78 protein-coding genes, 1 other RNA gene and 1 riboswitch are annotated in these 88012 nt (G+C 68.6%); of the genes, 38 read left to right on the top strand and 41 right to left on the bottom strand.

Annotation, left to right across the window (positions count from 1 at the left end; genetic code table 11):
• Window positions 1–345: 345 nt before the first annotated feature.
• The 10 genes from leuB to RSA25_RS00350 form a co-directional block, all read right to left on the bottom strand.
• On the bottom strand, window positions 346–1404 hold the full coding sequence (leuB, locus tag RSA25_RS00395) for a 3-isopropylmalate dehydrogenase (RefSeq protein WP_332806937.1): 1059 nt from the start codon (window positions 1402–1404) through the stop codon (window positions 346–348).
• A complete protein-coding gene (gene leuD / locus RSA25_RS00390) occupies window positions 1394–1972 on the bottom strand; it encodes a 3-isopropylmalate dehydratase small subunit (protein WP_332806936.1) in 579 nt (192 codons plus the stop codon). The genes leuB and leuD overlap by 11 nt, the downstream gene beginning before the upstream one ends.
• Entirely contained in the window at window positions 1972–3393 is a 1422-nt protein-coding gene (gene leuC, locus RSA25_RS00385; protein WP_332806935.1) for a 3-isopropylmalate dehydratase large subunit, read from the bottom strand. The genes leuD and leuC overlap by 1 nt, the downstream gene beginning before the upstream one ends.
• 34 nt (window positions 3394–3427) lie before the next feature.
• Window positions 3428–4213, bottom strand: coding sequence for a methyltransferase domain-containing protein (locus RSA25_RS00380; RefSeq protein WP_332806934.1), 786 nt, complete (start codon window positions 4211–4213; stop codon window positions 3428–3430).
• A gap of 9 nt (window positions 4214–4222) precedes the next feature.
• A complete protein-coding gene (locus RSA25_RS00375) occupies window positions 4223–5779 on the bottom strand; it encodes a 2-isopropylmalate synthase (protein ID WP_332806966.1) in 1557 nt (518 codons plus the stop codon).
• Window positions 5773–6870, bottom strand: coding sequence for a threonine dehydratase (locus RSA25_RS00370; RefSeq protein WP_332806933.1), 1098 nt, complete (start codon window positions 6868–6870; stop codon window positions 5773–5775). Before RSA25_RS00370 ends, RSA25_RS00375 begins: the two co-directional genes overlap by 7 nt.
• A gap of 117 nt (window positions 6871–6987) precedes the next feature.
• Entirely contained in the window at window positions 6988–7248 is a 261-nt protein-coding gene (locus RSA25_RS00365; protein WP_332806932.1) for an ACT domain-containing protein, read from the bottom strand.
• Window positions 7232–8965, bottom strand: coding sequence for an acetolactate synthase 2 catalytic subunit (ilvG, locus tag RSA25_RS00360; RefSeq protein WP_332806931.1), 1734 nt, complete (start codon window positions 8963–8965; stop codon window positions 7232–7234). The genes RSA25_RS00365 and ilvG overlap by 17 nt, the downstream gene beginning before the upstream one ends.
• Before the next feature lie 39 nt (window positions 8966–9004).
• On the bottom strand, window positions 9005–10021 hold the full coding sequence (ilvC, locus tag RSA25_RS00355; RefSeq protein ID WP_332806965.1) for a ketol-acid reductoisomerase: 1017 nt from the start codon (window positions 10019–10021) through the stop codon (window positions 9005–9007).
• 215 nt (window positions 10022–10236) lie between these two features.
• Complete coding sequence (locus RSA25_RS00350) at window positions 10237–10560, bottom strand: hypothetical protein (RefSeq protein WP_332806930.1); 324 nt, start codon at window positions 10558–10560, stop codon at window positions 10237–10239.
• 66 nt (window positions 10561–10626) lie between these two features.
• On the opposite strand from RSA25_RS00350, the gene ggt reads away from it, so the two are divergent.
• Window positions 10627–12345 (top strand): gamma-glutamyltransferase, encoded by a 1719-nt coding sequence (ggt, locus tag RSA25_RS00345; RefSeq protein WP_332806929.1) that lies wholly within the window; start codon window positions 10627–10629, stop codon window positions 12343–12345.
• A gap of 82 nt (window positions 12346–12427) precedes the next feature.
• On the opposite strand, the gene RSA25_RS00340 is transcribed toward ggt, so the two are convergent.
• Complete coding sequence (locus RSA25_RS00340; protein ID WP_332806928.1) at window positions 12428–13996, bottom strand: BCCT family transporter; 1569 nt, start codon at window positions 13994–13996, stop codon at window positions 12428–12430.
• Window positions 13997–14244: 248 nt separating this feature from the next.
• A riboswitch (TPP riboswitch) is annotated at window positions 14245–14346 on the top strand.
• Between the two features lie 115 nt (window positions 14347–14461).
• Between RSA25_RS00340 and thiC the strand changes: the two genes are divergently transcribed.
• The 6 genes from thiC to RSA25_RS00310 all read left to right on the top strand — a co-directional run bounded on the left by thiC (window position 14462) and on the right by RSA25_RS00310 (window position 24000).
• On the top strand, window positions 14462–16339 hold the full coding sequence (gene thiC, locus RSA25_RS00335; RefSeq protein ID WP_332806927.1) for a phosphomethylpyrimidine synthase ThiC: 1878 nt from the start codon (window positions 14462–14464) through the stop codon (window positions 16337–16339).
• 103 nt (window positions 16340–16442) lie between these two features.
• Window positions 16443–17120: an ion channel gene (locus RSA25_RS00330; RefSeq protein ID WP_332806926.1), complete on the top strand. Its 678-nt coding sequence runs from the start codon at window positions 16443–16445 to the stop codon at window positions 17118–17120.
• Window positions 17121–17371: 251 nt separating this feature from the next.
• Window positions 17372–19693, top strand: a complete 2322-nt coding sequence (locus RSA25_RS00325) for a winged helix-turn-helix domain-containing protein (RefSeq protein ID WP_332806925.1) — start codon at window positions 17372–17374, stop codon at window positions 19691–19693.
• Between the two features lie 121 nt (window positions 19694–19814).
• Complete coding sequence (locus RSA25_RS00320) at window positions 19815–20696, top strand: helix-turn-helix transcriptional regulator (RefSeq protein ID WP_332806924.1); 882 nt, start codon at window positions 19815–19817, stop codon at window positions 20694–20696.
• A 68-nt stretch (window positions 20697–20764) separates the two neighbouring features.
• Complete coding sequence (locus RSA25_RS00315) at window positions 20765–23623, top strand: TonB-dependent receptor (RefSeq protein WP_332806923.1); 2859 nt, start codon at window positions 20765–20767, stop codon at window positions 23621–23623.
• A gap of 170 nt (window positions 23624–23793) precedes the next feature.
• Window positions 23794–24000 carry a hypothetical protein gene (locus tag RSA25_RS00310; protein WP_332806922.1) on the top strand — a complete coding sequence of 69 codons (207 nt, stop codon included), beginning with the start codon at window positions 23794–23796 and terminating at the stop codon, window positions 23998–24000.
• A 59-nt stretch (window positions 24001–24059) separates the two neighbouring features.
• Here the strand turns inward: RSA25_RS00310 and RSA25_RS00305 are convergent, their stop codons facing one another.
• Together RSA25_RS00305 and ppa are read right to left on the bottom strand one after the other, a co-directional pair.
• Window positions 24060–25178, bottom strand: a complete 1119-nt coding sequence (locus tag RSA25_RS00305) for an HDOD domain-containing protein (protein ID WP_332806921.1) — start codon at window positions 25176–25178, stop codon at window positions 24060–24062.
• Between the two features lie 152 nt (window positions 25179–25330).
• Window positions 25331–25867, bottom strand: a complete 537-nt coding sequence (gene ppa / locus RSA25_RS00300; protein WP_259207554.1) for an inorganic diphosphatase — start codon at window positions 25865–25867, stop codon at window positions 25331–25333.
• 184 nt (window positions 25868–26051) lie between these two features.
• On the opposite strand from ppa, the gene RSA25_RS00295 reads away from it, so the two are divergent.
• Window positions 26052–26972: a hypothetical protein gene (locus tag RSA25_RS00295; protein ID WP_332806920.1), complete on the top strand. Its 921-nt coding sequence runs from the start codon at window positions 26052–26054 to the stop codon at window positions 26970–26972.
• 377 nt (window positions 26973–27349) lie between these two features.
• Here the strand turns inward: RSA25_RS00295 and RSA25_RS00290 are convergent, their stop codons facing one another.
• Window positions 27350–27607, bottom strand: coding sequence for a DUF2789 domain-containing protein (locus RSA25_RS00290; protein WP_332806964.1), 258 nt, complete (start codon window positions 27605–27607; stop codon window positions 27350–27352).
• A 328-nt stretch (window positions 27608–27935) separates the two neighbouring features.
• Here RSA25_RS00290 and RSA25_RS00285 point away from each other — a divergent pair, with 328 nt between their 5' ends.
• A complete protein-coding gene (locus RSA25_RS00285; RefSeq protein WP_332806919.1) occupies window positions 27936–28325 on the top strand; it encodes a hypothetical protein in 390 nt (129 codons plus the stop codon).
• Window positions 28326–28388: 63 nt separating this feature from the next.
• Here the strand turns inward: RSA25_RS00285 and RSA25_RS00280 are convergent, their stop codons facing one another.
• On the bottom strand, window positions 28389–30416 hold the full coding sequence (locus RSA25_RS00280) for a sodium-translocating pyrophosphatase (RefSeq protein ID WP_332806918.1): 2028 nt from the start codon (window positions 30414–30416) through the stop codon (window positions 28389–28391).
• A 402-nt stretch (window positions 30417–30818) separates the two neighbouring features.
• Here RSA25_RS00280 and RSA25_RS00275 point away from each other — a divergent pair, with 402 nt between their 5' ends.
• Window positions 30819–31322, top strand: a complete 504-nt coding sequence (locus tag RSA25_RS00275) for a hypothetical protein (protein WP_332806917.1) — start codon at window positions 30819–30821, stop codon at window positions 31320–31322.
• Between the two features lie 121 nt (window positions 31323–31443).
• Here RSA25_RS00275 and RSA25_RS00270 read toward each other — a convergent pair whose 3' ends face one another.
• Both RSA25_RS00270 and RSA25_RS00265 read right to left on the bottom strand, forming a co-directional pair.
• Window positions 31444–32241, bottom strand: a complete 798-nt coding sequence (locus tag RSA25_RS00270) for a hypothetical protein (RefSeq protein ID WP_332806916.1) — start codon at window positions 32239–32241, stop codon at window positions 31444–31446.
• A gap of 173 nt (window positions 32242–32414) precedes the next feature.
• Window positions 32415–33671, bottom strand: a complete 1257-nt coding sequence (locus tag RSA25_RS00265) for a 6-phosphofructokinase (protein WP_332806915.1) — start codon at window positions 33669–33671, stop codon at window positions 32415–32417.
• 141 nt (window positions 33672–33812) lie between these two features.
• On the opposite strand from RSA25_RS00265, the gene RSA25_RS00260 reads away from it, so the two are divergent.
• From RSA25_RS00260 to RSA25_RS00250, 3 genes are all read left to right on the top strand, one after another.
• Window positions 33813–34376: an adenylate kinase gene (locus tag RSA25_RS00260; RefSeq protein WP_332806914.1), complete on the top strand. Its 564-nt coding sequence runs from the start codon at window positions 33813–33815 to the stop codon at window positions 34374–34376.
• A gap of 328 nt (window positions 34377–34704) precedes the next feature.
• Window positions 34705–36069 (top strand): UDP-N-acetylmuramate:L-alanyl-gamma-D-glutamyl-meso-diaminopimelate ligase, encoded by a 1365-nt coding sequence (gene mpl, locus RSA25_RS00255; protein WP_332806913.1) that lies wholly within the window; start codon window positions 34705–34707, stop codon window positions 36067–36069.
• A gap of 13 nt (window positions 36070–36082) precedes the next feature.
• Complete coding sequence (locus tag RSA25_RS00250) at window positions 36083–36661, top strand: LON peptidase substrate-binding domain-containing protein (protein ID WP_332806912.1); 579 nt, start codon at window positions 36083–36085, stop codon at window positions 36659–36661.
• Window positions 36662–36694: 33 nt separating this feature from the next.
• On the opposite strand, the gene RSA25_RS00245 is transcribed toward RSA25_RS00250, so the two are convergent.
• Entirely contained in the window at window positions 36695–38695 is a 2001-nt protein-coding gene (locus tag RSA25_RS00245; RefSeq protein ID WP_332806911.1) for a VTT domain-containing protein, read from the bottom strand.
• 102 nt (window positions 38696–38797) lie between these two features.
• Here RSA25_RS00245 and RSA25_RS00240 point away from each other — a divergent pair, with 102 nt between their 5' ends.
• Together RSA25_RS00240 and RSA25_RS00235 are read left to right on the top strand one after the other, a co-directional pair.
• Window positions 38798–39460, top strand: a complete 663-nt coding sequence (locus tag RSA25_RS00240) for a serine/threonine protein kinase (RefSeq protein WP_332806910.1) — start codon at window positions 38798–38800, stop codon at window positions 39458–39460.
• 11 nt (window positions 39461–39471) lie between these two features.
• On the top strand, window positions 39472–39969 hold the full coding sequence (locus RSA25_RS00235; RefSeq protein ID WP_332806963.1) for a DUF2867 domain-containing protein: 498 nt from the start codon (window positions 39472–39474) through the stop codon (window positions 39967–39969).
• A 16-nt stretch (window positions 39970–39985) separates the two neighbouring features.
• On the opposite strand, the gene RSA25_RS00230 is transcribed toward RSA25_RS00235, so the two are convergent.
• Window positions 39986–40672: a hypothetical protein gene (locus tag RSA25_RS00230; protein WP_332806909.1), complete on the bottom strand. Its 687-nt coding sequence runs from the start codon at window positions 40670–40672 to the stop codon at window positions 39986–39988.
• Between the two features lie 58 nt (window positions 40673–40730).
• Between RSA25_RS00230 and RSA25_RS00225 the strand changes: the two genes are divergently transcribed.
• Together RSA25_RS00225 and RSA25_RS00220 are read left to right on the top strand one after the other, a co-directional pair.
• A complete protein-coding gene (locus RSA25_RS00225) occupies window positions 40731–41600 on the top strand; it encodes an NAD(P)-dependent oxidoreductase (RefSeq protein WP_332806908.1) in 870 nt (289 codons plus the stop codon).
• A gap of 60 nt (window positions 41601–41660) precedes the next feature.
• A complete protein-coding gene (locus RSA25_RS00220) occupies window positions 41661–42644 on the top strand; it encodes a YiiG family protein (protein WP_332806907.1) in 984 nt (327 codons plus the stop codon).
• Window positions 42645–42692: 48 nt separating this feature from the next.
• On the opposite strand, the gene RSA25_RS00215 is transcribed toward RSA25_RS00220, so the two are convergent.
• Window positions 42693–43565: an ion transporter gene (locus tag RSA25_RS00215; RefSeq protein WP_332806906.1), complete on the bottom strand. Its 873-nt coding sequence runs from the start codon at window positions 43563–43565 to the stop codon at window positions 42693–42695.
• Between the two features lie 66 nt (window positions 43566–43631).
• Here RSA25_RS00215 and RSA25_RS00210 point away from each other — a divergent pair, with 66 nt between their 5' ends.
• On the top strand, window positions 43632–44861 hold the full coding sequence (locus RSA25_RS00210; protein ID WP_332806905.1) for an acetylornithine transaminase: 1230 nt from the start codon (window positions 43632–43634) through the stop codon (window positions 44859–44861).
• 64 nt (window positions 44862–44925) lie between these two features.
• On the opposite strand, the gene RSA25_RS00205 is transcribed toward RSA25_RS00210, so the two are convergent.
• Window positions 44926–45537 (bottom strand): HAD-IA family hydrolase, encoded by a 612-nt coding sequence (locus tag RSA25_RS00205; protein WP_332806904.1) that lies wholly within the window; start codon window positions 45535–45537, stop codon window positions 44926–44928.
• A 111-nt stretch (window positions 45538–45648) separates the two neighbouring features.
• Here RSA25_RS00205 and azu point away from each other — a divergent pair, with 111 nt between their 5' ends.
• Window positions 45649–46107, top strand: coding sequence for an azurin (gene azu, locus RSA25_RS00200; RefSeq protein WP_332806903.1), 459 nt, complete (start codon window positions 45649–45651; stop codon window positions 46105–46107).
• Window positions 46108–46487: 380 nt separating this feature from the next.
• Here azu and hemL read toward each other — a convergent pair whose 3' ends face one another.
• Window positions 46488–47777, bottom strand: coding sequence for a glutamate-1-semialdehyde 2,1-aminomutase (gene hemL / locus RSA25_RS00195; protein ID WP_332806902.1), 1290 nt, complete (start codon window positions 47775–47777; stop codon window positions 46488–46490).
• Window positions 47778–47792: 15 nt separating this feature from the next.
• Window positions 47793–48428, bottom strand: coding sequence for a thiamine phosphate synthase (gene thiE, locus RSA25_RS00190; protein ID WP_332806901.1), 636 nt, complete (start codon window positions 48426–48428; stop codon window positions 47793–47795).
• 72 nt (window positions 48429–48500) lie between these two features.
• On the opposite strand from thiE, the gene RSA25_RS00185 reads away from it, so the two are divergent.
• Window positions 48501–48692, top strand: a complete 192-nt coding sequence (locus RSA25_RS00185) for a rubredoxin (protein ID WP_332806900.1) — start codon at window positions 48501–48503, stop codon at window positions 48690–48692.
• Window positions 48693–48778: 86 nt separating this feature from the next.
• On the opposite strand, the gene RSA25_RS00180 is transcribed toward RSA25_RS00185, so the two are convergent.
• The 8 genes from RSA25_RS00180 to RSA25_RS00145 all read right to left on the bottom strand — a co-directional run bounded on the left by RSA25_RS00180 (window position 48779) and on the right by RSA25_RS00145 (window position 53364).
• On the bottom strand, window positions 48779–49624 hold the full coding sequence (locus RSA25_RS00180; protein WP_332806899.1) for a tetratricopeptide repeat protein: 846 nt from the start codon (window positions 49622–49624) through the stop codon (window positions 48779–48781).
• Window positions 49625–49698: 74 nt separating this feature from the next.
• The gene (locus RSA25_RS00175; RefSeq protein WP_332806898.1) at window positions 49699–50151 is read right to left on the bottom strand and encodes a DUF192 domain-containing protein; all 453 of its coding nucleotides are present in this window, start codon (window positions 50149–50151) and stop codon (window positions 49699–49701) included.
• A gap of 51 nt (window positions 50152–50202) precedes the next feature.
• Window positions 50203–50850, bottom strand: coding sequence for a ribose-5-phosphate isomerase RpiA (rpiA, locus tag RSA25_RS00170; protein WP_332806897.1), 648 nt, complete (start codon window positions 50848–50850; stop codon window positions 50203–50205).
• 28 nt (window positions 50851–50878) lie between these two features.
• Window positions 50879–51355 (bottom strand): EVE domain-containing protein, encoded by a 477-nt coding sequence (locus RSA25_RS00165; RefSeq protein WP_332806896.1) that lies wholly within the window; start codon window positions 51353–51355, stop codon window positions 50879–50881.
• 25 nt (window positions 51356–51380) lie between these two features.
• Window positions 51381–51983 (bottom strand): 5-formyltetrahydrofolate cyclo-ligase, encoded by a 603-nt coding sequence (locus tag RSA25_RS00160; protein ID WP_332806895.1) that lies wholly within the window; start codon window positions 51981–51983, stop codon window positions 51381–51383.
• 78 nt (window positions 51984–52061) lie between these two features.
• A non-coding RNA gene (gene ssrS, locus RSA25_RS00155) (6S RNA) lies at window positions 52062–52246 on the bottom strand.
• Between the two features lie 603 nt (window positions 52247–52849).
• Complete coding sequence (locus RSA25_RS00150) at window positions 52850–53146, bottom strand: cell division protein ZapA (protein WP_332806894.1); 297 nt, start codon at window positions 53144–53146, stop codon at window positions 52850–52852.
• Window positions 53143–53364: a TIGR02449 family protein gene (locus tag RSA25_RS00145; RefSeq protein ID WP_038686482.1), complete on the bottom strand. Its 222-nt coding sequence runs from the start codon at window positions 53362–53364 to the stop codon at window positions 53143–53145. Before RSA25_RS00145 ends, RSA25_RS00150 begins: the two co-directional genes overlap by 4 nt.
• Before the next feature lie 185 nt (window positions 53365–53549).
• On the opposite strand from RSA25_RS00145, the gene RSA25_RS00140 reads away from it, so the two are divergent.
• Complete coding sequence (locus tag RSA25_RS00140) at window positions 53550–54098, top strand: UPF0149 family protein (RefSeq protein WP_332806893.1); 549 nt, start codon at window positions 53550–53552, stop codon at window positions 54096–54098.
• A 7-nt stretch (window positions 54099–54105) separates the two neighbouring features.
• A complete protein-coding gene (locus tag RSA25_RS00135; RefSeq protein WP_332806962.1) occupies window positions 54106–55431 on the top strand; it encodes an aminopeptidase P N-terminal domain-containing protein in 1326 nt (441 codons plus the stop codon).
• 180 nt (window positions 55432–55611) lie between these two features.
• Here the strand turns inward: RSA25_RS00135 and pepQ are convergent, their stop codons facing one another.
• From pepQ to rph, 7 genes are all read right to left on the bottom strand, one after another.
• Window positions 55612–56940 (bottom strand): Xaa-Pro dipeptidase, encoded by a 1329-nt coding sequence (gene pepQ, locus RSA25_RS00130; RefSeq protein ID WP_332806892.1) that lies wholly within the window; start codon window positions 56938–56940, stop codon window positions 55612–55614.
• Between the two features lie 82 nt (window positions 56941–57022).
• Window positions 57023–57376: a PilZ domain-containing protein gene (locus RSA25_RS00125; RefSeq protein WP_332806891.1), complete on the bottom strand. Its 354-nt coding sequence runs from the start codon at window positions 57374–57376 to the stop codon at window positions 57023–57025.
• Window positions 57373–59859 (bottom strand): DUF1631 domain-containing protein, encoded by a 2487-nt coding sequence (locus tag RSA25_RS00120; RefSeq protein ID WP_332806890.1) that lies wholly within the window; start codon window positions 59857–59859, stop codon window positions 57373–57375. Before RSA25_RS00120 ends, RSA25_RS00125 begins: the two co-directional genes overlap by 4 nt.
• Window positions 59860–60012: 153 nt before the next feature.
• Window positions 60013–61236 carry a radical SAM family heme chaperone HemW gene (hemW, locus tag RSA25_RS00115; protein WP_332806889.1) on the bottom strand — a complete coding sequence of 408 codons (1224 nt, stop codon included), beginning with the start codon at window positions 61234–61236 and terminating at the stop codon, window positions 60013–60015.
• 58 nt (window positions 61237–61294) lie between these two features.
• Window positions 61295–61891, bottom strand: a complete 597-nt coding sequence (gene rdgB, locus RSA25_RS00110; protein ID WP_332806888.1) for an RdgB/HAM1 family non-canonical purine NTP pyrophosphatase — start codon at window positions 61889–61891, stop codon at window positions 61295–61297.
• Complete coding sequence (locus RSA25_RS00105; protein WP_332806887.1) at window positions 61888–62274, bottom strand: VOC family protein; 387 nt, start codon at window positions 62272–62274, stop codon at window positions 61888–61890. The genes rdgB and RSA25_RS00105 overlap by 4 nt, the downstream gene beginning before the upstream one ends.
• A complete protein-coding gene (gene rph / locus RSA25_RS00100) occupies window positions 62271–62999 on the bottom strand; it encodes a ribonuclease PH (protein ID WP_332806886.1) in 729 nt (242 codons plus the stop codon). Before rph ends, RSA25_RS00105 begins: the two co-directional genes overlap by 4 nt.
• Before the next feature lie 120 nt (window positions 63000–63119).
• Between rph and RSA25_RS00095 the strand changes: the two genes are divergently transcribed.
• The 15 genes from RSA25_RS00095 to RSA25_RS00025 all read left to right on the top strand — a co-directional run bounded on the left by RSA25_RS00095 (window position 63120) and on the right by RSA25_RS00025 (window position 84376).
• The gene (locus tag RSA25_RS00095; RefSeq protein WP_332806885.1) at window positions 63120–63980 is read left to right on the top strand and encodes a YicC/YloC family endoribonuclease; all 861 of its coding nucleotides are present in this window, start codon (window positions 63120–63122) and stop codon (window positions 63978–63980) included.
• The gene (gmk, locus tag RSA25_RS00090) at window positions 63977–64642 is read left to right on the top strand and encodes a guanylate kinase (protein ID WP_332806884.1); all 666 of its coding nucleotides are present in this window, start codon (window positions 63977–63979) and stop codon (window positions 64640–64642) included. Before RSA25_RS00095 ends, gmk begins: the two co-directional genes overlap by 4 nt.
• A 112-nt stretch (window positions 64643–64754) precedes the next feature.
• The gene (gene rpoZ / locus RSA25_RS00085) at window positions 64755–65054 is read left to right on the top strand and encodes a DNA-directed RNA polymerase subunit omega (RefSeq protein WP_005410877.1); all 300 of its coding nucleotides are present in this window, start codon (window positions 64755–64757) and stop codon (window positions 65052–65054) included.
• A 101-nt stretch (window positions 65055–65155) separates the two neighbouring features.
• A complete protein-coding gene (locus RSA25_RS00080) occupies window positions 65156–67315 on the top strand; it encodes a bifunctional (p)ppGpp synthetase/guanosine-3',5'-bis(diphosphate) 3'-pyrophosphohydrolase (RefSeq protein WP_332806883.1) in 2160 nt (719 codons plus the stop codon).
• A gap of 96 nt (window positions 67316–67411) precedes the next feature.
• Window positions 67412–67804 carry a RidA family protein gene (locus tag RSA25_RS00075; RefSeq protein ID WP_332806882.1) on the top strand — a complete coding sequence of 131 codons (393 nt, stop codon included), beginning with the start codon at window positions 67412–67414 and terminating at the stop codon, window positions 67802–67804.
• A gap of 1 nt (window position 67805) precedes the next feature.
• Window positions 67806–69917: an ATP-dependent DNA helicase RecG gene (gene recG, locus RSA25_RS00070; protein ID WP_332806881.1), complete on the top strand. Its 2112-nt coding sequence runs from the start codon at window positions 67806–67808 to the stop codon at window positions 69915–69917.
• 102 nt (window positions 69918–70019) lie between these two features.
• Window positions 70020–70958: a nucleoside hydrolase gene (locus RSA25_RS00065; protein ID WP_332806880.1), complete on the top strand. Its 939-nt coding sequence runs from the start codon at window positions 70020–70022 to the stop codon at window positions 70956–70958.
• A gap of 109 nt (window positions 70959–71067) precedes the next feature.
• Complete coding sequence (locus tag RSA25_RS00060) at window positions 71068–71331, top strand: type B 50S ribosomal protein L31 (RefSeq protein ID WP_332806879.1); 264 nt, start codon at window positions 71068–71070, stop codon at window positions 71329–71331.
• A 353-nt stretch (window positions 71332–71684) separates the two neighbouring features.
• The gene (locus RSA25_RS00055; protein ID WP_332806878.1) at window positions 71685–72962 is read left to right on the top strand and encodes a citrate synthase; all 1278 of its coding nucleotides are present in this window, start codon (window positions 71685–71687) and stop codon (window positions 72960–72962) included.
• Window positions 72963–73294: 332 nt separating this feature from the next.
• Window positions 73295–73807, top strand: a complete 513-nt coding sequence (locus RSA25_RS00050) for a CS1 type fimbrial major subunit (protein ID WP_332806877.1) — start codon at window positions 73295–73297, stop codon at window positions 73805–73807.
• 55 nt (window positions 73808–73862) lie between these two features.
• Window positions 73863–76586 carry a TcfC E-set like domain-containing protein gene (locus RSA25_RS00045; protein WP_332806876.1) on the top strand — a complete coding sequence of 908 codons (2724 nt, stop codon included), beginning with the start codon at window positions 73863–73865 and terminating at the stop codon, window positions 76584–76586.
• On the top strand, window positions 76583–77713 hold the full coding sequence (locus RSA25_RS00040) for a CfaE/CblD family pilus tip adhesin (RefSeq protein WP_332806875.1): 1131 nt from the start codon (window positions 76583–76585) through the stop codon (window positions 77711–77713). The genes RSA25_RS00045 and RSA25_RS00040 overlap by 4 nt, the downstream gene beginning before the upstream one ends.
• 14 nt (window positions 77714–77727) lie before the next feature.
• Window positions 77728–78426, top strand: a complete 699-nt coding sequence (locus RSA25_RS00035) for a pilus assembly protein (RefSeq protein ID WP_332806874.1) — start codon at window positions 77728–77730, stop codon at window positions 78424–78426.
• A gap of 61 nt (window positions 78427–78487) precedes the next feature.
• On the top strand, window positions 78488–83323 hold the full coding sequence (locus RSA25_RS00030; RefSeq protein WP_332806873.1) for an ESPR-type extended signal peptide-containing protein: 4836 nt from the start codon (window positions 78488–78490) through the stop codon (window positions 83321–83323).
• A 249-nt stretch (window positions 83324–83572) separates the two neighbouring features.
• On the top strand, window positions 83573–84376 hold the full coding sequence (locus RSA25_RS00025; protein ID WP_332806872.1) for a hypothetical protein: 804 nt from the start codon (window positions 83573–83575) through the stop codon (window positions 84374–84376).
• A gap of 33 nt (window positions 84377–84409) precedes the next feature.
• On the opposite strand, the gene RSA25_RS00020 is transcribed toward RSA25_RS00025, so the two are convergent.
• Complete coding sequence (locus RSA25_RS00020) at window positions 84410–85717, bottom strand: ATP-binding protein (protein ID WP_332806871.1); 1308 nt, start codon at window positions 85715–85717, stop codon at window positions 84410–84412.
• The gene (locus tag RSA25_RS00015; RefSeq protein ID WP_332806870.1) at window positions 85714–86409 is read right to left on the bottom strand and encodes a winged helix-turn-helix domain-containing protein; all 696 of its coding nucleotides are present in this window, start codon (window positions 86407–86409) and stop codon (window positions 85714–85716) included. Before RSA25_RS00015 ends, RSA25_RS00020 begins: the two co-directional genes overlap by 4 nt.
• 212 nt (window positions 86410–86621) lie before the next feature.
• On the opposite strand from RSA25_RS00015, the gene RSA25_RS00010 reads away from it, so the two are divergent.
• Window positions 86622–87233 carry an outer membrane beta-barrel protein gene (locus RSA25_RS00010; protein WP_332806869.1) on the top strand — a complete coding sequence of 204 codons (612 nt, stop codon included), beginning with the start codon at window positions 86622–86624 and terminating at the stop codon, window positions 87231–87233.
• 23 nt (window positions 87234–87256) lie between these two features.
• Here RSA25_RS00010 and RSA25_RS00005 read toward each other — a convergent pair whose 3' ends face one another.
• Window positions 87257–87901 carry a hypothetical protein gene (locus RSA25_RS00005; RefSeq protein ID WP_332806868.1) on the bottom strand — a complete coding sequence of 215 codons (645 nt, stop codon included), beginning with the start codon at window positions 87899–87901 and terminating at the stop codon, window positions 87257–87259.
• Between the last annotated feature and the right edge of the window lie 111 nt (window positions 87902–88012).

Genomic DNA, 88012 nt, shown 5'->3' with positions numbered 1-88012 from the left:
CGTTACCGGATGTTGCGCGGTTACGGGCGGTCGTTTGGGAACCGACCCTACCACCGTCGAGGATCGCTACAGGCGCGCCAACACCGCGTCGGTGGCCAGGGTGGTGCTGACCGCTGCGCCCTTGGCCGCCAGCGAAGCGGAATGAAACAGCGCCTCACCGGCATCCCCGGAGGACGCCGGTGAGGCGGTAGGGTCGGTTCCCAAACGACTGCCGATACCGTTGATCGGTGCATTGACGCCGGGACCTCTTCGGGGAAACGCCCTTCGTTTCTGGTCATGCGTTACCGGATGTTGCGCGGTTACGGGCGGTCGTTTGGGAACCGACCCTACCACCATCGAGGGTCGCTACAACCGCGCCAACACCGCGTCGGTGGCCTGGGTGGTGCTGACCGCTGCGCCCTTGGCCGCCAGGTCGGCGGTGAATACACCGGCATCCAGCGCCGCATGCACGGCCGCTTCCACGGCCGCTGCTTCCTCTTCCAATCCCAACGAATGGCGCAGCAGCATCGCTGCGCTGAAGATCGTGGCGTACGGGTTGGCGATGCCCTTGCCGGCGATGTCCGGTGCCGAGCCATGGATGGGTTCGTAGATGCCCACCGCGCCCGGCTCGCCCAGCGAGGCCGAGGGCAGCAGGCCCAATGAGCCGGCCAGCATCGAGGCTTCATCGGTGAGGATGTCGCCGAACATGTTCTCGGTCACGATCACGTCGTACTCGCGCGGCTTGGCCAGCAGGTGCATGGCCATCGAATCGACCAGCTGGTGCTCCAGCGCCACGTCCGGGAATTCCTCGCGGCCGATCCGCGCGGCCACGTCGCGCCACAGGCGCGAGGTTTCCAGCACATTGGCCTTGTCCACCGAGGTGACCTTGCCGCGCCGTGCCTGGGCCAGGCGGAAGGCGCTGCGCAGCACGCGCTCGATTTCGCCCACGCTGTAGCTGCACAGGTCGCTTGCGCTGTTGGCGGTGCGGGTCTTCTCGCCGAAGTAGATGCCGCCGGTAAGCTCGCGCACCACCACGAAGTCCACCCCGCGCAGCAGCTCGGGCTTGATCGGCGAGGCATTCAACGCCGCCTCGTGCGTGCGCACCGGGCGCAGGTTGGCGTACAGGCCCAGTGCCTTGCGGATGGCCAGCAGGCCTTGCTCGGGGCGCACCTTGGCGTTGGGGTCGGACCACTTCGGGCCGCCCACCGCGCCCAGCAGGATCGCCCGGGCCTGGCGGCAGGCGTCCAGCGTGGCGGCCGGCAGCGGCTCGCCATGGCGGTCGATGGCGATGCCCCCGATGTCGTGTTCGCTGAAGTTGAAGGTGTGGCCAAAGCGGTCGGCCACCGCGCCCAGCACCGCCACGGCGGCGGCGGCGACTTCCGGACCAATGCCGTCACCCGGCAGTACGACGATGTCAGCGTGCATGTTCACTCTCGTAACGTTCGATTTCAGAGGTGCGGCCCAGCAGATACCCCAACTGGTCCACGCCTTCCAGCAGGCAGGTCTGCGAGAAGCCGTCCAGCGGGAAGGTGTAGACGCGGCCATCGGGCGTGCGCAGCTCGCGCGCGGCGATGTCGATGGTCAGCACATCGTCCGGGCGCTGCATCAGCGCCTGCACGTCGGCCTCGGCCAGCACGATCGGCAGCAGCCCGTTCTTCAGCGAATTGCCACGGAAGATATCGGCGATCTCGCTGCTGACGATGGCGCGCAGGCCCAGGTCGGTCAGCGCCCAGGGCGCGTGCTCGCGCGAGGAACCACAACCGAAGTTACGCCCGGCCAGCAGGATGCTGCGCCCGGCATTGTGCGGCTGGTTGAAGGCAAACGCAGGGTTGGGCGTGCCGTCGGCCTGCCAGCGCCAGTCATTGAAGGCGTGCTTGCCCAGGCCCGCGCGCTCGGTGGTGGACAGGAACCGCGCCGGGATGATCTGGTCGGTATCGATGTTGGTCTCGCGCAGCACCACGCTGGTCGAGGTCAGGGTACGGAAGCCGCTCATCAGGCCACCTCCCGTGCCGCGTACAGTTCACGCGGATCGGCCACTCGCCCGTTCACGGCCGCCCAGGCAGCGGTCATCGGCGAGGCCAGCAGGGTGCGCGAGCCGGGGCCCTGGCGGCCCTCGAAATTGCGGTTGCTGGTGCTCACCGCCAGTTGGCCGGGCGCGACCAGGTCGCCATTCATGGCGATGCACATCGAGCAGCCCGGCTCGCGCCACTCGGCACCGGCGGCGCGCACGATCTCGTGGATGCCTTCGGCCTCGGCCTGGCGCTTGACGATCTCCGAGCCGGGCACCACCAGCATGCGCACGCCCGCGGCGACCTGGCGGCCCTGCAGCACCTGGGCCACCTCGCGCATGTCGCTCAGCCGGCCGTTGGTGCACGAGCCGACGAACACCACGTCCACCGGGGTGCCGGCCAGGGTCTGCCCGGCGTGGAAGTGCATGTAGTCCAGGCCCTTCTGGTCGGCGGCATCGTTGGCCGCCGGGATCGGCTGGTCCACCGCGATCGCCGTGCCGGGGTGGGTGCCCCAGGTCAGGGTGGGGCGGATGTCGGCGGCCTCGACGTGGACCTCCACGTCGAAGCGCGCGCCGGCATCGCTGCGCAGCTGCGACCAGGCGGCCACGGCGGCGTCGAAGGCGGCGCCCTTGGGGCCGCGCGGGGTGTTGGCCACCCAGTCGAAGGTGGTCTGGTCCGGGGCGACCATGCCCGCGCGCGCGCCGGCCTCGATGGACATGTTGCACAGGGTCATGCGCTGCTCCATGTCCATCGCCTCGATGGCGCTGCCGCGGAATTCCAGCACGTGGCCGGTGCCGCCGTTGACGCCGATCACGCCGATGATGTGCAGCACCACGTCCTTGGCACCGACGCCGGGTGCCAGAGGGCCATCGACGGTGATCGCGAAGGTCTTCGCCTTGCGCTGCAGCAGGCACTGCGTGGCCAGCACATGGCCGACTTCGCTGGTACCGATGCCGAAGGCCAGCGACCCGAACGCACCGTGGGTGGAGGTGTGGCTGTCGCCGCAGACGATGGTCATGCCCGGCTGGGTGAAGCCTTGTTCCGGGGCGATCACGTGCACGATGCCGCGGTTGTCCGAGGCCATGTCGAACAGCTCGATGCCGTGCTCTGCGCAGTTGCGCGCCAGCATCGCCACCTGGGCCTCGGAGGCGGCGCTGGCATAGGGCAGCTTGCCGTCGGCCCCGGCCGGCAGGGTGGGGGTGGAGTGGTCCATGGTGGCCTTGGTCCGGTCCGGGCGACGCGGCGCCAGGCCGCGCTCACGCAGTTCGGTGAAGGCCTGCGGCGAGGTCACTTCGTGGATCAGGTGCAGGTCGATGTACAGCACGGCGGGCGCGCTGTCCGATTCGGGCACGACGACGTGGGCGTCCCACAGTTTGTCGTACAGGGTGCGGGGAGCTGGGGTCATGGGATGGCCTTGCTGTGTTCGTGTAGAAGATAGGTCAAACGGTGCGCAGGCGCGCATCGAAGCGCAGCCGCACGTAGTCGGCGGTCCACTGGTTGCGTGCATCGCATTGGGTGGGGGCCAGCAGCGCCACCGCATCGTCGATCACGCGCTGGCGCTGGTGGGCGTCCAGGCCGGCCAGGAACGGCGAGGCGAAGGTGCGCAGCCAGCCGCGCATGCCGGTGGGCAACGCGGTGGGCCGCGCCACCGCTTCGATGTACCGCACCTGGAAGCCCTGCGCGCGCAGCCGGTCGGCATGGTCGTCGGCGCTGGGGAAGTACCACGGGAACGCCGGCACCGCGTGGCCGTTGCTGGCCAGGGCGGCCTGCAGCGCGCTGGTGATGGCCACCACGTTGCCGTGCCCGCCCATCTCGGCGACGAAGCGGCCGCCGGGCCGCAGCGCGCGGGCCACGCCGGCGATGACCTGGTCGGGGCCCCTCATCCAGTGCAGGGCGGCATTGCTGAACACCGCATCGAACTGGCGATCGAAGGCCAGTGCGTGGGCATCCATGACATGCGCGTCGATGCCGCGGGCGCGCGCGCCGCCGACCAGCTCCGGCGAGGCGTCCACGCCGGTGATGTGGGCACCGCTGAGCGCCAGGTCGAAACTCAACACGCCATCGCCGCAGCCCAGGTCGAGGATGCGTTCACCGCGCTGCGGATCGAGCAGGCGCGCCACCGCGCCGCCGAGCACCGGCACGAAGCCGGCGTCGATGGCGTAGTCGTGGGCGTTCCATTGCTGGCCGGCATCGCAGGGCGGGCTGAAGGAATCGAAGGCGCTCATGGACACTCCTTATGCCGCGGCGCTGGCCGCGGGTTGTTCGGTGGTGGCGCTGCGCTGGCGCAGCAGGCGGTTGGCCACGTCCAGCCAGGCCAGGGCGGAGGCTTCGATGATGTCGCGGCTGGTGCCGGTGCCTTCGTACTCCACCCCATCGTGGCGCACGCTCAGGTTGGCCTCGCCGCGCGCATCGGCGCCGATGCCCACGCTGTGCACGTGGTAGCTGTCCAGCATCAGCTGCACGCCGGTGGCCGCCGACAGCGCGCCGAACAGCGCATCCACCGGGCCATCGCCCTGGGAGGTCTCGGCCACGCGGTTGCCGTCCGGGTCGGACAGCTCCACCAGTGCATTGGCACGGCTGCCGACATCGCTGATGGTCATCGAGGCCAGGCGGTAGCCGTTCTGGGTGGCGCTGCCCTGCATCAACACCTGCAGGTCCGCATCGGTGACCACGCGCTGCTGCTCGCACAAGGCCTTGAACTGCTCGAACACGTGCTTCAGCTCGTCCTCGTCCAGCCAGAAGCCCAGCGCACGCAGGCGCTGCTCGACCGCGGCGCGGCCGCTGTGGCGGCCCAGCACCATCTGCGAGGACTCCCAGCCCACGTCTTCCGGGCGCATGATCTCGTAGGTGCCACGGTGGCGCAGCATGCCGTGCTGGTGGATGCCTGACTCATGCGCGAACGCGTTGGCCCCCACGATGGCCTTGTTGCGCTGGACCGGCATGCCGACCAGGCGCTGCAGCAGCTGCGAGGTGGAGACGATGCGCGGGGTGTTGATGCGGGTGTCTTCCTCGTAGAAAGCGTTGCGCACCTTCAGCACCATCGCGATCTCTTCCAGCGAGCAGTTGCCGGCGCGCTCGCCGATGCCGTTGATGGTGCATTCCACCTGGCGTGCGCCGCCTTCGATGGCGGCCAGCGAGTTGGCCACGGCCAGGCCCAGGTCGTTGTGGCAATGCGCGCTGAAGATGATGCGGTCGCTGTCCGGCACCCCGGCGATCACCCGCTGGAACATGCTGCGGATTTCCTCGGGCGTGGTGAAGCCCACCGTATCGGGCAGGTTGATGGTGGTGGCGCCAGCGGCCACGGCCACGCGCGCCACCTCGATCAGGAAGTCTTCCTCGGTGCGGGTGGCATCCTCGGCGGAAAACTCCACATCGTCCACGTAGCCGCGGGCCAGGCTCACGTGCTTGTGCACCGATTCCAGCACCTGCTCACGGCTCATCCGCAGCTTGTGTTCGCGATGCAGCGGGCTGGTGGACAGGAACACGTGCAGGCGCGCGTTGGCGGCCGCCTCCAGGGCCTTGGCCGAGGTCTCGATGTCGGTGGCCAGGCAGCGCGACAGCACCGCCAGGGTGGGCCGCCGCACTTCGCGGCCGATCATGGCCATGGCCTCACGGTCGGACTGCGAGCTGGCCGGGAAGCCGGTCTCGATGACGTCCACGCCCAGCTCGTCGAGCGCACGGGCCATCACCAGTTTCTGCTGCGGGCTCATGCTGCAGCCGGGGGATTGCTCGCCGTCGCGCAGGGTGGTGTCGAAAATTCTAATGCGGGGGGAGTTGGGCGTGGTCACCAGGAGGTCTCCTCGACAGCGATGTCGGATGGGGTCACAAAGGAAGGGGAAGGGGGGATGACAGGGGGCAGGGCGAGCGCGGTGGGCAGCGGTAGTCGGGTGCGCTCGCTGGCGCGGCGGCGCGGTTTGCGCGGCGGGCGCGGGCGGATGTCGGCCAGCAGCTGGGCCAGCACGGTGGCATCGATGTTGCCGCCGGACACCACCGCGCACTTGCGCTTGCCGGCCACGCGGCGGCCGGCGGCCAGCGCCAGCGCGCCGGCGCCCTCGGCGATGACGTGCTCTTCCAGCGCCAGGCGCACCAGGGTCTCGCGCAGTTCGGCCTCGCGCACGATCACCACGTCATCCAGCAGCGCGCTGCACAGCCTGCGGGTCAGGAAGCCGGGAATCTTCACCTTCACGCCGTCGGCCAGCGTGGCCACCGGGTCGATCTCGCGCACGTCACCGGCGATGGCGCGGGCCATCGAATCCACGCCCTCCACCTGCGCGCCCACGATGCGCACGCCCTGCGACTTCAGCGCCAGCGCCACGCCCGAGGCCAGGCCGCCGCCGCCGATCGGCACGATGACCACGTCCGGTGCGTGCGGGGCCAGTTCGATGCCCAGGGTGCCCTGGCCGGCGATCACGTCCGGGTCGTCGAACGCGGACAGGAAGCGGTAGCCGTGCTGGTCGGCCAGGGCGCGTGCGAAGGCGAAGGCCTCGTCGTAGCTGTTGCCATGCTGGCGCACCGTGGCGCCCCAATGAGCCACGCCGGCGATCTTGGTGGCCGGCGCGCCGTGCGGCATCACGGTGATGGCCGGGATGTCCAGGTGGTAGGCCGCCCACGCCACGCCCTGGGCGTGGTTGCCGGCCGAGGCGCAGATCACCGGGCGGTCATCGCCGCGCTCGCGCCCGGCCAGCAGCGCGTTCAGTGCGCCGCGCACCTTGTAGGAGCCGGTGCGCTGCAGGTTTTCCAGCTTCAGCCACACCCCGAAACGCTCGGCGTAATGCAGCGGGGTGGGCGGCAGGTAGCGGCGCAGGCGGGCCTGCGCGGCCAGCACGTCGGCCACGCTTACAGCGGCTACGTCCGGTTCCGGGTTGGCGTGGTCACCGGGCATGGCGCACCGGGCCACGCTGAAGGGGCGCGCCGGGAAGGCACGGCCGCTGACATGCGGCACCGCCCGGTGCCGGGAGAAACAACCTCCGTACCGGCGCCGTGACAACGGCGCGGGCGTTCATGCCGATACTCCGGCGTCGGGTTCCAGCGCGCTGACGCGCACCGACACACAGTCGTAGATCTTCTCGATTTGCCGGCACAGGGTCTCCGGCGGGCGGCTGCTGTCCACCACCATCTGCAGGTGCCAGCGGCCCTGGTCGGCGGCATTGGGCGCACCGGCGATCGCGCGCGGGGCGAAGCCGCGGCGTTCGGCCATGCCGATCACGCGCAGCAGCGCGCCTTCGGCGGGCACCAGCACCAGGTCAAGCCGGTATTGCATTGGGGAACTCCTGGGACTGATGGGCAGGGTTGCTTTCCAGCATGGTGCTGTTGGCGTTGTTGGGCGGCACCAGCGGCCACACGTTGGCGCGCGCATCGATGGCCACGTGCAGCAGCGCCGGGCCCGGCTGGGCCAGCAGCGCGGCCAGGCCGCCCTCCACGTCGTCGCGTGCCTCGATGCGGGTGGCCGGGATGCCGAACACCTGCGCCAGGGCGGCGAAATCGGGGTTGTCGGACAGGTCGATCTCGCTGTAGCGCTCGGCGAAGAACAGCTCCTGCCACTGGCGCACCATGCCCAGCGAGCTGTTGTCCAGCAGCACGATCTTCACCGGCAGGCGGCAGCGGCCGATGGTGGCCAGCTCCTGCACGTTCATCATGAAACTGCCGTCACCGGACACCAGCACCACGGTGCGGTCCGGGCAGGCGAACTGGGCGCCCATCGCGGCCGGCAGACCGAAGCCCATGGTGCCCAGCGCGCCGCTGGTCAGGTGGTTGCGCGGGTGGTTGAAACGGCAGTGCTGGGCCACCCACATCTGATGCTGGCCCACGTCGCAGGCGATGATCGCATCGGCCGGTGCCAGTTCGCTCAGGCGCTTGAGCAGGGCCGGGGCATAGATGTGCTTGCCCGGTGCGTCATAGCGTGCGGCAAAACGCTCGCGATGGCCGGCACACCGCTTGCGCCATGCCGCCTGCGCGGCGGGGGCCGCCACCGCGCCGGTCAGCGCACGCAGCGCGGTGCCCACGTTGCCGGGCACCGCGATGTCGGCGGTGCGCAGCTTGGAGATCTCATACGCATCGGCATCGATGTGGATGACCCGGGCGAACGGGGCGAACTCGTTCAACTTGCCGGTGGCGCGATCGTCGAAGCGCGCGCCCACCACCACCAGCAGGTCGCTTTCCTGCACGGCCATGTTGGCCGCGCGGGTGCCATGCATGCCCAGCATGCCCAGGTAGTGCGGGTGCTGCGCCGGCAGTGCGCCCAGCCCGCGCAGGGTCAGCACGGTGGGGATCGCACTGGCCTCGACGAAGGCACGGAAATCGTCCACCGCATCGCCCAGCGCGACACCGCCGCCGGCATAGATCACCGGCTTTTCGGCGGCGGCGATCGCGGCAACGGCGTCGTCGATCGCGGTGGCCTGCGGTGCCGGCGGCGGGCTGATCGTCGCCGGCATGTGGGCCGGCAGGTGCGTGGCATCGGCGATCTGCACGTCCTTGGGCAGGTCGATCAGCACCGGCCCGGGGCGCCCCTCGCGGGCGATGCGGAAGGCCTCGGCGACCACGCGCGGCAGGTCGTCCACCGAGCGCACCAGCCAGCTGTGCTTGACGATCGGCAGGGTCAGGCCGAACACGTCCAGTTCCTGGAACGCGTCAGTGCCCAGCAGCGGGGTGGCGACCTGGCCGGTGATGCAGACCATCGGCACCGAATCCAGCATCGCATCGGCGATGCCGGTGACCAGGTTGGACGCGCCGGGGCCGGAGGTGGCCACGCACACGCCCACCTGGCCGCTGGCGCGGGCGTAGCCGTTGGCAGCCAGCGCCGCGCCCTGTTCGTGGCGCACCAGGATGTGCTTCAGCCCTGAATCCACCAGGGCGTCATAGAACGGCATGATGGTGCCGCCGGGGTAGCCGAACAGCGTATGCACGCCCTCGGCTTCCAGGGCCTGCGTCAACCAGCGTGCGCCGTTGCGGGGCGCGCTGCTGTGTGCGGAGGTATTCATGCGGTGACCTTTACGAAAGCGGGTGGGGGAGCCGCGCGATTACGCGGCTTGGCTTTGCAACCAGACCATCTTGGCGCGCAGTTCCTTGCCTACCTTTTCGATCGGGTGCTCCAGGTCGGCCTGCTTGAACTTGTTGTAGTTCGGCAGGCCCGCTTCGTATTCGGCCACCCAGTTCTTGGTGAAGGTGCCGTTCTGGATGTCGGTCAGGACCTCCTTCATGCGCGCCTTGGTGCCGGCGTCGATCACGCGCGGGCCGCTGACGTAGTCGCCGTACTGCGCGGTTTCGGAGATGAACTCCAGCATGCGGGTGATGCCGCCTTCGTAGAACAGGTCCACGATCAGCTTCAGTTCGTGCAGCACTTCGTAGTAGGCGATTTCCGGCTGGTAGCCGGCTTCCACCAGCGTCTCGAAGCCGGCCTGCACCAGCGCCGAGGCACCGCCGCACAGCACGGCCTGCTCGCCGAACAGATCGGTCTCGGTCTCTTCCTTGAAGGTGGTCTGGATCAGGTTGGCGCGTGCGCCGCCCAGGCCGGCGGCGTAGGCCAGCGCGTACTCGGCGGCCTTGCCGCTCTTGTCCTGGTAGACCGCCCAGATGCACGGCACGCCGCGGCCGATTTCATACTCGCGGCGCACCAGCGCGCCCGGGCCCTTGGGCGCGACCAGCACCACGTCCAGATCTTCGCGGGGCTTGATCATGTCGAAATGCACGTTCAGCCCATGCGCGAACAACAGCACCGCGCCGGGTTTCATGTTCGGCGCCAGTACCTCTTCGTAGAGTTTCTTCTGGACCATGTCCGGGGTCAGCACGGCCACCAGGTCGGCGTCCTTGACCGCCTCGGCGGGGGCCTTGACGGTGAAGCCGTCGGCCTGGGCCTTGACCTCGGTGGGACCGCCCGGGCGCAGCCCGATGACGACGTCGAAGCCGGATTCGCGCAGGTTCAGCGCGTGCGCGCGGCCCTGGCTGCCGTAGCCGACAACAGCGATCTTGATCTGGGGCAGGTCGTTGGTGCTCATGGGGGAGGTCCTTTGGCGGAAAAAAAAATGGCCGACGGTCAGTGACGCGTCGGCCAGTCAGGGGAAGGGGTGGCGCCCGGCGCGCCACGACCGCACGCCGCCGCGGTGCAGGCGGCAGTGCGGGGAGCGGTGGTGGCGGTCTGGCAGGTCATGGGGGAGGGCAGTCGAAGGGGGGAGGGGAGGAATCGAGGGGCTCTGAAACGAAAAAACCCGCACCGGGGTGGGTGCGGGTTTTGATGGATACCTGGCAGTCTTGCTTACACGCCGGTCCGTCCCGCACCTGTTGGTTGGGTAATAAGTACGAGGACGAGGAGCGAACGGATCGAGGCGCCGCCGGGGTCGGCGTGCTGGATGGATTCGCGGGTGGCTGTGCGCTGCAACATGAGACCGAGAAAACCACAGCGTTTTTGGTGCGTCAACCCTTGGCGGCACATTTCCAACGGTTTCGCCTGCATCCAGCGCAAAGCCCCGTCACGCAACGATGGTTGCGCCTGAAAGCGTTGCGGTGAACCGGAATTCAGTATTTTGCGGTGCGGTTCTGCGCGGATTCGACCGGATGTTTCCGCACCCGGCATGACCATTGTCCGATGCCATCGGCACCGCTCTGCCAGCACTATCGCTCTGGCTATCCCTCCAGGAACTCCCTCGTGTCCCGACGTCTTGCCCGCGGCCTGCTCGCCGCCGCCGTGCTGTGTGCCCTTCCCCTCGCCGCCAGTGCCGCCGACCGTGTCACCGGCCACCCCTTCGCCACCCGCTCGGAGGTGATCGCCCCGCACGCGATGGCCGCCACCTCCCAGCCACTGGCCACCCAGATCGCACTGGACGTAATGAAGGGCGGCGGCTCGGCGGTGGACGCGGCGATCGCGGCCAATGCGGCGCTGGGGTTGATGGAGCCCACCGGCAACGGCGTGGGTGGGGACCTGTTCGCCATCGTCTGGGACCCCAGGACGCAGAAGCTGTACGGCTACAACGGCTCGGGCCGCTCGCCGGCGTCGCTGACCCTGGCCGAGTTCCAGCGCCGGGGCCTGAACGAGATCCCGGCCACCGGCCCCTTGCCGGTCTCGGTGCCGGGCGCGGTGGATGGCTGGTTTGCGTTGCACGAGCGCTTCGGCCGCAAGCCGATGGCCGACAACCTCGCCCCGGCGATCCGCTACGCGCGCGAGGGCCACCCGGTGGCCGAGGTGATCGCCTACTACTGGGACCGCTCGGTGCCCAAGCTGTCCCAATACCCCGGCTTCAAGGAGCAGTTCACCCTCGACGGGCACGCCCCGCGCAAGGGCGAGCTGTGGAAGAACCCGAACCTGGCCAACACCCTGGAGCAGATCGGCCAGGGCGGTCGCGACGCGTTCTACAAGGGCGAGATCGCACGCACCATCGGCCGTTACTTCAAGGCCAACGGCGGCTACCTCAGCTATGAGGACATGGCCAGCCACCACGGTGAGTGGGTGGAGCCGGTGAGCAGCAACTACCGCGGCTATGACGTGTGGGAACTGCCGCCCAACAGCCAGGGCATCGCCGCGCTGCAGATCCTCAACGTGCTGGAGGGTTACGATTTCTCGAAGATCGCCTTCGGCTCGCCCGAGCACGTGCACCTGTTCGTGGAGGCCAAGAAGCTGGCCTTCGCCGATCGCGCGCGCTTCTACACCGACCCGGCGTTCCATCCGGCGCCGGTGGCCCGCCTGGTGTCCAAGCCCTACGCCGCCGAACGCCGCGCGCTGATCTCCATGGACAAGGCGCTCAAGGAAGTGCAGCCGGGCACGCCCAAGCAGTTGCAGGAAGGCGACACGATCTACCTGACCGTGGCCGACGCCGACGGCATGATGGTGTCGCTGATCCAGTCCAACTACCGCGGCATGGGCAGCGGCATGGCACCGCCGGGGCTTGGCTTCATCCTGCAGGATCGCGGCGAGATGTTCGTGCTCAGGCAGGATCATCCCAACGGCTATGCACCGCGCAAGCGCCCGTTCCAGACCATCATCCCCGGCTTCGTCACCAAGGACGGCAAGCCGTGGATGAGCTTCGGGGTGATGGGCGGGGCGATGCAGCCGCAGGGGCACGCGCAGATCGTGATGAACATGGTCGATTTCGGCATGAACCTGCAGGAAGCCGGCGATGCCCCGCGCATCCAGCACGAAGGCTCCACCGAACCCACCGGCCAGGCCACGGTGATGAGCGACGGTGGCGAGATCAACCTGGAAACCGGCTTCCCATATGAAACCGTGCGCGCGCTGATGCGCAAGGGCCACCGGGTAACCTTCGCCGACGGCCCCTACGGCGGCTACCAGGCCATCCTGCGCGACCCGGACACCGGCGTGTATTACGGCGCCTCGGAAAGCCGCAAGGACGGGCAGGCCGCCGGGTATTGAACAGTGGCGTAGCGCCGACCGTGGGCCGGCTGCGATGAACCGCTGAACGGCGCTGACCGATGGTCAGCGCCGCCCGCCAGCGTCAGGGCGCGCGCGCCGCCTCGTCCCGCGTTTCTTCCTGCGCGGCGATCTCGCGCTCGATCCACGCATCCATCATCCGCCGGGCGCGCTGGGCACGCCGGCGCTGCAGCGCGTATTCCATGTCCAGCACCCGGTACAACGACCACATCACCAGCAGCATCAGCAACGCGAACGGCAGCGCGGCGATGGTGATCATGCCCTGCAGGGCATTCAGCCCGCCGGCCAGCAGCAGCACGCCGGCGATCAGCGCGATCGCCACGCCCCACGCGATCCGGCGCGCCAGCGGCGGGTCGCCGGCTTCCTCCGTGGACATGGTGGCCAGCACCAGCACCGCCGAATCGGCCGAGGTCACGAAGAAGATGATCAACAACACCAGGGCGACCACCGACAACATCATCGGCATCGGCAGGCTGTCGAACATGGTGAACAGCACCGTCTCATAGCCGTTGCCCAGCGCCTGGGCCAGGTCCACGTGGCCGAAGATCTGCGACCACAACGCCGTGCCGCCGAACACCGAGAACCACAGAAAGCCCAGCACGCTCGGCGCGATCACCACGCCCAGCACGAACTCGCGGATGCTGCGCCCGCGCGAGACCCGGGCAATGAACGAGCCCACGAACGGGGCCCAGGCGATCCACCAGGCCCAGTAGAAGATCGTCCAGTCGGCCACCCACGTGCTGCCCGAGAACGGGGACATGCGCAGGCTCATGGTCACCAGCGAGTTGAGGTAGGCGCCGATGGTGGTGGTGAAGGTATCGAAGATGAACCCGGTCGGCCCCAGCACCAGCACCAGGGCCAGCAGCAGCGCCGCCAGGCCCAGGTTGAAGTTGGACAGCCACTTGATGCCGCGATCGACCCCGCTGGCGGTGGAGGCCATGTACAGCACGAACGCCACCGCGATGATGGTCAGCTGCACCGGGATCGAATCGCGGATGCCGAACACCCGTTCCAGGCCGGCCGCGATCTGGATCGTGCCGAAGCCCAGCGTGGTGGCGACCCCGATCGCGGTGGCCACCACGGCCGCCACGTTCACCACCGTGCCGATCCAGCCACGATGGTGCGCGCCGATCAACGGCTGCAGCAGGTCGCTGATCAGCCCGCGGCCATTGCGGTTGAACTGGAACCACGCCATCGCCAGCCCGATCAGCGCATAGATCGCCCACGGGTGCAGGCCCCAATGGAAGAACGCGTAACGCATCGACGCGCGCGCCGCCTCCATGCTCTGCGGGGCCAGCCCTTCCGGCGGCTTGACGAAGTGCGAGATCGGCTCGGCCGCCCCCCAGAACACCAGGCCGATGCCCATGCCGGCGGCGAACAGCATCGACATCCAGCTGGCGTTGGAGAAATCCGGCTCGGCGTCTTCGCCGCCGATGCGCAGCGAGCCGAGCCGGCCGAAGGCCAGGTACATCAGGAAGGAGAGGGTGAGGAACACCACCAGCAGGTACAGCCAGCCGGTGCTGCGGATGATGTGGCCCAGGCCGCTCTGGACCACGTCGTTGAACGGCCCCGGGGCCAGGCCGGCGAGCAGCACCAGGCAGACGATCAGTGCGATGGAAATGCGAAACACCATGGAGGCGTGTCTCCGTACAAAGGGGGCGAGCGGATGCCTGCCGTCACCAGCGCCGCGAGGCGGGCACTGGGGCGATTCACGGCGGTCGATGCCGGATGATGCGGAAGCCCGCGGCGGTCCGGTCGTGCTGCCGGTCCGCGCGGGGGCATTCTACGGGATGCCCCATCAGCGCTTCATTCACGCCCACGGCAGCGCGGGCGACGGGGCCGCCTGCACGCGCCAATGGCGTCGTCGATGTGGTCTAATTCGCCCCGAAGCGGGGGTACCGCGGCCCAACGGCCACGGTTGAGATAGTCCCTTCGAACCTGATCCGGTTGATACCGGCGTAGGGATGCTTCGCAACGGCCGACGCAGTGCGCCGCCGGGTCCCCCGCGCCCGTCGACCGCCTGCGCCCTGTCTGCCGTGCGCCGCCGCTTCGTCCCGTCCGCACAGCCTGTGCGGCCACCGATCCAGGACGAAGCCAGATGAACGCACCGCATTCCAGCCTGCTGCAGCAGGCCCAGCAACTTTCCGCCTCGGTCACCCAGCCGATCGCCGGCTCGCGCAAGATCCATGTGGCGGGCACGCGCCACGACATCCAGGTGCCGATGCGGGAGATCGTGCTGACCCGCACCCCGGCGCAGTTCGGCGGCGGGGACAACGCACCGCTCACCGTGTACGACACCTCTGGCCCGTACACCGATCCGCAGGCCCGGATCGACCTGTCCACCGGCCTGCCTGCGCTGCGCGCGGCGTGGGTGGAGGCGCGCGGGGACACCGCACCCCTGGCGCGGCCCAGCTCGGCCTTCGGCCGTTCGCGCCAGGCCGATGCGCGCCTGGACGCGGTGCGCTTTCCCGCGCGCCTGCAGGCGCGGCGCGCGCTGCCCGGCGCCAACGTCACCCAGATGCATTACGCGCGGCGCGGCATCATCACCCCGGAAATGGAGTTCGTGGCCATCCGCGAGAACCAGCGGCTGGAGGCGCTGGATGAGGCGGCGCTGCGCCGGCAGCATCCGGGGCAGTCGTTCGGGGCCGCGATCCCCCCGGTCATCACCGCCGAGTTCGTGCGCGAGGAGATTGCGCGCGGGCGCGCGGTGCTGCCCAACAACATCAACCACCCCGAGAGCGAGCCGATGATCATCGGCCGCAATTTCCTGACCAAGGTCAACGCCAACATCGGCAACAGCGCGGTGTCCTCGGGCATCGCCGAGGAAGTGGAGAAGCTGGTGTGGGCCATCCGCTGGAGCGCGGACACGGTGATGGACCTGTCCACCGGCAAGCACATCCACGAGACCCGCGAATGGATCCTGCGCAATTCGCCGGTGGCCATCGGCACCGTGCCGCTCTACCAGGCGCTGGAGAAGGTGGACGGCCGCGCCGAAGACCTCAGCTGGGCGATCTTCCGCGACACCCTGATCGAACAGGCCGAGCAGGGCGTGGACTACTTCACCGTGCATGCCGGCGTGCTGCTGCGCTATGTGCCGCTCACCGCCGGCCGGGTCACCGGGATCGTCTCGCGCGGCGGCTCGATCATGGCCAAGTGGTGCCTGGCCCACCGCAAGGAAAACTTCCTCTACACGCACTTCGAGGACATCTGCGCGATCATGAAAGCCTACGATGTCACCTTCTCCCTCGGCGATGGCCTGCGCCCGGGCTGCATCGCCGATGCCAACGATGCGGCGCAGTTCGGCGAGCTGGAGACGCTGGGCGAACTGACGAAGATCGCCTGGAAGCACGACGTGCAGACCATGATCGAAGGCCCCGGCCACGTGCCGATGCAGCTGATCAAGGAGAACATGGACAAGCAGCTGCGCGAATGCGGCGAGGCGCCGTTCTACACGCTGGGGCCGCTCACCACCGATATCGCGCCGGGCTATGACCACATCACCAGCGCCATCGGCGCGGCGATGATCGGCTGGTATGGCACGGCGATGCTGTGCTACGTGACGCCCAAGGAGCACCTGGGCCTGCCCAACCGGCAGGACGTGCGCGACGGCATCATGGCCTACCGCATTGCCGCCCACGCGGCCGACCTGGCCAAGGGCCACCCCGGTGCGCAGGTGCGCGACAACGCGCTGAGCAAGGCGCGCTTCGAGTTCCGCTGGGAAGACCAGTTCCACCTGGGCCTGGATCCGGAGAAGGCCAAGGCGTTCCACGATGAAACCCTGCCCAGGGAGGCGCACAAGCAGGCCCACTTCTGTTCGATGTGCGGCCCGCATTTCTGCTCGATGAAGATCACCCAGGACGTGCGCGCGTATGCGGCCGACCTCGGCGCGGGCGTGCAGGACCCGCCGGCCCCTGGCACGGCGGACACGGCGGCGCCGTTGCACGAACCCGGCGCCGACCTCCACCGGCTGGCCTGACCGCCGGGCCGGGGCGGGCCTGGCCGCGCCCCGGCCTGCTCATGCCGCCAGCGCGGCCGGCGCGTTAAGCTCGGCGGCATTCGGGGCAGGGAAGGGAGTGGCAATGGCCATCGCACGTACCACCAAGTGGCTGGCCATTGCGCGGCGGCATCCCTCGGCCTGGTTGCTGGGGGTGCAGCTGCTCGGCGTGCTGCTGTACCCGGCCATGGACGAGGCCGGCGCCGGCCGCGCGCTGTTCGGTGCGTTCGGGATCGCGGTGCTGGGCCTGTCGCTGTGGGTGGTACGGCGCAGCCCGCTGGGCATGTGGCTGGCGTTGCTGCTGGCCATTCCCTCGGTGGTGTTTTCCATCAGCGGCGCGCTGCTCGGCCGCCCGGTGCTCACCACCACCGCCCAGTTGCTGGAATGCCTGCTGTATTTCTATACCGCCGGCAGCCTCACCGCCTACATGCTGCAGGACCACAAGGTGACCCGCGATGAGCTGTTTGCGGCAGGCGCCACGTTCACCTTGCTGGCCTGGGCATTCGCCTTCGCGTTTTCCGTGTGCGAGCAGTGGTATCCGGGCAGTTTCCTGGCCACCAGCGAGAGCGAATTGCGCACCTGGATGGAGCTGCTTTATCTCAGCTTCAGCTTGCTGTCGGGGGTGGGTTTGAGCGATGTGGTGCCCGTGCATCCGCAGGCACGCGCGTTGGTCATGCTGGAGCAATTTGCAGGCGTGATGTACGTGGCTTTGGTGGTCTCGCGGCTGGTCGGGCTGACCATGTTGCGGCGTGGACGAAACTGAATCGCAGATAAAAATTTCGCGCCCGAAGGCGCGAATGCTGAAGCGATTTATGTGAATTCGTCGGCGAGAGAGAGCCTGATGTTGTCTGCACGCACAGGCGCAGTTAACCGGCATAGGCTAGTATTCGCGCGCTTCAGTTTTTTTGCGGTTTGCGCTGATGGCATGTGCGGAATCTGGCGGTTCGTTCGATCGGTGTTCGGTTGCGATGGATGCTGCGTTCCTGTTGTTCTGCATTCACTCGTAGCATCGGAATGATCACCCCCCTTAGCGAGTCACCCTCAGCCGATGTGATCCGCATCGGCGCGTGTACCGTGACGTTGTCCTCCCGCGAGGTCAGCGTGCCCGGTGCGCGTCGTGCGCGTCGGCTCACGCCCAAGGCGTTGGGCGTGCTCAAGGCGTTGATGCGCGCGCCGGGCGCGGTGGTGACCCGCGACGAGCTGTTCGCCGAGGTGTGGCCCGATACGCTGCCCACCAACGATGTGCTGACCCAGGCCGTGACCCAGCTGCGCAAGGCGTTCAGCGGCGACGAGGGCGTGGACACGCCGTATATCGAAACCATCGCCAAGACCGGCTATCGCCTGCTGGTGCCGGTCAGCGTGGTGGTGGGCGCGGCAGTGGCCGCCGCGCCGGACGCCATGCCTGCCGACGCAGCGGAGAGCGCCGTTGAGGCGACGCTTTCCGCTGCGCCGGCCGATGACGCGCCGGCCTCGCCGCGCAGCCGCTGGCGCCGCATGCGCCGCCACGTGCTGCTCGGGCTGGGCCTGGCGATGCTGGTCGCGCTGCTGGTGATGGCCGCGCTGCTGCTGCAGCGCCAGGCACCGGCCACGCCCGGCAGCGGCGTGCTCGAAGACGGCAGCCGCGTGGTCGGCAGCCCGCAGCGCCCGTACCGCCTGATCACCGCCACCGCCGGCTTCGAGACCTATCCCACGCTGTCCCCGGATGGCTCGCAGGTCGCCTACGAGGCCGACAGCAGCGCCCGCCAGGGCAGCGCCATCAAGGTGCAGACCTCCGGCAACGCCCCGGCCCGCCTGCTGACCGACACGCCGCCGGGGTATTCGGACCGCTTCCCCAACTGGTCGCCGAACGGGCGCGACATCGCCTTCGCGCGCTTCGGCCCGGACGCGGCCTGCGAAGTGCTGATCGCCAGCGCCACCGGCGGCGCCGTGCGCCATGTCACCCGCTGCGATGGCACCGAGCTGCTCAGCTTCGACTGGACCCCCGACGGCCGCGGGCTGCTGTTCGGCTCGCTGTCCGGGCAGTACGCGCACCGGGGCATCCGCCGCCTGGATATCGCCAGCGGGCGCTGGACGGCGCTGGATTACGAGGTGGCCACCGACAGCTTCGACTATGCCCCGCGCTATTCGCCGGACGGGCGCTGGATCGTGTTCGTGCGCAATCCGCAGATCGGCGACCTGTGGCGGATGCCGGCCGGGGGCGGCGTGCCCGAACAGCTCACCGACGATTCGGCCGAGATCCGCGGCTGGGCCTGGCGCAGCGACAGCCGCCACATCGTCTTTGGCCGGCGCGTGGACAGCGAGGCACGGCTGTACGAGCTGGACGTGGAGACGCGCACCCTGCGCGATGTCGGCATCGACGACGCGCAGTCCCCGGCGGTGGCACGCAACAGCGAGATGCTGGCCTTCGTGCATCGCAAGGCGCAGTTCGGGCTGTTCCGGGTGCCGCTGGTGCAGGGCCGGCCGGGCGCGCCCGAGCGCCTGTTCCCCTCCAATGGCCGCGACGGCCAGCCGGTGCTGGCGCCCGACGGGCGGCAACTGGTGTTCACCTCCGATCGCTCCGGCAACTACGGGCTGTGGTGGGCCGACCTGGACCGCCCCGAGTCGCTGCGCCCGGTGGAGGGCCTGCGCCCGGAAACCCGCCAGGCGGCCGCCTGGTCCCCGGACAGCACGCGCCTGCTGGTGTCCGGGCGCGACGCGCAGGCCAAGCCGGTCATCTATGAAGTCTCCCCGCGCGATGAGCAGGTGGTGGCGCTCAGCGTGCCGGTGGCCCAGCCATTGCAGGCCTTGTATGCGGCCGACGCCGACCACCTGCTGGTGGTGGACCGCGACCCGCACGAACGCATGCGGCTGTCGCTGTTCGATCGGCGCAGCACGCCATGGCGGTTGCTGGGCAGTATCGACGGGGTGTCCCAGGCGCGCTTCGATCCGTCCACGCAACGGGTGCTGTTCACCCGCCTGTCCGCGGGCGGGCTGTGGTCGGCTGATGCCAGCCTCAGCGCTGGCAGCATCCAGCAGGTCAGCGCCGACAAACCCTCGCGCTGGCGTTACCGCACCTGGGCGGTGGCGGGCAATGGCAGCGTGGACTACCTCTCCACCCGCGCCGACTGCGCCACGGCGCTGTCACGCCTGCGCGCCGGCGTGCCGGACGAATCCTATTGCCTGGATGCCGACCGCCTGAGTGCCGGCAACGGATTCAGCGAGCGCGGCGACGGCACGGCCATGTACGTGGCCCTGGCGGTGGCCGACGGTGCCGACATCGGCGTGATGGCGCTGCCCGACGCACCCGCGCCGGTCTTCTCCACCATCTCCAACGCCTTGTTCCTCAAGGGAAAATAACCTTCGTCTTTCCTTCGTATCGGCCTCGTGTCGAATTCGGATGAATCTCGTGGAACCTTCCTGACCGCGCCGGCCCGATTTGGCAAAACGTTTGCCCAGTAACGGCAAACACGGTGCAGTCATGCGTCAGCTCTCCCTGGCCGATCGCGGTCAATCGCTCTCCCTGGACAAGATCGCCGATGACGGCGCGCTGCCCACCTGCCTGGGCGTGGCCCGGCTCGGCAGCCTGCAGACCGCCGGCACCACCTTCACCGTGTGGATGCAGCTGCGTGGCAGCGCCTGGGTGGAATCCAAGGAAGGCCGCTTCCGCCTGCGCCAGCGCGAGTGGATCGCCTTCGAGAAGGAATCGCGGCCGATGATCCAGGCCGGCCGCGACGGCCTGTGCATCGGCCTGAGCCTCACCCCCGACGCGCTGCGCGCGCTGGGCCAGCTGGAAGACTGCAGCCTGTACGCCGGCCGCGGCAGCATGAGCCGCGGCGAAGTGCGAGTGGCCCTGCGCCTGTGGCGCGATGCGCTGGCCAGCGGCCAGCCGGCCCAGTCGCTGCGCCCGGTGCTGCTGCACCTGGCCTCGTTGCAGCGCGTGCTGGCCAGCGGCGTGCAGCGCTGCCCCGGCCGCTCGCGGGTGCGCAAGCGCCAGGTATTTGGCCGCATGCAGCGCGCGCGCCTGTTCCTGGAAGGCAACAGCCACCGGGTGGTGCGCATCGGCGAGCTGGCCGAGCTGACCAACTTCTCCAGCTGGTACCTGTCCAAGACCTTCCAGAGCCTGTACGAGGAGAGCCCGCAGTCGCTGTCCGCGCGCCTGCGCCTGGAGCGTGCGGCCGACCTGCTGCGCGATACGGACATGATGATCGGCGAAGTCGCCGCGGCCAGCGGGTTTGACAACTGTTGCAGCTTCGCACGGGCCTTCCGCGCCCGTTATGGGCAGTCTGCGTCAGGCTTCCGCGAAACGGTCGGACTGCTGTCGCCAAAGTCGGCAAAGTCTCCGGTGGCTTCACGCAAATAATTCACCGTAACGCAGCCGTAACTTTCCGAGGCGGTTTAACACGCTACTAACGTACCTCGGAGAGATAAATGAATTTTCGTACTTCCGCAGTGCGGCTGGGCCTTCTGCCCGCCGGCATTGCGTTGGCGCTGGCGCCGAGCTTTGCTTCGGCGCAGGAAGCTGCCTCCGGCACCACTGACCTGGACCGTATCTCGGTCACCGGCTCGCGTATCCGCGGCGCCAACATGGAAACGCAGCAGCCGATCCTGACGATGACCCGCGAGACCCTGGAAAAGCAGGGCTTCTCGAGCGTCGCGGACGTGCTGAACAACCTGACCTCGGCCGGCTCGCCGGCCATCTCGCGTTCGGAGTCGCTGGCATCGGGCGAGAACGTGGGCGGCTACTACGTGGACATCCGCAACCTGGGCGCCGAGCGCACCCTGGTGCTGATGAACGGCAAGCGCCTGGGCGCGTCCACCGCGGGCCTGCAGGACCTGAGCCAGATCCCGATGTCGGCCGTCGAGCGCATCGAGATCCTGAAGGACGGCGCGTCCTCGATCTACGGTTCGGACGCCATCGCCGGCGTGGTCAACGTGATCACCCGCAAGAACGTGGACGGCGGCGAAGCCAGCGTCTACGTGGGCCAGTACGGCAACGGCGACGGTGACAGCCAGCAGTACTCGATGACCCTCGGTGCCAAGGGCGAGCGCGGCAGCCTCACCCTGTCCGCCGAATACTCCAAGCAGGATCCGGTGTGGGCCAAGGACCGCTGGTACAGCCGTGACGGCTCGCTGGGTCCGAACTCGACCAGCGAAGACTGGAGCCCGGTGAGCCAGAACGGCAGCTGGTGCAACCCGACCCTGTATGACTGCACCAAGTCCTCGGCCGTGTGGCAGACGCTGAACGCCGGCGGCAACACCGCCAACCTCGGCGATTACCACGAGCTGACCTCCGACGAGTACGCCAACGCCAACCAGCAGATGACCCTGCTGACCGGCGTGAAGCGCAAGTCGGTGTACATCAACGGCACCTACGACTTCACCGATTCGATCAGCCTGAACACCGACCTGCTCTACAACGAGCGTCAGACGTTCCAGCAGATCTCCGGCTACCCGTACCAGTCCAGCGCCAAGGCCATCCAGACCCCGCTGTCCGGTGCCAGCGCGTTCAACCCGCTGAACCAGAGCATCGACTTCCGCCGTCGCCTGTGGGAGGTGCCGCGCACCACCGACAGCCAGCTGAAGACCCTGCGCTTTGCCCCGACCATCAGCGGCTTCTTCGAAGTGGCTGACAAGACCTTCGATTGGGACGTCGGCGCCCTGTGGAACCGCAACGAGTCGATCAAGACCCAGCGCGGCGACATGAGCCTGATCGCGGCCCGGCAGGCCCTGGGCCCGTCCTACATCGATGCCAGCGGCGTTGCCCAGTGCGGCGTGGCAGGCACCCTTGACCCGGCGCTGGCCAACTGCCGTCCGTGGAACCCGCTGCTGCCCTACGGCGCCGCAGGCCAGGGTTCGCTGGCCGACCAGGCCCTGCAGGACTTCCTGTTCCCGACCTTCACCACCCGCGGCATCACCAAGACCAGCAGCTTCACCGCCAACCTGTCCGGGTCCATCGTGACCCTGCCGGCCGGCGACCTGGGCTTTGCCATGGGCGTGGAACACCGCAAGGAAGAAGGCAGCTACGTGCCGGACGCCTTCGCGCAGTCGGGCCAGTCCACCGGCCTGGGCCAGAAGCCGACCCGCGGTGAGTACGATCTGAACGAGGTCTACCTCGAACTGAACGTGCCGATCCTGGCGGACATGGCGTTCGCCAAGGAGCTGACCCTGAACATGGCCAGCCGCTATTCGGACTACAGCAACTTCGGTGGCACCACCAACAGCAAGTTCGGCCTGACCTGGCGTCCGATCGACGAGCTGCTGGTCCGCGGCACCTACGCCCAGGGCTTCCGTGCGCCGACCATCTCCGACCTGTACGGCGGCCTGAGCTCGAGCTTCGAGTCCTACATCGATCCGTGCGGCATCAAGGCCCCGGGCAGCGTTGCCGGCAATGGTCCGTGCACCGCCGCTGGCGTGCCGGCCAACTACGAGCAGATCGGCCAGGGCAACAAGGTGTGCTCCACCCTGCCGTGCCAGTCCGGTGACCAGTTCGTCTCCGGTGCCAACCCGAACCTGAAGCCGGAAACCTCCAAGAGCACGACCGCCGGTCTGGTCTGGAGCCCGCGCTGGGTGCAGGGCCTGGACATCTCGCTGGATTGGTACAAGTACGAAATCAGCGACATGATCATCGCTGACAGCGTCGACCGCATCCTGCGCGACTGCTACGTGCTGGGCAACGCGGCCCGTTGCGACGCCGTGACCCGTGGCAGCGATGGCCACGTCAGCGCGCTGACCTACGGCACCGCCAACCTCGGCAAGATGGAAACCGAAGGCTACGACCTGGGCATCAAGTACCGCCTGCCGGAGCTGGCCATCGGTCAGTTCAGCATCGACTGGCAGACCAGCTACCTGTCCAAGTACGACGAGCAGGGCCAGAACGCCGCCGGCCAGAACATCATGATCGGTCGCGTCGGTGAAGCCGGCCTGTTCCGCGTGCGTTCCAACGTCGGCATCAACTGGGCGATGGGCGACTTCGGTGTCAACTACACCGCGCGCTACTACTCGGGCATGAAGGAAGACTGCATCGACACCGGCGAGTTCTGGTGCAATGCGCCCAACCACATGGCCAACGGCGAGTCCGAACCGCTGCGCAAGACCGGCTCCAACACCTTCCATGACCTGCAGGTCAGCTGGAAGGCACCGTGGGATGCCACCATTGCCGTCGGTGCGAACAACCTGTTCGACCACAAGGGTCCGCTGATGTACTCGGCACCGAACTCGAGCTTCGCCTACTACGGCGGCTTCGATATCGGTCGCTTCCTGTACATGAAGTACACCCAGCGCTTCTGATCCATCGAAGCGGTGTAGCAACACAAGGAGGGCGGGCCGCAAGGTCCGCCCTCTCTGCGTGTGGGGTCAGGGAAATCTGAGTTTGATCCGACGGTGATCGAAGTCACGGTATCGGCGGAATCATCGTTGATACCGTCAATCGTCCAATGACGGACGATTGAGAGCTCGATATGAAAATGACGTTCGCTCAAAAACTCGCCGGTGTCTTCCTCGGCACCCTGGCCGTGGCTGGCAGTGCATCGGCTGGCCTGATCGTCTGCAAGGGCGGCCGCTACTGCGAGCAGCTGCGCATCGAATGCGTCAACTCTGGTGAGTTGCCCGCCGCCTGCGAGCACATGTGGCGCCAGTGCGTGCTGGACGCCTGTCCCCAGCGCTGAAACGACGATGGCGCGCCTCACGGCGCGCCATCCTGGGGCAATGCCTGCGTCGGGCCCGATCAGGCTTCGGCGGCGGCCAGCCCCATCAGGCCATTGGCATGGTCGCGCCATTGCGGCAGCTTCTGCAGCACGCCGGCGCGCTGCAGGTAGTCCTCGTCCACCGGGTCGCCGTTGACCAGCGCCAGCGCCACGTGCACCGCACCGGTCACCCAGAAACTGCGCGTGTTGGACTTCTGCGGCTGCAGGTGGAACGCCACCGCTTCGATGATCGGCATCGGCAGGCCCCACAGGCCCAGCAGGTAGGCACCGGCTTCGGCATGGCCGGGGCGGTCGTCGCCGGGCTCGGCCGGCAGGCGCTCGTTGCGCACGCCCGGCAGCAGCAGGCCGATGTCGGCCAGCAGCGCGGCGGTGGCACCCAGTTCGGCGCTGGAATCGGGCAGCAGCTTGGCCGCCAGCCGCGAGGCCAGCAACGCCCGTTGCTGCAGCGAGTTGCGCTCGGCCCCGGACAGCGGCGGCGCGGAGAACACTTCACTGGCCAGCACCAGGTCGCGCAGCGTGGACAGGCCCAGCCGGGTCACCGCGGTGCGCAGGTCGGAGATGGTCCGGCCGCTGTTGAAGAACGCCGAGTTGGACAGCTGCAGCACCTTGGCCGCGATGGCCGGGTCGGCGGCCACCAGCTTGGAGACGTCGGCGGTGTCGGTGTCGTCGTCGTGTTCCAGCGCCTGGGTCAGGCTCAGGTACAGGTGCGGCGGCGACGGCAGTTTTTCGATGCGGCCGATGGCGCTGCGCAGGCGCGCGCTGTCCAGCAGCTCGCGCAGCTCTTCCAGGCTGGTCAGTGCTTCAAGCAGCACTTCCGGGGCCAGCGGCATCGGCAGGAAACGGTGGGCCACCCCGATCAGGCGGGCCGGCGGCGGGCGGTTGCCCTGGGCCGCTTCCACCAGCGCGATGCGGATCGTCTCCGGACGCAGCGTCCGGATCTGGCCCAGCAGCGTGGTGGCGTTGAGATCGGGCAGGGCAGGGCAGGCGATCACCGCATCGATCGGACCGGCGGCGACGATGTTCATGGCCGCCTGGCCATCGGAGGCGGTCAACGGTTGCCACTCTTCCCCAAGATCGGCAATGAAATCCATCAGCTCAGCCGACAGGCTGGCTTGGTCCCCAACAAGCAGAATACGCACGACACAGTCCCCTGGCTGACCACGGTGAAACGCACCGTGGACGGTGTGAAGACGCAATGTACCCAATCTGGCACGAATAGTGATGTGCCGCAGTCAAAAAACGTGATGTTCATCGCTCCAGCGCACCCGCGCCGGAGCGATGTCATTCAGTCTCAGGCGATGTTGCCCAGGTAACGCTGGTGCGCGTCGACCAGGATCTGCTTGGCCTCGGCCGCGCCGCCCCACCCGTCGAGCTTGACCCACTTGCCCTTTTCCAGGTCCTTGTAGTGCTCGAAGAAGTGGCCGATGCGCTCCAGCCAGTGGCTGGACACCTGCTCGATGTCTTCCACGTGGGCGTAACCGCTGAACACCTTGGAGATCGGCACCGCCAGGATCTTCTCGTCGCTGCCGGCTTCATCGCTCATCTTCAGCACGCCGACCGGACGGCAACGCACCACCGAACCGGGCACCAGCGGCAGCGGCAGCACCACCAGCACGTCGGCCGGATCGCCGTCGCCGCACAGGGTGCTCGGCACGTAGCCGTAGTTGCAGGGGTAGCGCATCGGGGTGGACAGGATGCGGTCGACGAAGATCGCGCCGGTTTCCTTGTCCACTTCGTACTTGACCGGCTCGGAATCCTTCGGGATCTCGATGATGACGTTGATTTCTTCCGGCGGGTTCTTGCCGGGCGAGACGAGTTCCAGACCCATGGTGTACTCCGAGAGGGGGGTGTAGGCGGATAGCCCCCCATTTTATGCCTTTGCCGGCCGGCGTGCAGCCGCGACCGGCCCACCGCCCCGCAGGGGCTGGCCCCACGGCCGGGTGCGGCCTTGCCGGATGGGGCTGGGCGCCCGGCCGGGCCAGGCTCGTTCTTCCTTCCATCGGAGTCCGCTCATGTCCCTGCGTTCCCGCCTGCTGTCGAGCCTGCCCGCCCTGCTGCTCCTGCTGCCCGGTACCCCGTTGCGGGCGCAGCCATTCACCGACCTGGTCGACTTTCCCCGCAACGAAGCCAACTGGGACCGCTTCTACGACCTGGAAGCCCACCTGGCCCGCCGCTTCGCCGCGGTCTGCGCCGACACCCTGTGCGAGGGGGAGTACAGCAACCTGCGCGCCCTGCAGCTGCGCTGTTCGGTGGATGCCGCCCGCGCGCAGGTGCAGGCGTGCACCTGGCTGTTCGTCGCCAGCGAACTGGCGGTCGCCGCGGACACCGGGCAGGTGCAGGCCGACAATCGCCGCTGGGCCTGCGCGCTGCCGCTCGGGGCCGGCGTGCCGGTGGAGGCCTTCCATGCGGCGCTGGAAGGCGAGGCGCCGCTGGCGGTCACCCTGCCCGGCGCGCGGACATCGCTCGGCGCGGCGGTCGGCGCGTGCCTGCAGGCGCCACGCCCGCCGGCCACCGCGCACGCCGGCACCGGGCCCTACGTCGATGCCCGCGACTACCCGCGGCCCGGGCTGGGCCAGGCGCCCATGCAGGCCATGGAGCAGGCGCTGGTGCGCGGCTTCGACAACATCTGCGGGGACACCTTCTGCGAAGGCGAGTACTACAACCTGCAGGCCATGCGCCTGCGCTGTTCGGTCCACGTGCCCAGCGGCCGGGCCGGGCAGTGCGTGTGGACCTTCGCCGGCAGCCAGCTGGCGGTGGACACGGCCACGGGCGCGGTCACGGTGGACGCGCGTGACTGGGCCTGCCCGCTGCCGTTGGCCCCGGGCACCGCGTGGCCGCAGCTGCTGGCCACCCTGCAGGGCGCCGAGGCGATCGACACCGTCCTGCCCGGCACCGGCACCACCGTCTATGAGGGGCTGACCGGCTGCCTGTGAGGGGTGGGCGCGGGCGCAAGGAATACAGCGCGCCGGCACCTGGGAAGTGGGCGCCGGCACGGTCGAGCAGGGGCTGTCCTGTCGGCGCATTGGCGCTTCCAGGCCAGTGCCTGTGCGCCGGATATCGCCGCCGAGCGTCGCGCCTGTTTCTGCACGCGGGTGCTCCACGGTGGTGGCCCGGTCAGCAAACCGGCAGGCCAGTGGGCCGTTCGCGGCGGGCTTCAACCTGGACAACCTCATCGGTCGCTACTATCTCGATCCGCTGGCGCTGGGCGTGATGCCCGCACCCGGCCGGATCATGCGGTTGGCCTTGAGCGGCCGCTACCGAGCCACTGCGACAAGGCGGGGGCCGGCAGGGACCGGCCCCTGCCGATGCTTCATGCGCCGGTCTGCGCGGCGACCGCGTCGGCGTGCAGCGCCTCGCCCAATTCGTCCACGATGATCGCCCAGTCCGCATCGGACTTGAGCTGCTCGGCCAGGAACTGGCGCTGGCCGTCATTCCAGTACGGCGCATCGACCAGGGCCACCTCGGTGGGCAGCTGGTGGGCAACGATGAAGGCGGCGATGGCCTGCTCGGAGGCGCCCAGCCCCAGCTGCAGGAACAGGTTGGTCATGCGCGGTTCGGTGGTGATCATCATGGCAGGGCTCCTGCAAAAGGGTGGCCCATTATCCGCGAGGCGACGTGAGGCCGGCATCGCCGGATCGGGGAGGGGGCGCGCACGCCGCCTGGGCATTGCCGTCGCGGCAGATGCGTCATCGGGGAAACCCGCCCACGGCGCTGACCCGGCCGTGGCGAGGAGCGCGTCGGCTCGCGCGTGGAGCGCATCGAACCGGGACGCCAGGCACGCCTTCTGATCGCCACGCGGTGTTGCAGACACTGGCGCCGCCGGCAGAGATTGCCGGCGACCCGGTGGAGGTGATGGTGCCGGTGACATTCTTCATCCGGGCGCGCTGACGCATGGCTTGACGATCGCCCGCCCGGCGACCAGCATCCAGACAGAACGCGGCACGCAAGGCCGCCCCGAGGGAGCTCCGCCGATGCGTCACCATGCTTCGACAACCCTGGCCTGGACCGCCGCAGTCATCGCCGTGGTCGTGGCCCTGCTGTCGCTTGCGCCGTTCGTCGCGGCGATCGTGCTCACCGGCGTGCTGGTACCGGTGCTGGCCTATACCGCCTGGGGCGGTGCGCGCCTGCCCAGTGCGATCGGGCTGGTTGCGTGCGCGGCTGCCTTCGTCGGCAGTCCACTGGACAGGGCGGCGATGTTGGACCTGCTGCTGGCCATGGCGGCGTTTGCGGCCATGGGCGCGGTGGCCGTCGCGCTGTGGTGGGCGCTCAAGCCGCGGCGCACCTGACCGGGCGGCACCGGCCAGGCCTGCACGCCCCGGCGCCGCGCCGGGACGTGCAGCATCACGTTGCTACAGCAGCGGCACCAGCAGCAGTGCCACGATGTTGATGATCTTGATCAACGGGTTGATCGCCGGGCCGGCGGTGTCCTTGTAGGGGTCGCCCACCGTGTCGCCGGTTACCGCGGCCTTGTGCGCCTCGCTGCCCTTGCCGCCGAAGTGGCCGTCCTCGATGTACTTCTTGGCATTGTCCCACGCACCGCCGCCGGTGGTCATCGAGATCGCCACGAACAGCCCGGTGACGATGGTGCCGATCAACAACCCGCCCAGCGCGCGCGGCCCCAGCAGCAGGCCCACCACCACCGGCACGGCCACCGGCAACAGCGAGGGCACGATCATTTCGCGGATCGCCGAGCGGGTCAGCATGTCCACCGCGCGGTCGTACTGCGGCTTGCCGGTGCCCTGCATGATCCCTGGGATCTCGCGGAACTGGCGACGCACCTCTTCCACCACCGCGCCGGCCGCACGCCCGACCGCTTCCATCGCCATCGCGCCGAACAGGTAGGGGATCAGGCCACCGATCAGCAGGCCGATGATCACCGTGTGGTCGGACAGGTCGAAGGCGAACACCTCGCCGGGATGTGCGGCCTGCAGGTTGTGGGTGTAATCGGCGAACAGCACCAGCGCGGCCAGGGCGGCCGAGCCGATCGCATAACCCTTGGTCACCGCCTTGGTGGTGTTGCCCACGGCATCCAGCGGGTCGGTGATGTCGCGGATGTCCGAGGGCAGCTCGGCCATCTCGGCGATGCCGCCGGCGTTGTCGGTGATCGGGCCGTAGGCATCGAGCGCCACGATCATGCCGGCCATGGACAGCATCGCGGTGGCGGCGATGGCGATGCCGTACAGGCCACCGTGGAAGTGGGCCAGCCAGATTGCCGCGCACACCGCGATCACCGGCAGCGCGGTGGACTTCATCGATACGCCCAGGCCGGCGATGATGTTGGTGCCGTGCCCGGTGGTGGACGCCTGCGCCACGTGCTGCACCGGCTTGTACTGGGTGCCGGTGTAGTACTCGGTGATCCACACGATCAGGCCGGTAAGCACCAGGCCGATGAGCGCGCAGACATACAGGTTCATCGCGCCGTGGCTGTTGTCGGGCATCAGCTGCATCGTGATCGGGTAGAAGGCGATCGCCGCCAGCACGCCGGACACGATCACGCCCTTGTACAGCGCGCCCATGATCGAGCCGCCCGGCTTCACCTTGACGAACAGCGCGCCGATGATCGAGGCGATGATCGACACCCCGCCCAGCACCAGCGGGTACAGGATCGCGTTGCGGCCGGCCTCGGCGATCATCAGGCTGCCCAGCAGCATCGTGGCGATCACCGTGACCGCATAGGTCTCGAACAGGTCGGCCGCCATGCCGGCGCAGTCGCCCACGTTGTCGCCCACGTTGTCGGCGATCACCGCCGGGTTGCGCGGGTCGTCCTCGGGGATGCCGGCCTCCACCTTGCCCACCAGGTCGGCGCCCACGTCGGCGCCCTTGGTGAAGATGCCACCGCCGAGCCGGGCGAAGATGGAGATCAGCGACGAGCCGAACGCCAGCCCGACCAGCGCATGCAGCGCGCTGCCGGTATCCAGCCCCATCCGCAGCAGCAGGGCGTAATAGCCGGCAACGCCGAGCAGGCCCAGCCCGACCACCAGCATGCCGGTGATGGCACCGCCGCGGAAGGCCACGTCCATGGCGGCGCTTAGCCCGTTGCGGGCTGCCTCGGCGGTGCGCACGTTGGCGCGCACCGACACGTTCATGCCGATATAGCCGGCCGCGCCGGAGAGCACCGCGCCGATGGCGAAGCCGGTGGCGGTGTACCAGCTGAGGAACACGCCGACCAGCACGAACAGGATGATCCCGGCGATGCCGATGGTGAGGTATTGACGGTTGAGATAGGCGCGCGCGCCTTCCTGGATGGCGGCGGCGATTTCCTGCATGCGGGCATTGCCAGCCGGTTGCCGGAGGATCCAGCGTGCCGACACGATGCCGTAGAGAATCGCGAGGATGGCGCAGAACAGCGCCAGAGAAAGCCCGTAACGTTCCAGCATGTCCCCTCCCGGGTGATGGAATGGCATCCAGGCAACGGACGAACCTCTCCACGCGGGGGCACAACGGGCTGCAACCTTGAACCGACCCGTTCAGACCGTGCCCGGTCTTCAAGCGTGTGGCGGTGTTCAGCAATCCCTGGTGCCCCGAGTATGCGGGCAACACCCGCATACCGGTAGTGCCGGGTACGCGCCATCGCCTTCGCGCTGTCGCCCCATGATTTTCTGCGCAAATCATGGGACCCTCTCATCAGCCTCCATGCCCCCGCCGCTTCGCGGCCGCCCCCTGACTCAGGGGGCTATTGGCGGCCGCGTGCGTTGGGCGTTGATGGCCGGCACGCCTTGCCGCGCCGTTCAGCCACCCGCTGGCAGCCTCGGCCCATCCCCAGCATCCGGAGTCCTCCCATGTCCACCCGCCACCTGCTCTGGCTCGCGCTGCTGCCCGCCGTGTCCGCCTTCGCCGCCGAGACCCCCGAACTGCAGCGCCCGGCCGGTGCACCGCAGGCGGTGGGCGCCACCCACACGCTGCGCCAGATCCCCGAGGCCTGCGCACGCCTGGAAGGCCTGTTCACCGGGCAGGCCGCGCAGCCGTATACGTTCTCGGTGGTCCGCACCAGCGCGCAGTGCCAGCCGCGCGCGCGCTTCGTGGATTTCGCCAAGGCCCAGCCCAGCCAGGCCAAGGGCTGGAAGCTCAACGACGTGATCCGCGTGCCCAACGCCAGCTGCCCCAGCCAGCAGGCGGTGGTGCGGGTGTGGCGCCTGCCGGTGGCGCAGAAGGCCGAACTCGACGGCCAGGGCCAGTCGCGCATCTACCTGGAAGAGGCCAAGCAGCAGGCCGCCGCCGGCAAGATCGCGCAGATCCCGATGTTCGCCGCGCAGATGGCGGTGGAGGGCAAGGCCTGTCCTTGATGGGGTCGGGAAGTGCCTGCGAGCGCCGGCGCTGCTGCGCCAGCCTTGATGCCAACGCCCACGAAAAAGCCCGGACGGCAACGCCGGTCCGGGCTCGGGGGTTACGCGTTGCTGGCCGGGCTCAGTTGCCCTTGCAGTCCTTCAGCCACAGCACGCGACCGATCTGGTCGTAGCGGTCGACCACGCCGACCAGGGTCACCTTTTCGCGCGGGCGCAGCGCCAGCGCGAAGGCCGCCTGGCTCGGGGCGAACGCACAGGTGATGGCCACGCTCTCGAAATCGATGCCGTTGGACGCGCTCGGCAGGTCGAAGCCGGTGTTGTAGGTACCACCGCTCTTGAGCACGCCGTTCACCCGACCGGTGATCGCGTAGATCTTGCCCTGGTAGCGCGGTTCGATCGCCGCCGGGTTGTCCTTGTGCTGGGTGCGCAGCTGGTAGCCGAAATCGCTGGCGCTGATGCTCACCGTGGAGGCCTTCGGTGCCGACGCCGCGAACTGGTCGCCGGCCTTGCCCGACTTCACCTGGGTCAGCATCTTGCACATTTCCGCACGGATCGCATCGGCCTTGGCGAATGCGCCCGGGTTGAGCTTGACCGTCATCGCCACGGTGCCGGTGCGGCCTTCGCTGGTGGCGCTGATGATGATCGGGATGGTCTTGTGCATCGCCGACTGCGGGTCTTCGATCAGCATGGCGCCGTTCTCGGCATCCATGCTCAACACGTCCATGTTGTTGCCCTTGGCGATCACGTTCATCTGGCCGATCGCGCTCTTGACCGTCAGGTCGGGCACGGTCACCGAGGCGGTGTAGGTGGTGCCGGAGAGGGGGTTGCCCTTCTTCTGGAAGCTGCTTTCGCAGGTGTCGGCAAACGCCGGGGCCGCCGCGGCGAGCAGCAGCACGGCAAACAGGGGATTGGGCTTCATCGGTACTGTCCTTGTCATCGTCCGCAGGCGCGGAAGGGTGGATCGCGGTGTGCGACGTCCAGCAAGTCCTGCCGGCTCGGCGCGATTGTAGGGGGCCACCCCGCATGTCGCAAATGGCAATGGCGTGCCGGCGGGCAGGGCGCGATGCCACGGCCCGCCGGCGCGCCCGCGGCTCACGCCTGCCAGGCGGGCAGCTTCTTGCGCACGGCCACGTTCTTGAGCGTCACGTACCGGGGCAGGCCATTGGCACCGTAGGGCAGGGGCGCCTCGCCCTTGATCAGCGGCGACAGGTAGGCCCGCGCCTTGGCGGTGATGCCGAAGCCATCCTTGCGGATGAAGCCGGCCGGCATCTTCTTTTCATGGTTGGCCACCTTGTGCAGCGGCGCCGCCTCGATCTTCCACCGGTAGGGCGCGTCGCTGCCGCGCACGATCACCGGCATCACCGCGTTCTGCCCCTTCAGCGCGAACTGCACCGCCGCCTTGCCCACCGCCTGCGCCTGATCCCAGTCCGTCCTGGAGGCGATATGCCGCGCCGAGCGCTGCAGGTAGTCGGGCAGGGTCCAGTGCACCTTGTACCCCAGCGCGTCCTTGACGCGGCCGGCCAGCTGCGAGGCCACCCCGCCCAGCTGGGTATGCCCGAACGAATCCTTGCCGCCACCGGCATCGGCCACGAAGCGCCCGTCGGCGGTCTGGATGCCTTCGGAGGCCACCACCACGCAATGGCCCACGCGCTCGACCACCTGCTTGACCTTGGCCAGGAAGGCCGCCTCGTCATAGGCGCGCTCGGGCAGCAGGATGATGTGCGGGGCCTCGTCCGGGCCCTCGCCGGCCAATCCGGCCGCCGCTGCCAGCCAGCCGGCGTGGCGGCCCATCGCTTCATACACGAACACCTTGGTGGAGGTCTCGGCCATCGCCGCCACGTCCAGCGCCGCCTCGCGCACCGAGACCGCGGTGTACTTGGCCGCCGAGCCGAAGCCGGGGCAGGTGTCGGTCACCGCCAGGTCGTTGTCGATGGTCTTGGGCACGCCGATGCAGGTCAGGTCGTAGTCGAAGGCCTTGGCCAGCTGGGACACCTTCCACGCCGTATCGGCCGAGTCGTTGCCGCCGTTGTAGAGGAACCAGCGCACGTCATGGGCGGCCAGCACCTCCAGCAGGCGCTCGTACTTGCCCCGGTCGGCCTCGATCGACTTGAGCTTGTAGCGGCACGAGCCGAATGCCCCGCCGGGGGTATGGGCCAGCGCGGCAATGGCCGCCGCCGACTCCTTCGAGGTATCGATCAGCTCCTCGCGCAGCGCGCCCAGGATGCCGTTGCGCGCGGCCAAGACCTTGATTCCCTTGGCCCGGGCGGTGCTGATCACCGCCGAGGCGGTGGCGTTGATCACGGCGGTCACGCCGCCTGACTGGGCGTAGAGCAGGGTACCTTTGGACATCATTTCACCTGGGGGTGGGGGAAGGACATTGCAGAGACATTACCGGTATGGGGTAAAGTGCGCGTATTGCGGTGCAGCGTGATTGTGGACAATCCCGGGGCGCTCGCCCTTCCATTTTCTTACCAAGTTGGAGTCAGGTTGATGCGATTGGTTCTGTTGGGACCGCCCGGTTCGGGCAAGGGGACACAGGCGACGCGCCTGAAGGAACACCTGTCGATTGCGCACATTTCCACCGGCGACCTGCTGCGTGCCGAAGTGGCCGCCGGCACCGAGCTGGGCAAGCAGGCCAAGGCGGTGATGGACGCCGGCAACCTGGTGTCCGACGACATCCTGCTGGGCATGCTCGAATCGCGCCTGGGCCAGGCCGACGTGGCCAACGGCTTCATCCTCGACGGCTACCCGCGCAACGTGGCCCAGGCCAATGCGCTGGACACCCTGCTGGTGAAGATCGGCCAGCCGCTGGATGCGGTGGTGCAGCTGGACGTGCCGACCGAACTGCTGGTCGAGCGCATCGCCGGCCGCGCCGCCGAACAGGGCCGCGCCGACGACAATCCCGAATCGGTGCGCCAGCGCCTGCAGGTCTACAACGACCAGACCGCCCCGGTGGTGGATTTCTACGCCGGTCGCGGCACGCTGGCGCGCGTGGATGGCGTGGGCGAGCTGGACGAGGTGGAAGCGCGCATCCGCGCGGCGATCCACGGCTGAGCCGGTCGCGGCGCTGCTTCGGCAGCGCCGTTGCGGGGCGTCGCGTCGTAAAAACACACACGCCCGGCCCCCGAAGGGGCCAGGCGTGCGGTTTAGGTGCCAGCGGACGAGCTTGCTCAGAGCCCCGCAGCATGAGCCCCCCTGGGGATGGCCTCTTGGGGAGTAGGACCAATGGGGTACTACGGCTGGCCAGCTGAATTGTGTCCGTATTCACATAAGCTGGCTATCGGGGATTCCCTGACACCCCGACATCATCTCCCTACGATCGATAGAGGAATTGTCTGACGACAATGGCCCTCGATGCAGGGGATCGGCGACAATCCAACGCATGAGCAAGATTCACATCCTTGGTATTGCCGGCACCTTCATGGGCGGCGTGGCCGCGTTGGCGCGGGAACTGGGCCATACGGTCCATGGCAGCGATCAGGCGATCTATCCGCCGATGTCCACCCAGCTGGAGCAGCTGGGCATCGCACTGGACCCGGGCTACCGGACCGACAGCGTCGCGCCCGACTGCGACCAGGTGATCGTCGGCAACGCACTGTCGCGCGGCAATCCGGCGGTGGAAGCGGTGCTCGATGCGGGCCAGCGCTACATCTCCGGCGCGCAGTGGCTGTCCGAGCAGGTGCTGCCCGGGCGCGACACGCTGGCCGTGGCCGGCACCCACGGCAAGACCACCACCACCTCCATCCTGACCTGGCTGCTGCAGGCCGCCGGCCGCGAACCGGGCTTCCTGATCGGCGGGGTGGCCGAGGACTTCGGCGTGTCCGCGCGCCTGGGGCAGGGCCGGGCGTTCGTGGTCGAGGCCGACGAATACGACACCGCCTTCTTCGACAAGCGCAGCAAGTTCGTGCACTACCGCCCGCTGGTGGCGATCCTCAACAACCTCGAATACGACCACGCCGACATCTTCCCCGACGTGGCCGCGATCCAGCGCCAGTTCCACCATCTGATCCGCACCGTGCCCGCGCGTGGGCGCCTGATCGTCAACGGCGAGGATGCCTACCTGGCCGAGGTGCTGGCGATGGGCTGCTGGACCCCGGTGGAGCGCTTCGGTTTCGATCCCGCGCTGGAATGGCACGCCGAGCTGGTGCAGGCCGATGGCAGCGTGTTCGTGGTCCATCACCGCGGCGTGCGCGTGGGCGAAGTGCGCTGGCCGCTGCTGGGCCGGCACAACGTGCTCAACGGGCTGGCCGCCCTGGCCGCCGCGCATGCGGTGGGCGTGGACCTGGCCACGGTGATCCCGGCGCTGGCCACCTTCCGCAGCGTCAAGCGCCGCCTGGAAGTGATCGGCCAGGCGCGCGAGGTCACCATCTACGACGACTTCGCCCACCATCCCACCGCCATCCACACCACGCTGCAGGGCCTGCGCGCCAAGGTCGGCCAGGCGCGGATCGTGGTGGCCATGGAGCCGCGCAGCAACTCGATGCGCCTGGGCGCGCATGCCGATGCGCTGGCGCCCTCGCTGGCGCTGGCCGATGCGGTGGTGTTCCTGCACCGGCCGGAGCTGGCCTGGGATGCGGCCGGCGTGATCGCCGCGGTGCGCGGGCAGGCCCATGCCGTGCCCGATACCGATGCATTGCTCGCGCGCCTGGGCGCGATCGCCCAGCCCGGTGACCATGTGGTGTTCATGTCCAACGGCGGCTTCGACGGTGCGCCGCGCCGCTTCCTGGCGCAGCTGCAGGCCCACTGAGCCGGTGGATGCCATGACCGACACCGCCACGCTGCCGTTGTTTCCCCTGCATGCGGTGCTGTTGCCCGGCGCCGCGCTGGGCCTGCGCGTGTTCGAGCGCCGCTACCTGGACATGCTGCGCGAGTGCAGCCGCCAAGACACCTCCTTCGGGGTCTGCCTGATCCTGGACGGCGAGGAAACCGGCGCCCCGGCGGCACCGGCCGCCTACGGCGTGGAGGCGCGGATCGAGGATTTCGACGTGGGTGCCGATGGCGTGCTGATGCTGCGCCTGCGCGGGCAGCGTCGCTTCCACGTGCTGCGCACGCGGGTGCGCGATAACGGCCTGGTGCTGGGCGAGGTGCAGTGGCGCGCGCCGGACCACGATGACGAACTGCGGCCCGAGCATGCGCTGCTGGCCACCGTGCTGGAGCACATCATCGAACAGGCCGGCAGCGCGTTCGCGCCCCGCCATCCGGCGCAACTGGAGCAGGCGGCCTGGGTCGGCTGGCGGCTGGCCGAATTGCTGCCGCTGGAAGAATCCCAGCGCCTGCAACTGCTGCAGCACGACGACCCGCACCAGCGCCTGGACGACCTGCTGGGCTGGATGCCGTAACCGGCCTCGCGCGCGGGCCGCGCGAGGCGGCGATCATTGCGCTGTCGGCGTGCGCACCCGCAGCACCGGCATCTGCGTCTCCGGATGCGTGTCCACCTGCTGCGGCAGGCCATCGAGCGCCTCGCGCACCGCCGACAGCGACGGATCGATGCCACGCATCGGCCGCCACATCCCGATCAGGTGGAAATGCTGCTGGTAGTGCAGCGTCTGCGCGCTGCCCAGCCACAGCGGCTGGTCGCCCGGCTGCAGCCGCGTGGGCGCCGGCCACAGGCGCAGCGCGAAGATCTCCTCCGGCGCGTTGCCCGGGCGCAGCATCAGCAGCGATTCCACGCGCGTATCCAGCGTGGCCGGCAGCACCGGCACCTGCTCGGGCGTGGCCGACTTGTCCAGCATCAGCAGCGCCTGCTCCCAGCCGGCCTGCGGCTGCACGTGCCAGCCCTGGCTTTCCAGGCGCTGTTGCAGCGGCGCCAGCGGCCCGGCCACCTGCACGTCCAGCGGCCAGCGCTGGTCGTCATCGAATTCGTTGCGACGCGAGGGCAGCTGCGTCCATTGGGTCTCCCACCAGGTGATGGCGGCCACGTCCACCGGGGCCGGCTGGGCCGGCTCGAAGCGGGCCAGCTTCAGCGGGATGTTGCGCGGGGCGTACCACAGCGCCGCCAAGGTGAAGGTGCCGTAGAACAGCCAGGCCACCGGCTTGACCCAGAACGAGCGGTTGAAGCGGCGGCGGTAGGCGATGCCCAGCACCAGCAGCCAGAAGATGCCGAACAGCATCCCGCCGACCACATCGCTCAGCCAGTGCGCGCCCAGGTACAGGCGCGCGAACCCGATCAGGCTGACCACGATGCCCGACAGCAGGTAGGGCCACACGCGGGTGCGGCCCGGCAGCTCGCGTGCGATCAGCACCGCGAAGAAGCCGAAGATGATGGTGGCCATGGTCACCGACACCGACGGGAAGCCGAAGCCGCTGCTGGCATCGGGCGGGCGCACCACGTGCACGGTGGCGCCCAGCAGCTTGCACAGCGCCAGGCCGAAGGCCAGCGCGGCCAGCCAGTGGGTGGCCGCCATCCAGCGCCGGCGCCAGACCAGGTAGGCCATGCCCACCGCCGTGGCGGGCAGCAATACCTGCCAGGCACCCAGCGAGGCCAGCGCGGCCATCGGGTAGTCGGCCAGCGGGTTGCGCAGGGCCAGCATCGCATCGTGCACGGCCAGGTCCAGGCGCAGCGGCTCGCCATGCGCCACCACCGCCATCAACAGCGCAAACCAGCACCAGCCCAGCAACAGCAGCATCAAGGCCAGCATCGCCAGCGGCACCGACTCGCGCCGCTGCGGATCGAACACCGAGACCGAGTAGCGGCCCAGCGTGGGATGGCGCTGCGACCAGCGCAGCAGCGTGGCCAGCCAGCTGTCCATGCGCGAGGCCGACCAGCGATAGCTGTAGAGCACGATCGCCCACACCGCGCCCATCAGCACGGCCACCAGGCCCAGCACCATCACCAGGCGCCCAGCCACCGCGGCCACCGCGTCATAGGCTTCGCCCAGCACCCAGCCCGGCGCCAGGAACAGCACCGCCCAGGACAGGCTGGCGATGCCGCTGGCCTGGAAATACCGCGACAGCGGCATCTTCATCATGCCGGCGATGGCGGGCACGAACGGGCGGATCGCGCCCACGTAGCGCGCCACCAGGATGCTCTTGAATGCATTGCGGCGGAACATCGTCTCGCCACGGTCCAGCAACTGCGGGTATTTGCTGAACGGCCAGAAGCCACGCAGGCGGTCGCCCCAACGCCGCCCGACCCAATAGCTGATGCCGTCACCGGCAAACGCGCCCAGAGCCGCGCACGCCACCGCATAGGGGCCGGAGATCTGGCCCAAGCCGATGAACACGCCCACGGCGAACAGCAGCGGCAACGCCGGCACGATCGCGCCCAGCACGATGACCGCATCGCAGAAGGCAATGAGGAAGATGACCGCACCGGCAAGCACGGGGTGAGCTGAGATCCACGCAAGCGTGGCATCGATCCATGACGAGTCCATCGCCCGATTATAGGGGTGTGAAGGTGACTGCCTGCCCGCCAAAGGAAGCCAACGTGCGTCAACAACGGTGAATGCACGCGATCGCGCCCCTAGAATGAGCCGATGAAACCCGCGCCCGATCCCGCCCCGCATGCCCTCAAGGCCGATAGCTTCGGCCGCATCCTGCTGATCGAGCAGGACGGCCAGCGCTTTGTCCGCCGTGACCTGGAGGCAACGCCGTGGTGGCTGCGCCTGCCGGCGTGGTGGCTGGCCCGGCGCGAGGCCCGCGCGCTGGCGCACCTGGACGGCATGGCCGATACCCCGGCGCTGCTGGCCTGGAACGGGCGCTGGCTGGATCGCAGCTTCATGGCCGGCGATGCGATGTACCAGCGCCCGCCACGCGGCGACCTGGCCTATTTCCGCGCCGCGCGCCGCCTGCTGCAGCGGGTGCACCGGCACGGCATCGCGCACAACGACCTGGCCAAGGAAGCCAACTGGCTGGTCCGCGAGGACGGGTCGCCGGCGTTGATCGATTTCCAGCTGGCGGTGATCGGCAACCCGCGCTCGCGTTGGATGCGCCTGCTGGCGCGCGAAGACCTGCGCCACCTGCTCAAGCACAAGCGCATGTATTGCCGCGACCGGCTCACCCCGGTGGAAATACGCCTGCTCAAGCGCACCTCATGGGTGCGCGATCTGTGGTTCCGTACCGGCAAGCCGGTCTACCGCTTCGTCACCCGCAGGATCCTGCACTGGGAAGACAACGAAGGGCAGGGGCCCAAGCCGTGAGCCAGCCGCCGATGGTGGTCGTGCCGGTGGATGCCGGCAACGTGCTGCATGCGCAGCGGCCCGGGGCCGACTTCGTGCATGCCTGCCAGGCGGCCGTGCCGCGCGCGGGCCGCTCGGCGTTGCAGGCCTACCGGGACATGGCCGCCACCGTGCCGGCCTGGTTCGACGGGCTGATGGCCGTGCGCAACCGCGGCATGCGCCTGCTGGGCATGAAGCACCTGGGCTCGCTGCGCGCGGTGCCCGACGCGCCCGATCCACGCCCCGGCGACCGGCTGGGCATCTTCACCGTGCAGCAGTGCACGCCCGATGCGATCGTGCTGGAAGACGACGATCGCCACCTGCATGTGCAGGTGGCGCTGCAATGGCGGGGCGACTGGCTGGAGATCGCCACCGTGGTGCACACCCACAATGCCTTCGGCCGGCTGTACATGCTACCGGTGGCGCCGATCCATCGGTGGATCGTGCCGCGCCTGCTGCGTCGGCAGGTGCAGCGCTACCGTCCCGGTTGAGCCGGCCCGGCCTGCATTACGGCACCACCTGCTGCCCGATGAAGTGCCGCTTGGCATCGAAGTCGTAGCCGATCTGCAGCTGCCCCGCCTCGGCGCAGGCGTGGCAGTCGCGCAGCGGCGTGCGGTAGAGCAGGCGCACGCCGCCGTCGGGCAGCGGCGCGGTGCCGGCGGCCTGCGCCGGGGCGAACGGGATCGCCTGCGGATGGGTCTTCAACAGTGCCTGCATGGCCGGGTCGGCCCGCAGCGTGTCGGTCCACTGCACCGTGTCCACGTCGATGCGCTTGCCGCCGGCATCGACCAGGCGCGTGCCTTCGTTGGTGTTGGCGCGGAACGGGTAGGTGACCGTCGCCACGCCGATGCCGTCGTGTTCATGCCAGGCGGTGACGAAGGCCAGGTCGCCGTCGGTGGAAAGCTGCTGGGCGGCGGCCACCGCATCGGCGCTGGCACCGCCGGCCTGCATTGCGGTGGTCAGGCACTTGGGCGTGGCCGCCTCCGCGCCCTGGCGGCAGGCGTTGAGATCCCCGCTCCAGACCACCGCCTTGCTCCAGCGCAGCGTGCCGTTGGCAGGTTTGGCGGTGGCGGTGGCGGCATGGGGCGCGGCAGGTTCGGACGCGGCGCCGGCCGGTTCGGCCGGGTCGCCCTGGCAGGCGGTGGTGATCAGCAGCAGGCCCAGGGCGGGCAACACACAACGGGAACGGCGCATGGCAGCAACCTCGCAGCGGTAACCGGGAGGCCACTATCGTCACGGGGCGGTGAAATCCATGTGGGCGCGGCATACTGGCCGGATCGACGAATACGCAGGAGCAACCGACGTGGCCAGTCTGCAAGGCAAGACCCTTTTCATCACCGGCGGCTCGCGCGGCATCGGCCTGGCCATCGCCCTGCGCGCGGCGCGCGATGGCGCCAACGTGGCGATCGCGGCCAAGTCGGCGGTGCCCAACCCGAAGCTGCCGGGCACCATCCACAGTGCGGTGGAGGCGGTGACGGCGGTGGGCGGCCAGGGCCTGGCGCTGAAGTGCGACATCCGCGAAGAGGACCAGGTGCGCGCGGCGGTGGCCGCCACGGTGGACACCTTCGGCGGCATCGACATCCTGGTCAACAACGCCAGCGCGATCTGGCTGCGCGGCACGCTGGACACGCCGATGAAGCGGTTCGACCTGATGCAGCAGGTCAACGCGCGCGGCAGCTTCCTGTGCGCGCAGGCCTGCCTGCCGCACCTGCTGCAGGCGCCCAACCCGCACATCCTCACCCTGGCCCCGCCGCCCAGCCTGGACCCCAAGTGGTGGGGACCGCACACCGGTTACACCCTGGCCAAGATGGGCATGAGCCTGGTCACCCTGGGCCTGGCCGCCGAGTTCGGGCCGCAGGGCGTGGCGGTCAACGCGCTGTGGCCGCGCACCATCATCGCCACCGATGCGATCAACATGATTCCCGGCGTGGACGCGGCCGCCTGCCGTACCCCGCAGATCCTGGCCGATGCCGCCCACGCGGTGCTCACCCGCGAGGCGGCCGGTTTCAGCGGGCAGTTCCTGATCGATGACGAGGTGCTGGCCCAGGCCGGGGTGACCGACCTGGACGGCTACGCGGTGGACCCCTCGCGCGCGCTGCTGCCGGACCTGTTCCTGGAGTGACCCGTACACGCCCCTGCTAGACTTGCGCTCTCTGGAAACGTTTACAACATGGAGAGGTAGATGAAGCAGGTGGTATCTGCGGCCGTGCTGGCCGCTGCAATCGGGCTGGCGCTCAGCGCGTGTGGTGGCGGTGACAAGGCCCCCACGGCGGCAAAGGAAGCGGCGGGCAGCGCCGCGCCGGACAACATGGAGGCGCAGCAGGCGCTGACCGCCAAGCTCAACGACTACATCGACTGTTACAACAGCATGGACGCGGACCTGCACCGGGGCATCACCGTTTACACCCGTTGGATCGACGACGTGGAGGCGGGGCCGACCGGCAAGGAAGGCGACGGCTACGGTCCCGCGCAGGTGGACGCCTACCGGCTGAAGAAGTGCGATGAAGCGATCACCCGCGCGCAGGCGGCCAAGCCCGCGCTGCCCGCCCTGGATGGTGCGGCCAAGGATTACCTGGCGCAGTTGCATGCGCTGGCACCGCTGGCCGAAGCGGCCTACAGCTACTACAACCGCGACGATTTCGAGGACGATGGCTTCGCCCGTGGCAAGCAGATGCACGCCCCGCTGATGGCGGCGCTGCAGGCATTCACCGCGTCCAGCGAGCGCTTCAGCGATGCGCTGGAAGCGCAGAACGACGAGGCCCAGCGCGCGCAGCTTGCCGCACTGGAAAAGGCCGATGGGCGCACCATGGAGTTCTACCGCCTGTCCATGATGCTGGAAGCCAAGGCGCTGGTGGATTTCATGAGCGAAGACACCTTCGACGTGGCCGCCGGTGCCGAGCGGATCGCCGCCTTCAATGCGATTTCCGACGAAGCGCACGCCAAGGTGAAGCCGGAAGCGAACAGCACCGGGTGGTCCACCTTCGAGATGTCCGCCGAGCAGTTCCGCCGCGAGAGCAAGGAACGGCTGGCGCGGGTGCGTGACAAAAAGCCGTATTCCAAGCTTGAAAAGGGCTGGATGGACCACCCCACGCTGGCACCCGGCGGCTCGCCGCTGAAACTGATGAACGCCTACAACGACCTGGTCCAGCGCGGCAACCGGCTGTAATGAGGGCGCCGGGTGCCGTTGGCGGCACCCGGCGCGTAGACCGCCCCGCTACTGGTTGAACACCGCCGGCAAGGCGTGCCCGCAGCGTCGGCAGTGGCGGGCGTCCGGTTCGTGCCCTTCCAGGCCGCAGTGCAGGCAGCCGCGCGCATCGCGGCGGGCGGCCAGGTCGGCATCGCGCATGGTGCTGGCCAGTTCGGCGGTGTAGATGCCGGTGGGCACGGCGATGATGCTGTAGCCGATCAGGATCAGCACCGAGGTCACGAAGCGGCCCAGCACGGTCTGCGGCACGATGTCGCCGAAGCCGACCGTGGCCATGGTCACCACCGCCCAGTACATGCTGCTGGGGATGCTGGTGAAGCCGTGGTTGGGGCCCTCGATCACGTACATCAGGGTGCCGGCGATGATCGTGATGGTGACCACCGTGAACAGGAACAGCAGGATCTTGCGCCGGCTGCGCCACAACGATTCCATCAGTACGCCGCTTTCTTCGATGTAGCGGGTCAGCTTGAGGATGCGGAAGACCCGCAGGATGCGCAGCGCGCGCACCACCAGCAGGCTCTGCGCGCCGGGGATGAACAGGGACAGGTAGGTGGGCAGGATCGAGGCCAGGTCGATGATGCCCCAGATGCTGAACGCGTAGCGCAGCGGCCGCCGCACCACCACCAGGCGCAGCAGGTACTCGGCGGTGAACAGCACCGTGAAGCCCCATTCGAGCACGTACAGCCAACTGGCATGGGCCAGGTGGAAGCGCTGCACGCTGTCGAACATCACCACCAGCACGCTGGCGATGATGGCGTAGACCAGCAGCAGGTCGAAATTGCGCGAGGGCCGGGTGTCGTGGCGGTAGATGATGTCGAACCAGGTCCGGCGCCAGCCGGTCTCGGTGGCGGGGTTCAGCTGGGGGGCGGTGAGCGGTCGCATGGGCTGCATTGTGCCCCACCGGCCCAAGGCGCGAGAATGGCACTTTCCCGCCAAGCCCCGACTGCCATGACCGCCGCTGCCACCGATCCGCTGTTGTCCCTGTCGCATTACTACCTGCCGGTCTACAAACCGCGCCAGGTGGTGCTTGAGCGCGGCCAGGGCGCCCGCGTCTGGGACAACCAGGGCCGCGAGTTCATCGACCTGGCCGCCGGCATCGCCGTGTGCGGGCTGGGCCACAACGACCCGGACCTGACTGCGGCGCTGATCGAGCAGGCCGGCAAGCTGTGGCACACCAGCAACGTGTTCTACAGCGAGCCGCCGCTGCGCCTGGCAGAGGAGCTGGTCACCGGGTCGCGTTTCGCCGAGCGGGTGTTCCTGTGCAACTCCGGCGCCGAAGCCAACGAAGTGGCGATCAAGCTGGTGCGCAAGTGGGCCGCCTCGCAGGGCCGCCCGGCCCACCAGCGGGTGATCGTCACCTTCCGCGGCAGCTTCCACGGCCGCACCCTGGCCGCGGTGACCGCCACCGCCCAGCCCAAGTACCAGGAAGGCTACGAGCCGCTGCCCGGCGGCTTCCGCTACGTGGACTTCAACGATGAGGTCCAGCTGGAAACGGCGATGGCCGCCGGCGACGTGGCCGCGGTGATGCTCGAGCCGATCCAGGGCGAGGGCGGGGTGATGCCGGCCAAGCCGGGCTTCATGCAGCGCATCCGCGAGCTGTGCGACCAGCACGGCGCGCTGATGGTGCTGGACGAGATCCAGGTGGGCATGGGCCGCACCGGCACCCTGTTCGCGCATTGGCAGGACGGGATCAAGCCGGACATCGTGACCCTGGCCAAGGCCCTGGGCGGCGGCTTCCCGATCGGGGCGATGCTGGCCGGCCCGAAGGTGGCCGAAGTGATGCAGTTCGGCGCGCACGGCACCACCTTCGGCGGCAACCCGCTGGCGGCGGCGGTGGCGCGCGTGGCGCTGCGCAAGCTGTCCTCGCCGGACATCGGCCACAACGTGGCCCGCCAGTCGCAGGCCCTGCGCGATGGACTGGGCCGGATCAACGACGAGTTCAAGGTCTTCAGCCAGGTGCGTGGACGTGGCCTGATGCTGGGCGCGGTGCTGGACAAGGATTTCGCCGGCCAGGCCGGGGCCATCCTCGACCATGCCGCCGAGCACGGCCTGCTGACCCTGCAGGCCGGCCCGGACGTGCTGCGCTTCGTGCCCTCGTTGAACATCACCGACGAAGAAATCGCCGAAGGCCTCAAGCGCCTGCGCGCGGCCGTGCAGTCGTTCATCGCCGCGCGATGACCGCGGGCCAGGTGGAGCCGACAGTGGGTCGGCTGCGCTTGCGTTCGCCCAGCAACGCCTGGCGCTACGCCAGGCGGTAGCGCTTCAGCACCTTGCCGAGGCTGCGGCTGTCGGTCGCCGTCTCCGCGTGCAGCCCCGCCTGTCGCGCACCGCGCACGTTGGTGAACAGGTCATCGATGAACAGCGTGCGGCCGGGCCGCGCGTCCAGCAGCGCCATGGCCTGCACGAACACCGCCGGATCCGGCTTGCGCCCACCCAACGCACCGCTGCACAGGATGCGCCCGTGCAAGGCCGGGGCCAGGGCCGGCAGGATGCGCGGGAGGGTGTCGGCCATCAGCGCACCGTTGTTGGTCAGTACCGCGATCGGGAGGCGGCGGGCGACCTGCGCGATGCGCTCGACCACCCCGGCCTGCGGCGTGGAGGCCGCGATGCGGGCCGCCTGCCACTGCGCCACGCTCACCGTGCTGCCCAATGCATCGCCCAGTTGCTGCAGATAGAGCGTGCTGTCCAGGCCGGCGTCGTGCTGCTGTTCCAGGCCGCTGTCGTACAAGGCGGCGTGCACCTGCGCGTCGCTGCAGCCGGTGCTGGCGGCCAGGTGGCGCACGCGCAGGGGCCGCGAATAGCGCACCAGCACCCCATCGACATCCAGCAGCAGGCCATCCACGGCAGGGGTCATCACGCACGCTCATCGGTCCAATGCCCGACGGTACCGCAGCCGCAGGCACCGTGCGACATCGCGTCGCAGGCCGCGCACCCGCGTGGCCTCTAGAATCGCGGGCAGTGTTCGATGGAGATTGCCGTGAAACTGCTTGTTCCCGTGTTGCTTGCCGGCCTGGTGCTGGCCCCGGCCGCGCACGCCCGCGTATGCGCGGTCAGCATCGACAGCACCGACCAGATGACCTTCAGCCAGAAGGAGATCAAGGTCGGCGCGGACTGCAGCCAGGTCACGCTGACCCTGCGCCACACCGGCAAGCTGGCCGCCACCGCGATGGGCCACAACTGGGTGCTCACCCGCAGCGCCGATTACGCGCCCGTGGCGATGGCGGGCATGCGCATGACGCTGGCCGACAGCTACCTGCCCAAGGCCGATGCCCGCGTGCTCGCACACACCACGGTGATCGGCGGTGGCCAGACCACGCGCGTGACCTTCGCCACCGCCAAGCTCACCAAGGGCGGCGACTACACTTTCTTCTGCTCGTTCCCCGGCCACTTCGCGATGATGAAGGGCCGTTTCATCTTCGGCTGACCGCTATCGGCGGACCGCCGCATCGCGGCAATGGCGTGCGTCACCGCGCCTCAACAATCGGCGCACGTCACCGCACCGGTAGAGCCACCCCATGGGTGGCTGCACGCAACGCCTGATCGGAGGGGCAGCCACCCATGGGGTGGCTCTACCCCCAGGATCGCAGCGATTCATCAGGCCGGTATCGCCATTCCACAATCGGCGCACGCCCCGCGCCTCCACCATCGGCGCAGGTCGCCGCGCCGGTAGCCACCCCATGGGTGGCTGCACGTAACACCTGATCGGGAGGCAGCCACCCATGGGGTGGCTCTACCCCCCAAAATCGCGGCGATTCATCAGGCCGGTATCGCCATTCCACAATCAGCGCATGATCGCGGCGATGCTCAGCCCTTGACCACCTTGAACGCCTCGCGGGCGGCTTCCAGGGTGGCCTCGATCACGCTGTCATCGTGGGCGCTGGACATGAAGCCGGCTTCGTACGCCGACGGCGCCAGGAACACGCCGCGCTCCAGCATCGCGTGGAAGAAGGTGTTGAACGCGGCGATGTCGCACGAGGTCGCCTGCGCGTAGGTTTCCACCTGTTGATCGGTGAAGAACAAGCCGAACATGCCGCCCACCTGGGTGGTGGTCACCGCCACGCCCGCGGCCGCCGCGGCCGCTTCCAGCCCGGCGCACAGGCGCGCGGTGGCCGCGGCAAGGCGATCGTGGAAGCCGGGTTCCTGCACCAGTTCCAGCATGGCCAGGCCGGCGGCCATCGCCACGGGGTTGCCGCTGAGGGTGCCGGCCTGGTAGATCGGCCCGGCCGGGGCGATCTGCGACATCAGGTCGGCGCGGCCGCCATAGGCGCCCACCGGCATGCCGCCGCCGATGATCTTGCCGAAGGTGGTCAGGTCCGGGGTGATGCCGTAGTGCGCCTGCGCGCCGCCGAGTGCGACCCGGAAGCCGGTCATCACTTCATCGAAGATCAGCAGCGCCCCGTACTGGGTGCACAGCGCACGCAGGTGCTGCAGGTAGCCGGCGCGCGGCGGGATGCAGTTGGCGTTGCCGACCACCGGTTCGATGATCAGCCCGGCGATGTGCTCGCCCTGCTCGGCGAACAAGGCGGTGGCCGCCTCGACATCGTTGTAGGGCAGGGTCAGGGTGAGCTCGCTCAGGCCGGCCGGCACGCCCGGCGAGGTGGGCACGCCCAGGGTCAGCATGCCGCTGCCGGCCTTGACCAGGAACGAGTCGCCATGGCCGTGGTAGCAGCCCTCGAACTTGACGATGCGGTTGCGCCCGGTGGCGCCGCGCGCCAGGCGGATGGCCGACAGCGTGGCCTCGGTGCCGGAGTTGACCATGCGCACCATCTCGCACGAGGGGATCAACCGGGTGAGGGTTTCGGCCATCACCACTTCGGCCTGGCACGGCGCGCCGAAGGACAGGCCGTTGTTGATCGCGTGCTTGACCGCCTGGCGCACGGCCGGGTGGTTGTGGCCGACGATCATCGGGCCCCACGAGCCCACGTAGTCGATGTAGCGGTTGCCATCGACGTCGTACAGGTAGGCGCCGTCGGCGCGCTCGACGAAGAACGGCTCGCCGCCCACCGACTTGAACGCGCGCACCGGCGAATTGACGCCGCCGGGAAGCAGCTTGCGGGCACGGCTGAACAGGGCGTGGGACTGGTCGTGGTTCATGGGGTTTCCTGGGGCTTACGCGAACTGGGCGAGGAAGGCGTGCTGGGTGGCTACCGGATCGGCGGCGGCGAACACGCTGCTGACCACGGCCACCAGATCGGCGCCGGCGGCAATGAGGGGACCGACATTGTCCGGGGTCAGCCCGCCGATCGCCACCCGCGGCACGCCCAGTGCGGCGCTTTGCCGCAGCAGGTCGGTGTGGGCGCGGCTGGTGGTGACCTTGGTGGTGGTGGGGAAGAAGGCCCCGAAGGCCACGTAACTGGCACCGGCGGCGACGGCGCGCTCGGCATTGGCGAACTGGTCATAGCAGGAGGCCCCGATGATCGCCTGCGGGCCGAGCAGGGCGCGCGCGGCGCCGATGTCGCCGTCGGTGCCGCCCAGGTGCACGCCAGCCGCCCCCACCAGGCGGGCCAGGGCCGGGTCGTCGTTGATGATCAGCGGCACGCCGCAGGAGGCGCACAGGGCCTGCAGGGCGGTGGCCTGGGCTCGTTGCAGGGCGGCATCGGCGGCCTTGTTGCGGTACTGCAGCCAGGTGGCGCCGGCGGCCAGCAGCGGCGCGGTGCGCGCCAGCAGGCGGGCGGTGTCGGCCTCGTCGGGGGTGATCAGGTACACACCGCGCGCGGCGGGCGTGGAAGCGGGAGCAGGAGTCATCGGTGGCTACCGGTAGTACGACGGGAGTGGGACAATGGCCTTCGCCAGTTCTTGTCCAGCCGTGATTATCCAATGACCGATGCCACCGCCACCACCTTCCGCACCTGGATGTGCGTTGTCTGCGGCTTCCTGTACCGGGAAGTGGACGGCCTGCCCGAGGAGGGCATCGCGCCGGGCACGCGCTGGGAAGACATCCCCGACACCTGGACGTGCCCGGACTGCGGCGTGACCAAGGACGATTTCGAGATGGTCGAGGTCGATTGACGCGTGTCGCGTGACGCACGACCCACGGTCGTGCGGTACATCGGCGCGGGAGGTGGAGGTCTCGACCTCGGGTCGATGTGTCGCCGTCAGTGCAGACGCGGCAGGCGCCCGCTCATCTCCACCAGCTTTTCGCGGACCCAATGGGCGTCGGTGGCCTGCGCGTTGCGCTGCAGGTACAGGGCCAGGTCGCTGCGCGCGCCGGCCTGGTAATCCAGGTGCAGGTAGGCCATGCCACGATCGCGCAGGGCGTCGTCCTGTTCGGGGGCCAGCTTGAGCAGGCGGTCGGCACTGCGCGCGGCCCGGTCCCACTCGCCGCGCTCCACGTACACCCCATGCAGGTTGCGCAGCATGCGCATCAGGATCGCGCGCGCCGGGGCGGCATCCAGGATCTGCGCCAGCACGTGGTCGTCCGGGGTTTCACCGCCCAGGTGCGCACGCGCACGCTCGCGCAGTTCTTCCACGTCCAGGGGGCGCCCGCCGTTGAACGGGTCCATCACCAGCATGCCGTCATCCACCGGCAGCCGCACCAGGAAATGGCCGGGGAAGGACACCCCGTCCAGCGGAATGCCCAGGCGCCGGGCGACTTCCATCTGCACCAGCGCCAGCGAGATCGGGTTGCCCAGGCGGCGTTCGAACACCTGGTTGAGGTAGCTGTTGCGCGGGTCGTAATACTCGCCGTGGTCGCCGCCGTAGCCCAGTTCGTCGAACAGGTGGCGGTTGACCGCGGCGATCTTCAGCGGCCAGTGCTCGATGGTGTCCACCTCGGTGCGCAGGTGGTCGGCATGGCTCTGCAGGACCGCGTCGTAGACGGTCGGATCCAGGTCGGGGTATTCGTCGCGGGCGATCAGCAACGCGGTGGGCAACAGCGGCAGCGCGTCATCGTCCAGCTCGGCCAGCGAATCCCACGTCGGCAATGTGATCAGCCCCTGCATGGCTACAGACTGGCGTCAAACGCAGCCGGTTTCAAGCAGCCCGGCGTGAAAAACACCGGGCACCGGGGCGGGGCTCACTTCGCGTCGGCGATGCCCGGGCCGAAGATGATCTGGGTGCCATCCTGCAGGCCCAGCTTCTCGGCCTGGCCGGCGTTGAGTTCGAGCACGTAGCGGGCGGGGCCGCTGCTGGGGTACGGCGGGCAACGATCGCCGGCCGAGCACGGCGGCACGTCGCGCTGCTGGCTGACCAGGCGGCGCTCGGCATCGAAGTACAGGATGTCCAGTGCGATCTTGGTGTTCTTCATCCAGTACGCCTGCAGTTCCTCGCGCTCATGCAGGAACAGCATGCCGTGGTCGGCGGGCATCTGGTCGCGGAACATCAGCCCGCGGGCGCGGCTGGCGTCATCCACGGCCAGCTCCACCTGGTAGCGGGCACCGCCCAGTTCCACCCAGTGGCGGGCGCCGCTGCTGGCGCAGCCGGTGAGGGTCATCAGGAGCAGCAGCGACAGCAGGCGGATCAACGACATCGGGTCTACCTCGAAGTGGGAGAGGCCGACCCACCAAGGCCGGCCATGGAATCAGAAGACCTGCGGCGGTTGCCCGCCCACGATCACCACATCGGCCGGGCGCCGCGCGAACAGGCCCACGCAGACCACGCCGGGCAGCTGGTTGAGCTCGCGCTCGAGGGCGACCGGGTCGGTGATCTGCAGGTGGTGGATGTCCAGGATCGCGTTGCCGTTGTCGGTGACCACCCCTTCGCGCCACGCCGGCTGGCCGCCGGTCATGTCCATGATGCGGCGGGCCACCAGGCTGCGCGCCATCGGGATCACTTCCACCGGCAACGGGAAGCGGCCCAGCACCGGCACCTGCTTGCTCGGGTCGACGATGCACACGAAGCGCTCGCTGGCCTCGGCGATGATCTTCTCGCGGGTGAGCGCGGCGCCACCGCCCTTGATCAGGCACTTTTTGCCATCGCACTCGTCGGCGCCGTCCACGTACAGCGACAGGTTGCCGGTGTGGTTGAGTTCCATCACCTCGATGCCGTGCGCGCGCAGGCGCGCGGTGCTCTGCTCGGAGCTGGACACGGTGGCCTTGATGCGGTGCTGGATACGGGCCAGGCCGTCGATGAAGTAGGCAACGGTGGACCCGGTGCCGACGCCGACGATCATGCCGTCTTCGACGTATTCCAGGGCTTTTTCGGCAGCCAGGCGCTTGGCTTCGGACATGGCGGGGACTCTTGGAAGAAAGGGGGGATCAGGGTTTTTCGAGTGACAGCAGCGTTTTCCACTGCGCAGCGGTCACCGGCAGGATGGACAGCCGGTTGCCGCGCGCGATGAGCGGGAAGCCCTCGCCCAGCGCATCGGCATGCAGCTTGATCTCATCCAGGGAAATGGTGTGGCGCAGCTTGCGCTCGAAGGCCACGTCCACCAGTACCCAGCGGGGTTCCTCGCGGGTGGCCTTGGGGTCGTGGTAGTCCGATTTGGGGTCGAACTGGGTATCGTCCGGGTAGGCCTCGCTGGCCACGGTGGCGATCCCGACGATGCCGGGCACCTTGGTGTTGGAGTGGTAGAACAGCACCCCGTCGCCGACCTTCATGCCATCGCGCATGAAATTGCGCGCCTGGTAGTTGCGCACCCCGTTCCAGGGCTCGCGGCCCACGCGCTGCAGATCGTCGATGGAAAAGGCGTCCGGTTCGGACTTCATCAGCCAGTAGCGCTTGCGTGCGGTCATGCGTCTTTTCTGTCGCGGTAGTCTTTCATTGCGGTAGGTGCCGACCGTTTGCCGGTACACAAACGAGGGTGGAACTGTCGGTGCAGATCGCATCCACCGCGACATCCCAGGGCTGTACCGGCAGGTCATCGACCTGCTGCACCGAGAAGCCGACCCCGACCAGCCACGGCGGGGCCGGGCGCTGGTGGCGGAATGCGAAGCTGCGATCATACCAGCCGCCTCCCATGCCCAGGCGCCTGCCGAGTGCGTCGAAACCGACCAGGGGCGCGACCACCAGCGCCATCTGCTCCGGGGCCAGGGTGTGCTCGGCGGCCACGTCTGGTTCGGGGATGCCATAGCGGTTCTGGGTGAGCGGCTGGCCGGGCCGCCAGGCGGCAAAACGGAGGGTGTCCCCGGCCAGGATCGGCAGGCAATAGTGCAGGGCGGGCGGCAGTTGCATCTGCCAGCGGTGGAGGGCAATTTCCCCGTCCATGGCCCAGTAGCCGGCGACGAAACCGCTGGCGGGGGCGAACGGGAGCTGGAGCAGGCGGTGGGCCAGTTGCTCGGCCGCGGCGAGGCGCTGGGCGGCGGGGATGTCTCGGCGGCGTTGGCGCAACTGCTGGCGCAGTGCGGAGCGCGGGTCGGTCATGCCTGGGTCCGGGGCGTGGTGCGGGCGCGGATAAAACAAGAGCGACGCCCGAGGGGACGTCGCTCTTGCCGGAATACTGCATTCTCCGCGGTGACGATGCGTGCGAAACGACCTTGAACCCGGGGTTCAAGTGGGTACGCTGGGGTTCCTTCGGGCTTCCCGCTACAAGGCGGACTTGCACTCCCGGCGCCGTCGCGCACCCGTGGTCGTAATTAAGGGACAAGGCGAATGTTTGCACACGCCGTCGTTCACAGCAGAGAACGCGTGGCCATTATAGCCAAGCGCGCGCGGAGGGATAGGCCGTTCGTCGGTCGGATTGCAGGTGAATTCAGATCGATGAAGGCCATGCGATGGGCTTGTGCAATGGATGCTTGGCATCAGGCGTGGTCGCGCAGTGCGGTGCGAGGGCCTGTCTTCGATGGGGGCCGACGCGCGCGTCCGGGGCCCCGTGGCGGGCGGGAGACCCTTGTGCAATGGTCCCCCGGCTGCCGGCGCAGCCACCTCCTTTATTTTGCCAAGTATCTCCCGCCCGCCACGGGGCTTGGCTTGCGGTGGCGTGAGGGCACTTCTCTTGTTGCCCTGGGTGCTGGGGTGAGCGGATCGGGTGCCTGCTGGGGCACCAGCGCGGATGCCGGCGTTTGTTCTGCACGGGGCCGCAGGCAGCAGGGCTTTGCCCACCTCTCCGCAGACCGAGCCGTTTCGGGGCCGACAGGCCCGTGGGCAAAAAAAATGGGGAGGTCGCCGCCCGCCGCCCGGGGACATTTTCGCCCAAGGCCAGGCGGCCCCCCACCGGCCCCCCCCCGCGCGTATCACCTGGAAGAAGTCACAGCTCCCGCTTCGGCTTCGGCTTCGGCGTCAGCCCAGCCTCAGGCGCCGTCGATCGCCCGGTCCAGCCGCCGGTTCAGGTCGGCCAGCGTCTGCTGCAGGGTCACGGCCTGGCGTGCGTGTTCATCGCGCAGCTGCTGCAGCTCATGGGCCAGGTTGAGCGCCGCCAGCACCGCCACCCGGTCCACCGCGGCCATCCGGTTGCTGCCCCGGATCTCGCGCATCTTCGCGTCCAGCAGGCGGGCGGCGGCAGTGAGGCTTTCGCGTTCCTCCTGGCCCACGCCCACCGTGTACTCACGGTCCAGGATGCGGACACTCACCGGTTCGGTCTGGCTCATGTGTGCTGTTCCAGGGACTTGAGGCGGGTGATCATCGCTTCGACCCGCGAGCGGGCCTGCTCGTTCTTGGCCAGCAGCTGCGAGCGCTCGGCCACCAGCTGTTCCTGCTGGTGGCGCAGGCTGCGGTTTTCCTCGGCCAGGCGCTGGTTGCGTTCCAGCAACGCCTCCACCCGGGCGGCGAAGGCCTGCAATTGGGTGATGGCGTCTGAGGGTTCCATGTCCGGCACGATAGGCAAGGGCGGTGGAGGCGGTCAAGCGAATAATCACGGGGCCTGCGGGGCCAGCGCCCGGGGCAGCGGCAACGCCGGCGGCAACCCGACGCGGACAGTCGGATTGCTACACTGTGGCGCTGCCGGATCCTGCCTGAGCCGGGCCTGGCGTCTTTTCCCGATCGAGCCCCAAGATGACCGAACTACCGAGTGTCAATGACGTGAACCTGGCCAGCCAGGCATTGGGCCTGGGCGCCAATGCCGCTGAACTGCATGGTGGCCTGTGTGGCTGGCTCTCGGCCGGCGGTGCGCCGGTGCGCGAATGGCCGGCGCGGGTGCTGGCCGATGACAACCTGCCGCTGCCGGCCGAGGATGACGCGCTGTCGCGCCTGCTGCAGGCCAGCGTGGCCCAGCTGGAAGACCGCGACTTCGCCTTCGAGCTGCTCCTCAGCGATGCCACCGATACCGCCGCGCAGGCCGATGCCCTGTTCACCTGGGCGCGTGCTTTCCTGGGCGGCTTCGGGCTGGGCGCGGGCGGCCGTCGTCCCACCCTGTCCGAAGAGGGCGAGGAAGCGCTGAACGACCTGGCCAAGCTGGCCCAGGCCTCCAGCGAGGATTTTGAAAGCGGCAACGACGACGATGACGATGCGCTGGCCGAAATCGAGGAGTTCATCCGCGTGGCGGTGCTGTTGCTGCATGGCGACTGCGTGATGGCCGCGCGCCATCGGCAGCGCCTGAACTGAGATGGATATCCGGCAGCTGACCGGCATCGCCGCCGCTGAATACCGCCGCCGTCGCCAGCAGTTGATGGAGATGGCCGGCGACGACGCCATCCTGGTGCTGCCGGCCGCCGCCGAGCGGGTGCGCAGCCTGGATACCCACTTTCCGTTCCGCCAGGATTCGGATTTCTGGTACCTGAGCGGCTTCCCCGAACCGGAGGCGGTGCTGGTGCTGATCCCGGGGCGTCGGCATGGTGAGGTCATCCTGTTCTGTCGCGAGCGCGACGCCGATCGCGAAGCCTGGGACGGTGCGCGCGCGGGCCAGGAAGGGGCGGTCGCGCAGTACGGCATGGACGATGCCTACCCGATCGACGACCTGGACGACATCCTGCCCGGCCTGCTGGAAGGGCGCTCGCGGGTGTATTACCACTTCGGTCGCGATGCCGAGTTCGATCTCAAGCTGATCGGCTGGGTCAACTGCGTGCGCTCGCAGGTGCGCCACGGCGCGCAGCCGCCGCATGAGTTCCTCGAGCTGGGCCACCTGCTGCACGAGCAGCGGCTGTTCAAGTCCAGCGCCGAGGTGGCGTTGATGCAGCGCGCCGCGGACATCAGCGTGCAGGCGCACCGCGCGGCGATGCGGGTGGCCCGACCGGGCATCCACGAGTACGAACTGCAGGCCGACCTGGAGCGCGAGTTCCGCGCCAACGATGCGTGTGCGGCCTATTCGAGCATCGTCGGAACCGGGGCCAACGGCTGCATCCTGCATTACCGCGACAACAGCGCGCGCACGCGCGATGGCGAACTGGTGCTGATCGATGCCGGTGCGGAGTATCGCGGCTATGCCAGCGATATCACCCGTACGTTCCCGGTCAACGGCCGCTTCACTGTCGAGCAGCGTGCGTTGCACGACCTGGTCGGGGCCGCGCAGGCCGCGGCGCTGGCCGAAGCCCGGCCGGGCAACTCTTATGAGGCCGGCCACCTGGCGGCGGTGCAGACGCTCACCGACGGGCTGCTGCGGCTCGGGCTGCTCAAGGGCAGCCTGGAGGAGAACATCGCCGAAGGCCACTACCAGCGTTTCTACCGGCACAAGACCGGGCATTGGCTGGGCCTGGACGTGCACGACGTGGGCGACTACCGCCTCGCCGGCGACTCGCGCATGCTCGAGCCGGGCATGGTGTTCACCATCGAGCCGGGCCTGTATGTCGCCGCCGACGACCGCAGCGTGGAAGCACGCTGGCGCGGCATCGGCATCCGCACCGAGGACGACGTGCTGATCACCGAAGACGGCCACCGCGTGTTGACCGCGGCGCTGGCGCGCAGTGCCGACGAGATCGAAGAAGCGATGGCGGCGCGCTGAGCGCTCGTCGCGCGGAATGCGGGTGGGGCGTTCGGGGTTGCACGGGTCCGGGACGCGGAATGCGGGGTAGAGCCACCCCATGGGTGGCTGCCCTTCGCGCGGGGTTTGGGTCCACGCACACCCGCACCGACGGGTCATTTGAGGTTACGTGCAGCCACCCACCCGGTGCGTCGGCGGCCGTCAATCGGCGGCGGCGAAGGCCGGACGGGTGAGGTTGTCGGCGTCGCCGTCGGTGCACAGCACTTCGTCTTCGATGCGGATGCCGCCGTAGGGGCGGAAGAAGTCCACGCGGTTCCAGTCCACGCTGGCGCCGTGACCGGCCTGCTTCACTTCGTCCAGCAGCATGTCGATGAAGTACACGCCCGGTTCGATGGTGACCACCATGCCCGGCGCGAGCGTGCGGGTGAGGCGCAGGTACGGGTGGCCTTCGGGCCGCTCGATGCGGCCGCCGCGGTCGCTGGCGGCGAAGCCGGCCACGTCGTGCACCTGTAGGCCGATCAGGTGGCCCAGGCCATGCGGGAAAAAGGCGGCGCTGACGCCGGTGGCCAGGGCCGTTTCCGGCGATACCTTGAGCACGCCGAAGTCCTTCAGGATGCCCATCAGCGACAGGTGCGCATCCACGTGCAGCTGCTTGTAGTCCACCCCGGCGCGCACGCCGGCGGCCATCTGCTGCTGGGCCGTGTCCACGGCCTCGATCATCGCCTGGAATTCGTCATGGCCGCTGGCGGCATAGGTGCGGGTGATGTCGCTGGCGTAGCCGCAGGCACTGGCACCGGCATCGATCAGGAAGCTGCGCAGCGGGGTCGGCGCGCGCCGGCCCAGGTCGGTGTAGTGCAGCACCGCGGCATGTTCGTTCAGGCCGATGATGTTGCCGTAGGGCAGCTCGTTGGCGTCCTGGCCGACCGCGCTGCAGTAGGCCATGTGGATCTCGAACTCGCTGGCCCCGGCGCGGAAGGCCGCTTCGGCAGCGCGGTGGCCGCGCACGCCCAGGCGCTGGGCCTGGCGCATCAGCGCGATTTCGTAGGGCGTCTTGCAGCCGCGCTGCCAGTCCAGGTAGTCCAGCACCGGCGCCGGGTTGTTGGGGACGAACGCGCCCAGCGTGCTCTGCGGCTCGCCCAGGATCGCGCAGCGCGCCGGGTCCTTGGGCAGCAGCGCCAGCGCCTGTTCCGGACTGCGGATGATCTGCACATCCACGTGCTCCACCCACCAGCCGTTGGGCGCATCGGGCACCACGTGCCAGTAGTCGAAGGGCTGGAAGAAAATCAGCGTGGGGCGCTGGCCGGGGGTATGGACCAGCCAGCTGTTGGGCAGCTTGGTCAGCGGCAGCCAGGCCTTGAAGTTCGGGTTGACCGCATAGGGATAATCGCGGTCGTCGAAGACCTGGTAGTGCTGGGTGCCGCTGGGAATCACCAGGTGGTCGAAGCCGCCGCGCGCCAGCGCTTCGTCGGCACGCTGGGAAAGCACGCTGACGTGGTGGGAATACAGGGCGCCGAGGTCAGGCTGGTTCATCGCGGAGGCTCGCTGGACAGTGCGGAATGCAGCCCCTGATTCTGCCGCAATCAGCCACGTCGCGCTGTGCCGGAACCGGCACTCACACCGCCGAAGTTTCCTGTGCGATCCACTCGCGCAGGCGCTCGCGGTGTTCGCGGCTGAGGGTGAGGAAACGGAAGCCCACCCACGACTGGCCGGGCGCGTGGGTCTGCTCGCTCCACAGCAGGTGGGCGCCCACGTCCAGCGCCAGCGGCTGGCCGTGCGGCCCGGGAATGGCGAACTGCAGCTGGTACAGCGCGTCGTCGTGCATCGGCACCGACGCCAGCATCAGCATGCCGGTCTCGGACACGTTGCCCAGGCGGCCGATGATGCTCTCGGCCAGCATGTCGGTGACCGGGACCAGTTCGGCCACCTGGCGGCGCGGCGCGCGGCGGGTATCGGTGTCGGTGCTCACGACGCGCTCTCCACGGTGGGGCCGGTGCCGGCCAACGAGCGCAGCGTGCGCAGGGTGGCCTGCCAGGCGCGGTCGATCAGGCGGCTCTTGTCTTCACTCACGATGCGGACCTGGCCGTGGGCCATCAGCCGGGCCAGCGCGTCCAGCGAGTGTTCGCCCACCTTCTGGCCACGCGGATTGACGAACAGCGCGTTGTCGGTGACCAGGCTGTACCAGGACAGGCGCTGGCGACGCAGGTCGCCCTGCTGGTTGGTGGTGAACTCGAACCAGGTACCGAACGGCAGCGTGCGCAGCTGCCGGTAGCAGTCTTCCTCGGCCATGCTGCGCGCCAGTGGCGCGACCTTGCGGGCCTCGTTGCCGTCGGCCTGTTCGCCCAGGCGGGTGCGGGCGCGGATCCGGGCGGTCAGTTCGGTGCGCGAACTGCTGTCGTCCTCGCCGCCCGGGGTGGACAGGCGGCGTGCGATCGCCGCGGCTTCGTCCTGGTGGTAGCCGACCTGCGTCAGCGCGGTCTCCACCTGGCTGCCCAGCTCGGCATCGCTCGGCGCGCTGCCCGGGGCCTGGCAGGTGACGTCGGCGATGCGCGCGGTTTCCTGCTCGCGTTGCTGCCACTGTTCGGATTCTTCGCCGTGGCGCAGCAGGGTGAGGGTGAGCACGTCCGACCAGGCCTGCTTGAGCAGGGACTGCACGAAGCGCGGCGGCTCGGCGCGCGCGCAGAGCTGTTCGATGCTGGCACCGGCCTGCTGCTTGGCCGCCTCCAGGCGCTCCTTGCCGCGGGCCGCCTCGACGTGGCGGCGCTCGGCCAGTTCGGCCTTGTGCGCCAGCGCGCGGAAATGCTGCTGGACCTCGTCGTTGGCGGTCTCGAACACCGCCGCATCGCCGTCGTAGTCGTTGACCACCTGGTCGTCCCCGCGGCCGAGCTTCTGCACCAGCTGCGGGTCCACGTCTTCCTCGCCGAGCCAGTTGGCCCCGGCTTCGGCGACGGCGTTGAGCAGTTCACGCGCCGGGTGCTGGTCGCGCACGAAGAACGCCGGGTCGGACAGCGCCGCGCGCGCCACCGGCACCTGCAGCCGTGCCAGCAGGTCGGCGGCGACCGCATCGGGCCGGACTTCGCGCTGGATCTGCCCGTACAGCATGTCCAGCAGGTCGAAGGTGTCGTTGTCCTTCACCGTCAGCGCGGCCTGCGGGCCGTGGTCGGCGCGCATCTGCGCCAGCAGGGCGTTGTGCAGGTCGGCCATGCTGCGCCGGGCGCTGCCGCTGCCCACGCTCTGGGCCTGCAGTTTGGCCAGAGTGGCATGCACCGCCTCGCTGGCCACGGCGACCGGCGCCGGGGCGGCAGGGGGTGCGCTCGCCGGGGCGGTGCCGGCGGCCGCCGGATCGGGGGCCGATGCCACGCCGGGCTGGCCGCTGACCGCGGGCGTGCTGGGGATGCCACCGGCGCTGGCGTGGCGGGCCGCGCCCAGCAGCTGGTGCAGCGCCGACATGGCCGGGGCGGACAGGTCCTGCGGTGCGCCCGCCGCGGCGTCGGTCGTGCCTGCGGTCCCGGCGCTGGCGGCGGCCGCCGGGTGGGCAGCGGCCGTCGCGGTGGCCTCGGCGTTGGCGGCGCGCAGCGAGGCGGGCAGGTCGCCCATCGCCTCGCTGGTCATCGCCGCCCAGCTGCCGCCCTGGGCCGAACCGCTCCAGCCGGTCAGCGGGCGCGTCACCTTGCCGCCTTCACGCGGGGCAGCATTGCGCTCGGGGCCGGTGACGATGCGCCGGGTGGTGGCCGACCGCGCCAGGTAAGGGGTGTAGACCAGGCCGGGCAGGATGCCTTCGTGGCCGAGCAGGATGTTGGCGCGCTCCAGCAGTTCGCCCAGCCGGTCGATCAGCTGGCGGTCGAACACCCGGTACAGCGCCAGCTGGGTTTCCAGCCCCAGCTCGAACCGCTCGCCGAGGCCGCGCACGATCCGGCACAGCACCTGCGGGCCGAACGGCATGTCCTCCACGTCGAACTCGGGGCCGGCGGCCAACACGCCAAAGCGCTGGCCCAGCAGCTGCAACGCGCTGGCCGAACGCTGCGATTCGCGGCGGATGATGTCCACCAGCACGATGTCGCGGTCGATGTCGGTGTCGGCCACCAGGGTGAGGGTGGTGGCGGTCATCGCCGCCTGGCTGGGCGCGGGCACATGGCGCACGCGCGGCTGGCGCAGGTTGGCCAGGGTGTCGCCCAGCGCGTCCAGGAAGCGCGGCGCGAACTGGGCGTTGATCTCGTGCAGGCGCCGGGTCTGGGCGTAGATGTCGGCCTGGATCTGGCTGTTGCGGGCGCGCTCGGCATCGCGGAACAGCTCGCGCTCCAGCTCCACGATGGTGAGCTTGAGCGGGGTGGCCAGGGTCTGCGCGGCCAGCCCGTGCAGGGCCGCCAGCAGGCGGCGCACGCGCGGCGGCGCGGCCACGTTGGCGAAACGGGCCGGGTCGACGTGGGACGTTGAAGGTGCGGACGCAGACATCCGTTGTAGTTCCGGCTCCCCTGAGAGCACAGAATCTAACGTTTTCGCCTTGCCGCCGCCAGAAGGAATCCCCCGACAGCCGCCGGGGCAGGCGATCGGCGGCCGCGGGGAACGGCGCGGCTGCGCCGGGGTCGGCGCCAGCGGCGAACCGGTTTACGGGAGGAAGAGTTCCACCACGTCGTTGGTGAAGCGCCGGCCCAGCTCGGTGGGGCGGGCATGCTTGCCGTCCAGGGTCATCCAGCCGCGCTGGATCGCCGCCTGCAGCGGCACCTGGATCCGGGCGCGGTCCAGCCCGGTGCGCGATTCGAAGTCGTCCAGGGCGAACCCTTCGTGCAGGCGCAGCAGGTTGAGCATGTATTCGAAGGGCAGGCGCTGCGCATCGATCACATCATCCCCGCCGATCCCCGCCGGCGTGCCGGCGGCGTCCATGAAGGCCTGCGGGTGCTTGTGCTTCCAGCGGCGCAGCACGTGCTGCTCGGCGCCACTGCTGATCTTGCCGTGCGCACCCGCGCCGATCCCCAGGTAATCGCCGAAGCGCCAGTAGTTGAGGTTGTGCGCACTCTGCCGGCCCGGCCTGGCGTAGGCGCTGACCTCGTACTGCGCATAGCCGGCCTCGGCCAGCAGCGCCTGGCAGTGCTCCTGGATGTCCCACGCCGAATCCTCGTCGGGGATGCCCTGTGGCGGGCGCGCGAAGAACACCGTGTTCGGCTCCAGGGTGAGCTGGTAGTGCGACATGTGAGTGGGCTGCAGCGCGAAGGCGCGTTCCAGGTCGTGCTCGGCCTGGGCCAGGGTCTGCTGCGGCAGCGCGTACATCAGGTCGATGTTGAAGTTGTCGTACCCCGCGTCCTGGGCCAGCTTCACCGCGCGCTCGGCCTCGCCACTGTCGTGGATGCGGCCCAGGCGCTTGAGCGCCTCGTCGTTGAAGGTCTGGATGCCGAAGCTGATCCGGTTCACGCCGGCGGCGCGGTAGCGGTCGAAGCGGCCATGCTCGGCGGTGCCCGGGTTGGTTTCCAGGGTCACCTCCAGGTTCGGCGCGAAGCGCAGGCGCGCCGAGGCGGCCTGCAGGAAGCGGTCGATCGCCTCGGGCGGGAACAGGCTCGGCGTGCCCCCGCCGAAGAACACGCTGCTGACCACCCGGCCCCAGACCAGCGGCAGGTCCTGGTCCAGGTCGCGGATCAGCGCATCGATGTAGGCCTCGAACGGCAGTTCGCCCTTGGCCGCGTGCGAGTTGAAATCACAGTACGGGCATTTGCGCACGCACCACGGCAGGTGCACGTACAGCGACAACGGCGGCGGCACCAGCCGCGGCGCGTGGTCGTGGTCGCCGTCGCAGTGTTCGCCGGGCAGGTGGTCGCAATGGTCGTGGGGCTGAGGCATGGGATTCACGTGTAGTGCCGGCCGCTGGCCGGCGCTGCAGACATCATCAGGAGCGGCATCACAGCAACGCAGGCAGCTTCTGCTTGAGCAGCTGCAGGGCCAGCGCGCGATGGCTGATGGCGTTCTTCTGCGCCGGGTCCATTTCCGCGGCGGTCAGGCCCAGCGTCGGATCCAGGAACACCGGGTTGTAGCCGAAGCCGTTGCTGCCGCGGCGTTCGTCCAGGATCACCCCTTCCCAGCTGCCTTCGCAGATCAGCGGCTGCGGATCGTTGGCGTGGCGCAGCAGCACGATCACCGCGTAGAAGCGTGCACGGCGGCGCTCGGCCGGCACCCCGCGCAGCGCGTCCAGCAGCTTGGTGTTGTTGGCCGCATCGTCGGTGGGGCTGCCTGCATAGCGCGCGCTGTACAGGCCGGGCGCGCCGTCGAGCGCATCCACGATCAGGCCCGAGTCGTCGGCCAGCGCCGGCAGGCCGGTGCTGGCGCAGGCGTGGCGGGCCTTGATCAACGCGTTCTCGACGAAGGTCAGGCCGGTTTCCGGCACGTCGCTGACGCCCAGTTCCCCCTGCGCCACGATCTGCAGCGGCATCTCGCCCAGCATGGCCTGCAGTTCCTTCAGCTTGCCGGCGTTGCCGCTGGCCAGGACCAGTTTCATCATTTCGGCTCCAGCAGGTCCCAGGTATTGCCGTACAGGTCGCGGAACACCGCCACCGTGGCATAGACCTCCTCGCGCGGCGCTTCGAGGAAGTCCACGCCGCGCGCCACCATGGCCGCGTGGTCGCGGTGGAAATCGTCGGTGTTCAGGAAGAAGCCGACCCGGCCGCCGGTCTGGTTGCCGATCCGGCTGCGCTGCTCCTCGTTGCTGGCGCGCGCCAGCAGCAACGCGGCGGCATTGCCGTCGCTCGGGCCCACCACCACCCAGCGCTTGTCGCCCTGGTCGATGTCCTGCAGCAGGGCGAAGCCGAGCTTGCCGGTGTACCAGGCAATCGCCTCGTCGTAGTCGGCCACCACCAAGGTGGTCAGGGCGATGCGGCGGTTCATGCCGAGGCCAGCGCGGCCTGCTGGGCCGCGAACAGGTCCTTGATGCCCTTCTCGGCCAGCACCAGCAGCGCATCCAGCTCGTCGCGGCGGAAGGCATGGCCTTCGGCGGTGCCCTGCAGCTCGATGAAGCCGCCGCCATCGTTCATGACCACGTTCATGTCGGTATCGCAGTCGCTGTCTTCGGCGTAGTCCAGGTCCAGCACCGGCGTGCCGCGATAGACGCCTACCGACACCGCCGCGACCGCGCCGAAGATCGGGTTGCGCTTGATGTCGCCGCGCTTGATCAGGAAGTTCACCGCATCCACCAGGGCCACGTAGGCGCCGGTGATGGCCGCGGTGCGGGTGCCGCCATCGGCCTGCAGCACGTCGCAGTCCAGGGTGATGGTGCGCTCGCCCAGGGCGCCACGGTCGATGCAGGCGCGCAGGGTGCGGCCGATCAGGCGCTGGATTTCCAGGGTGCGGCCGCCCTGCTTGCCACGCGCGGCCTCGCGGTCGTTGCGGGTATGGGTGGAGCGGGGCAGCATGCCGTACTCGGCGGTGACCCAGCCCTCGCCCTTGCCGCGCAGGAAGCCCGGCACGCGGTTTTCCACGCTGGCGGTGCACAGCACGCGGGTCTCGCCGAAGCTGACCAGCACCGAACCCTCGGCGTGACGGGTGAAGGCGCGCTCGATGCGCACCTGGCGCAGCTGGTCGGCCTGGCGGCCGCTGGGACGGGGATCGGACATGCTTGGCTTCCGGTAAGTCAGGGGATGCAGGGCCGCGCCCGGACCGGAGACCGGCAGGCGAGGAGGCTCTGAGAAGACCGCTAGGGTACCATTTGCACTTTGAGAGCACCGGAAACCCGCATGATTCGAAGCATGACCGCCTATGCCAACGGCGAGCGCGCCACCCGCTGGGGCACGCTGGCCTGTGAGCTGCGCTCGGTCAACCACCGGTTCCTGGAGGTGGGCGTGCGCCTGCCCGACGAACTGCGTGCGCTGGAGCCGCAGCTGCGCGAGCGCGTCGCCGCGCGCTGCAGCCGCGGCAAGATCGACCTGGTCATGCGCCTGCGCGCCCCGGAGGTCACCGGCGCGCTGGTGGTCAACGATGCACTGCTGGGCCAGCTGGGCGAGCTGGCCACCCGGCTGGCCGGCGGCTTCCCGAACCTGCAGGTGAGCTTCACCGAATTGCTGCAGGTGCCCGGCGTGATGCAGGGCGAGGCCGTCGATGCGGCCGCCCTGCATGCCGAGGCGCTGGCCCTGCTGGACAGCACCCTGGACGGCTTCGTGGCCGCGCGCGAGCGTGAAGGCGACAAGCTGGCCAGCGCCATCCAGGAACGCGTGGACGGCGTGGAGCGCATCGCCGCCGAGGTCACCACCCTGATCCCGCTGATCCGCGAAGGCCAGCGCACCAAGCTGGCCGCGCGCCTGGCCGACCTGCCGCACCCGGTCGACCCCGGCCGTGCCGAGCAGGAACTGGTGATGTGGCTGCAGAAACTGGACGTGGATGAGGAGCTGGACCGCCTCGGCAGCCACATCGTGGAGATCCGCCGGGTGTTCAGGCAGCGCGAGCCGGTCGGCCGCCGCCTGGACTTCCTGCTGCAGGAGTTCAACCGCGAAGCCAACACGCTGGGCTCCAAGTCGGTGGACAGCCGCACCTCCAACGCCGCCGTCGAGCTGAAGGTGCTGATCGACCAGATCCGCGAACAGGTGCAGAACATCGAATGAGCAGCCAGCCCACGCCCGCCGGCGCGCCTGCGCGCGGCACGCTGTACATCGTGGCCGCGCCCTCCGGGGCCGGCAAGAGCAGCATCGTCAACGCCACCCTGGCCCGCGACCCGCAGATCGCGCTGTCGATCTCCTTCACCTCGCGCGCCACGCGCCCGGGCGAGGTGGATGGCGAGCACTACCACTTCGTGAGCGCCGAGGCGTTCGAGGCGATGATCGCCGCCGGCGACTTCTTCGAACATGCCTGGGTGCACGGCGACTGGAAGGGCACCGCCCGCCAGTCGGTGGAGCCGCAGCTGGCCGCCGGCCAGGACGTGCTGCTGGAGATCGACTGGCAGGGCGCCCAGCAGGTGCGCCAGCTGGTGCCGGGTACGGTCACCGTGTTCATCCTGCCGCCCTCGCGCCAGGCCCTGCAGGACCGCATGCGCAAGCGCGGGCAGGACAGCGAGACGGTGATCGCCCAGCGGCTGGCCGCCGCGCGCGAGGAAATGCTGCACTTCAACGACTTCGACTATGTGATCGTCAACGAGGTGTTCGAGACCGCCGTGGACGAGCTGTGTGCCATCTTCACGGCCAGCCGGCTGCGCCGGGAGGCCCAGAAGGTCCGCCATGCCGGCCTGATTCACGCCCTGCTGACCCAGGAATCGGCCCCAACTGACTGATTCACAAGGGCGTGCTAACCGGTTGGCTTGATTTTGTCCAGCCCTGGCCGGTACAATCCGTCCCCTTTCCCTCATTCGATTGAGCAGCCGTCACTGGTTGCCGGGAGCCCGCATGGCCCGCATCACCGTAGAAGATTGTCTGGAAGTCGTGAACAACCGTTTCGAACTGGTCATGATGGCGTCCAAGCGCGCCCGTCAGCTGGCCAATGGCGTCCAGGCCACCCTGGACAACAGCGAAACCGAAGACAAGCCGACCGTGCTGGCGCTGCGCGAAATTGCCGCCCGCAAGATCGACAACGCCCTGATCGACGAAGTCGAGAAGGCCGAGCGCGAGCGTGCCGAGCGTGAAGCACTGGAATGGGCCGCTGCCGAAGTCGTCGCCGACGAAGACATGTCCAAGAACGACGACTGATCGCCCGCGATCGTGCGTTGTTGCCCGAACAGCCCGCCCTTGGCGGGCTGTTCTGCATTCAGGTGTTTGCCGTTATCCCGCTGCTGGAATAGTCTTCCAGCATGAACCCAGGCCCCACTGCCAAGGTCGCCTCGCCCCCCGGCGCGGCCGTACCCGACTATGTCCTCCAGCTTGAGCGCGCAGCGCATTACCTGCCGCCCGAGCAACTGCCGTTGCTGCGCCGTGCCTGGGAAGTGGGTGCCTCGGCGCACGCCGGCCAGACGCGCAAGTCCGGCGAGCCCTACATCACTCATCCGGTCGCGGTGGCCCAGGTGCTGGCCGAGCTGGGCCTGGACGTGGAAGCGTTGATCGCCGCGATCCTGCACGACACCATCGAAGACACCCCGCTGACCCGCGAGGAGCTGGCCGCCGAGTTCGGCGAAGCGGTGGCCGAACTGGTCGACGGCGTGACCAAGCTGGACAAGCTGAAATTCCGCGACCGCCAGGAAGCGGCCGCCGAGAGCTTCCGCAAGATGCTGCTGGCGATGTCGCGCGACCTGCGCGTGATCATGATCAAGCTGGCCGACCGCCTGCACAACATGCGCACCCTCGGCGCGCAGAGCCGCGAGGCGCGTGGCCGCATCGCGCGCGAAACGCTGGAAATCTACGCGCCCATCGCCCAGCGCCTGGGCATGAGCCTGGTCAAGAGCGAGCTGCAGAACCTGGGCTTCAAGGCGCTCTACCCGTGGCGCCACGCCATCCTGGAAAAACACATCCGCAGCCAGCCGGTGGTCCGCCGCGAGGCGATGGCGCAGGTGGAAGTGCAGCTGTCCCAGCGGCTGGCCAAGGAAGGGCTGGAACACCGCCTGGTGAGCCGCATCAAGACCCCGTGGAGCATCTACAACAAGATGCACGACGAGAACAAATCCTTCGACCAGGTGATGGATGTGTTCGGCTTCCGCCTGGTCGTGCGCAGCGTGCCCAACGCCTACCACGCGCTGGGCGCTGTGCACGCCGCCTTCAAGCCGCTGGACGGGCGCTTCCGCGATTTCATCGCCATCCCCAAGGCCAACGGTTACCAGTCGCTGCACACGGTGCTGTTCGGACCGTATGGCTCGCCGATCGAAGTGCAGATCCGCACCGAGGAAATGGACCTCATCGCCGAGCGCGGCGTGGCCGCCCACTGGACCTACAAGTTCGGTGGCGACTCGCCCAACAGCGCGCAGAGCCGGGCGCACGCCTGGATCGTGGAGCTGATCGACTCGCAGCGGGCGGCCGGTTCGTCGCTGGAATTCCTGGACAACGTCAAGGTCGACCTGTTCCCCGACGAGGTGTACCTGTTCACCCCCAAGGGCAAGATCCTGGCCCTGCCGCGCAACTCCACCGCGCTGGATTTCGCCTACGCGGTGCATACCGACGTGGGCAACATGGCCGTGGCCTCGCGCGTGGACAAGAAGCTGGTGCCGCTGCGCACCAAGCTGGTCAGCGGGCAGACGGTGGAAGTGATCACCGCGCGCTCGGCCACGCCCAAGCCGCAGTGGCTGGAGTTCGTGGTCAGTTCCAAGGCGCGCACCGCGATCCGCCACCAGCTCAAGCAGCTGGAGCACGAGGATGCGGTGCAGCTGGGCCACCGCATGCTCGACCGCGCGCTGGAAGCCATGGACAGCTCGCTGGAGCGCCTGCCCAAGGGCCGCCTGGATGCGTTCCTGGCCGAACACCGCTACCCGCGCCTGGAGGCGCTGCTGGCCGAAGTGGCGCTGGGCAACTGGATGCCCAACCAGGCCGCGCAGGCGTTGATGGCCTATGCCGAACTGCGCGGCGGCGCGCATTCCAAGCACTCCCAGGAAAAGATCCTGATCAACGGCAGCGAGCGCGGCGTGGTCAGCTTCGCCAACTGCTGCCAGCCGATTCCCGGCGACGACATCATGGGTTACCACACCGCCGGCAAGGGCATCGTGGTGCACCGCATGGATTGCCCGAACCTGGCCGAGCTGCGCAAGTCGCCCGAGCGCTGGGTGCCGATCGGCTGGGACACCACCGTCTCCGGCGACTACGACACCGCGCTGGTGGTGGAAGTGGAGAACGGCACCGGCGTGCTGGCCCAGTTGGCCGCCGCCATCGCCCAGAGCCATTCCAACATCGAACGGGTGGACTACCTGGACCGCGATTTCAACGCCGCCGTGCTGGCCTTCAACATCCAGGTGCGCGACCGCAACCATCTGGCCGAGGTCATGCGCCGCTTGCGGCGGTTGTCGGTGGTGCAGTCGGTACGCCGGCAATAACGTCCCGCCCCGTCCGGCACCGCGACGCCACGCAAGGCGTGGCGCTACCCGTGGGGCGTTACAATTGCGCTCCCCCTTTTGAATCGTGGAGCGTCCATGTCCCGCCAGATCATCAACAGCGACAAGGCCCCGGCCGCCATCGGCCCGTACTCGCAGGCCGTGCGGGCCGGCAACACCGTGTACTTCTCCGGCCAGATCCCGCTGGACCCGGCCACCGGTGAGATCGTCGGTGCCGGCGACATCGAAGCCCAGGCCCGCCGCGCCTTCGACAACCTCAAGGCCGTGGCCGAACAGGCCGGTGGCTCGCTGGACCAGATCGTCCGCCTCGGCCTGTACCTGACCGACCTGGGCGAATTCGCCAAGGTCAACGCCGTCATGCAGGACTACTTCCAGGCCCCGTTCCCGGCCCGCTCGACCATCGAAGTTTCCGGCCTGCCCAAGGCAGCCAACTTCGAGGTCGATGCGGTGATGGTGCTCGACCAGGCCTGACGTGGTGCGGTCACGGGCGCCTGCGCCGGCCCTGGCTGCCGCCGGTGAAGCCTCCTTGTCGATGCTTCCCGGCATCGGCCCGGCGGTGGCCACCAAGCTGGAGGCCCGTGGCCTGTCCTGCCTGCAGGACCTGTGGCTGCACCTGCCGCTGCGCTACGAAGACCGCACCCGGCTGACCACCATCGCCCAGCTGCAGCCCGGCGTGGCCGCGCAGGTGGAAGGGCGGGTCAGTGCGGTGGAGCGCGGTTTCCGCGGCCGGCCGGTGCTCAAGGTCGCGATCGAAGACGACTCCTACGGCACCCTGGTGCTGCGCTTTTTCCATTTCCGCTCGCAGCAGGTCTCGCAGTTCGCCGTCGGCGCGCGCATCCGCTGCTACGGCACCGCCAAGCCCGGCCACCTCGGGCTGGAGATCATCCACCCCAGCTACCGGGTGATGGGTGCCAACGACGATGACGATCTCGGCGACAGCCTCGACCCGGTCTACCCGGCCATCGAAGGCGTCGGCCCGGCCACGCTGCGCAAGTTCATCGGCCTGGCGCTGGATCGCCTGCCGGAAGAGGCCACGCTGGAGCTGCTGCCGCCGGGCTGGCTGTCCGGGCTGGGCCTGCCGTCGCTGCGCAGTGCGCTGCTGACCGTGCACCGGCCGCCGCCCAGCGCCGACCTGGGCGCGCTGGCGGCCGGCCGCCACCCGGCGCAGCGCCGCCTGGCCATCGAAGAACTGCTCGCCCATCACCTCAGCCTGCGCCGCCAGCGCATGGCCCTGCAGGCCCACCACGCGCCCTCGCTGCGTGGGCCAGGCGTGCTGGTCAGGCAGCTGCGCGACAGCCTGCCGTTCCAGCTCACCGGCGCGCAGCAGCGCGTGTTCGAGCAGATACGCAAGGACCTCATCAAGGCCCACCCGATGCTGCGCCTGGTGCAGGGCGATGTGGGGTCGGGCAAGACCGTGGTCGCCGCGCTCGCGGCGATGCTGGCGGTGGAGCGCGGCAAGCAGGTGGCCCTGGCCGCCCCGACCGAACTGCTCGCCGAGCAGCACCTCAACAACCTGCGGGCCTGGCTGGAGCCGCTGGGCGTGCGCACCGCCTGGCTGGCCGGCAAGGTCACCGGCAAGGCGCGCAGCAAGGTGCTGGCCGAGGTGGCCTCCGGGCAGGCGCAGGTGGTGGTGGGCACCCACGCGCTGATGCAGGACAGCGTGGTGTTCAAGGACCTGGCCCTGGCCATCGTCGACGAGCAGCACCGTTTCGGCGTGCACCAGCGGCTCGCCCTGCGCGACAAAGGCGCCGATGGGCGCAGCGTGCCGCACCAGCTGGTGATGACCGCCACGCCGATCCCGCGCACCCTGGCCATGTCCGAATACGCCGACCTGGACGTGTCGGCCATCGACGAACTGCCGCCCGGTCGCACCCCGGTGCAGACCGTGGCCCTCAACAACGACCGCCGCCCCGAGCTGATCGCGCGCATCGCCCTGGCCTGCGGCGAGGGCCAGCAGGTGTACTGGGTGTGTACCTTGATCGAAGAGAGCGAGGAGCTCGATGCCACCCCGGCGCAGGCCACCTTCGAATCGCTGCAGGCGCTGCTGCCGGGCGTGCGCGTGGGGCTGGTGCATGGGCGGCTCAAGGCCAGCGAGAAGCTGGCCACGATGGTCGCGTTCAAGGCCGGGCAGATCGACCTGCTGGTGGCCACCACCGTGATCGAGGTGGGCGTGGACGTGCCCAATGCCTCGCTGATGGTCATCGAAAACGCCGAGCGCCTCGGCCTGGCCCAGCTGCACCAGTTGCGCGGCCGGGTAGGGCGCGGCTCGGCGGTGTCGCGCTGCGTGCTGCTCTACCAGGCGCCGTTGTCGGCGATGGCGCGCGAGCGGCTGGAAACCATGCGGCAGACCAACGACGGCTTCCTCATCGCCGAGAAAGACCTGGAACTGCGCGGCCCGGGCGAGCTGCTGGGGACCCGCCAGACCGGCCTGGCCGCCTTCCGCATGGCCGACCTGGCCCGCGATGCCGACCTGCTGCCGGGCGTGCATGCCCTGGCCGAGCGCCTGCTCGCCGAGGCACCCGACGTGGCCGACACCGTCGTGCGGCGCTGGATCGGCACCGCCGTGCGCTACGCCTCGGCGTAGACCGCGCCCGCCGGCCGGCCCGCCAACCCCCGCGCCCGGCCCCGCCTTGTATTTGTCATGACAGGGTGCGAAAGTCCCTTGCCGATTATCAAGACGGCAACGATGAGCAAGAAGATTCCGCTGTTGATCGACACCGACCCGGGTGTCGATGATGCCCTGGCCCTGTTGATGGCCTTCGCCGATGAACGCCACGATATCGTCGGCCTGACCATCGCCGCCGGCAACGTGGGCCTGGACCACACCGTGCGCAACGCGCTCAAGCTGTGTGAAGTGGCCGGCCGCGAAGACGTCCCGGTCTATGCCGGCACCCCCGATCCGCTGCTGCACCCCTCCGTCGATGCCGCCCACGTGCATGGCGCCGACGGCTTCGGCGATGTGAACCTGCCGGCGGCCAGGCGCCAGGCCGAGGCCGAACACGCGGCCCTGGCGATCCTGCGCCTGTCCCACCAGTACGCCGGCGAGCTGTTCCTGGTCGCGCTCGGTCCGCTCACCAACCTGGCCCTGGCCCTGAGGCTGGACCCGACCCTGCCGCAGCGCGTGAAGCGCTTCCTGGTCATGGGCGGGGCGGTGACCTGCCACGGCAACATCACCCCGGCCGCCGAGTTCAATATCGCCTTCGATCCCGAAGCCGCGCACGTGGTGTTCACCGGCTTCCCGCAGATCGAAGTGGCCGACTGGGAAGCCACCGTGGCCCACGGCCTGCTGCACGCCGACGTGGAGCAGTGGCTGGCCGCCGACACCGACAAGGCCCGCTTCTACGAGCTGATTTCGCGCCAAACCCGCCTGTGGTCCGAAGACAGCCGCGGCGAGCGCTGGTTTGCCGCCGATGCCCTGGCCATGGCGTGGGCGCTGCAGCCGGAAGGGGCCCTGCGGGTCGAATCGCGCCCGCTGAACATCGAACTGGCCGGCGTGCACAGCCGAGGTGCTACCATTGTCGACTGGAACCGCCAGACCGGGCAGCCGGACAACACCCAGCTGCTGATGGCCTACGACCAGGGGCGCTTTGAAGCCCAGGTCCGCAAGGCGCTCGGCGTCTCCTGAAGTCGCCTTGGCGGCTCTTTCGTACGGTTGATGGTTCCGGCTTGCCCTCCAGGGCGGCCGGGGCTATAATGCCGCTCTTGACCACCAGCCCATATTACGGTGCGCGCCCATGAAGGCCGATACTCATCCGAACTACCGCGACGTGGTTTTCCACGACGTGACCTCTGATTTCAAGATCCTGACCCGTTCCACCATGGCCTCCAAAGAGACCGTGAAGTGGGAAGACGGCAACGAGTACCCGCTCGTCAAGGTGGAAATCTCCTCCGCTTCGCATCCGTTCTACACGGGCAAGCACAAGGTGATCGACACCAGCGGCCGTATCGACAAGTTCCAGAAGCGCTTCGGCAAGCCGGCGGCGCCGACCGCAGCCTGAGTTGTCGCTGCAGTTGCATGAAAACAACGGTCGCTTCGGCGGCCGTTGTTTTTTGCTGTCCGGGGTTTGCCAGGGCGTTCAATCGCCCGGCCGTATCTGAACGCCAGCTGGCGGGGGAGGCGGACCGGCGCAACGCTGTGTCCGGACAAAAACGTCCTGATCCGGCGCAGCCCTTGCCGCGTCTGGCGCAAAGGCGCCCACGCGTGCCCAGGCCCGCGTCTACGACTTCCGTCCTAGGGCGGCAGAAATGTTGCTGTGCGATAATGGCGGGATCCACGATAACGATCGTGGACTTCCTTCACGTGCCTGCCCCACGCGCTTGGGCGGGCGCCTTCCCTCGAGGAGCGCACACAGTGTCCGATCTTGATCAGGTCACGCTCAACGCCGGCGACACGTCGGTTGTTTTGCCCGTCATCAAACCTACGCTCGGCAACGATTGCGTCGATATCTCGAAGCTGACCAAGGAAACCGGTCTCTTCACTTACGACTCCGGCTTTACCGCCACCGCCAGCTGCAAGTCCGCCATCACCTATATCGACGGTGACAAGGGCGTGCTGCTGTATCGCGGTTACCCCATCGAACAGCTGTCGGAAAAGTCCAGCTACGTCGAAGTGGCCTACCTGCTGATCAACGGCGAACGTCCGAGCGCCGAGCAGCTGAAGGCCTTCACCGATGAGCTGGCCGCCGAAGCCGACGTCGATGCCTCGATCAATACCCTGATCGGCAGCTTCGCCAAGGATGCCCATCCGATGGCCATCCTGACCGCCGCCATCGCGCAGCTGTCGGGCATCTACCACGCCTCGCTGGACCTGTCCGACGCCGAACAGCGCCGCCAGGCCGCCGTGCGCCTGATCGCCAAGGTGCCGACCCTGTCGGCCCTGATCTACCGCCATGGCAAGGGCCTGCCGGCCAACAAGCCGGACACCTCGCTGGATTACGTCAGCCGCTTCCTGAAGCAGACCTTCGAGTCGGCCGACGGCCAGTACGAGCTGAACCCGGACGTGGTCAAGGCGCTGGACCTGCTGTTCATCCTGCACGCCGACCACGAGCAGAACGCCTCGACCTCGACCGTGCGCCTGGTCGGTTCGACCGGTGCCAACCCGTACGCGTCCGTCGCCGCCGGCGTCACCGCGCTGTGGGGTCCGGCCCACGGCGGTGCCAACGAAGCCGTGCTGAAGATGCTGGAAGAGATCGGCACCGCCGACAACGTCGAGTCCGCCGTGCTCAAGGCCAAGGACAAGACCTCCGGCTTCCGCCTGATGGGCTTCGGCCATCGCGTGTACAAGAACTTCGATCCGCGCGCCAAGGTCATCGGCGTGATGACCAGCAAGGTGCTGGAACAGCTGGGCGTGCAGGATCCGCTGCTGGACGTGGCCGTCAAGCTGGAACAGGCCGCGCTGCAGGACGACTACTTCGTCGCCCGCAAGCTGTACCCGAACGTGGATTTCTACAGCGGCATCATCTACAAGGCGCTGCAGATCCCGACCGAGATGTTCACCGTCATGTTCGCCCTGGGCCGCACCTCCGGCTGGGTCGCGCATTGGCTGGAACAGCAGGTCGACCCGGAAATGAAGATCGGCCGCCCGCGCCAGGTCTACACCGGTCACGACGTGCGTGATTACCAGGGCTGATCGGCTTCGGTAATTCGCAGTGAAAGGCGCCCCGCATTGCGGGGCGTTTTTTTTTGTGTCGCGCACGCGTATTCGATTGGTGCGGGATGGCGTGCAGCCACCCGTGGGGTGGCTCTACCTGCATTGGACTGAGTACAAAATTCGGAATCTGTGTAATTGTTTTGGACTGCGGCTGTGATCGCAAAACGCGCAAAAAGTGCCTGTTTTTAAGATTGGTTGAATGGGTAAATCACACCTCTCTAACTAACCTGACTGGGCCGCCACACCCCACGTGGTGACGGCGGTGCTTCCCTTGGAAGCTTCCTCCAAGAAGAAAAACAGAGAGAGAGCCAATGTCCAGCATCATCAAGAAAGCCGCGCTCGCTGCAGCGCTGGCCACCGTTTCGCTGTCGGCCACTGCCGCCGAATCCAACATCTCCGTCTGGGCCCAGGTCGACACCTCGCTGGCCCTGCTGAAGGACGATGGCACCGCGCTGCCAGATACCGTCAACCTGGTGCACAACCCGCACAGTGGTCTGGTGCCGTGGAGCCAGCAGGTGCGCATCTACACCAACGACATCGGCAAGGACGTGGAGATCCGCCTGGTCAACGCCGCGTCGCTGACCGCCACCGAGGCGGCCAGTGCTGCGCCGGTGGTGCCGCTGCGCGTGTCCCTCAACAACACCGAACTCACCGTGGCCAGCAAGGATTTCGCGGCCAGCGACCTGTTCGACGGTGGCGTCCCGGGCGGCTCGGTGTCGATGCCGCTGACGATCGCCCAGGCCACCCGTGCCCCGATCACCGTGGCCGGCAAGTATGAAGGCCTGGTCAGCATCGCCATGGTCCAGAAGACCACCCCGCCGTAACAGCTTCCCCGCGCCGGCCCGTTATCCGGGCCGGCCGCTTACGGGCAACACCCTCATGATGACCCCTGCACCCGCCCTCACCCGGCTGGCGATCGCGCTCGCCCTGTCATTGCCCACGCCGTGGGCGATGGCGCGCGGCGTGCCGTCTGGATTCGAAGACCTGGTCGAAGGCCAGATCGAACAACTGGATGTCAGCCTGTTCGGCCGCTCGGCCGGGATCTCGCCTGTGCGCGTCACCCTGGAACACGTAACACTGGAAGACCCGGCCGCCGTGCTGGCGGCGCTGCATCTGTCGAGCGAGGCGCAGCAGGCCCTGCTGCCGGCCGCCTCGAAGCCGCTGCCGCGCAACAGCCACCTGGCCTGCCGCTTCGGTGCCGGCACCACCGGCTGCGGCTACCTGGACCCGCCTGACGATCCGGCCGCCATCCGCGCGCTCTACGACGAAGGCGAGGGCGTCGTGCGCCTGTTCGTGGCCCGCCAGTGGATCAACGGCGAACCGGCCGCCGCGCGCTTCCACAGCGTCAGCGCCAATGCCGAAAACGCGTTCCTGCACCAGCAATCCATCAACGTCAGTGGCGGCCGTGGCATGCAGGCGCTGTCCGCGCAGGGCGTGGGCATGCTGGGCGTGATGCAGCGCGGCCACCTGGCCGCCGAATGGAACTACAGCCAGCAGCGCTACCGCCACCAGCGCATGCGCGATGACTTCCAGCTGGACAATGCCTATTACCGCCACGACCTCGGGCCGCAGCACTACCTGCAGCTGGGCCGCATGGACCGGCGCAATCTGTCCAGCCCGCAGGGCGGCACCTTCAGCTTCGGCATGCTGCCGCTGGACCGCTTCCAGGGCCTGCGCGTGGGCACCACCCAGGCCTATGTGGATGCCGCCGCCGCCGTGCAGGCCACGCCGCTTACCGTGCTGCTGGCACGCGATGCGCGCGTGGACGCCTTCGATGGCGACCGTCTGCTGCAGACCTTCTACCTGCAGGCCGGCATCAACCAGCTCGACACCCGGCGCTTCCCGTTCGGCAGCTACACCGTCAGCCTGCGCATCCTGGAGGACGGTGTGCTGGTACGTACCGAAGAAGCACCGTTCGACAAGGGCGGCGACTGGACCGACAGCAGCGTGCAGTGGTTCCTGCAGGGCGGCCGCCGCCATGAGCGCCGCGATGCGCGCTACAACGATGAACTGGCCGCGATGGCCGGCCTGCGCGTGCCCCTGGCCTGCGATGTGGCCATCACCGCCGGCGTGGCCGATACCGGCGGCTACAGCTACGGCGAACTGCGCGTGGACCTGCGCCGTGTGTTCGCCACCCAGGAAGTGCGCGCCGCGTTCAGTGGCATGCAGGGCAGTGACGGCAGCCGTGGCCAGCAACACCAGCTGACCTATCGCCGCCTGGCCTCCTGGAACGTCTACCACCAACGGCTGCGCGGCAAAGCCTGCCAGTTCGAGGATGATGCGCGTGACCGCCTGGGCTGCGCCGACTCGCTCAGTGCGTCGATGGCCCTGCCGCTGGCCGGCGGCAGCGCCTATGTCGGCTACACCCGTCGGCAGACCTGGCGCCCTGGCCGCGACCTGCCCGGCAGCAGTGACGACCCGCTGGCCACGCTGGACCCGCTGCTGCCGCCGCTGCTGCCCGAGCCCACCCGCCAGCCGCAGCTGAGCCGCACCTGGCAGGCCAGCTACAGCCGCACCCAGCGCTGGAATGAATTCAGCGTGGGCACGCGGGTGGGTGTGTGGCAGCAGGACACCGATGGCACCCTGCAGAGCCGCCGCGACCGTGGCATCTATTTCAACCTCAGCCTGTCGCGCCTGCAGCGCAACGAGCGCGGTGCCTCGCAGCGGCGCTACAGCGCCGACCTGCGCCAGCCGGCGCACGCGCGGCCGGACATCAACTACAGCGCCAGCCAGAGCCTGCGCCAGGAATACGACAGCCAGTACCGCGAAGTGTCGGCCGAGCTGCGTGGCAACAACAGCGACCGCTACAGCGCCAGCCTGGCGGCGCAGCTGCAGAACGGCATCGGCCATACCGGCGCCACCGTGGTGGGCTACCAGCAGCGTGGCCGCAGTGAAATGGCGTACAGCGCCAGCCACAGTTCCGGCCTGGCGCTGGGCGCGCGCGGCCTGTACTGGGGCGGTGGCCTGGGCGCCGAAGCCGGCCTGGCGGTGCAGGTGGAAGGCACCGACGACCTGGATCTGAAGGGCGTGGCGGCCGAACTGCAAGTGGGCGGCCTGCGCCGGCAGACGCTGGCGCTGGGCGAGCGCCGCTTGCTGCCGCTGTCGGCCTACCAGTCGCACCGGGCCGAAGTGCAGGACGCCAGCCACCTGGACAGCATCGCTGCCATCCGCGTGACCGGGGTGGGCGGTGCGCGCCCCTTGTTCCTGCCACCGGGCCGGCTGCTGCGCCTGCCCATCCCGATCGAGGTGACCTACACCTTCATCGGCAACGCACGCGACATTGCCGGGCTGCCGCTGGGCGGCGCCCGCATCCTCAACGCACCGGTGCCGGGCACCGGCGCCAACGGCGGCTTCGTCGCCGATTTTCCGCGTCGCGAACGCACGCTCTACCTGCTGCAGGACGACCGCCTGCTGCAGTGCCCGCTGCAGGTGCGCGAGCGCCGCAGCGTGGTGCTGCTGGTGGGCGCGGTGCAGTGCGAGCCCCTGGCGGTGGCCCAGCTGCCGGCCGACATCCGCCAGCAGGCGCGCGTAAGCCGCCTGCTGCAGGAACAGGCCCTGATCGCCGCGACGCCCCAGACCGCTGCTGCAGGAGGAACGCCATGAGGCGGGGTGTTGTGTGGATGTGGGGCGTGCTGGCGCAGCTGGTGCTGGTGCCGGGTGCGTGGGCGCAGCGACCGCCGGAGACGCATCCGTCGAGCGCGCGGCAGGACGTGGTCATGACCTGGGATCGCTCGGCAATGCCGGGGGATATTGAATTGTGGGCGCCGCGGACGGTGTTGGGGTATGAGCGCGGAGGAACGCTTGGATACGGGCAACTATTTCTCACCTGTAGATCCAGTGCCAGCTCAGAAAGCGGCAAATGCCCTACAGAAGATACGCGGGAGCCTGCAAATGGGGTTGGTAGCATCGTGCAGCTTCAGCTGACTGAATTCCGCTCAGGAATGGTAGTTGACATGGACATTCGAGGCTCATTGCTTCGCGCAGATGCCACGTTGGCATGCGATTCAGACTATTGGTCTCCGTATCAACGTCCACTGTCGTCATCGGATGCTTCCGAATGCAATTTTCAGTTGCCTGCCGGAACAGGCGCTGCCCTACAGATTCCGACACACGAACTTCGAAAGCTGGTGGCTGGGAAGTGGAGTGCAACGCTGCTTCTAGATCTTCGTCTTCCACCCAGTCAGCACATAGCCACCTACACCTTCACCTTCGACTTCATCATCACCGATCACAACGCGGTCTCCATCTACTTCCCCGAGTTTCCCCAGACCACGCCCCTCGTCGATCTGAACCTGCGCTACGACCCGCTGGCCCACACCGTGGGCGGGCGCAAGTTGATGGACATGTGCCTGTATGACGGCCTGGGCTCGCAGAGCGACTACCTCGGCATCACCGTCACCGACACCAGCGGCCGCACGCCCGGCCCGCTCGGCTACTCGCTGTGGCACGACGACGGCGGCAACGATGACGACCAGCGCCTGGACTACATGATCGAACTGGAACATGCCGGCGTGCGTCGCCGCCTGGCCAGTGGCGTGGAAGAGCAGCTGCACGGCATCGACACCGCGCCACTGCATCTGGTCCTGCTGCCGGGCATGTCCCAGCCGGTGTTCTGCGTGCCCACGCCGCTGCTGCTGACCACGCCACGCGTGCCCATCACCGACCAGCGCGCCGGCGGTTACGAAGGCGAACTCAAGGTGCAGCTGCGCGTGCCCACCACCCGTCCATGACCTTGGAATGCCCCATGAAACCGATCGCCCTCTGCCTGCTGTCGCTCGCCCTCGCCGCCGCCTTGCCCGCACAAGCCAATCTCACCGTGCACCCCATGCGTGCCTCGGTGGATGCAAAGAAGGGCACCAACATCCGCGTTTACTCGCAGTCCACCCAGCCGCAATACATCCAGGCCTCGATCCGCCGCATCGTCAACCCCGCCGGGGCCGATGAAACCGAGGTGGACATCGAACCGGCCGAGGCCGCCATCGCCATCACCCCGGCCAAGTTCGCCCTGGCCGGCGGCGGCAATCGATTGATCCGCGTCATCCCCCTGCAACCGGTCACCCAGGAAACCGCCTACCGGGTCTATTTCGAAGGCGTGCGCGGGCCCGAGGAAACGCCGCTTGAAGGGAACGGCCAGGCCGCGCAGGCCAACGTAGGCGTCAGCCTGGTCTGGGGCGCCCTGGTGAACGTGCTGCCCGATGACGGCACGGTGGACTTCCGGGTGGACGGCAACCAGCTGCGCAACACCGGCACGCTGCGCCTGGGCATCACCAGCATCGCCGAATGCCAGGGCAGCCGCTGCACCGCGCACGACGTGTCGCTCAGCCTCTATCCCGGCAGCGCCCTGCCGCTGCCGTTCGTGCCGACGCCGGGAAGCACCGTCCAGCTGCGCTACCGCCTGACCCGCGATGGCTACCGCGAACACCTCAAAACCCTCACCCCCTGATTCCCCTTGCTGCCGTGGAGCCGATGCCACGGCGACGCTTTTTCCCTGTTAAGGAGTTGCCATGAACAAGATCTATCGCCGTATCTGGTCCACCGCCCGGCAGTGCTGGGTGGTGGCAAGTGAGCTGAGTGCTGCCCACGGCAAACGAAACGGCCTCGTGAGCTGTGCGGCGACGGCCATGGTCTGCCTGTCGATGCCCGCTGGGGCAGCGGTGTTCAATGAAAGCTGCTCGCCAGTGTTGGGTAGCTACTATGAGTGCACGCCCTCATATGGTCATGATGACAACCGGGTGTATACCATCGTGGGCAGCAATACCCGCAACTCGATGATTACCGGCAACGGCACCGAGATCGATGGCGTCAATGCCACTGGGTTTGGTCATTGGAGCAAAGTTCTGGGCGATCGCACAACGGCGATGGGCTACTATGCCAGGGCCTATCAAGGCTATAGCACCGCACTGGGCGCCTGGTCGCTTGCCCACGGCATCGGTGCCACCGCCATCGGTAACGAGGCTGAAGCCGTGGGTAAAAATGCCGTGGCGCTTGGCAGCAATGCCGTCGTGAACACGGGCGCAGGTCTCGGTGGCATCGCCATCGGTGGCAACGCACGGGCCGGTACCCTGGGATGGAGTGGCGCAATGGCGCTGGGGGCAGGGGCAAGTGCCACCCACGACAGTGTAGCCATCGGCCATGAAGCGAAGACCACTACCTATAGCGCCGTGGCACTGGGGCGTGGCTCCGTGGCCGACGAAGTAGATACGGTTTCTGTTGGCAACGCCAACAAGCAGCGACGTATCGTCAACGTGAAAGATGGCACGCTGTCCGCCACCAGCAAAGACGCGGTTACCGGTGGCCAGCTTTTCAAGACCAACGAGAGTGTAACGGAGGCGCAGACTACCGCCAGCGCCGCCCGATCCACCGCCGATCAAGCACTGGCCAATACCCGGCTCGTGACCCAGACCTCGCCCAGCAGCGCCATCCGCCTCGGCGGTGACAACACGGGCACGGTCATCAACGTGGCCAACAAGAACGGTACCAAACGAGTCGTGCAGAACATCGCCAACGGCGTGGTTAGTGCAACCAGCACCGACGCCATCACCGGCCAGCAGCTGCATGCCACCAACCAGAATGTGACGGCGGCGACGAGCACCGCCACCGCCGCGCAGACCGCTGCCGCCACTGCCAAGTCCACCGCCGATGGCGCGGTGACCCGCGCAACCGCACTGGAGGGTCTGGTCGGGCAGGTGTCGGCCTCGGGCAATGTACGCCTGGGCGCCCAGAATACCGGTACGTCGCTGGACGTCCGCAACAAGGCCAATGCCAACCGCAAGGTGACCGGTGTTGCCGATGCCGCCCTGAGCGCCACCAGCAGTGAAGCGGTCACCGGCCGCCAGCTGCATGCCACCAACACCAGCGTGACCACCGCGCACAACACCGCCACCGCCGCGCAGACCGCTGCCGCCACCGCCAAAGTTACCGCCGATGGCGCGGTGACCCGCGCAGCCGCACTGGAGGGCCTGGTTGGGCAGGTGTCGGCGTCGGGCAATGTGCGCTTGGGCGGCGAGAACACGGGCACGTTGCTGGACGTGCGCAACAAGGCCAATGCCAACCGCAAGGTGACCGGTGTTGCCGATGCAGCCGTAAGCGCCACCAGCAGTGAAGCGGTCACCGGCCGCCAGCTGCATGCCACCAACACCAGCGTGACCACCGCGCACAACACCGCCACCGCCGCGCAGACCGCTGCCGCCACCGCCAAAGTTACCGCCGATGGCGCGGTGACCCGCGCAGCCGCACTGGAGGGCCTGGTTGGGCAGGTGTCGGCGTCGGGCAATGTGCGCTTGGGCGGCGAGAACACGGGCACGTTGCTGGACGTGCGCAACAAGGCCAATGCCAACCGCAAGGTGACCGGTGTTGCCGATGCTGCCGTAAGCGCCACCAGTAGTGAAGCGGTCACTGGCCGTCAGCTGCATGCCACCAACACCAGCGTGACCACCGCGCAGAACACCGCCACCGCCGCGCAGACTGCGGCCGCCGCGGCAAAGACCACCGCCGATGGTGCGGTGACCCGCGCAACCGCACTGGAAGGCCTGGTCGGGCAGGTGTCGGCCTCGGGCAATATGCGCCTGGGGGCTGACAACACCGGCGTGGTGCTGGATGTGGCCAACAAGACCGGCGGCAAGCGGCGCATCTACAACATCGCCAACGGTGTCCTCAGCGCCGGCAGCACCGACGCGGTCACCGGCCAGCAGTTGTTCGCCACCAATGAAGCTGCCCGCGTACAGGCGCAGACCTTGTCGTCGCACGCGCAGCAGCTTGCTTCGCATACCGGTCGTATCGATGAAAACGAGACCGCGCTGGATCGTTTACGCGATGACTTCGACAATTTCAACCCGGAGTTGGAGGGCGTCGTGAAGTTCAGCGATGACCGAAGCCAGGTTGAGATGGAGGGTGCGCGCGTGACGGGGGTTGCGGCGGGTGATATCAGCTCGGCAGCAAGCAAGGATGCGGTGAATGGTGGGCAGTTGTTTGCTACGAATCAGCGTTTGGGCGCTGTTGAATCCGTAGGCAAGTTCGTTTCTGTAGGTGATGGGGGAGATCAAGATTCTGCCTCCGCGGGTCGCTTCGCCGTTGCAATAGGTGACTCAGCCAGCGCATCGTTGGGCTCAGAAGGTGGAGTCGCTATTGGCAGCTACTCGAACGCGCGCGGGCGTAACTCAGTTGCTGTCGGCCGAGCTGCCTCGATTAGCGACGGTGCAGACAACGCATTTGCCTTAGGCACCCGATCGGCTGTCCAGGCTGCAAATGGATTGGCGATGGGTGCGGAGAGTCGCGTTATGACGGGGGCGTTGGACAGTGCGGCTATCGGAAGTAAGTCGGTCGCATCGGAGTCAAATACGATCTCCTTTGGGCATTCCACGTTACAACGGCGCCTTGTGAACGTGAGTAGGGGTATGGCCATTCATGACGTTACAACCGTCGCCCAGCTCAACGAATCTCTCGCTACTCTCGGTGCTGGTGCGAGCTTGGACGGCAACGGCAACGTGATCGCCCCGACGTACAGGATGCAAGGGAGTACCCAGCGCACGGTGGGCGACGCGCTGACAGTGCTGGACGACGCCACCACCAAAACCGGCACACGCGTGGGCGCGGTTGAAAGGAAACTGCGTTCGATGTTTGACGATGCACCGGGCGGTCGCGCAGATGGTGTCGGCCAGCTATCCCTTGCAGGCGCGAACGGGTTGGTGCTGACCAATCTGGCCGACGGTCGAGTGGCAGCGGGCAGCCGCGATGCGGTTACTGGCAGCCAGCTGTATGCGGCCAAGCAGGATATTGCGCGTAACCGAAGCGATCTTGAAGAGCTGCAGCGCGAATCGAATGGCTCAGGACTGCGCACTCTGATGTCTGAGTCGGCAGTTTTGGCTGACGTCAGCTTTGGTGGTGCTCGTTTGACCGGTGTTGCAGAAGGACGGATCTCCAGCGCGAGTTCGGATGTTGTGACCGGCTCGCAGCTGTTTACATCAAATGAGCGCATTTCGGACCTTGAAAAGTCCCGAACGGGTATCGCCATCAGCTCCAAGTACGAAAGCAACTCTCATGCGAAGAGTGGCGATCGCGCGGTAGCAGTTGGTGAATACGCATCGGCGAGCGTGAATGGTGCAGGTGGAACGGCCGTCGGTAACTCTGCTGACGCATCCGCAGAAAACTCAGTGGCTCTTGGTCAGTCTTCGTTCGTGGCAAGTGGAAATGAGGGTGGGGTGGCTATCGGCTCGCGTGCGAGGGCGGACGGCCCGCGGAGCACGGCAATTGGGGATCGAGCTTGGGTCTTTGGCGGTGCGGAAAACTCCGTGGCTATTGGTGCAGGTTCTGAGGCAATGCGCTCCAATGAGTTCTCGATTGGCGGCCTTAGCAATTTGCGCAGGTTGACGAACGTCGCAAGTGGCATCGCTTCTTACGACGCCGCTACGGCTGGGCAGTTGCGCGATTCTCTGGTGTTGTTTGGTGGCGGCGCTACGCTGGATAGGCAAGGGAATATTGTCTCCCCTTCCTACAAAATCCAAGGTGGCACCCATATGAATGTAGGCGATGCTCTGACCGCGCTGGACGGCGCCGTCGTCTCCACCGGCTCGCGCATGGATCGCGTGGAGGGCCATCTGCGTTCGGTCTTCCAGGACACCCCATCCCTCCGCACCGACGGCGTCGGCCAGCTGACCCTGGCCGGGGCACAGGGCATGGTCATCTCCAACGTCGCCAACGGCCTGGTCGCCGCCGGCAGCCGCGAAGCCGTCAACGGCGGCCAGTTGCACAGCATGCAGCAGCAGCTCAATGGGCGCATGGATGGCCTGGAACAGCGCATCGACACGCCGCAGGCCCGTTCGCTGTCCGTTGCCTCGGCCAGCACCGGGACGGCGCCCGTAACGGCAGCGGCCGATGAACCGGCAGCACCCACGCCGCCGCCCGCGAGCGACAACGACAAGGCCATCGCCGATGCCGGCACGCCGCCGCCGGCCTCGCCCACGCCGCAGCCCAAGGCCAGTACGCCCGAATCGCCGAAGCCGCAGGTGGATACCGCCGAGCTGGAGAAGATGCTGGCGCGCGCCAACGAGTACACCGACAGCGCCATCCAGGACGTGGAGCAGCGGCTGGAGAAGATGGACAAGCGCTTCAACCGCATGGCGGCGATGAGCAGCGCGCAGACGGCCATGGCCATGAACACGGCTGGCCTGGCCACCTACAACCGCCTCGGTGCGGGCGTGGGCTATGCCGAAGGCGAGTCGGCGATGGCGGTGGGCTACCAGCGCGTGCTCAACGACAAGGGCTCGGCCACCTTCAGCCTCAATGGTGCCTTCACCAACAGCGGTGAACGCAGCATGGGCGTGGGCGTGGGTATCGGCTGGTAATCGCGCAGGGCAGGGCCCGTAACGGGCCCTGCCATTCCACAGGACCACACAGATGCCACTCGCCATTTCTCCGAGCCTGCCGCGCCGGGGCCGTGCGCCCCGCGCGCGGTCCGCCGACCCTCCACCCCGCACCGACGTGACGCGCGGGCATCCCCCGCGCACCTTGTCACCGCGATCCCATACCCGGCCCGCCATGCCCGGCTGTCATGCCCGCACCGCGGCCGCGCGCGCTGCCAATGAGGCGCACCCATGCTGCTCAAATTGAATGTCCACCACGTGCGCCTGCAGGACCTCGCCGTAGACGCGGAGGCCGTGGCCGCCTTCGAGCAACGCTGGCGCGCACACCTGCAGGGCATGGCCGCCTACGTGGACGACCGCCACAACCTGCTGGACGCCGACACGGTGCAGCCGCTGTCGCCGCTGGTTCCCACCGACGTATACCTGTCCCATGCCACGGGCGACCCGACGCAGGTGCTGCAACTGGCGGTGGCGCTGGAAGCCACCGGCCTGCGCGTGTGCGTCGGCGCCAGCCTGTGGCGCCAGGCCGAGGCCTTGCTGCAGACGATGCAGCGCCCGCGCGGCGCCGATGCGGCATTTCTCGATACCCCCTATGCCGAACAGGGCCGCCTGGTGCGCGCCTCGGCCAGCGTCTGGGCGATCGTGGCGGCCGTGCAGCAGCGCCTGATCGACGCCTGTGAGCTGTTCATCCACCTGGAACAGCCGCCGGTGCGGCTGGGCGAGGCGGTGCGTGACAGCCGCTGCGGCGGCTCCACGTGGGCGCTGTCCGAGCGCCTGTTTGCCCGCCACGCGGCGCGACGGGGGCGGCCCCGGCTGCGCCTGGAAGCGCTCCGGCCGCCAGCCGCCGAAGGGACCGCGCCGCTGCTGGCCGCGCAGGAGGCCCACGCCATCCCGTGGGACGGCCTGCTGCGCGCCATCGCCGATACAACGGGTTTGCCGGCCGCGCCGGGCTGGCGCGACTACCCGGTGTTTCTCGACCATCTGTATGGAAAGCTGCCGCTGAGCGCACAGGAGAAAACGCTGCTGGGCTGGTAAGGGCAACAGGCTGCCCGTGGCCACACCGAGTGGTCAGGGCTGCCCCGCCGGGCCGTCCAATGGCAGGCACAGCATCACGCAGGCCCCGCCCAGGTCCGAGTCGGCGATCGTGGCCGTGCCGCCATGCTTTTCAGCCACGGCGCGCACCATCGCCAGGCCCAACCCAATGCCGTCGCTGCCATCGCCGCGGATGTAGGCGGTGAACACGTGATCGCGCAGGGCGTCCGGAAAGCCCGGTCCATCGTCATCGACGCGGATCAGCAGCGCCGGCGGGCGCACGACGGCATCCAGGTTCACCTGCGTGCTGGCGTGGCGCACGGCGTTGGCCAGCAGGTTGCGCAGCGCCAGCTCCAGGGCGGGGCCATGCCCCTGCAGCGTCACCGCGTGCGGCAGGCGCAGGCGCACCCGACAGCGGGGCGGGGCGGGCACCTGCTCGATCACGCTGGCCAGCAGCGCGCCCACGTCCAGCGGTTGCCGCTCCACGCATGGCATGCGGCCGAATCGAAGGTATTCCAGGCTGGCGCGCGACAGCCGCTCCAACTGGTCCACGTCCTGGTGCAGGGCCTCCAGCAGTGTGGTCGGCGCGGCGGCCTGTTCCTGCAGCAGCGGCAGCACGAACCGCATCCTGGCCAGCGGCGTGCGGATCTCGTGGGCCATGGCCTGCGTCATCAGGCGCTGGCCTTCCAGCAGGGTCTGCATCTGCCGGCTGGCGTTGGCCACGGCCATGCCCAGGGGCTTGAGCAGGTGGGTGCGCGGCAGCGTCTCGGCACTGTCGAACGCATTGCGCTGGAGGCGGTCGAGCTGCCGGCCGATGGCCGCCACATCCCGCCAGAAGCGATGCAGCAACAAGCTCAGGGGCAGCACGATGGCACCCACCAGAATCAGGATCAGGCCCCACCAGAAGCCGCCATCGCCGGTGGTGACATCGCCGGCGCCCGGTGCGATGTCATCGAAGTCGCCCAGGGTCAGCACGCGCGAGCTGCCGGGCATGCGCTGGTGGCTGTACGCGCCGGCATCGGTGGTGACAATCGCACCGGCGGCCAGTGCCGCCTGCTGCGCCTCAGAAAGCCGGGGCGCCAGCGCGTGCATCTCCTCCAGGGCAAGGGGATAGGCGAAATCGCGCTGGAGCATGGCCAGCGTCGGCTGCCAGCGGGCGGGCGGCTCGCGCAGCAGCCGCTCCTGCAACAGCGCATGGGTGCCGCGCACCTGGCTGCGCACGGTCTGCGCATAGTGCTCGTCGGTGAGCGTGTTCAGTTGCCACACGCCCACCAGCAGCAGGGCCAGCTGGGCCAGGACCACGCCACAGGCGTAGACGACGTGCAGGGTGACGCGGCCCTTCATGATGCACTCCGTGCCGACGGTGGCGAGAACAGATAGCCGCGTCCGCGCACGGTGCGGATCAGGAACGGTTCGTTGGGGTCGTCACCGATCTTGCGGCGCAGCCGGGAAATCCTGGCATCGATCGAACGATCCAGCCCGTCGAAGCCGATGCCGCGCAGTTGCTTGAGCAGCGTCTCGCGGTCGAGGATGCGGCCCCGGTGCTGGATCAGCAGCCAGAGCAGGTCGAACTCGGCGGTGGTCATCGCCACGATGTCACCGGCCAGCCGGGCTTCGCGCGCGGCCGGGTCCACCGTCAACGCACCGAAGGCCAGCACGCTGCCGGCATGGACGGCGGCGGTGCGCCGCAGGTGGGCGCGCAGGCGTGCCAGCAGCACGCGCGGCTCGATCGGCTTGGTGATGTAGTCGTCGGCCCCCAGCTCCAGGCCCAGCACCTGGTGGATGTCATCGGCGAACGCACTGAAGATGCACAGCACCCCGGCATACTGCCCGCGCACCGCGCGGCACACCTCCAGGCCGTCGGCCGTGCCCAGCCCCAGGTCGAGCAGGACGAGGTCCGGCGCGGTCTGCAGGATGCGTGCGGTGGCCAGCGTCGCGTCGGCGACGTGGAGCACGTCCAAGCCGTGCGCGCGCAGGTAGTCGCCAATCAGGCAGGCCAGGCGCTCATCGTCTTCCACCAGCAGAACCAGTGCCATGCAGGTCGCCCGCCGCAAAGCGCCGATCATAGGCAGGCGCAGGTTGGCAGTGACGGGTTGCGACGGTGGCTGTCGTGTTCGCCCGCAATTCGCCGATGTCGTTACACATCGTCACGCGCGGTCGAAAACAGCGGCAGGTCGGTGACACACGCGCCACTGAACATCGTCGGGATCTTCGCCAGCATGGCGGCTCCAACAACGGAGACAAGCACATGCGAAGCATCGGAATGGCGGTAGTTCTGGGGGTCGGTGGTCTGGCCAGTGCGGGGGCAAGCGCCGCGGACGTCCAGCGCGAGGGCGTGTATGCACTGGCCGGCGTGGGCGTGCAGGGGACGGTGTGGGAGCGCGACACCCCCAAGGCGGCCGGCGGCGGCGACGACACGCGGATCGACAACCGCCTGGGCTACACGCTGGGCACCGGGGTGCGGCTCACCCCCTTCCTGGCGGTGGAGGCCAACTACTACGGCATGGCCGGCAAGGCCAGGAAGGAGCAGGTAGGCGCGTTCGGCAACCAGGCCGCGACCGCCTCGGTGCTGGGGATCTTGCCGGTAGGCGGACGCGTGGACCTGTACGGTCGGGTGGGCGGCGGCTATGTCCGGCAGGCATTCGTGCCCAAGGCAGGCAGCCGTTACGCGCCGGCAGAAGACACGCGCGCGGCGCTGCAGCTGGGGGCGGGGGTCAACGTGCACCTCAACGGCGGCAGCTTCCTGCGGGCCGAGTGGAACACCTGGCGGCCCGCCAAGCGCAGCGCGGTGGCCAAGGCCAGCGGCGCCGATCGCTTCGGCACCGCGCAGCTGGCACTGTCCTATGGGCTGACCTTCTGAGTAATTGAAGGCGCGCCCGCGCCTCAGCCCCGCACGTAACTGTCGATGTCCTCATCGGCCAGCAGGCTGGCCACGCCGCTGGCCGAGGCGCGCCGCACCGGCTTTTCGTCGATGCTGGACAGCGGCGGCTGGCGCAGCGCGTCGTAGGGCAGGACGGCGATGTCGAAGATGAGGTCTTCGGCGCCAAACACCCATACCGGCACGTCCAGCACGCGCTCGCGGTCCAGCCGCAGCCGTCGGGTGCGCAGCTCGGCCGGGATGCCGTGTTCGTCGAGGTAACGCTGCACCGCATCGGCATCGTCGCTGTGCACCTGCAACTGCACCGGGCTGTTGGCATCGGCGGTGCCTTCCAGCACCGGGCCGTACAGGCGCGGGGAAAACCCGCTCAGGAACGCCATCGCGCGCAGGGCGGCCTCGCGGCGCTGGCGCAGCTGGGTGCCGTGCCCGGCCCCGGCAAACAGGCGCTGGTGCTGGCGCAGCGCGTCTTCGATCTCGGCGTTGCGTGGCAGCGAGGCGTCGTCGTGGATGTTCAGGCGGGCGGCGGCCTTGAGCTTGGCCTGGTGGTAGTCGCGGATGCCGCCTTCGGCCATCAACCGGGCCGCCTCATGGGCAAGCCGGTGGCGACGTTCGCGGGTCTGGGTGGCTGCATGCTGGTGTCCACGGTGCATGAGCGGATCTCCTTGGGCGACCTGCACGGCAATGTACACCGGCGATGTGACAACCGGGTAGAGCCACCCCATGGGTGGCTGCGCGCAATCCCTCCCGCCGGTAGAGCCACC

It is taken from the genome of Stenotrophomonas sp., assembly GCF_036662295.1.
In the GTDB taxonomy this organism is placed as follows: Bacteria; Pseudomonadota; Gammaproteobacteria; order Xanthomonadales; family Xanthomonadaceae; genus Stenotrophomonas.
Note: the sequence above shows the minus strand (reverse complement) of the source record. Positions and strands in the feature narration are given on the sequence as shown.

What these genes read in the sequence shown, in the direction of transcription:
- leuB (WP_332806937.1), bottom strand. Translation starts at nt 1,404, where the DNA reads ATGCACGCTGACATCGTCGTACTGCCGGGTGACGGCATTGGTCCGGAA.
- leuD (WP_332806936.1), bottom strand. Translation starts at nt 1,972, where the DNA reads ATGAGCGGCTTCCGTACCCTGACCTCGACCAGCGTGGTGCTGCGCGAG.
- leuC (WP_332806935.1), bottom strand. Translation starts at nt 3,393, where the DNA reads ATGACCCCAGCTCCCCGCACCCTGTACGACAAACTGTGGGACGCCCAC.
- RSA25_RS00380 (WP_332806934.1), bottom strand. Translation starts at nt 4,213, where the DNA reads ATGAGCGCCTTCGATTCCTTCAGCCCGCCCTGCGATGCCGGCCAGCAA.
- RSA25_RS00370 (WP_332806933.1), bottom strand. Translation starts at nt 6,870, where the DNA reads ATGCCCGGTGACCACGCCAACCCGGAACCGGACGTAGCCGCTGTAAGC.
- RSA25_RS00365 (WP_332806932.1), bottom strand. Translation starts at nt 7,248, where the DNA reads ATGCAATACCGGCTTGACCTGGTGCTGGTGCCCGCCGAAGGCGCGCTG.
- ilvG (WP_332806931.1), bottom strand. Translation starts at nt 8,965, where the DNA reads ATGAATACCTCCGCACACAGCAGCGCGCCCCGCAACGGCGCACGCTGG.
- RSA25_RS00350 (WP_332806930.1), bottom strand. Translation starts at nt 10,560, where the DNA reads ATGGTCATGCCGGGTGCGGAAACATCCGGTCGAATCCGCGCAGAACCG.
- RSA25_RS00340 (WP_332806928.1), bottom strand. Translation starts at nt 13,996, where the DNA reads ATGGTGTTTCGCATTTCCATCGCACTGATCGTCTGCCTGGTGCTGCTC.
- thiC (WP_332806927.1), top strand. Translation starts at nt 14,462, where the DNA reads ATGAACGCACCGCATTCCAGCCTGCTGCAGCAGGCCCAGCAACTTTCC.
- RSA25_RS00330 (WP_332806926.1), top strand. Translation starts at nt 16,443, where the DNA reads ATGGCCATCGCACGTACCACCAAGTGGCTGGCCATTGCGCGGCGGCAT.
- RSA25_RS00325 (WP_332806925.1), top strand. Translation starts at nt 17,372, where the DNA reads ATGATCACCCCCCTTAGCGAGTCACCCTCAGCCGATGTGATCCGCATC.
- RSA25_RS00320 (WP_332806924.1), top strand. Translation starts at nt 19,815, where the DNA reads ATGCGTCAGCTCTCCCTGGCCGATCGCGGTCAATCGCTCTCCCTGGAC.
- RSA25_RS00315 (WP_332806923.1), top strand. Translation starts at nt 20,765, where the DNA reads ATGAATTTTCGTACTTCCGCAGTGCGGCTGGGCCTTCTGCCCGCCGGC.
- RSA25_RS00310 (WP_332806922.1), top strand. Translation starts at nt 23,794, where the DNA reads ATGAAAATGACGTTCGCTCAAAAACTCGCCGGTGTCTTCCTCGGCACC.
- ppa (WP_259207554.1), bottom strand. Translation starts at nt 25,867, where the DNA reads ATGGGTCTGGAACTCGTCTCGCCCGGCAAGAACCCGCCGGAAGAAATC.
- RSA25_RS00295 (WP_332806920.1), top strand. Translation starts at nt 26,052, where the DNA reads ATGTCCCTGCGTTCCCGCCTGCTGTCGAGCCTGCCCGCCCTGCTGCTC.
- RSA25_RS00290 (WP_332806964.1), bottom strand. Translation starts at nt 27,607, where the DNA reads ATGATCACCACCGAACCGCGCATGACCAACCTGTTCCTGCAGCTGGGG.
- RSA25_RS00280 (WP_332806918.1), bottom strand. Translation starts at nt 30,416, where the DNA reads ATGCTGGAACGTTACGGGCTTTCTCTGGCGCTGTTCTGCGCCATCCTC.
- RSA25_RS00275 (WP_332806917.1), top strand. Translation starts at nt 30,819, where the DNA reads ATGTCCACCCGCCACCTGCTCTGGCTCGCGCTGCTGCCCGCCGTGTCC.
- RSA25_RS00270 (WP_332806916.1), bottom strand. Translation starts at nt 32,241, where the DNA reads ATGAAGCCCAATCCCCTGTTTGCCGTGCTGCTGCTCGCCGCGGCGGCC.
- RSA25_RS00265 (WP_332806915.1), bottom strand. Translation starts at nt 33,671, where the DNA reads ATGTCCAAAGGTACCCTGCTCTACGCCCAGTCAGGCGGCGTGACCGCC.
- RSA25_RS00260 (WP_332806914.1), top strand. Translation starts at nt 33,813, where the DNA reads ATGCGATTGGTTCTGTTGGGACCGCCCGGTTCGGGCAAGGGGACACAG.
- mpl (WP_332806913.1), top strand. Translation starts at nt 34,705, where the DNA reads ATGAGCAAGATTCACATCCTTGGTATTGCCGGCACCTTCATGGGCGGC.
- RSA25_RS00250 (WP_332806912.1), top strand. Translation starts at nt 36,083, where the DNA reads ATGACCGACACCGCCACGCTGCCGTTGTTTCCCCTGCATGCGGTGCTG.
- RSA25_RS00245 (WP_332806911.1), bottom strand. Translation starts at nt 38,695, where the DNA reads ATGGACTCGTCATGGATCGATGCCACGCTTGCGTGGATCTCAGCTCAC.
- RSA25_RS00240 (WP_332806910.1), top strand. Translation starts at nt 38,798, where the DNA reads ATGAAACCCGCGCCCGATCCCGCCCCGCATGCCCTCAAGGCCGATAGC.
- RSA25_RS00235 (WP_332806963.1), top strand. Translation starts at nt 39,472, where the DNA reads ATGGTGGTCGTGCCGGTGGATGCCGGCAACGTGCTGCATGCGCAGCGG.
- RSA25_RS00230 (WP_332806909.1), bottom strand. Translation starts at nt 40,672, where the DNA reads ATGCGCCGTTCCCGTTGTGTGTTGCCCGCCCTGGGCCTGCTGCTGATC.
- RSA25_RS00225 (WP_332806908.1), top strand. Translation starts at nt 40,731, where the DNA reads ATGTGGGCGCGGCATACTGGCCGGATCGACGAATACGCAGGAGCAACC.
- RSA25_RS00220 (WP_332806907.1), top strand. Translation starts at nt 41,661, where the DNA reads ATGAAGCAGGTGGTATCTGCGGCCGTGCTGGCCGCTGCAATCGGGCTG.
- RSA25_RS00215 (WP_332806906.1), bottom strand. Translation starts at nt 43,565, where the DNA reads ATGCGACCGCTCACCGCCCCCCAGCTGAACCCCGCCACCGAGACCGGC.
- RSA25_RS00210 (WP_332806905.1), top strand. Translation starts at nt 43,632, where the DNA reads ATGACCGCCGCTGCCACCGATCCGCTGTTGTCCCTGTCGCATTACTAC.
- RSA25_RS00205 (WP_332806904.1), bottom strand. Translation starts at nt 45,537, where the DNA reads ATGACCCCTGCCGTGGATGGCCTGCTGCTGGATGTCGATGGGGTGCTG.
- azu (WP_332806903.1), top strand. Translation starts at nt 45,649, where the DNA reads ATGGAGATTGCCGTGAAACTGCTTGTTCCCGTGTTGCTTGCCGGCCTG.
- hemL (WP_332806902.1), bottom strand. Translation starts at nt 47,777, where the DNA reads ATGAACCACGACCAGTCCCACGCCCTGTTCAGCCGTGCCCGCAAGCTG.
- thiE (WP_332806901.1), bottom strand. Translation starts at nt 48,428, where the DNA reads ATGACTCCTGCTCCCGCTTCCACGCCCGCCGCGCGCGGTGTGTACCTG.
- RSA25_RS00185 (WP_332806900.1), top strand. Translation starts at nt 48,501, where the DNA reads ATGACCGATGCCACCGCCACCACCTTCCGCACCTGGATGTGCGTTGTC.
- RSA25_RS00180 (WP_332806899.1), bottom strand. Translation starts at nt 49,624, where the DNA reads ATGCAGGGGCTGATCACATTGCCGACGTGGGATTCGCTGGCCGAGCTG.
- RSA25_RS00175 (WP_332806898.1), bottom strand. Translation starts at nt 50,151, where the DNA reads ATGTCGTTGATCCGCCTGCTGTCGCTGCTGCTCCTGATGACCCTCACC.
- rpiA (WP_332806897.1), bottom strand. Translation starts at nt 50,850, where the DNA reads ATGTCCGAAGCCAAGCGCCTGGCTGCCGAAAAAGCCCTGGAATACGTC.
- RSA25_RS00165 (WP_332806896.1), bottom strand. Translation starts at nt 51,355, where the DNA reads ATGACCGCACGCAAGCGCTACTGGCTGATGAAGTCCGAACCGGACGCC.
- RSA25_RS00160 (WP_332806895.1), bottom strand. Translation starts at nt 51,983, where the DNA reads ATGACCGACCCGCGCTCCGCACTGCGCCAGCAGTTGCGCCAACGCCGC.
- RSA25_RS00150 (WP_332806894.1), bottom strand. Translation starts at nt 53,146, where the DNA reads ATGAGCCAGACCGAACCGGTGAGTGTCCGCATCCTGGACCGTGAGTAC.
- RSA25_RS00145 (WP_038686482.1), bottom strand. Translation starts at nt 53,364, where the DNA reads ATGGAACCCTCAGACGCCATCACCCAATTGCAGGCCTTCGCCGCCCGG.
- RSA25_RS00140 (WP_332806893.1), top strand. Translation starts at nt 53,550, where the DNA reads ATGACCGAACTACCGAGTGTCAATGACGTGAACCTGGCCAGCCAGGCA.
- pepQ (WP_332806892.1), bottom strand. Translation starts at nt 56,940, where the DNA reads ATGAACCAGCCTGACCTCGGCGCCCTGTATTCCCACCACGTCAGCGTG.
- RSA25_RS00120 (WP_332806890.1), bottom strand. Translation starts at nt 59,859, where the DNA reads ATGTCTGCGTCCGCACCTTCAACGTCCCACGTCGACCCGGCCCGTTTC.
- hemW (WP_332806889.1), bottom strand. Translation starts at nt 61,236, where the DNA reads ATGCCTCAGCCCCACGACCATTGCGACCACCTGCCCGGCGAACACTGC.
- rdgB (WP_332806888.1), bottom strand. Translation starts at nt 61,891, where the DNA reads ATGATGAAACTGGTCCTGGCCAGCGGCAACGCCGGCAAGCTGAAGGAA.
- RSA25_RS00105 (WP_332806887.1), bottom strand. Translation starts at nt 62,274, where the DNA reads ATGAACCGCCGCATCGCCCTGACCACCTTGGTGGTGGCCGACTACGAC.
- rph (WP_332806886.1), bottom strand. Translation starts at nt 62,999, where the DNA reads ATGTCCGATCCCCGTCCCAGCGGCCGCCAGGCCGACCAGCTGCGCCAG.
- RSA25_RS00095 (WP_332806885.1), top strand. Translation starts at nt 63,120, where the DNA reads ATGATTCGAAGCATGACCGCCTATGCCAACGGCGAGCGCGCCACCCGC.
- gmk (WP_332806884.1), top strand. Translation starts at nt 63,977, where the DNA reads ATGAGCAGCCAGCCCACGCCCGCCGGCGCGCCTGCGCGCGGCACGCTG.
- rpoZ (WP_005410877.1), top strand. Translation starts at nt 64,755, where the DNA reads ATGGCCCGCATCACCGTAGAAGATTGTCTGGAAGTCGTGAACAACCGT.
- RSA25_RS00080 (WP_332806883.1), top strand. Translation starts at nt 65,156, where the DNA reads ATGAACCCAGGCCCCACTGCCAAGGTCGCCTCGCCCCCCGGCGCGGCC.
- RSA25_RS00075 (WP_332806882.1), top strand. Translation starts at nt 67,412, where the DNA reads ATGTCCCGCCAGATCATCAACAGCGACAAGGCCCCGGCCGCCATCGGC.
- RSA25_RS00065 (WP_332806880.1), top strand. Translation starts at nt 70,020, where the DNA reads ATGAGCAAGAAGATTCCGCTGTTGATCGACACCGACCCGGGTGTCGAT.
- RSA25_RS00060 (WP_332806879.1), top strand. Translation starts at nt 71,068, where the DNA reads ATGAAGGCCGATACTCATCCGAACTACCGCGACGTGGTTTTCCACGAC.
- RSA25_RS00050 (WP_332806877.1), top strand. Translation starts at nt 73,295, where the DNA reads ATGTCCAGCATCATCAAGAAAGCCGCGCTCGCTGCAGCGCTGGCCACC.
- RSA25_RS00045 (WP_332806876.1), top strand. Translation starts at nt 73,863, where the DNA reads ATGATGACCCCTGCACCCGCCCTCACCCGGCTGGCGATCGCGCTCGCC.
- RSA25_RS00040 (WP_332806875.1), top strand. Translation starts at nt 76,583, where the DNA reads ATGAGGCGGGGTGTTGTGTGGATGTGGGGCGTGCTGGCGCAGCTGGTG.
- RSA25_RS00035 (WP_332806874.1), top strand. Translation starts at nt 77,728, where the DNA reads ATGAAACCGATCGCCCTCTGCCTGCTGTCGCTCGCCCTCGCCGCCGCC.
- RSA25_RS00030 (WP_332806873.1), top strand. Translation starts at nt 78,488, where the DNA reads ATGAACAAGATCTATCGCCGTATCTGGTCCACCGCCCGGCAGTGCTGG.
- RSA25_RS00025 (WP_332806872.1), top strand. Translation starts at nt 83,573, where the DNA reads ATGCTGCTCAAATTGAATGTCCACCACGTGCGCCTGCAGGACCTCGCC.
- RSA25_RS00020 (WP_332806871.1), bottom strand. Translation starts at nt 85,717, where the DNA reads ATGAAGGGCCGCGTCACCCTGCACGTCGTCTACGCCTGTGGCGTGGTC.
- RSA25_RS00015 (WP_332806870.1), bottom strand. Translation starts at nt 86,409, where the DNA reads ATGGCACTGGTTCTGCTGGTGGAAGACGATGAGCGCCTGGCCTGCCTG.
- RSA25_RS00010 (WP_332806869.1), top strand. Translation starts at nt 86,622, where the DNA reads ATGCGAAGCATCGGAATGGCGGTAGTTCTGGGGGTCGGTGGTCTGGCC.
- RSA25_RS00005 (WP_332806868.1), bottom strand. Translation starts at nt 87,901, where the DNA reads ATGCACCGTGGACACCAGCATGCAGCCACCCAGACCCGCGAACGTCGC.